We start from the raw sequence: 113,884 nt of genomic DNA, 5'->3' as shown, positions 1-113,884 counted from the left end.
GCCATCACGCCCACCCATGACGATGCGGTACTGACCGCCGACGCGCGCATCGGCACGGGCCTCCACTACACCCATGCCGCGCGGGCAATGCCAGACCGCCAGCGCGGCCTGATCGGTAAAGGCATCGAACACCCGCTCGCGTGGCGCACGGATATGGCGGGTCATCTCCAGTTCGAATGTGGCGGCGCGGTCCATGGTGGTCTCCGGGTGTCGGTTGTCAGTCCTTGGTGGATGGGGTGTCCGCGTTTTGGTCTTGCGGCGCAGACGTGGCATGGGTTTGCTCGACAAAGGCGACCAGGCGATCCAGGTTGCCTTCCCAATGCAGGCGGTAGCGCTCCAGCCAGCCGTGCGCATCGCGCAGGGCGCCAGGGCGCAGGTGGCAGATGCGCCAGCGGGCGTTGATTTCACGTTCGATCAGTCCGGCCTCGGCCAGCACGCGCAGGTGCTTGGAAATGGCGGGAGCGGACATATCGAACGGGCGGGCGAGCTCGCTGACCGGGGCTTCGCCTTCCGCCAGGCGCGCAAGGATCGCGCGGCGCGTTGGGTCGGCCAGGGCGGCGAATACGGTCGAGAGGGTGTCGTCTGATGTCGGCATGTATTCATTTAACCAATGGGTTAAATGACTGTCAAGGTCGGTTACATGAGGCTTTGCCCGTACGCGACTCGCAAACGTTAAGGAGAGGTCACGGCCGCGTGCCCGCGCATCTGTCACAATCGCGCCCGTGGCTGGCGCGGGGGTGCCGGCACATTTCTGTTACCGGGCCTCAACATGCCGTTTCTTGGAATCGGGTTTCACGTCATCGTCGCGCTGTTCTTTGCCGTGCACGTCGTGCGCAGTAACCAGAACATGTACTGGCTGTTCATCCTGTTCGCGTTTCCGCTGCTGGGCAGCGTGCTGTACTTCTTCGCCATCTACCTGCCGGGGATGCGCCACACGCGCGGCGCCCGTGTAGCGAGCCGCGCCGTGACCCAATTGATTGACCCGAACCGTGCTGTGCGCGAGGCACGCAACGATTTCGATCGCGCGCCGACCGTGCAGCACCGCCTGCGCCTGGGCGAAGCACTGCTGGAAGCGGGCGATGCGAAGGAAGCACGCCAGCATTTCGAGCAGGCTGCCACCGGCCCGTTCGCGGGGGATTCGGCCGTGCTGCTGGGCTTGGCCCGCGCACAGTTCGCCACCGGCGATGCGGTGCTCGCCAAGAGCACCCTGGAGACGCTGTTCGAGGCGCACCGGGTGACGCGCCAGCAGCCTGATCCGACGCTGCTCTACGCCCGTGCGCTGGCTGCCATCAGTGCACCCAACACGCGCGAGGCATTCGAGCAGGCGCTGACCTACGCCAACGATGCCGCCGCCCGCTGCCTGTTCGGCGAATGGCTGCTCACCCAGAACAACGATGCCGACAAGCAACGCGCCCAAACGTTGTTTGACGACATCCTGCGCGACGCCAAGCACTGGACGCGCTACGCCAAAGACCACAACCGTGAATGGCTGCAGCGCGCTGCTGCCGCTCAGTCTTCTTCCCGTTGATCCGCTTTATGACGCTGTTGAAACGTAAATCCATCGAGGCCGTGGCCTCACGCCGTCCGGCCCGCGCCAAGCGCGAAGACCGCCTTGATCGTGTTGACCACGACGATGAACCGAAGCGCATGGCCCCGCGTTTTGCGCCGGTCACGTTCTCTGAACTGGCTGGCGTGCGCTACCTGCACTTCGGCACCGAGTGGGTGCAGGGCGCCATGCGCCTGTCAAAGCCCGATGCCATCGAACTGGAATACGCCCAGCAGATGATGGCGTGGATGCTGTTTCTCGATCCAAACGCGCGTCCGGATTTCCATGTCGTGCAACTCGGCCTGGGCGCTGCGGCGCTGACCAAGTTCTGCCATCGCCAGCTCGCACCCGTGCAGGTGACGGCGGTTGAACTGAATCCATCGGTCATCGTCGCCGCGCGCAGCATGTTCGGCATGCCGTTCGACGACGCGCGCCTGAGCGTGCTGGAACAGGACGCCTATGACTGGGTGATGGACGCCAGCCACCACAGCACCGTCGATGCGTTGCAGATCGATCTGTACGACGCCACTGCACGCGGCCCGGTGCTCGACACGCCCGCGTTCTACAAGGCTTGCCGCCAGGTGCTGCGCTCGCCCGGCGTGATGACCATCAACCTGTTTGGCGATCACACGAGCTTCCCACGCAACATCGAACGCATCTGCGATGCGTTTGACAATCGCGTGCTCGTCTTCCCTGAAGTGCACGACGGCAATGTGATTGCGCTGGCCTTCAACGGCCCGCCGCTGCAGGTGAGCTGGGAGGCAGTGCAAGAGCGTGCGGCTGCATTGCAGGCCTCACTCAAGCTGCCGACCAAGGGTTGGGCAGAAGGGCTGCGCAACGCCAATGCGGGTCAGGAAGACATGCTGACGATCTGAGCGACGTAGCGATACGCCAATGCAAAACGCCCCGGACTTCCGGGGCGTTTGCTTTTGCGCGGTGGGTGCTCAGGTCGCGTCGCCCATGCCGGGCATCTGGTCGATGAAGCCGGTCACCACGTGCATGCGGTCGCCAACGATCCGCACGAAGTCCGTGCCCTTGACCAGCGCCTGACCGTCCGGCCCGAGCGTCCAGCGGAAACGAATGGTGTCCTGCACCACGTCCACGCCGCCATCGCGCGCAAAGCGGAAACCCGGAAACTTGGCCTGCACACCGGCGATGAGCGCGTCGATGCCGTCGTGGCCCGCGCCCTGCATCAGAGGATCAACGTAGGTGGCGCCTTCGGTCCAGGTCTGGGCGACGAGGGTGCGGCGTTGCGCGGCGTCGGTTGCGTTCCAGGCGGCGATGTAGCAGTCGACCAGCGTGTCAGCGAGGGTTTCGTTGGCGGCGAGTTGCGTGGCGGTCATGGCGTTTCTCCGTACGAGGTTGAGGAGCTTGGCAGCGCGGGGTTTGTCTTCCGTGCTGCATGGCTTCATCTTCGGCGCCGGCGTGGATGATGTCGATTACGCGGCAGGTAATCACGACATCCACGCCCGGAGAAACGAGAGGGAGAAAGGCGAGGGCGTTACTTGGACAGCAGCCGCATCGCCGATTCCAGCCCGGCGATGGTCACGGGATACATCCGCGTCTTCACGATCTGGTTGATAACGGAGATGGACTGCCGATATTCCCACAAGCCCTCCGGCTCGGGGTTGAGCCAGACAAACTTCGGGAACTGTTCAATCAACCGCTTGAGCCACACCGCACCGGCCTCGGCATTGTTGTATTCCACCGAGCCGCCGGCCTGCAGGATCTCGTAGGGGCTCATGGTTGCGTCGCCCACAAAGATCAGCTTGTAGTCGGGCGGGTACTTGCGGATGACGTCCCACGTGGAGAAGCGCTCCGCATGGCGGCGCCGGTTGTTCTTCCACAGGTGCTCGTACACGCAGTTGTGGAAGTAGTAGTACTCGAGGTGCTTGAACTCGGTCTTGGCGGCGGAGAACAGCTCTTCCACGCGCTTGATGTGGTCGTCCATCGAACCGCCCACGTCCATCAGCATCAGCACCTTGACGTTGTTGTGCCGCTCGGGACGCATCTTGATGTCGAGCATGCCGGCGTTGGCAGCGGTCGAGTGGATGGTGTCGTCCAAGTCCAGCTCGATGTCAGCCCCGTCCCGCGCGAACTTGCGCAGGCGGCGCAGCGCGACCTTGATGTTGCGCGTGCCGAGTTCGACGGTGTCGTCGTAATCCTTGTACGCGCGCGCTTCCCACACCTTGACCGCCGTGCGGTTGCCCTTCGATGGCCCGCCGATGCGGATGCCTTCCGGGTTGTAGCCGCCGTGCCCGAACGGCGACGTGCCACCGGTGCCGATCCACTTGCTGCCGCCTTCGTGGCGCTCGTGCTGTTCGCCCAGCAGTTCCTTCAGGCGCTCCATGAGCTTGTCGAGGCCGCCCATGGCTTCGACCTTGGCCTTCTCTTCCGGCGAGAGCTCGCGCTCCAGCTTCTTGATGAGCCAGTCGAGGGGGATGTCCGCGCGCCAGTCGACCGCGCCTTCCACGCCTTTGAAATAGGCGCCGAAGGCCTGGTCAAACTTGTCGAAGTGCTTCTCGTCCTTTACCAGCGTCATGCGCGCCAGGAAGTAGAACTCGTTGAGCGAGGGCGCAATGACCTGCTGCTTGAGCCCCTCGAGCAGCGTCAGGTATTCCTTGACCGAGACCGGCAACTTGGCGTGCCGCAGGGTGAAGAAGAAATCGATGAGCATGTCAGTCTCCTGCTCGGTGGCTTAGTGGGCCAGTTAGTGAGACGCGCCGCTGACGTTCAGCAGCACCACGCCGCCCACCACCATGCCGATGCCCGAGAGCTTGGCCATCGACACCCCTTCCTTGAACAACAGGATGCCGACGACGGCCGTCAGCACCGTGCCTACGCCCGACCACACCGCATACGTGACGCTCATGTCGATGCGCTTCATGACGATCGCCAGGCCCCAGAAGGCTAAGCCGTAGCAGATGGCCGTGCCGATAATCCACAGCGGCTTGGAAAACCCGTCCGATAGCTTCAGGCACAAGGTGCCGATCACCTCGGTGACGATGGTGCCGGCCAGCAGCAGCCACGGGTTCATCGTGGCTGCTCCAGCTTGTATTGCAGATGGCGTTTCACCGTGAGCCATTCCGATTCGATGATCGAGAACACCACCGTATCGCGGAAGCTGCCGTCCGGCATGCGCTGGTGATTGCGCAGCACGCCGTCCTGCTTAGCGCCCAGGCGGGCGATGGCGGCGCGGCTCTGGTGGTTCATCCAGTGCGTGCGGAACTCCACGGCAATGCAGTGCAGCGTTTCGAACGCGTGTGTCAGCAGCAGCAGCTTGCATTCCGTATTGATGGCGGTGCGCTGGACGGACTTGGCGTACCACGTATGGCCGATTTCCAGCCGACGGTTGGCTTCGTCCACGTTGAAGAGCCGCGTGGCACCAACCACCTTGCCGGGCTGCCCGTCGCGCATTTCGCGCACAACGAACGGCATGGCACCGAGCCGCTCGCGCATGTCCAGCGCAATGGCGAGCCAATCGGCAACCTTTTCGGGCGAGGGCACGGAGGTGTACCAGAGCCGCCACAGCTCACCGTCAGCGGCTGCGGCGCGGACTTCCTCTTCGTGCTCAGGGCCAAGCGGCTCCAGCCAGGCGTGCTGGCCGGACAGCGTGACGGGTTCGATCAGGCGCGGCATGGTGCAGCCCCGGTCAGCGGTTGGCGCGGTTCATGAAGACCAGGCGCTCGAACAGGTGCACGTCCTGCTCGTTCTTGAGCAGTGCGCCGTGCAGAGGCGGAATGGCCGCGTTCTTGTCCTGGCTGCGCAGCGATTCCGGCGGAATGTCTTCGGCCAGCAGCAGCTTGAGCCAGTCGATCAACTCGGAGGTCGACGGCTTCTTCTTCAGCCCCGGCAGGTTGCGCATCTCATAGAACGCATCCAGCGCGGCCTTGACCAGCGCCGGCTTGATGCCGGGGTAGTGCACGTCGACGATGGCCTGCATCGTCTCCGCATCCGGAAATTTGATGTAGTGGAAGAAGCAGCGGCGCAGGAAGGCGTCGGGCAGCTCCTTCTCGTTGTTCGACGTGATGATGACGAGCGGGCGGTGCTTGGCGCGGATGGTCTCGCGCGTTTCGTACACGTAGAACTCCATGCGATCCAGCTCGCGCAGCAGGTCGTTGGGGAATTCGATGTCGGCCTTGTCGATCTCGTCGATCAGCAGCACGACGGGTTCATCTGCCTCGAAGGCCTGCCACAGCACGCCTTTGACAATGTAGTTGCGGATGTCGTGGACTTTGTCGTCGCCTAACTGCGAGTCGCGCAGGCGTGAGACGGCGTCGTATTCGTACAGGCCCTGCTGGGCCTTGGTCGTGGACTTGACGTGCCACTGCAGCAGCGGCATCCCCAGGGCGGCGGCCACTTCCTCGGCCAGCATGGTTTTGCCCGTGCCCGGCTCACCCTTGATCAGCAGCGGGCGCTGCAGTGTCATGGACGCGTTGACGGCAAGCTTGAGGTCGTCGGTGGCGACGTACTGTTCGGAGCCTTCAAAACGCGCACGCTGGTTGGATGCGGCAGGCGAGGTGGTGGTGTTCATCGTGCAAGCCTACTGGGCGGTAAAAGAAATCGGAAACGGCCAGTATAAGAGACTTTGGGTGTTTGCTGCCCGGTGCCGCCAGGGCTGTTCTGTCGTGCCATTCCCCGCTGTCAAGTCACGGGACCCCTAACTGGACTGGAAAAAAATCTGTGCGCTACAATGCGCCGGTTTGACGCACCTCAAGACAACCGTCTTATGGCACCTTGCCAGCAGCCGGTGAAGGCGCCCAAAGAGACAGCCGGCTGACGGTCAAGCCAGGCAGGGCGAGCAGGATTCTGAACTCCACGCTTAAGAACGAGATGAAAAAGATCCTCACCATGGCGGCCGTGTTTGGCACATTAGGCGCGCTGGCCGCGTCAGCCTCCGCAGCGGACATCCAGGGCGATGCCGCCGCCGCCCAGAGCAAGGTCGCAATGTGCATCGGCTGCCATGCCATCCCCGACTACAAGACGTCGTTCCCCGAGGTGTACCGCGTGCCCTACCTGGGCGGCCAGAACGCCAAGTACATCGAAAGCGCGCTACACGCGTACCAGAAGGGTGACCGCAAGCACCCGACCATGCGCGCCATTGCCGGTTCGCTGACGGACCAGGACATCGCCAACCTGGCTGCGTACTACGCGCAGCAGACGGCTGCTACGCCCAACAACCCCCGGAAGTGACGAGGAAGAACATGAAGAAGATCTCGCTTGGTTTGGGCGCGTTGATCCTGGGTGCTGCCGTGTCGGTACAGGCCGCCGATCTGGAAAAGGGCAAGCAACTGGTGGAGAAGGGCACGTGCGCGGCCTGCCACGGTGCTGGCCTGAACGCCCCGATTTCGCCGGACTACCCGAAGCTGGCTGGCCAGCACGGCGACTACATCTATCACGCACTGCTGGCCTATCAAACCAGCAACAACCCGCTGATGGGCCGCAGCAACGCCATCATGGCGGGCCAGGTCAACAGCAACCCGGCCACCATCGGTGCCGATGGCAAGCCGCGTCCGTTCACCGAGGCGGAGCTGAAGGACATTGCCGCCTACATCGAATCGCTGCCCGGCTCGCTGGTGCTCAAGAAGTAAGCCGGCTTCGGCAGGCAAAGAAAAACCGCTCCTCGGAGCGGTTTTTTATTGGGCGATTGACTCGGGCGCCTAGCGGGCGGTGGCGCGCTTGCGCACGCATTCAATATATGCCTCGCCATCGGGCGGCATGCCGGTACGCTGCGCCGTCCAGAGCATCTGGCCGAGGCATTCCATCACCTGATGTTGGGCTTCGTGCGGCGAGTCGAGCCGCTGGGCCAGCGCCTCGTAGGCGGCGCGGATGCCGCGCGGCTGGTCCACCGACACCTGCTCGCTGATCGACAGATGCATCGACAGGTGCAGGAACGGGTTGCTCTGGCCGCTCTCGGGCGTGTAGTCGCGGGCGAGGGCGTCTTCGCCGGCGTCCAGGGTGTCGTGGTACTCGGGATGCAGTTGCATCCAGTCGACCGCCATGGCTTCAAGCGGCGTGAGGATTTCGGCCTGGCGATGCTTGCGCCAGGCGCCGCAAAAGAACTGGCGGACTTCGTCGCGGGAGGGATTGAACATGATTCCGCCATTGTACCGGCCTGCCCTAGCGTGTGTCGGACCCTCCAAGCGACGCCAACGCTACAATGGCGACCCGCCCGCAGACGGCAACCCAACGCCGCGCGCCATGAGACAAAGTACTGATTCCACCCTCGCCGCACGCGCGGCCGACAAGCTGCTTGGCGTGCTGCTGATTGCCGTGTCCGCCGCGTCATTTGGCGCGATGGCCATCTTCACCCACTACGCCTACGCGAGCGGCGCCAACGTGGTGGGCTTGCTGATGGTGCGTTTCGTCATCGCAGCCGTGGCACTGATGGTGGTGATGCGCGTGCGGCGCATCGGCATTCCGCCGTGGTCGCGTGTACTTGGTTTGGCGGCGATGGGGGGGATCGGCTATGCGGGGCAGTCGTTTACGTTTTTCTCGGCATTGAACTACGCGCCGGCCAGCCTAGTGGCGCTGCTGCTGTATCTGTATCCGATGTTCGTGACGGTGCTGGCAGCCGTGTTCCTGCGTGAGCGGCTGACCACGGCGGCGATTGTGGCATTGGTGCTGTGCTCGGTGGGGGCGGGGCTGACGGTGGGTGGCGCGGGGTTGTCGGGCGGCAGCCTGCTTGGCATTGCGCTGGGTGTGGCGTCTGCGGCGATTTACTCGATCTACATCACCGTGGGCGCGCGCGTGACGCATGGGGTGGACCCGCTGGCGTGCACCACGGTCATCTGTACGGCCGCGGGTGTCGTCTACACGGGTATGGCGTTAGCCGGTGCCCCGGCGAACTTGCCAGGCACGGCGGGTGGCTGGGCGGCCGCACTGGCGATTGCCGGGCTGTCGACGGTGGTGGCCATCCTGACGTTCTTTGCCGGCCTGCAGAAGCTGGGTGCGGCGCAGGCGTCGATGCTCTCCACGCTGGAGCCGGTGGTGACAGTGCTGCTGGCGGCAATGCTGCTGGGTGAGTCGATTGCCCCCATGCAGATGGTCGGCGGGGCGCTGATCCTGGCCGGCGTGCTGTGGCTCACGCGTGCTGATGCGAAGCCGACGGGTCACCGCGCGGAAGATATGGCTTGAGGGCTGAGGCTAAATCTGCCGCCCCAAATGAAAGCCGCCCAGCCTGGTGTGACCCAGGCTGGGCGGCTTTTCTTTACACCTGCGGCGATTACTTCTTCACGCCTTCCGGCAAGCGTTGCAGGCCCTGCACCCGCTTCAGGGCTGGACGGTCGGCCATCACGCCGTCGTAGAAGCTGGCCAGATCCCCCTTGAGCGCGGTGCGCGACGCATCGTTCAGATAGATCATGTGGCCCGACGGGTAGTTCTTGATCGTCAGGTTCTTGGCCTTGATGGTCGGATCAAGCGGCATCTGCGCCAGCGTCAGCTCAGTCTGGTGGAACGGCGTGACCGCATCGAAGTAGCCGCTGGCTTGCAGCACCTTCAGATCCGGGTTCAGGCTCATCGTCGAGGCCAGGTCGCCGGCGGTGTACAGCGTGTTGCCGCCGCCCTTGTTGGCGCCTGTCGGGTCGATGTGGCTGAAGTCCCAGTTGTTGAACACGGCGTCGTTCAGGTCCACGAACGACGAGGTCGACGTGTACTTGAGCTGGGTGTTCAGGTAACTGTTCCACAGCACCGTATAGGCGCCGCCGATGTTGGAGATCGACGGATCGTTGCTGCCCGAATTCGGCAGAATGAACGGTGCGATGCCCTGGCCCGTGTAGTTCGCGCGGCCGTCATACTGACCGATCTGGATGCCCGGGTTCAGCGTCAGGAAGAACGTGTACGGCGGGTTGTTGTTCTGCGACGGCACGTTGCCCAGCGCAGCCGGGTTGCCGAACGTCTGGATCAGCGAGATTGGATCGGTGCCGATGTACGAACCCATCGTCTGCGCGGACTGCAGGTTCAGGTTCAGGCGCACGTTGACGAGGCCACCGTCTTGCGGGTTGGGCGCTTGCGCGAGCGGCGTGAGCGTGTTGTCCGCATAGTTGCGTGCCTGGACCATGTAGCTGTCGAGATCGGCGGGCGGCGGGTTTACCGTCGTCTTCTTCCAGTACCACGCGTCCGCAGCCAGCGTCGGGAAGATACCGACAGCCGAGAGCGCGTTCGAGTAGTCGAGAATGGACGATTGCAGCGTGATGCCGTTCAGCTCGATACCGTCTTCATGCAGCACCCACGACACCACCGCACTGCGCGCCGTGCCATACGATTCGCCGAACAGGAACTTGGGTGAGTTCCAGCGTGAGTACTTGGTCAGGTAGCGCTGGATGAAGCGGTCGATCGAGTGGGCGTCCTGATCCACACCCCAGAAGTTCTTGTTCACGGCAGGGGAGATGGCGGCCGAATAGCCGGTGCCCACTGGGTTGATGAACACGAGGTCGGAGCGGTCGAGCAGGCTGTCCGGGTTGTCGGGCAGCTTGTACGGCGCCGGTGGCGTGAAGTTCGGGAACGATGACTGCAGGCGCTTCGGTCCGAACGAGCCCAGCAGCAGGAAGACCGACGACGAGCCGGGGCCGCCGTTATAGAAGAACGTCACCGGGCGCGGCTTGGACGGGTCCGGATTGTCCTGTGTGTACGCCACGTAGAACATCGACGCATTGGCCTTCGACGTCACGGGGTCGATGGTCGTCAGGTGGCCGGCCGTGGCCGTGTAGGCGATGCTCTTGCCACCGATGCTCACCGTGTGGTGCGTGATGGCGGCGCTTTCGCCTGGGTCGGCGGCGAGGGCGTCATTGGGGCCGGTGCCGTAGACGTTGGGGTCAACGTAGGGCTGATCAGGTGGCGTGGCTGCTGTCACCGGTTGCGTGACCGTCTTGCCCGCATCCACAGCGGTGCCGCTCGGGTTGGCGGTGGCAGAGGAGTCTCCGCCGCCGCAACCCGCCAGCAGTGAGGCAGCGAGCGCTGCCGCGGCAAGCGATGCGCCTACGGCTTTGGGTAGACCTGCAAAATCACTGGTCGATAACCTGGATTTTTTCATGGCGATAAAGGCCTTTTTCAGGATGACGAACGCCATCACTTAAAACGGATGGTTTTAAGTTGGCTCCATATCTGATTTGCGTTTTGTAATCTCTATCCTGCGCAAACCGGATATTCTGATTTCCCGCCTCTTACGGGGAATTGAATTCAATCTATTCTTATTCGGCAAAGCGATCCCCTTGAAACCAGGTGGGTTTCAAAAATAGGAACAACGCCGGAGTCAGAGAACCAAGGTGGTAGGCTGTTTGCGCAAAGCTAGCGACGGCAATGCGAAAACGTTAGCGCGAATGCATCCACGCACTTTGGTTAAATCAAAGTGCGAATCCGGTTCGCTCAGCCTGCTGGTGATTCAATGACGAACGAAAAAGTAGTTCGTAAGGAAACCGTTGTAAAGGCCTGTTTTGTGGAGCGTGCAATCTACTGGTAAAAATGACATGCGCTTTGAATGGCGCGTCGCAAGAAAAGCGATTAAATACAATGCAGGCATGTCGTTTCTGCATGCTGGTCCGTGTTGACCGTCAAGGGGGTGATGCATTCCTGCGCTGAGACCCGGCCGGCGCAACGTGGCGGGCCGCATTACAATGCGCTACTTGACTCTTTTCAGGAGCACACCGCAATGCCCATGCTTGAACCGTCCGTGCTGGACCAACTGTTCCACGAAGCCCGCACCCACAACGTGTGGCTGGACAAGCCGGTCGACGATGAACTGCTGAACACGCTGTACGAGACCGTCAAGTACGGCCCGACCGCCGCCAACAGCACGCCGGCGCGCTTCGTGTTCGTGAAGAGCGCGGCTGCCAAGGAGCGCCTGCTTCCGTGCATGTCGGCCGGCAACCAGGAAAAGACCCGCCAGGCACCCGTGGCCGTGATCGTCGCGTACGACACGCAATTCCACGAGCAACTGCCCAAGCTGTTCCCGCATATCGATGCGCGTTCGTGGTACGTGGGTGATCAAGCCAAGATCAACGCAGCCGCGTTGATGAACAGCTCGCTGCAGGGCGGCTACCTGGTGATCGCCGCGCGCGCGCTGGGTCTGGATTGCGGCCCGATGGCTGGCTTTGATGCCAACAAGGTCAACGAGACCTTCTTCCCCGATGGCCAGTGGAAGGTTAACTTCATCATGAACATCGGCTACGGCGACGTGGAGAAGCTGCATCCGCGCAACCCGCGCCTGTCGTTTGAAGAGGCCTGCAAGATCATCTGATCGACAGCCGATCGCGCAAAGAGAAACGGGGACTCGCATTGGAAACTGCGGTCCCCGTTTTTTATTCCTTCGGCGCCGGTGTCTTCGGCCTGAACTCGCACAGTGGCTCGATCGCGCAGTGCCAGCACTCGGGCTTGCGCGCCTTGCACACGTAGCGCCCATGCAGGATCAGCCAGTGGTGGGCATCCTGGCGAAACTCCTCCGGCACCACTTTCAGCAGCTTAAGTTCCACTTCCAGCACGTTCTTGCCCGGCGCCAGCCCGGTGCGGTTGGCTACGCGGAAGATGTGTGTATCCACCGCAATCGTCGGCTCGCCGAAGGCCGTGTTCATCACCACATTGGCGGTCTTGCGGCCCACGCCCGGCAGGCTTTCCAGGGCGGCGCGATCACGCGGCACCTGGCCGCCGTACTGGTCGAGCAGGATGCGGCACGTCTGGAGGATGTGCTTGCCCTTGGTGCGGTACAGCCCGATGGTCTTGATGTATTCGGTCAGTCCTTCCTCGCCCAGCGCCAGCATCTTGGCCGGCGTATCCGCCACCGGAAACAGCTTGCGCGTGGCCTTGTTCACGCCCACGTCAGTGGCCTGCGCAGAGAGCAGGACAGCAATCAGCAGCTCAAACGGCGAGGTGTATTCCAGCTCGGTCGTCGGTGTGGGGTTGTTCTCGCGCAGGGTCTCGAAGATGGCGTAGCGCTTGGCGGGATTCATCGTCGGGGCAGGGCGTTTAAGGTTGGTCTGCGTCGGGGTTGGCGCCGTGCTCGATCTGGTCGGCGATGCGCTTGCGGCGGGCTTCGGCTTCGTCAATCTGGGCTTGTACGTCTGCCGACACATCGGTGACGTTGCGCGGACCTTGCCCGCGCGCAGCCATCTCGGCCTGCTTTTGGCGGGCACGCTCGATGGCGGCCTGGATGATCGCCTTCTTGCGCGCCTGGGCGGCACGCTCGGCATCATCGGCGGGTTGTTCTGCGCTCACGGCGGCTAGCTTGGCGGCGGCCTTGGCGGCCAGGCGTGCTTCGTTCTCGGTTTGCTCGCGCTTGAGGCGCGCGTTGCGGAATTCGTAGCGATCGCGGGCGACGTCGGCCTGTGCCTGGCTCCATGCATCCCAGCCCGTGCGTTCACCGGTGATGGGGATCATGTCGATGCAGTCGACCGGGCAGGGCGGAATGCACAGGTCGCAGCCGGTGCACCAGTCTTCCAGCACCGTATGCATGGCCTTGGGTGCGCCGACGATCGCATCGACCGGGCATGCCTGAATGCACAACGTGCAGCCGATACAGCGTTCCGGGTCGATGACGGCGACTGCGCGTGGCTGCTCGATGCCGTTGGCTGGGTCCAGCGGCAGCAGATCACCCGTGCGGCCCAGCGCGTCGGACAAGCGGCGGATGCCCTCTGCACCGCCCGGCGGGCAACGGTTGGGCAGCGCCTCGCCGTTCGCCATGGCTTCAGCGTACGGGCGGCAACCGTTGTAGCCGCACTTGGTGCATTGCGTTTGCGGCAGGAGGTGTTCGAGCCGGTCGGCCAAGGACATGGCCAATGCGGGGACCAAGGAAACCACGATGGGAGTTATCGTTTGAATAGCCTGCCATTATCGCTGATTTGGCGGCCGCGCAAGGCGTGCATGCCCTGACATTGACCGCAGCGGCCATGTCTTAACCGTATGACATAATCCTTGGGTTCTAAACGGACCGACGTGCCATGCCGTCTTACCCAGCCGCGCCGCTCGCCGACATTGATCCCGTCGATTCCTCGGGCGATCCCGCCACACCCCGTGCACGTCGCGACCCCGCCGGTACGCGTCGTCGCATCCTCGCTGCGGCACTTGAAGAGTTCTCACGCGGTGGTTTTGCCGGCGCCCGTGTGGACGCCATCGCCCGCCGCGCCGAGACCAACGAGCGCATGCTGTACTACTACTACGGCAGCAAGGAAAAACTCTTCCTGACCGTGCTCGAGCACATGTACTTCCGCTTCAAGCAGGCCGAAGAGCAGGTGCAGATCGAGTCGTCCGACCCGCGTGAGGCGGTCATCCAGCTGGCGCGTTTCGTCTGGGATTTCTACTACGAGAACCCCGAGTTCATCCGCCTGCTCAACAGCGAGAACCTGCACGAGGCACGGCACCTGAAGACGTCACCGCATCTGGGGGAGCTGGTCAACCCGGTCATTGATGTGCTGCGTGGCGTGGTCGAACGTGGTCAGCGCAGCGGCATCTTCCACAAGGATGTGGATGTCTCTCGGCTGTATCTCACGATCTCTGCGCTGGGCTACTACGTGCTGTCCAACCGCTACACGATCAGCGCGGTGATCGGCCGAGACATTGCCTCGGCTGACGAGCACGAAGCCTTCGCGCAGTTGCACATCAAGATGCTGCTGGCCTATCTGGAGCGGCCTGAGGGCTGAGCAGTGCGCCGGTTCAAAACGAAAAAGCCTCGCAGTTGCGAGGCTTTTTTCTGGCACGCCAGGCTTAGGCGACGGCTTTGATACGCGGTGCGCCCTGATCGTACTGGCGGATGAAATCGCGCAGTTGCGGATACACCTGCTCGCGCCAGCGGCGGCCCGAGAAGATGCCGTAGTGGCCGCACTTCGGTGCCGTCAAATGCTGCTTGCGTGCCTTCGGAATGCCGGTGCACAGCCCATGGGCCGCCTCGGTCTGGCCGCTGCCGGAGATATCGTCCAACTCGCCTTCGATGGTGAACAGTGCAGTGCCCTTGATGTCCTGCGGGCGCACCGGCTTGCCTTCGATCACCCAGGTGCCGTTGGCCAGGTGGAACTCCTGGAACACGTCACGGATGGTTTCGAGGTAGTAATCGGCGGCCATGTCGAGCACGGCGTTGTACTCGTCGTAGAAGCGCACGTGGGCTTCGGCGTCTTCCGTGTCGCCTTCGATCAGGTTCAGGTAGTAATCGTAGTGCGACGACAGGTGGCGATCCGGATTCATGGCCACGAAGCCGGCATGCTGCAGGAAGCCCGGATAGACCTTGCGGCCATGGCCGGGGTAGTTGGCCGGCACGGTGTAGATCACGTTGGTCTCGAACCAGCTGTGCGATTTGTTGGTCGCCAGCGAGTTGACGGCCGTCGGGCTCTTACGCGCGTCGATCGGGCCGCCCATCATGGTCATGGTGCGCGGCGTCTTTTCGCCGTCCGAGGCCATCAGCGAGATGGCGGCCAGCACCGGCACGGTCGGCTGGCACACCGAAATCACGTGCAGCTTGTCAGCACCAATGTGGTTGATGAACTCGCGGATGTAGTTGATGTAGTCCGACAGGTGGAACGCACCGTGCTCGGCCGGCACCATGCGGGCGTCGATCCAGTCGGTCACGTACACCTTGTGATCCTGCAGCAGCGTGCGCACGGTATCGCGCAGCAGTGTGGAATGGTGGCCCGACAGCGGCGCACACACCAGCACCACCGGCTCATCCTTGAGCAGCTTGATGGTTTCGGCGTCGTCGGCGTAGCGCTTGAAGCGGATCAGGCGGCAGAACGGCTTCTCGATGATCGTCTGTTCGACGATCGGGATGTCGCGCCCGTTGGACTTGACCGAGCGGATGCCGAATTCCGGCTTCTCGTATTCCTTGCCCAGGCGATAAAGCAGCTCGTAGCCAGCGGCGTAGCGCTGGGCGCCGGGCACCATGGACAGCGGGCTGAGCGGGTTGGTGAAAGTCTTGGCGGTAGCTTGAGCCCAGGCCGTCATCGGGCTGAGCAGGGCGCGCTGGAATTCGTGGAGCTGGTAAAGCATGGCTGGACCGATCTGTGGTGGCGAGGGCGACGCAAACGATTATGCACCTAGGCGCATATTACTGCGATGCAGCAGAAACCCTGATAACAGAGTGTTGCGCGGCTTGTATGATGCGCCCATGTCAGTCTAGCGATATGCAGCAAAAAAGCGGCCGAAGCCGCTTTTCTTTTTGCAATTGCACCTAAGGCGTGACGCCTACGGCACCTTACAGAACGTCAGCGATGGCGTTGACCACGGCGTCGATGTTGTGCGTGTTCAGCGCAGCCACGCAGATACGGCCGGTCGACACCGCGTAGATGCCGTGCTCGTTACGCAGGCGGTCCACCTGGGCCGAGGTCAGGCCCGAGTACGAGAACATGCCGCGCTGGGCCTTCACGAACGAGAAGTCGGTCTTCACGCCCTTGGCAGCCAGCTTGTCGACCAGCGCGTTGCGCATCGATTTGATACGGTCGCGCATTTCGCCCAGTTCCTGTTCCCACATCGCGCGCAGCTCGGGGCTGGTCAGCACACTGGCGACTACCGTGCCACCGTGCGTCGGCGGGTTGGAGTAGTTCGTGCGGATCACGCGCTTGACCTGCGACAGCACGCGGGTGGCTTCGTCCTTGCTGGTCGTCACGATCGACAGGGCGCCGACGCGCTCGCCATACAGCGAGAACGACTTCGAGAACGAGCTCGACACGAAGAACGGCAGGCCCGATTCCGCAAACAGTTGCACGGCCAGGCCGTCTTGCTGGATGCCGTCGGCAAAGCCTTGGTAGGCCATGTCGAGGAACGGGATCAGGTTCTTGGCCTTGATGACTTCCACGACCTGCTTCCACTGGTCGGCGGTCATGTCGACGCCGGTCGGGTTGTGGCAGCAGGCGTGCAGCACGATGATGGTGTTCGCTGCGTAGCTGTTGAGCGAATCCAGCAGGCCAGCGAAGTTCAGGCCGTGCGACGGGGCATCGTAGTACGCGTAGTTGACGACTTCAAAGCCAGCCGATTCAAACAGCGCGCGGTGGTTTTCCCAGCTCGGGTCGGAAATGGCGACCTTGGCGTTCGGGTACAGGCGCTTGAGGAAGTCGGCGCCGATCTTCAGTGCGCCGGTGCCGCCCAGGGCTTGCGCCGTGACCACGCGGCCTTCGGCGATCAGGTGGGAATCCGCACCGAAGAGCAGCTTCTGCACGGCCTGGTCGTAGGCGGCAATGCCTTCGATCGGCAGGTAGCCGCGCGGAGCGACGGTCGCCAGGCGGGCCTTTTCGGCTTCCTGCACGGCGCGCAGCACCGGGATTTTCCCTTCGTCGGTGAAGTACACGCCCACGCCCAGATTCACTTTGGTGCTGCGGGTGTCGGCGTTGAAAGCTTCATTCAGGCCCAGGATGGGGTCGCGCGGGGCCAGTTCGACGGCGGAGAAAAGCGACATGAGATGTGTCTCGATCGGTTGGTTCGGAATTCGGTGGAGTGCTGCAGGCGGTGCGCCGCAAGCGGTCGGCAGGGCTGCCGACGCCGAATGCATGAAGCGGGCACAAGACTGAATTGTACCGAATACAGGCTCTAATCGCCCGAAAAATCCTTGCAGAACAGGGGTCTAAAGCGTTTGGGCAGCCGCTACAGATGCGCCGTGCAGGGCGCTTAAACGATTGCTGGGGCACCGCGCTACACTAGGCGATTGGTTGCAATTGCCGCCGCCGCCCTCATTTGCTGGGGACGTGCGAGTCACTTTGTCGACTTCCTGCGCTGCCACCCACCCCCGCCGCCATGACCGATCTGAGCCAAGCCCCCCTTCAGCACGACAACTCGCACGACGAGTCGAAATTCGTGACCTTCGAGGGCTCGCCATTCCAGTTGTACCAGCCGTATCCGCCGGCCGGCGACCAGCCCGAGGCCATCCGCCAGCTCGTCGAGAACATTGGCGATGGCCTGTCGTACCAGACCCTGCTGGGCGTGACGGGCTCGGGCAAGACCTTCACCATGGCCAATGTGATCGCGCAGGTGGGGCGCCCGGCCATCGTGTTTGCGCCCAACAAGACGCTGGCGGCGCAGCTGTATTCGGAGTTCCGCGACTTCTTCCCGCGCAACGCGGTCGAGTACTTCGTCTCGTATTACGACTACTACCAGCCCGAAGCCTACGTGCCGCAGCGCGATCTCTTCATCGAGAAGGATTCGTCGATCAACGAGCACATCGAACAGATGCGGCTGTCGGCCACCAAGAGCCTGCTGGAGCGCCGCGATGTGGTGATCGTGGCCACCGTGTCGGCCATCTACGGTATCGGCAACCCGAGCGAATACCACCAGATGATCCTGACGCTGCGTGCGGGCGACAAGGTCAGCCAGCGTGATGTGATCGCGCGCCTGATCGCCATGCAGTACACGCGCAACGAAACGGATTTTCAGCGCGGTACCTTCCGCGTGCGCGGCGACACGGTCGACATCTTCCCCGCTGAACACGCCGAGATGGCTGTGCGCCTGGAGCTGTTTGACGACGAGGTTGAATCGCTGCAACTGTTCGACCCGCTCACCGGTCGCGTCCGGCAGAAGATTCCGCGCTTCACGGTGTACCCGTCGAGCCACTATGTGACGCCGCGCGAGACCGTGTTGAAGGCCATCGAGACCATCAAGGTGGAACTGCGTGAGCGGCTCGATTTCTTCTACAAGGAAAACAAGTTGGTGGAAGCGCAGCGGCTGGAGCAGCGCACACGCTTTGATCTGGAGATGCTGCAGGAGCTCGGCTTTTGCAAGGGTATTGAGAACTACTCGCGGCATCTATCTGGTGCGGCACCGGGCGAGGCCCCGCCGACGCTGGTCGATTACCTGCCACCCGATGCGCTGATGTTCCTGGACGAATCGCACGTGTTGATCGGCCAGCTCAACGGCATGTACAACGGCGACCGCGCGCGCAAGGAAACGCTGGCCGAATACGGCTTCCGCCTGCCTTCCGCGCTGGACAACCGGCCGCTCAAGTTCGCAGAGTTCGAGACCAAGATGCGGCAGGTGACGTTCGTGTCTGCCACGCCGGGGGATTACGAAAAGAGGACCGCCGGTACGGAAGTCGTCGAGCAGGTCGTGCGCCCCACGGGCCTGGTCGATCCGACCATTGAAGTGCGCCCGGCCACGACGCAGGTTGACGATCTGCTCTCCGAGATCCACCTGCGCGTCGAGGCGGGCGAGCGCGTGCTGGTGACGACGCTCACCAAGCGCATGGCCGAGCAGTTGACCGAGTTCCTGTCGGAGAACGGCGTCAAGGTCCGCTACCTGCATTCGGACATCGATACCGTGGAGCGCGTGGAGATCATCCGCGACCTGCGCCTGGGCACGTTCGATGTGCTGGTCGGCATCAATCTGCTGCGCGAGGGCTTGGACATTCCCGAGGTGTCGCTTGTGGCGATTCTGGATGCCGACAAGGAAGGCTTCCTGCGCGCCGAGCGCTCACTGATCCAGACGATTGGTCGTGCCGCGCGGAACGTGAACGGCACCGCCATCCTCTATGCGGATCGCATCACCGATTCCATGCGCAAGGCGATCGACGAAACCGAGCGCCGCCGCGCCAAGCAGATCGCGCATAACGAGGCGCACGGCATCACGCCGCGCGGCGTGGTCAAGCGCATCAAGGACATCATCGACGGCGTGTACAACGTCGACGATGCGCGTGCCGAGCTCAAGGCTGCGCAAGAGGCCGCCAAGTACGAAGACATGAGCGAGAAGCAAGCGTCCAAGGAAATCAAGCGCCTGGAGAAGCAGATGCTCGATCACGCCAAGAACCTCGAATTCGAAAAGGCGGCGCAGGTGCGCGATCAACTGGCCAAGCTCAAGTCGCAGCTCTTTGGGGCGAGCGGCGAGGACCATATCGTTCCGGCCGCCTGAACCGCACGGGCGGTTGATGCGTCAGAAGTCAGAACTGCACCGCAGCCTCGCCCGAGGGCTGGCGGCGGGGGAGTCGTGACACAATTGCGAACACATTTTCAGGCGCTGCACGTCGCCTGATCGCGGCGTCCAGACTTGCGCAGAAGAATCGGCCCAGGGGCGAGGCCGAGTCAGGCGTGTCCGCCAACTAGGGAGTTCGATGTTCAAGTTTTTGCTCAATCCGTGGCGCAAATGGCGCGCTTCCCGGCACGCCAGCCATCAGCTCGACGCCATCCTGGCGCAGTTCGCGCCGACGCGCAGCGTGGCCGAACGCAATGAATGGCTGATCGAGCTGGCCTATTGGCTGCGCCGCGCAGACCGGCCCGCGGGCGCTACGTCCGAATCTTGGCGCTATGCGCGCCTGCGCTACCTGCTGCAGGTGCTGGAAAACAACCCTGAACTGGCCAAGCGCGTCGGGCAGACGCTGCGCGCGATCGTGCGGGACAACGACCCGGTCTCGCTGCTGTGCGATACGGGGTTGTCTTCGCGCTCCGGGTTCTGGGGCGAACTGGTCGATCGCTGGCAAGCGCGCTTCCTGCCGCCGGCACCCAATCAATCGCAATTGGCCACGTTGTTTGCGCTCCTGTTTGTCGGCCCGACCGATGCGCAGTGGGTGGATGGCTTGGACGATGAACTGGTCACGCGTCTGCATGCGCTGTTCCGCGCCGGGTTGAGCGACGAGGATGAAGCCGCCGGCCAGACGCGGTTGGAACGCAGCCTTGGCATCGGTATCCAGATTCTGATCAGCCAGGTGCGGGCGGCAGGGTTGTCGCGCGGCATCCGCTTGCGCATGGAGTATCCGGACGTCACCGATTCACCGTTCTACCGGCTGGCCGATGCGGCCAACGCCATCTTTCTTGAACGCCCGGACGAAACACTGGCCACACCGGAGCGTCTTCCGCAGCAGCTCAATTACTTCCGTGCGGTGCTGGACCAGTGCCGCACTGCCACGGCCAGTGTCTACCAGCATCTGGACGAGAACGGTGTTTCCGTGGAGGTGGTGTTCCAGGTGGAACGCATGAAGGCGTGGCTGGGGCGCATTGATCTGCTGCTGACGGCCTGGGCCGACGCTAAGGCCTCACGCCGCTTCGTGCATTTGACGGCTGAGCTGGTGTCCGCCAGCCAGCATCGCCGCAGCGTCGGCTATCTGATCCGCTCCACGTTTGCCGATCTGGCGCGCAAGGTGGTCGAGCGTTCTGCCGAGAGCGGCGAGCACTACATCACCCGCGACAGCAAGGAGTACGGCGCGATGGTGAAGGCGGCCGCAGGCGGTGGTGTCATCACCGCGGCCACGGTGTACATCAAGTTCTTCATTGCCGGTGCGCACTTGTCCCGGTTCACTGAGGGTTTCTTTGCGTCGATCAACTACGCGGTCAGCTTTCTCGGTATCCACTTTGCCCATTTCACGCTGGCCACCAAGCAGCCTGCCATGACGGCGCCCGCGTTGGCGCACCGGCTGGACCAGGTGGGCCGTCCGGAAGGGCTGGACCGCTTTGTTGACGACACCGTCGCCATGATCCGCACCAATGCGGCGGCGATTGCCGGGAACCTGGTGGCGGTGGCGCCGGTGGCCTTTCTGGTGCAGTGGCTGGCGGGGCGGTTCTTCCATGCAAACCTGATTTCGCCAGAGAAGGCGGTGGCGACCATCGATTCGTTTTCGATCCTCGGGCCGACGCCGCTGTACGCGATCTTCACGGGCGTGTTGCTGTGGGCGTCGAGCTTGGCGGCCGGCTGGGCCGACAACTGGTTCGCGCTGCACCGTGTGCACGATGTGATTGCCTACCACCGACGCCTGCGTTTCATGGTGGGCACGCGGGGCGCGCAGCGTATTGCCGGGTTCTCGAAGCGCAACCTTTCGGGCATCGTCGCCAACGTGTCGCTGGGTTTCATGCTGGGCTTGGGGCCGGAGATCGTGTCGTTCTTCGGGCCGCACGTGGAGGTGCGCCACGTCACGCTGTCGACCGGTGCAGTGGCAACGGCGGTGGGCGTGCTGGGCCCGGGCGTGATGCATACGGCGCCGTTCTGGCTGGCCGTTGCCGGCATCGCGCTGATGGGTGTACTCAACGTGATGGTGTCGTTTGCGCTGGCGTTCAACATGGCGATGCGCTCGCGCAATTTGCGTGGGCTCGATCGCAAGCGCATCACCGGCGCGGTGTGGCGGCGCATTCTGCGTGATCCGCTGTGCCTGCTGGTGCCGCGTGCGCCGACTACGGCCACGCCGCCGGGAACCGGTACGCCGGCCTGATCCGCCGGCTTAATGCGCGTGCGCGGCGAGCACACCCAGCTCGCTGCGGAAGGGGATGGACGGTTGCGCGCCCAGCCGCGTGACCGACACGGCGGCTGCCGCCTGGCCAAACGCGATGGCCGCATCCGGTGCGGCGCCCTCGGCCAACGCGGCCGCCAGTGCGCCGACAAAGGTGTCGCCGGCCGCTGTGGTGTCGACAGCCTGCGCAATAGGCGCCGGCATCAGCAGGCGCCTGGTGGCATCCACATAGGCAACACCGTGCGCGCCCAGCGTGACCATCACGTGCCGCGCGCCCTGTGCATGCAGGTCGGCTGCTGCATCCAGCGCGGATTCGGGGGAGTCGACGGCGTGTGCAGTCAGCAGCGCCGCTTCGGTTTCATTCGGGATCAGGTAATCGCACGCCGCCAGCCAGGGTGTCGGCAACGGGCCGATGGCCGGCGCGGGGTTCAGGATGACCGTCTTGCCCAGCCGTGCCCCAAGCTTGAGCGCGCATTCCACCGCATCTGGCGGTGACTCCAACTGGCAGACGATCACACGGGCGCGTTCGAACGCCGCGCGTTGCGCCTCGATCATGGCCGGCGTGAGCAACTGGTTGGCCCCCGCCACAATCACGATGGTGTTCTGGCCGCTGTCCGCCACCGTGACGCAGGCGATGCCCGTGGCCTCACTGGCATGCACCGACACCATCGACGTATCCACACCTTCGCGCCGCAGGCCGTCGCGCAAGGCCGTGCCATATGCATCATCGCCCACGCAGCCGAGCATGGCGACCCTGCCCCCCAGGCGGGCCGCAGCCACTGCCTGGTTGGCACCCTTGCCACCAGGAATCGTTTCCAAAGCGGGGGCCGCAACCGTTTGCCCAGGGCGGGGCAAGCGTGGCGTGCGGATCACGAGATCCATATTGAGGCTGCCGACGATCAGCACGTCGGCAGCCGGGTGGGCAGAAGAGGCAGAAGGGCGCTTGGCCACCATGGCGGACGACGTTGAGAGAGTGAGTGGGTGGGCGCTCAGGCGGCGCGGGCAGGGCGAGCCGGCTCTGCGGTCGACTCGCGCAGCGACAGGCGCGGCGGCAGCACAATGCGGCGCGCCTGTCGCTCGTCGACCGGATGGCGCATGGCGGCATCGCTCAGGTGCTCGAGCAGCGTCTGCGCGGTGGTCTCGCCCAACTGGCGGATCGACTGGCCGACCGTGGACAGCGCTGGATAGACATAGCGGCTGAGTTCGATGTCATCAAAGCCGATGATCGAAAGCGCCTTCGGCACTGGGATGCCCAACTCGGCCGCAGCGCGCAAGGCCCCAATGCCCATCAGGTCGTTGCTGGCAAAGATGGCGGTGGGCATTTCGCCCTCGGTCAGCAACTGGCGCGCGGCGCGGTAGCCGCCGGGGCTGGTGAAATCGCCTTCGGCAATGCGGGCGGAGGCTTCCGGCACGCCGGCTTCGCGCAGTGCACGGTGGAAGCCTGCCAGGCGGCCAGCCGTCACGCTCAGCTCCGATGGCCCGCTGATGCAGGCGATGCGCCGGTGGCCAAGCTCCAGCAGATGCTTGGTCGCCATGTAGGCACCTTCTTCGTGGTCGACCTGCACCTGATCGGCCTGGATGCCTTCGGTCGGGCGGTCCACCATGACCACGGGCAGGGCGGATTCTCCCAATGCTTCGATGAGCGCGTTGTCCGGTCCGGCACTGCTGACGATGATGCCGTCCACGCGCTTCTCCATCAGCACGCGCAGGTAGTCGCGCTGCTTGCGCGGGTCGTCGTCGGAGTTGCAGAGGATGACGCTGTAGCCGGCCGCAGCGCAGACGTCCTCAATGCCGCGCGCCAGCTCCGCAAAGTAGGGGTTGGTGGCCGTCGGTACCAGCACGCCGATGGTGCGCGTGGTGCGGTGCTTGAGCGAGCGTGCGACCGCGCTGGGCACGTAGCGCGTGGCGCGGATGGCTTCTTCCACGCGCTTGCGGGTCTCCGAGTTGACCGGCCGCGTGTTGTTGATGACGTGTGAGACGGTGGTGAACGAAACCCCAGCCAATGCTGCGACGTCCTTGATGGTTGCCATGACGATCTCCTCTGTCTCTTTAATGTTGCTTGCTACGGCCGGATTGACTGCCGGATCGGCTGTTACGTCTGCTGCGATAGGTGTCCATGACCACGGCCGCAACGATGACCGCGCCCGTGATGATGCGTTTGGTGGGCTCTGAGGCGCCGATCTGTGCGAGGCCCGATTCGAGCACCGAGATGATCAGCACGCCGAACAGCGTGCGCGCGACCGAGCCGCGCCCGCCCATCAGGCTCGTGCCGCCGATCACCACGGCCGCGATTACCTGCAATTCCATGCCGACACCCGCGTTCGGGTCGGCCGCCTCCAGCCGCGACACCTGGAACAACGCTGCCAGGCCCGCTAGCAGCCCCATCAGCGCGAACACCGCAATCTTGTAGGGGCGCGGGTTCACGCCCGCCAGCCGCACGGCCTCTTCATTGGTGCCGATGGCGACGAGGTAGCGCCCGAACACCGTGCGCACCAGTACGATCTGGCCGATCACCGTCACGGCAATCGCAATGAGGAACGACGGTGCGATGCCCAGTGCAATCGGGTTGGCCAACCAGTCGACCGCGCTGCCGATATAGGCGGTGCGCGAATCGGTCAGGCTGTAGGCGAGGCCGCGGGCCATTTCCAGCACACCCAGCGACACGATGAACGACGGGATGCCCCAGTGCACCGTAACTGTGCCAGTCACCGCACCGGCTGCCGTCGCCACCAGAACGCCCGCCAACGCCGCTGGCAGCACGCCCCAGCCGAGCCTGGTCATGGCAATCGACAGCACCGAGGCTGCCAGCGCCAGCACCGACCCCACCGACAGATCAATGCCGCCGATCATCAGGATGAAGGTCATGCCCACCGCCATCACCAGCAGGTCGGGAATCTCGTTGGCGATGGTGGTGAAGGTGGGTAGTGTGAAGAAGGTGGGCGACAGGGTGCCGAACAACACCAGCATGGCAATCAGCGCGCCCAGCAGCCCGCCGATGGTGCCGAGCGACATGCTCACCGCAGCGCGACGGTTGGCCTGCGTGCTCTCTGTACTGGCCGGCGGCAAGGTGGAATCAGAGCGCATCGGCGGTCTCCGGAGATGACTTGGGGGCCGGCGGAGCGGACTCGCCGAAGGCTGCTGCGAGCAGGGCATCCTGGCTCCAGCCGCCGCGTTGGAACACGTGTGTCAGCCGGCCGGCGCGCATGACGCCAATGCGATCACACAGCTGCATGAGTTCGCGCAGATCGCTGGACACTACGACAAGGGCTTTGCCGCGTGCGGCCAGCGCATCGAGCAGGGCATAGATGTCGAACTTGGCGCCGACATCCACGCCGCGTGTGGGCTCATCGAATAGCAGCACTGGGGTGTCGCGCTCCAGCCAGCGCGCAATCGCCACCTTCTGCTGGTTGCCGCCGGAGAGTTCGCCCACCGGTTGCTCGGGCCCCGCGCTGCGGATGCGCAGTGCGTCGATGTGCCGCTGTGCCAGCGCGCGCTCACGCGCAGGCTGCAGCCAGCCGCGTGTGGTCACGCCCGGCATGTTGCCCAGCGCGATGTTGGTGGCGATGGGCAAGCCCAGCATCAGGCCTTCATCCTTGCGGTCTTCGGTGAGCAGGCTGATGCCGTGGTGCACGGCGTCGCCGGGCGAGTGGATGTGCACCGGCTTGAGCGGCGACCCCACTTCGATGGAGCCGGCGTCCGCGCGGTCTGCACCGAAGATCAGGCGCAGCAACTCGGTGCGCCCCGCGCCTACCAAGCCGGCAATGCCAAAGATTTCGCCCGGCGCCACCTCGAACGACACGTCACGCACGGCCGGCGCGCGCGTGAGTCCCGTCACGCGCAGGGCAGGGGAGCCATCGCCGGGCCACGGTTCGCGTGCAGCGCGTTTGCCTTCGGGCGAGGTGGCAACGTCGCGCCCGACCATTGCCTGGATCAGCGCGTCCTGTGTGACGGTGACGGCCGGCGCATCGGTAATGAGCTTGCCGTCGCGCAATACGACGATGCGGTCGGCGATGCGGGCCAACTCATCGAGCCGGTGAGAGATGTAGATGATCGCTACGCCCTCGCGGCGCAGCGCGTCGATACGTGCAAACAGCGTCGCGCTTTCATGTGCGCTCAGCATGGCGGTCGGCTCGTCGAGGATCAGCACGCGGCAGGCGCTGGCCAGCGCGCGGGCAATCTCGATCATCTGCCGGTGGCCGATGCCGAGTGTGTGCACGGGTGTCCACGGGTCGAGGTCCAGGCCGACACGGGCGAGCGCTTGCTCAGCCTGGTGGCGCAGGGTGGGGCGGTCGACAAAACCCAGCCGCCGCGGCAATTTGCCCAGGAACAGGTTTTCCGCCACCGTAAGCGTGGGCACCATGCTCAGTTCCTGCAGCACCATCCGCACGCCCAACGCTTCCGCCGCGCTGCGCGAGGCCGGTGTGTACGCCGTGCCCGCGAGCGTCATCGAACCGGACGTTGCCGTCTCCAGCCCGCAGAGGATCTTGGAGAGCGTGCTTTTGCCGGCACCGTTCTCGCCCGTGAGCGCAAGCACCTCGCCCCCGCGCACGTCGAGATCGATCTCGCGCAGCACGGGTGCAGCGTAGTGCTTGCTGATGGCGGACGCGCGCAGCAGCGGCGGGCGTGGTTCGTAGGCGGCGGACATGGCTGGCGGCGGCTTGCCTTGTCGATCGAGTTACGTGCGCGTGACGAGGTTGACTGGCGTTTCGACCACGCCCGACAGCTTCGCCTGCGGTGTCTTGGCAGCCAGGGCCTTCAGGGCGGTCTCGATGCCATAGACGGCTTGCTGGTCGGCATGCTGGTCTGCGGTGGCAATCACGCGCCCATCGGCCAGCATGGCCTTGATGGCGTCGATGTTGTCGTAGCCGCCAATCAGCACCTTGCCCAGCTTGCCCGCCGCACGCACGGCCGATACAGCGCCAATCGCCATGTTGTCATTGCCGCACAGCAGGGCCTTGAGATCCGGCTGCGCGCGCAGCATGGCGGCGGCTACCTTGTTGCCCTTGTCGATTTCCCACTCGCCCGACTGCACGCTGGCGATCTTCAGCTTGGCGGCCTCGGCGGCCTCCTTGAAGCCGGCGGTGCGTTGCTGGGCGTTGGTGGTGGTGGGAATGCCTTCGATGATGCCCACCTCGTCGCCCGGCTTGAGCGCCTTGGCGACAAAGTCACCCACCAGGCGCGCACCCTTGCGGTTATCCGGGCCAACGAAGGGCACGTTCAGGCCCTTTTCCTTGAGTGCGGCCGGGTCCAACCGGTTGTCGATATTGATGACGAGGATGCCCGCGTCCACCGCCTTCTTGACCACCGGCACCATCGCCTTGGAATCGGCCGGCGCCAGCACCAGTGCATCCACGCGCGCGACGATCATCTGCTCGACCAGGCGGATCTGGCCGCCGGTATCGGTTTCGTCGCGGATGCCGTTGGTCAGCAGCGAGTACTCCGAGGCGTGCGCCTTCTGGTGGGCCCGCGCGCCGTTCTCCATGGTCAGGAAGAACTCGTTGGCCAGCGACTTCATCACCAGTGCCACCTTGGGCGGCTGGTTGGCGGCACGCGCCAGCGAGGATTGAAAGATGAGAGGCAGGGGCAGAGCAAGGGCTACAGCAGAGCCCGCGCCAAGTTGCAGGGCGCGGCGACGGCGGATATCCATGGTGTCTCCTCCAGGAAAGGGGCCTGTCTGAGGCTTGGGTGGAGGCGGTCGTCGTTGCCCTGAAGTTCGTAAGCCAATCCTAAGGGCAATCGCGCCGCGTCGTTCGCAAACGTTTGCGTATTTAACAGTCTCGGTGGGTGCGTAACAAAAGTCAATGAATTTAGGCTGTACGCAGCATAAGGAAAACCCGCAGTGGTGCCGCTTCGCGCATGACGCTGGCAAGGTGCGGTGCGGGAGTGGAGCGATAGCCCTACCCGACGTGGTTGATTGTTTTAGTCCACAATACGGCCTGCCGCGCGGTTGCCCACCCAGGTGGGATCAGCAAATCCCCTTGCTGCGACGCGGAATCCCCCGACACCTTAGTTGACCGATTTTGTCGGGTTCCTTTATACTTGAGCAAAACGATCAGGTATTTCCCCGACGCCATGAGATTGACCACCAAAGGCCGCTTTGCGGTCACCGCCATGATTGACTTGGCGCTGCGCCAAGAGCAGGGCCCGGTCACGCTGGCTGGCATCAGCCAGCGCCAGAAGATTTCGCTGTCGTACCTTGAGCAGCTGTTTGGCAAACTGCGCCGCCACGAAATCGTGGAAAGCGTGCGTGGCCCGGGCGGCGGCTACAGCCTCGCGCGCCGTGCGGACGACGTCACCGTTGCCGACATCATCATCGCTGTGGACGAGCCCCTTGATGCCACCCAGTGCGGCGGCAAGGGCAACTGCGGCGGCGAGGAGCACAACGGGCATGCCGCCCGCTGCATGACGCACGACCTGTGGGCGACGCTCAATCAGAAGATGGTGGAGTACCTCGATTCGGTGTCGCTGCAGAACTTGGTCGACCAGCAGCGCGAACGCCAACCCGAGGTGATTCAGGACATGCGTGAAGCGCGTCCGGCACGTCGCGAACGGTCGCCGGCCCGTGCCCGCGCCGTTGATGCGCCGGCAACGTCGGTGGCCGCCGAGCCGGTCAAGCGTGCACCGCTGGTCAACTCCGTTTTCAGTCTGGCGCAGTCGTGATTGCATGACTGCGCTAGCGTGAGGCCTGGCCACGACGCCAGCCCCACATATAGAACATCGCCCCCCACACAAGGCAGACAAGATATGAGCACCCTGCATCTTCCCATCTACATGGACTATTCCGCGACGACGCCGGTGGACCCGCGCGTGGTCGACAAGATGATTCCGTACCTGCGTGAGAGCTTCGGCAACCCGGCCTCGCGCAGCCATCCGTTCGGCTGGGAAGCTGAAAAAGCCGTCGAGACCGCGCGCGAGCAAGTCGCTGCGCTGGTGAACGCTGACCCGCGCGAAATCGTGTGGACGTCCGGCGCCACCGAGTCCGACAACCTGGCGATCAAGGGTGCGGCCAACTTCTACAGCAGCAAGGGCAAGCACATCATCACCGTCAAGACCGAGCACAAGGCTGTGCTGGACACGACGCGTGAGTTAGAGCGCCAGGGCTTTGAAGTCACGTATCTGGACGTGAAGGACAACGGCCTGATCGATATCGATGTCTTCAAGCAAGCCATCCGCCCGGACACCATCCTCGCTTCGGTGATGATGGTGAACAACGAAATCGGCGTGATCCAAGACATTGAAACGCTGGGCGAAATCTGCCGCGAGAAGGGCGTGATCTTCCACGTTGACGCTGCCCAGGCCACCGGCAAGGTCGAGATCGACCTGCAGAAGCTGAAGGTCGACTTGATGTCGTTCTCGGCGCACAAGACGTATGGCCCGAAGGGCATCGGCGCGCTGTACGTGCGTCGCAAGCCGCGTATCCGCATCGAAGCACAGATGCACGGTGGCGGCCACGAGCGCGGCATGCGTTCGGGCACGCTGGCCACGCACCAGATCGTCGGCATGGGCGAAGCCTTCCGTATCGCCAAGGAAGAAATGGCGACCGAGAACGAGCGCATCCGCATGCTGCGCGATCGCCTGTACCGCGGCCTGAATACGATGGAAGAGGTGTATGTGAACGGCGACATGGAAGCCCGTGTGCCGCACAACCTGAACATCAGCTTCAACTTTGTGGAAGGCGAGTCGCTGATCATGGCGATCAAGGACGTTGCCGTGTCGTCGGGCTCGGCTTGCACGTCGGCTTCGCTGGAGCCTTCGTATGTGCTGCGCGCCCTCGGCCGCAACGACGAACTGGCGCACAGCTCAATCCGCTTCACGGTGGGCCGCTTCACCACGGAAGAAGAAGTCGACTACGTGGTCGAACTGCTCAAGGGCAAGATCGGCAAGCTGCGCGACCTGTCTCCGCTGTGGGAGATGTACAAGGACGGCGTGGATCTGAACAGCATTCAATGGGCGGCGCACTAAGCGCGGCGTTTGAGAACAACGGCGCCCCCGCGCCAGCCAACGATTGAAAGAGGTGTGAAATGTCTTACAGCAACCAAGTTCTGGACCATTACGAAAACCCCCGCAACGTCGGCTCCTTCGAGAAGGGCGACGACACGGTCGGCACCGGCATGGTTGGCGCGCCGGCTTGCGGCGACGTGATGAAGCTGCAGATTAAGGTGAACGAGCAGGGCGTGATCGAAGACGCAAAGTTCAAGACCTATGGCTGCGGCTCGGCCATCGCTTCGTCGTCGCTGGTGACGGAGTGGGTGAAGGGCAAGACGCTCGACCAAGCGCTGGAGATCCGCAACACGCAGATCGCCGAAGAACTGGCGCTGCCGCCGGTGAAGATCCACTGCTCGATCCTGGCGGAAGACGCCATCAAGGCGGCCGTGGCCGACTACAAGGAAAAGCACGGCGCCGCCGAGCAGAAGGCTGCTTAAGCCGCGCATCCAGCATCAACAGAAAGGACGCAGCATGATCACCCTGACCGACAAGGCCGCGCAGCACGTTACCCGCTATCTGACCCGCCGTGGCAAGGGCGTGGGCCTGCGCGTGGGCGTGAAGACCACCGGTTGCTCGGGCCTGGCTTACAAGCTCGAATATGCGGATGAGATTGCCGCCGAAGACCAGGTGTTCGAATCCAACGGCGTCAAGGTGATCGTTGATCCGAAAAGCCTGCCGTACATCGACGGCACCGAGTTGGACTTTGCACGCGAAGGGTTGAACGAAGGCTTCAAGTTCAACAACCCGAACGTGAAGGACGAGTGCGGTTGCGGCGAGTCGTTCCGCGTTTGAGCGGGGCGCATTGAAGCAAGCGATTGTCGGTTTCGAGCGGGACGAGGAAGGCCACTGGGTCGCCCGTCTCGCTTGCGGGCACGGGCAGCACATGCGTCACGATCCGCCTTGGCAGCAACGCCCCTGGACTGAAACCGAAGCCGGGCGCGCCAGCAAGATCGGCGTGGTGGTGGAATGCCTGAAGTGCGATCGGGACGAGCCGCGAGGTGAGCCGATCAAGTAAGGAACACGAGGCGGCGCAGCCGCTTTTTTTATTCATGAACGTCAGCCCAGCGAATACCTCGCATTTCTCCCTGTTCGGCCTGCCTGAACACTTCGAGGTCGACGAAGACGCGTTGAACGCTGCGTACCGCACCGTGCAATCGCAGGCGCATCCCGATCGTTATGCACACGCAGGCGACGCCGAGCGCCGTGTCGCCATGCAATGGGCCACGCGTGCCAACGAGGCGTATCAGACGCTGCGTGATCCGCTCAAGCGGGCCACGTATCTGCTGCATTTGAAGGGCATCGACGTGCAGGCCGAGAACAACACGGCCATGCCGCCCGCGTTTCTGATGCAGCAGATGGAGTGGCGCGAATCGCTGGGCGACGCCAAGGTTGAGCGGGATGTGGACGCGCTGGACGCATTGCTCGGCATGCTGCGCAAGGAAAAGCGCGCACGCTACGCCGCACTGGCGGGGCTGCTGAACGGTGATGGGGGCGACGGCAACAGCGCAGTTGCCGCAGATGCCGTCCGCCAGTTGATGTTCATTGAAAAGATCGAGCGCGACACTGCCGAGGCAATCGACCGGCTGGACGACTGAGACACAGAATTTGCGACAATGGCGGGTTTGCTGAGGCCGGCATCCTGCGACTTCCGCGCAATCGAGACATCCCATGGCTTTACTGCAGATTTCCGAACCCGGCGAATCGCCCGCACCGCACCAGCGCCGTCTGGCGGTGGGCATCGACCTGGGCACGACCAACTCGCTGGTGGCTGCTGTGCGCAGCAGTGTGCCGGAAGTGTTGCCCGATGATCAGGGCCGCCCGCTGTTGCCCTCCGTGGTGCGCTATTTGCCCGCCGGCGGCGCGCATATCGGCTACAAGGCCCAGGCCGAAGCCGTGCGCGATCCGAAGAACACCATCATCTCGGTCAAGCGCTTCATGGGCCGCGGCCTGAAGGACGTCGCCCACATCGAGAACACGCCGTACGACTTCGTCGATGCGCCGGGCATGGTGCAACTCAAGACCGTGGCCGGTGTGAAAAGCCCGGTGGAAGTGTCGGCGGAGATTCTCGCCACGCTGCGCCAGCGCGCGGAAGATACGCTTGGCGATGAGTTGGTCGGCGCTGTGATTACCGTGCCGGCGTACTTTGACGACGCGCAACGCCAGGCAACGAAAGACGCCGCCAAGCTGGCCGGCTTGAACGTGTTGCGCCTGCTGAATGAGCCGACTGCTGCTGCCATTGCCTACGGCCTGGACAACGCGGCGGAGGGCATCTACGCCGTCTACGACTTGGGCGGCGGCACGTTCGACATCTCCGTGCTCAAGCTCACCAAGGGCGTGTTCGAGGTGATGTCGACGGGCGGCGATTCCGCGCTGGGCGGCGACGATTTCGACCAGCGCATCGTGTGCTGGATCGTCGAGCAGGCCAGCCTGCAACCGCTGTCGGCCGAAGACACCCGCCTGCTGCTGAACAAGGCGCGTGCAGCCAAGGAATGGCTCTCCACCGCCGACAGCACCGAGATTGACGCGATGCTCTCCACCGGTGAGACCGTGCACCTCGTGCTGACCGCCGAGACGTTTGCTGAGCTGACCGCCAATCTCGTGCAGAAGACGCTGTCGCCCGTGCGCCGCGCACTGCGCGATGCAGGCGTGACGGTGGAAGAGGTGAAGGGCGTGGTGCTGGTGGGTGGCGCGACGCGCATGCCGATCATCCGCCGCGCCGTGGGCCAACTGTTTGGTCGCACGCCGCTGACGAACCTCGACCCCGACCAGGTGGTCGCCATCGGGGCCGCCATGCAGGCCAACCTGCTGGCCGGCAACCGTGCGCCGGGCGAAGACTGGCTGCTGCTCGATGTGATCCCGCTGTCGCTGGGCGTCGAGACCATGGGCGGCCTGGTCGAGAAGATCATCCCGCGCAACAGCACGATTCCCGTGGCGCGCGCGCAGGAGTTCACCACTTTCAAGGATGGCCAGACTGCGATGGCGATCCACGTGCTGCAGGGCGAGCGCGAACTGGTGAGCGACTGCCGCTCGCTGGCCCGCTTCGAGCTGCGCGGCATTCCGCCGATGGTGGCCGGCGCGGCACGCATTCGCGTGACGTATCAGGTGGATGCGGATGGCTTGCTGTCGGTGTTCGCTCGCGAGACGGTATCCGGCGTGGAAGCGTCCATCACCGTGAAGCCGTCGTACGGCCTGGGCGATGACGACATCGCCCGCATGCTGCAGGAAGGCTTCCAATCCGCCGAAGATGACATGCGCCGCCGTGCGCTGGCCGAAGAGCGCGTCGAAGGCGAACGCCTGCTCGAAGCGCTGTCGCACGCGCTGGAAGCCGATGGTGATCTGCTCTCGCCCGAAGAGCGCGCCGCCATCGACACCGAAGTCGCCGCGCTGCGCGCCACCATGCAGGGTGAAGATCACCGCGCCATCAAGGACGCCGTCGATACGCTCTCGCACGGCACCGACGAATTCGCCGCACGCCGTATGGACCGCGGCATCCGCAAGGCGCTGGCCGGCAAACGTATCGAGGAGCTTGGCTGACCGATTCGCCATCGGCCGCCGTGTTCCCAACCTTCTATTGAACGAGTCTCTTCATGCCACAAATCGTCATCCTTCCTCACGTCGAGTACTGCCCGGAAGGGGCCGTGATCGAAGCCAAGACCGGCACGACCATCTGCGATGCGCTGCTGGGCGCCGATATCGAGATCGAGCACGCCTGCGAAAAATCGTGCGCCTGCACGACCTGCCACGTGATCGTGCGCGAGGGCTTCAATTCGCTGGATGAGGCTTCGGAGAAGGAAGAGGATCTGCTCGACAAGGCCTGGGGCCTGGAGCCGAACTCGCGCCTGTCGTGCCAGGCCAAGGTGGCGGACGAAGACCTGACGGTCGAGATCCCGAAGTACACCATCAACCACGCCAAGGAAAACCACTGAGCCGAGTGGCCGGTGGTGTAAGGGAGCCCATCATGAAATGGAACGACATTCAGCAGATTGCCGAAGCGCTGTACGACAAGTACCCCGACGTTGATCCGACGCGTCTGAACTTCGTCGATCTGCACAACAAGGTTGTCAGCCTCGACGGCTTTGACGACGACCACAAACGCGGCGGTGAGAAATTCCTCGAAGCGATCCAGCAAGCGTGGATCGACGAAGCGGAATAAGCGCACCGCCTCAACCGCACGCGCATGAAAAAACCGGCCCGAAGGCCGGTTTTTCTTTGGGCGGGAATCTGCTGCCCGATTAGCCTGCCACCAGCGAGCCGTCTTCGATGTGCACACGGTCGCCCGGTTGAAAGCCCGGCGCAGCCTTGTAGGTGAAGCTGCGGTTGGTGCCGTTGTCCATACGCACGTTCACGCGGTATTGGGTATCGCGGCTGTAGTAGTTCTCCGCCACATGGCCGCCGTAACCGCCCGCCAGCGCGCCGCCCACCGTCGCGAGCGTGCGGCCATTGCCGCGACCGACCTGGTTACCCAGTAGGCCACCCACCACTGCACCTCCGATCATGCCGAGACCGGTTTCCTTGGCCTGCGTCGAGATCGGGGTGACCGACGTGACATGGCCGGTGTACGGGCTGACCGATTGGCGTGGCTGCGTTTGTGCGTAGCGCGGGCTGGTCGACGGGGCGCGTTCAGCGTACGACGGCTCACGCGCACGTGCCGGGGCCGGAGCGGGTGCCACATTTTGCGCCGGATACGGGGCGGCCTGATTCGGTTGCGTCGTCTGACCCGGAGCCGCCAACGCCATCGGAGCGGAGGCGCCCGGCATTGCTGCTGCCGATTGGGCTGCCACGTTCGGATCGGTGCTGCCCTGCGTGGCCTTCGACGTCGGCAGCACGCCGGTGATGGCGGCCACTGCCGTCAGGCTGGCGATGATCACGGCCACGGCGGCCGTCGTCATCAGCGGATGCATGCGGCGCGACGACGGCGGCACTTGGCCCGGCGACGTGGCGGCATATTGTTGACCTTGGTTCGATTGGACGTTGTTGTTCATCATCACTCTCCTACGCCGTGATCGGTTCGGCGTTTTGATGATCACAGTGTGGTGCATCGCCGGAACGGATACCGTTTTAATTTGTAAGCATCTGTAGTCCTGTTTTTCTATTAAAAATCAAAGAGTTGCTGCGTTTTGATACATGTTGTGGCATCGTGGGGATGTTACAAATAGCAGGGTAGGCGCGCCACTTGCGCGACTGCGCGCCCAACAAAAACGCCCCCGAAGGGGCGTTCTCGTGAGGCAGGCTTTCCGACCGATCAATCTTCGCGGCGCAGGTGCGGGAAGAGGATCACGTCGCGGATGTTCGGGCTGTCGGTCAGCAGCATGACCAGACGGTCGATGCCGATGCCGCAGCCGCCGGTCGGGGGCATGCCGTACTCCAGCGCGCGGATGTAATCGGCGTCGTAGAACATGGCTTCTTCGTCACCCGCATCCTTCTGCTCGACCTGCTTGCGGAAGCGCTCGGCCTGGTCTTCCGCGTCATTCAGCTCCGAGAAGCCGTTGGCGATTTCGCGGCCGGTGATGAACAGCTCGAAGCGCTCGGTGATGCCCGGCTGCGTGTCCGAGGCACGCGCCAGCGGCGAGACTTCGACCGGGTAGTCGATGATGAAGGTCGGTTCCCACAGTTGCGACTCGGCCGTCTCTTCAAACAACACCAGTTGCAGCGAGCCCACGCCGGCGTTCAGGAACTGCGGCGCGTTGGTGTCGATCTTGAACTTCTTGAGTTCGGCGCGCAGGAAGTCGACGTCGGCCAGTTGCGCGTCGGTGTAGTGCGGCGCGTACTTCTGAATGGCCTGGCAGATCGTCAGGCGGTGGAACGGCTTGGACAGGTCCAGCTCGCGGCCTTGGTACGTCAGTGTGGCGGTGCCCGAGGCGTCGATCGCGGCTTGGCGGATCAGGTTCTCGGTGAAGTCCATCAGCCAGCGGTAGTCCGTGTAGGCCGCGTAGAACTCCATCATCGTGAACTCGGGGTTGTGTCGCGGGCTCACCCCTTCGTTACGGAAGTTGCGGTTGATTTCGAACACGCGATCAAAGCCGCCGACGATCAGGCGCTTGAGGTACAGCTCCGGCGCGATACGCAGGAACATCTGCATGTCCAGCGCGTTGTGGTGCGTGATGAACGGCTTGGCCGCCGCGCCACCCGGAATCGGGTGCAGCATCGGCGTTTCCACTTCCATGAAGCCGTTGCCGGCCATGAAATTGCGCAACGAGGCCATGGCTTTAGTGCGGGCGCGGAAGGTGTCGCGCGTTTCCTTCGAGACGATCAGGTCGACGTAGCGCTGGCGGTATTTCACTTCTTGATCGGCCAGACCATAGAAGTCGCCCGGCAGCGGGCGCAGGCTCTTGGAGAGCAGGCGCAGTTCCGTCACGGCCACCGACAGTTCGCCGGTCTTGGTCTTCATCAGCGTGCCGCGCGCGGCCACGATGTCGCCCAGATCCCACTTCTTGAAGCTGGCGTAGACGTCCTCGCCTACCGCATCGCGGCTGATGTAGAACTGGATGCGATCGGTGCTGTCCTGCACGGTGGCAAAGCTGGCCTTGCCCATCACGCGCTTGAGCATCATGCGGCCGGCGATGGCCACCTGCACGGGTTCGGCTTCCAGCGTGGCCTGCTCAAATTCGCGGTACTTGGCTTGCAGATCGCCGGCGTGATGCGTCGGGCGGAAATCGTTGGGGAAGGCGACGCCGTGCTGGCGGATCTCGGCCAGCTTCTCGCGGCGCTCGGCGATGATCTTGTTGTCATCCTGCGCGTGTCCGGCAACGAGGGGGGCGTTCGATTCGGCCGGGTTGTTCTGTTCGGTCATGGTGGTGATGAGAGGAGAGTCTTGTCAGGCGCGGATTAGGCGTAATTGCGCAGGTCGTCCAGCTCGGTCGCGCCAAAGTCGGGGCGGACGAGGTAGGCGGCGATGCGCGCGGCGGCGTCTTGCGGCGAGACCAGCTCGCCGTGCGCGTGCAGATCGCGGAAGCGCTGCACGCCGGCAAAGTCGGCGCCACGGATGGTGCGTTGCATGTCGGTGTCGATCACGCCCGGGGCCAATGCCACGGCGCGCACGCTGGCATCGCCATCGGCATTGAGGGCGCGCACGAACATGTCGAGTCCGGCCTTGCCCGTGCAGTACGCAGCCCAACCGGCGATCGGTCGGCGCGCAGCGCCAGACGAGATCGCCAGCACGCGGCGCTGTGCGCCCCAGCCGGCGGTACCGCGTAGCAGGGCAGCCGTCAGCGCCATCGGGCCGGCCAGGTTCAGTTGCAGGTGCGGCAGCAGCGTGTCGGCGCGCAGCGTGTCGATGGTGCCGATTGGCTCGACGGCGCCGGCGTTGAGCACCAGCGTGACGTTCTTGTGAGCGGGCAGGGCAGCCAGCGTCTTGGTCATCCAGGCCTCGGCGGCATGCGCGTCGGTCAGATCGATCTGGTGCCAGTCGAGCGCCACGCCGGCGGCGGCCGCCTGCGCACGCAGCTCGGCGTTGTCGCCGCGCGCCACGCAGATGAGGCGATGGCCCGGCTGCATCAGCGCCTGGGCCAGCGCGGCGCCCAGCCCGCGCGATGCGCCGGTCAGGATGAATAAGGACTGAGGTTTCCCAATGCTGGACATGGCAGTCGCTCGGGCTCGGTTAGACGCCTTGCTTCAGGCTGGCCTGGATGAAGGCGTCGAGATCGCCGTCCAGCACCTTCTGCGTGTTGGAGATTTCCACGTTGGTGCGCAGATCCTTGATGCGGCTCTGGTCCAGCACGTAGGAGCGGATCTGGTGGCCCCAGCCCACGTCCGTCTTGGCAGCTTCTTGCGCATCGGCTTCGGCCTGGCGCTTGCGCAGTTCGTGCTCGTACAGACGCGACTTCAGCATCGTCATCGCTTCAGCGCGGTTACGGTGCTGCGAACGGTCGTTTTGGCACTGCACGACGATACCGGTCGGGATGTGCGTGATCCGCACGGCCGAATCGGTCTTGTTGATGTGCTGACCGCCCGCGCCGGACGCGCGGTAGGTATCGACGCGCAGGTCCGCCGGATTGACCTCGATCTCGATCGAGTCATCCACTTCCGGGTACACGAAGATCGACGTGAACGACGTGTGGCGGCCACCCGCCGAGTCGAACGGCGACTTGCGCACCAGGCGGTGCACGCCAGTTTCGGTGCGCAGGAAGCCGAATGCGTATTCGCCCTCGACCTTGATCGATGCGCTCTTGATGCCGGCGACGTCGCCTTCGGACTCTTCCAGCACTTCGGTCTTGAAGCCCTTGCGCTCGCAGTACTTCAGGTACTGGCGCAGCAGCATCGACGCCCAGTCGCACGCCTCGGTGCCACCGGCGCCGGCCTGGATGTCGAGGAAGCAGTTGGCGGCGTCCATCTTGCCGGAGAACATGCGGCGGAATTCCATGTCTTCGACAATGGCGCGCATGCCGGCGGTATCGGCTTCGATGGCCTCGATGGTGGCGTCGTCACCCTCTTCGCGGGCGAGCTCGAACAACTCGGCGCCGCCGGTGAGGTCTTCGTCGAGCTTGGTCAGCGTGTGGACCACGCCCTCGAGCGATTTCTTCTCGCGGCCCAGGTCCTGGGCGCGTTTGGGGTCGTTCCAGACCTCGGGGTTTTCGAGTTCTTTATCGACTTCAACTAGACGTTCAGATTTGACGTCGTAGTCAAAGATACCTCCGAAGTTCGTCGGCGCGCGACTTCAGGTCGGCCAACGTGTTCTGGATGGAATTGAGGCGTTCTGCTTCCATGGTGCAAAAATCCGGTCGGAAACCAGAAATTATAGCGGAATCAAGGGGTTCCCAGCCCGCGCGGGTGGGGGAAACCGGCCTTTTCCGGCATCCTTTGCGGGATTTCTGTGGCGGAGGCGGGCGCTGCGGCGGGCTTCGGTTAGCATGACGCCCAATCCACGTGGTTTTGGCGCGCTGCCGCAATGAAGCAATGATCATCCACTCGCTGCTCGATACCGATCTGTACAAGTTCACCATGATGCAGGTGGTGCTGCATCACTTTCCCGGTGCGCACGTCGAATACCGCTTCAAGTGCCGCAATGCGGGTGTTGATCTGGTGCCGTTCATCGAGGAGATTCGCGCCGAGATCCGCCATCTCTGCACGCTGCGCTTTACCGAGGCGGAACTCGATTACCTGCGCGGCCTGCGCTTCATCAAGAGTGATTTCGTCGATTTTCTCGGTCTGTTCCACCTGAACGAGAAGTACATCGAGGTGCGCCCCGCATCGACCAATGACGCCGGCAACGACGGGCAGATCGAGATCGTCATCGCCGGGCCGTGGCTGCACACGATCATGTTCGAGGTGCCGGTGCTGGCCATCGTCAACGAGGTGTTCTTCAGCCGCACGCAGAGTCACCCGCAATGGGACGAGGGCAAGCGCCGCCTGACCAGCAAGCTGGGCTCGCTGATGCGCCCCGGGCTGGAGGATTGCCGCATCGCCGACTACGGCACACGCCGCCGCTTCTCGCACACGTGGCACGAGCATGTGCTGCTGGAGACACGCACGCAGCTCGGCGCCCAGTACGCCGGCACCAGCAACGTCTACTTCGCCATGAAGCACAACATGACGCCGCTGGGCACCATGGCACACGAATACCTGCAGGCCTGCCAGGCGCTGGGTCCGCGCCTGCGGGATTCCCAGACCTTCGCGCTGGAGACCTGGGCCAAGGAATATCGCGGCGATCTTGGCGTCGCGCTGTCGGACACCTACGGTTTCGACGCTTTCCTGCGCGATTTCGACATGTTCTTCTGCAAGCTCTTCGACGGCGTGCGCCACGATTCCGGCGACCCGTTCGAGTGGGGCGAGCGCATGCTCAAGCACTACGAAGAGATGCGCGTCGAGCCGAAATCCAAGGCGCTGATTTTCTCCGACAGCCTGGATATGCCCAAGGTGATCGGCCTGTACGAGCGCTTCCATGATCGCTGCAAGCTGGCCTTTGGCGTGGGTACCAACCTCACCAACGACCTGGGCTACACGCCGCTGCAGATCGTCATCAAGATGGTTCGCTGCAACGGGCAGCCGGTCGCCAAGTTATCGGACGCACCCGAAAAGACCATGTGCGACGACCCGGCCTATCTGACGTATCTGAAGCAAGTCTTTGGCGTGCAATAAGGCTCACGCCGACGCCGAATAAGTTTCAACGGCGTTGGCGGGCCGAGCTGAACGCGGCTCGTATAATCGACCGATCTTTCGGAGCCGCCATGGAATCACGACCGGATACCCCCGTCGACCCGCTCGACACGACCCGCGCACGCGACGCCATTTTTGCGCGCATCCGCAACGCGCAACATCGTCCGGAGCAGCCTACGCAAGGCGAGCGCAACGCCGTGGCCGACTACATTGCGCGCCATCCGGCTGGCCCGCGTCCGCCGATGCCCGCAGACCTCGCTGCGCACTTTGCCGAGCAGGCGCTGAAGATGGCCTCCACGCTGGAGTCCGTTGCCACGCTGGCCGACGTGCCGGCGGCTGCGGCGCGCTATCTGTCCAGCTTGAACCTTGCGCCGCGCGCCGTTGCATGGACCACGCTGCAATCGCTCGATTGGGCGGCCGCCGGACTCAACGTTGAATTCCGTCCGCCGGTGCGCGAGCCGCAAGCCGATCACGACCACGGCGACCTCGTCGGCATTACCGGCTGCTTCTGCGCGATTGCCGAAACCGGCTCGCTGATGCTGCTGTCGGGGCCGGAGAATGTGGCCTCCGCAGCGTTGCTGCCCGAGACGCATATCGCCGTGGTGCCGCAGTCGCGCATCGTCGCCCACCTGGAGGATGCCTACGCGTTGATGCGCACGGAGCGGGGCGAATTGCCGCGCGCGACCAACGTCATCAGCGGGCCCTCCCGCACGGGCGACATCGAGCAGACCATCGTGCTCGGCGCGCACGGCCCGTACCGCGTACACGTCATCGTCGTGACAGGCGCCTGATCCCTGGGTTTGCCCAGGCGGCACTGTCAAACATGTGTGTACGTTTCATGGGGTAACGGACCCTAGGCGTTTACACTGGCGTCTTTGTTCATGTGGCGTGTGGCTTCGCGGCGCGCCAATGCTTAGGAGAACGTCTACGTGAAACGCCTCTGGCCCCTTGTCTTCCTGTTTTCCTGTGGCCTGGCGCGTGCCGCCGACGTGAATGGCGCGGAGTTATCGCTCTGGTGGGGCGCACCGTTTGCCGGCATCTTGCTGTCGATTGCCATTGCACCGCTGGTAGCGCCCAAGCTTTGGCACGACCACTACGGCAAGATCGCGGCGGCATGGGCGCTGGCGTTTCTGGTGCCGTTCGGCATCGGCTTTGGCGGTGAGTCTGCTGTTGCCTCCGTCATCCATGCCGCGCTTGCGGAGTACATCCCGTTCATCGCGCTGATCGCCGCACTGTACGTAGTGGCCGGCGGTATCTGCATTCGCGGCAATATCCACGGCACTCCAAAACTGAATACGGGCCTCATCGGGCTGGGCACGGTTCTCGCCAGCATCATGGGCACGACCGGGGCGGCCATGCTGCTGATCCGGCCACTGCTGCGCGCCAACGAGGCGCGCCGGCACCGTGCGCACGTCGTCGTGTTCTTCATCTTTCTGGTGGCCAACGCGGGCGGGGCACTGACGCCGCTGGGCGATCCGCCGCTGTTCCTCGGCTTCCTGCAGGGCGTCGATTTCTTCTGGACCGCCAAGTACCTCTGGCGCGAGACGCTGATGATGTGGGTGCTGCTGCTCGCGATCTTCTTCGCGGTTGACAGCTACTTCTATCACACGGGCAAGGAAGAGCTGCCCAACATCACCGATGCCACGCCCGACGACGCCGGTCCGTTGCGCTTCGAGGGCAACGTCAACTTCATCCTGCTGGCTGGCATCCTGGGCCTCGTGCTGATGAGCGGGCTCTGGAAGCCCGGTATCGTCTTCAACGTGATGGGCACCGAGGTGCTGCTGCAGAACGTGGTGCGTGACATTGGCCTGGTCTGCATCGCTTTGCTCTCGCTGTGGCTGACGCCCGGCAGCGCGCGCGCCGGCAACGAATTCAACTGGGAACCCATCCTGGAAGTCGCCAAGTTGTTTGCCGGCATCTTCATCACCATCGGGCCGGTCATCGCCATGCTCAAGGCGGGTGTGGATGGTCCGTTCGCAATGATCGTTCGTCTCGTCAACGACAGTGCAGGGCAGCCGAACAACGCGATGTACTTCTGGGCGACGGGGTTGCTGTCATCCTTCCTCGACAACGCACCGACGTATCTCGTGTTCTTCAACACTGCCGGCGGCGACGCCAAGATGCTGATGACCGAGGGCGCCTCCACGCTGGCGGCCATTTCGGCTGCGGCCGTGTTCATGGGTGCGAATACCTACATTGGCAATGCCCCCAACCTGATGGTCAAGGCCATTGCAGAGAGCCGTGGCCTGCAGATGCCGAGCTTCTTCGGCTACATGTTGTGGTCCGTGGGCATTCTGGTGCCGATCTTTGTGCTCATGACCTTCGTCTTCTTCCGCTAGAGATGCACTGCAAACCTACTGCGCGGTCCGATCCTGGCCCTGTGATGCTCACCGTACGCGTGTACGGTTGCGCGTCTCGGACCAGCCTCGGACCGCTCGCAACGGTTTCCAGAGCATCTCAATTTCAGTGAGTGTGGAGCGTATGAAACCCGGAATCCTTGTCACTCGCGCGATGTTTCCCGAAGTACTGGAGCGCCTGCGCGAAACCTTCGACGTGATCGACAACCAGGCGGATGTCGTCTATCCGCCCGAAGCCCTGGCCGAGCGCTTGCAGGGTCGCGTGGGGCTGCTGTCCAACGCCGCCGACACCATCAACGCCGAGTTGATCAGCCGCGTACCGACGCTGCGGGCGGTGTGCAACATGGCGGTCGGCTACAACAACTTCGATCTGCCGGCGATGACGCGCGCGGGCATTCTCGCCACCAACACACCGGACATCCTGACCGAGACGACAGCGGACTTTGGCTGGGCGCTGCTGATGGCCGCCGCCCGCCGCGTGCCGGAGTCCGAGCACTGGTTGCGTGCGGGGCATTGGAAGCGCTGGACGTACGACATGTTCCTCGGTGCCGAGGTGTACGGCAGCACGCTGGGCATTCTTGGCATGGGCCGCATCGGGCAGGCGTTGGCGCGGCGCGCGAGCGGCTTCTCGATGCGCGTGATCTATCACAACCGCAGCCGGCTCGCGCCCGAGATCGAGCAGGACACGCGTGCCACTTACGTCAGCAAGGAAGATTTGCTGAAGCAGGCCGATCATCTCGTGTTGGTGCTGCCGTATTCCAAGGAAAGTCATCACGCCATCGGCGCGGCCGAGCTGGCGCAGATGAAGCCGACTGCCACGCTGGTCAACCTCGCGCGCGGCGGTATCGTCGACGATGCCGCGCTGGCGCAGGCACTGGCTGACAAGCGCATCTTTGCGGCCGGTCTCGATGTGTACGAAGGCGAGCCGAAGGTGCATCCAGCGCTGCTGGAGGCCGAGCATGTCGCGCTCACGCCGCACATTGCCAGTGCCACGTTGGGCACACGCCTGGGCATGGCCAACATGGCCGCTGACAACCTGATTGCCGCACTCGGTTTCGGCCCGCACGCGGGCCAACCGCCCAACTTGTTGAACCCTGATGCGCTGGCTGTGCCGCGCGCCGCTTCCTGATCAAACTGAACGCCCCTATGGATTGGCTGGCTTTATTGACGTTGTTTGGCGTGGCCATCGTGGCCGTGCTGTGTGTGCTGATCTGGCGAGGCGTGTCGCGCCCGGCGGCAAACGATGTGTCGCCATTGCTTGCGGCGATGCAGGACGGGCTCTTGCGGGAGCTTGCACGCGGCAATGAACGCATCGAGCGTGAACTGCGCGGCGAAATTGCCGAGACGGCACGCATTGGCCGCAGCGATGCCACGCAACAGCTGGGGCAGTTCCAGCAGGTGCTGGCGACGCAGCTCACCAGCGTCGCCACGCTGCAGAACAACCAGATCGACACATTCGCCCAGCAGCTCACCAAGCTGACGGAGACGAACACCCAGCAGTTGGAAGCTGTGCGCCAGAGCCTGCAGCAGCAGGCCCAGCAGGCACGCGAAGAGCAGGGCAACGCGCTGCGCCGCTTTGGCGAGGCGATGCAGCAGCAGCTCGCCCAACTCGGCGAGGGCAACGAACGCCGTCTGGCCGAGGTGCGCGCTACGCTGGAGCAGAAGCTCAAGGACATCGAGGCCAACAACGCCACCAAGCTCGACGAGATGCGACGCACCGTCGACGAAAAGCTGCACGCCACGCTGGAGCAGCGCCTGGGCGAATCGTTCAAGCTGGTGTCGGACCGTTTGGAGCAGGTGCATCGCGGCCTAGGCGAAATGCAGGCGCTGGCGCAAGGCGTGGGCGATTTGAAGAAGGTGCTGACCAACGTGAAGACGCGCGGCACCTGGGGCGAAGTCCAGTTGGAAATGCTGCTGGAGCAGATGCTTACGCCCGAGCAATACGACAAGAACGTCGAAACTGTGCGTGGCACCGGCGCACGCGTGGAGTTCGCCATCCGCCTGCCCGGCAAGAACGATGCGGATCGTGACGCCGCAGTCTGGCTGCCGATCGACGCCAAGTTCCCGAAGGAGCAGTACGAGCGTCTGCTTGACGCACAGGAACGCGCCGATGCAGAAGCCGCCGCCGTCGCCAGCCGCGAGCTGGAGGTGGCGGTACGCAAGGAAGCGCAGACCATCCACGAGAAGTACATTGCACCGCCGGCGACGACGGATTTCGCGATTCTCTTCCTGCCGACCGAAGGTCTCTATGCTGAGGTGCTGCGCCGTCCGGGCCTGACAGATGAACTGCAGCGCAAGTTCCGCGTGACGGTGGCGGGGCCGACCACACTGACGGCCATCCTCAACAGTCTGCAGATGGGTTTCCGCACGCTGGCGCTAGAGAAGCGTTCCAGTGAGGTCTGGCAAGTGCTGGGCGCGGTCAAGACTGAGTTCGGCAAGTTTGGCGATGTGCTGGCTAAAACCAAGACCACGCTGGAACGTGCCATCAACAACATCGGGGACGCCGAGCGACGCACCCGCGTGATGAGTAGCAAGCTCAAGTCGGTGGAGGCTTTGCCCAGCGATTCCGCGCAGAACGTACTGGGTTTGGAGTCAGCTGTGCCATCGGATGACGAGGCCGAGGCTGAATAAGCCAACAGCATCAGCAAAAGAAAAGGGGCGGAATTTTCCGCCCCTTCTTTTATCGGCCTACGACCGGATCAAGCTTCTTCCGGTACATCGCGCAGCGCGATCTCGATGCCGCCAAAGCGTGCGGCCACCCAGTTGTAGGCGTGGCAGCCGAGCCAAAGTGCACCAAAGCCGATCAGCGCGTTGAGTAGCAAGCCGCTCAGAATGGCGATTGCCGGGAGCTCACCCGTGCGGACAAAGCCGGTAAAGAACACCAGCCCGACGATCGGGAGCGAGAAACACAGGTACACCAGCACCAGCGCACGCGCGGTGTGGGCGGGGTGGAGGTAGACAATCTCCCTTTTCATCATGGCGTCACGCAGGCTCTAAACATTCAAACTGGCGCAAAGTGTAGCGAATCGACCGACGCGCCGATACCCGCGCCCTGAGGGTGACGCAAAAAACCGACAATATGCCGCACGGCTTCCAGCGGGAGGCGCCGTGAGCGCCACGCTCGCACTGTGATGGGGCTTGCCTGTAGCGACAGCAGGCCAGACGACACGGGTCCCAAGTCTCAGATCAGCCCGTCGAACAGCAGTATCTGTATGGCATCCCCCGCGTTCACCTGACCCTGCTCGTGCGCGAGCACCACGAAGCAGTTCGCCTCACTCATGGAACGCAGCACGCCCGAGCCTTGCTGGCCGGTCAGGCGGACTTCGAGCTGGCCGCGATCGTTCAATGCAGCGATCGCGCGCTGATACTCCGTGCGACCGGGGCGCTTGCGGATCGACGCCACGCTCACGGCCGGTACCAGCGGCGTGCCCGATTCCGTCGCACCCATCATGCGCAGCAAGGCGCCGCGCACGAAGTGATAGAACGTCACCATCACCGCCACCGGGTTGCCCGGCAGGCCAAACAGGAAGGCGCTGCAGCCGTTGGAATGGATGCGTCCGAAGGCCATTGGGCGGCCTGGGCGCATGGCGATCTTCCAGAAGGTCACGTCGCCGAGCTTGGCCATCATCTGTTTGGTGAAATCGGCCTCGCCGACGGACACGCCGCCTGAGGTGATGATTGCATCGGCGTTCTCGGCGGCGGTGCGAAAGGCGGCTTCGAGCGCGGCCGGGTCGTCACGCACGACGCCCATGTCGATCAGTTCCACGCCCAGGCGCGAAAGCATGCCGTGCAGCGTGTAGCGGTTCGAGTCGTACACGCAGCCGGCGTCGAGTGGTTCACCGATGGAACGCAGCTCGTCGCCGGTGGAGAAGAACGCCACGCGCAGCTTGCGGCGCACCGGCACTTCAGCGACGCCCAGTGAGGCGAGCATGCCGATGTCGGCTGGGCGGAGGATGCGGCCCGCCGCCAGCGCTGCGCTGCCCTGGGCGAGGTCTTCGCCGCGCAGGCGGCGATTGTCGCCGGCACGCACGGCGTCGCGGGCAAAGCGGACGGTGCTTGCGTCGCCCTGCGTGAATTCCTGCGGGATCACCGTATCGCAGCCGGCGGGCATGACGGCGCCGGTCATGACGCGCACGGCCTCGCCCGCGCCTGGTGTGCCATCGAAGGCGACACCAGCGTACGCCGTGCCGATCACATGCAACGATACCTCGCCTTCTCCGCGCGAGAGTTCGGTGCTGGCAAAGGCAAAGCCGTCCATCGCCGAGTTGTCATGCGAGGGCACGTCGATGGACGACAGTACATCTTCGGCCAGTACACGGTCGAGCGCGCTGCGGATCGGCACGCGCGCAAAGCCGCTGATCGGCTGTACGAAGTCGCGCATGATGGCTTGCGCCTGCGCGACCGGCAGCGCATTCGGATCGTAGTCAGACAGGCAGGAAACGACGGAGGAGAGGGTGGTCATGACGTCGGTGAGGGGGAGGGCGGCGCTCTAGCGGCGCTCAGCCAGGTGGTGCAGTTCTTCCAGCGTGTTGATGTTGGCGAAGGCAGTGGCGTCGTCGAACAACACTTCCACCGTCGGGTGGCGCGCTGTCCAGGTTTCGATCTTACGGCCGCCGCCTTGCAGGTAGGCGGTCAGGTCGTCGGCCAGCAGCGCATCGAGCAAACAGAATACCGGTTGTACCTGCTTGCGCGGTTGACCGTGCGCATCTGGCTCCATCGTCACCGGCATGGCGATGCGCGCGTTGGCTTTTTCAAGCGCGGCCGACAGCTTGGCTGCAAGGTCGGTCGGCACGAATGGCGAATCACATGGCGCGGTCAGCAGATAGCGCGTCTGGCATTGCTCCAACCCCGCGAGCACACCGGCCAGCGGCCCGGCAAAGTCCGGTACGGAATCCACCACGACCGGCACGCCAAACGATTCGTACGCGGCCAGGTTGCGATTGGCGTTGATCAACATGTGATCCACCTGCGGCGACAGGCGCATCAGCGTATGCATCGCCATCGGCGCGCCGCGGAAGGTCTGCAGGCCCTTGTCGACGCCGCCCATGCGGCTGCCCCGGCCGCCGGCCAGGATCAGGCCGGTGATGTCGGATGTCGGAATCATGTGATGGGTGGCTGGCGGGTTCAGCCGCCGATGTAGGACATTTCGATGCGCCGGCCGGCCGGATGGCCCTGGCCATTGGCGCGCAGTTCGGAGTAGCGATCTGCGCGGCCCTGCCAGATGGCGCGGATCGCGTTGGAGAGTTCGAGGTCAGTCGTGCCGCCGCGTAGCAGGGCGCGCAGGTCGAAGCCTTCGGTCGCGAACAGGCACAGGTACAGCTTGCCCTCAGTCGAGAGCCGCGCGCGCGTGCAGTCGTGGCAGAACGCTTGCGTGACGCTGGAGATCACGCCGATCTCGCCCGCGCCATCCACGTAGCGCCAGCGCTCGGCCGTCTCGCCGCTGTAGTTGGCCGAAACCGGCTCCAGCGGAAACGCTTCAGACAGGCGCTTGACCACCTCAGCAGACGGTACGACGGAGCCCATCTCCCAGTGGTTGGTCGTGCCCACGTCCATGTATTCGATGAAACGCACGATGATGCCGCTACCCCGGAAATGGCGGGCCATCGGCACGATCTGGCTGTCGTTGTCGTCTTTCTTGACGACCATGTTGACCTTGAGCGGCGCGAGGCCCACCTTCTGTGCGACCTCGATACCGTGCAGTACCTCGCTCACGGCAAAATCAACGTCGTTCATGCGGCGGAAGGCCGCATCGTCAATGGCATCCAGACTGACGGTCACGCGGTTGAGCCCGGCATCCTTGAGTGACTGCGCCTTGCGCGCCAGCAGGGCACCGTTGGTGGTCAGCGTGAGGTCCAGTGGTTTGCCCTCGGCGGTGGTCAGGCGCGCGAGCATTTCGACCAAGCGCTCGATGTCCTTGCGCAGCAGCGGCTCGCCACCGGTCAGGCGGATCTTCTCGACGCCGTGCTCGATGAACAGGCGCGCCATGCGCTCGATCTCTTCGAACGACAGCAGTTCGGAGTGACGCAGGAAACGGTAGTCCTTGTCGAACACATCCTTCGGCATGCAGTAGACGCAGCGAAAGTTGCAGCGGTCTGTGACCGAGATACGCAGATCGTGCAGCCGACGGCCGCGTGTATCCGTCAGCCAGCCCTGTGCCGGGACGAGCGTGTCCGGCACGGCAGGCACCGTAGCGCGATGGTGCTGGCCATCACGTACATCACGCAGATCGTAGAGGGGGATGACGGTTTCGGTCATGGTGTGTTGCGGCGCGTCAATCCACGAAGCAGGACAGGACGATCACGCTGGATACAGCTTCGAGTGTAGCGCAGCCCCCGTTTGACGCGGGGAGCACAATTCAGGCCCTGCAAGTCGTGCACAGGAAAAAGGGCGGCCGAAGCCGCCCTCAGGCAATGCCGCCGGCGGTTGCCCGCCGGGTAGATTGCTTACTGCTGGTCTGCACCGCTTGGCGTGCGGCCGGTCTCAACCAGGATCATTGGGCCTTGCTGGATCGGCGGCAGCGGCTTGCGCTCACGTGGCACGCGCGGCGGCGTGACGGTGCGGGCAGCTTCCTCCTGCGAGGCTTGCAGCTTTTGCGCATCCGTATGGACCCACGTCATGCCGACATTGGTCACCACGCTTTGCAGCGTTTCGACGGACAGCGGCGCAGCCTTGGCGACCGTGCTGACCGGTGCCGGTGCAGCGGCCATCGCAGTTTCGACAGCAGCCTCGGCAGCTTCAATTGCCGGAGCGGCAGCCACCACGGCCGGTTCAGCCGGCTGCACAACAGGCGCGGCGGCGACTGGTGCCACGACTTCAGCCGAAAGCACGGGCTCCTGGACCACCGGGGCCGGCGCTTCGACCGGTGCGAACGACACAGTCTGCACCGGCTCAGTCACGGTTGAGTGCGGTGCCGGCTCGGCGGGCTGGTTAGCTTCAGGCCCAGCATGCACTTCGGTTTCTGCGATGGCGTTTTCGCTGCCTTCCGCGTCGTCTTCACCTTCAGCGCGCACGCCTTCTGCGCCTTCGCGATCACGGCGATAGCGGTTGCGACCACGACGACCACGACGGCGGCGCTCTTCGCCCTCACCGTTGCCTTCTGCGCCCGGAGCCACGCCTTCTGCGCCGGTGACTTCTGCCGGAACCGTGGTGTCGAGCAGGGCTTGCTGTACTTGCGGTGCAGCAGCTTGGTCGATCAGGTCCTCTGCTGCCAGCGGAGTTGCGGCGGCAGCTTCCTTGGCTTGTTGATCGCGTTCGCGGTTTTCACGCGGTTCGCGCGGTTCGCGGGCCTCACGACCTTCACGGCCCTCGCGGGCACCTTCGCGCGGCTGGCGCTCACGGCGTTCCTGGTTGCGCTCGCGGCGGCCTTGGCCCTGATTCTGACCGTCGGCGCGGGCTTCCTGGCCGTGTTGCGGCTGGCGGGCTTCAGCGGTTTCGCGCGCGCCGCCTTCGACCTGAGCTGGCTGACGGTTGCGATCACGATTGCCGCGTTGGCCGTCACGTTGACCTTCGCGCTGGCCCTGTTGTTGCTGACCTTCGCGGGCTTCGTTGCGGTCACGGCCTTGGCGGTTGCCATCGCGGCCGTTCTGGCCTTGGCCTTGACCCTGGCGCTCGCCACGTTCTGCGCGTTCGCCACGCTGGCCGCGGCCACCGCGATCCTGGCGGCCGCCACGGTCGCGGCGGTTGGCATCTTCAGCGCGTTGTTTCGGAGCCTCAACTGGGGCTGCTACCACCGGCTCAGCCGGCTTGCCGCCAAACAGCGACTTCAGCCACGAAATGAAACCACCTTGTGCGGGCACCGGCGCAGCCACTTGCGGGGCAGCGGGGGGCTCGGTGCGAGCCGGACGCTCCGGACGCGGCACCGACACCGGCGCCGGCTGCTCCGGCGTGATGCCCTTGACGGCGGCTTCCTGACGCGGCTTGGCAGCTTCCTTGCGGGTGCTGTAGGCGGTGTCGGCTTCCAGTTCCTTGGCGGCTTCCTCGGCCATCTTGTAGCTGGCCTTGGTGTCGTCCAGGCGCGGATCGTCGTGGCGCAGGCGCTCGAGCTTGTAGTGCGGCGTCTCGAGGTGCTTGTTCGGGATCAGCAGGACGTTGACCTTGAAGCGTGTCTCGATCAGGTTGATGTCCTGGCGCTTCTCGTTGAGCAGGAATGCAGCCACTTCCACCGGCACCTGGCAGTGCAGCGCGGCGGTGTTTTCCTTCATCGCCTCTTCCTGGATGATGCGCAGCACCTGCAGGGCAGACGATTCGGTATCGCGGATGTGGCCCGTGCCGTTACAGCGCGGGCAGGTGACGTGCGAGCCTTCCGACAGCGACGGACGCAGGCGCTGGCGCGACAGTTCCATCAGGCCGAAGCGGCTGATCTTGCCCATCTGCACGCGGGCGCGGTCGTGGCGCAGCGCGTCTTTCAGACGGGTTTCGACGTCCTTCTGGGCCTTGCTCGACTCCATGTCGATGAAGTCGATCACGATCAGGCCGCCAAGGTCGCGCAGGCGGAGCTGGCGGGCGATCTCGTCGGCGGCTTCGAGGTTGGTGCGCGCGGCAGTTTCCTCGATGTCGGCGCCCTTGGTGGCGCGTGCCGAGTTCACGTCGATGGCGACCAGCGCCTCGGTGTGGTCGATCACGATGGCGCCGCCCGAGGGCAGCATCACCATGCGCGAGTACGCCGATTCAATCTGGTGTTCGATCTGGAAGCGCGAGAACAGGGGCACGTCGTCGCGGTACTTCTTCACCCGATTCATGTTGTCGGGCATCACCACGCTCATGAAGGCGCGGGCCTGATCGTAGATATCGTCCGTATCGATCAGGATTTCACCGATATCCGGCTGGAAGTAATCGCGAATCGCGCGGATCACCAGGCTGGATTCGAGATAGATCAGCAGCGGCGCCTTGTTATCGACGGCAGCGCCATCGACGGCCTTCCACAGCTGCATGAGGTAGTTCAAGTCCCACTGCAGCTCTTCAGCCGAACGGCCGATGCCGGCGGTGCGGGCGATGATGCTCATGCCGTCCGGCACTTCCAGCTGCGCCATGGTTTCGCGCAGTTCCTGGCGGTCTTCGCCCTCGATGCGGCGCGACACGCCACCGCCACGCGGGTTGTTCGGCATCAGCACCAGGTAGCGGCCGGCCAGCGAGATGAACGTGGTCAGGGCTGCGCCCTTGTTGCCACGCTCTTCTTTCTCAACCTGGACGATCAGCTCCTGGCCTTCGCGCAGCGCATCCTGGATGCGCGCGTTGCGCACGTCCACGCCGTCCTTGAAATAGGCGCGGGCGACTTCCTTGAAGGGGAGGAAACCGTGCCGCTCTTCGCCGTAGTTGACGAAGCAGGCTTCCAGCGACGGTTCGATGCGGGTGATGACACCCTTGTAGATATTGCCTTTGCGCTGTTCGCGCCCGGCGGTTTCGATGTCGATATCGATCAGTTTCTGACCATCGACAATGGCGACGCGCAATTCTTCTTGCTGCGTCGCATTGAACAACATGCGTTTCATTGCAACCTCACTCCGATGCCGTGCATGCACGGCGCTTCATGGAGCACGCGAAGGCGGAGCGGGTGGTCAACGAATTGCCGGGGTGTCGGCCGATGAAAAGACGGCGCGACGGGGCACGGGCGAAAGAAATGAGGGCGTCACGGATGGCAGGGCGGAGTTCGCAGACGCGGTTGGCGTCTTGTCGCGCGTCCTGTCACTCGTGCCACGGGCCCAACGCGTTGTGCGGGCGGGCCGGCGGCGGCGAGTCGCGTGAAGCGACCACAAAGAGCGAATAGACGGCGCGGCGTGTCCGGGCGAAACCCGCGGCGGGGCGAATCGGGCGGCGTGCTGCTTGTTGGAGTTTTGCCGCCGGACCGCCATGGCAACGCGGTAACCGGATACTGAGCCGGCCGGCACCAACTGTGGTGCGGCAAGGGCTTCTTTCACCAAGCGGGCGCCGTATGGAGACCATGTGGCGCCCGCTTTTGAATTCTGTTCTACCAGCTGCTCGTTCTACGCTGGCCGATCTTGCCGACGTGATCTTTGGTTCACGTCCTGCGCGATGGGACAGCGGTGCGTGCTGCTTTCGTGCCGATTGGACCGGCCACGTGATTAGCTTTGTAACACAAGTGGGTGGGGAATCGGCACGTTCCGGACGGAAACGGTGGCTGTGTACAATAGCTGTTGTTTCGTCCCGACCGGCTTTGCTGGCGCCTAAACGACTGTCCAGCGAGAAAATTATATTGAAAATGAATGAGTTACGCCATCCATTTGATGGCCGCATTCAACAGGCCGCACGTGACGCACTCGATGGCAAATCCGTCGCCTATGTGGAAATCGGTGAAGACGCCGAAGGGCAGCGCATCGACAATTTCCTGATGCGCTTGGCCAAGGGCGTGCCCAAGAGCCATATCTACCGCATCCTGCGCTCCGGCGAGGTGCGCGTGAATAAAGGTCGGATTGATGCCGAATACCGTCTGAAACTCGGCGATCTGGTGCGCATTCCGCCGCTTCGGATCGCTCAGCAGACTGAAGCGCCGCGTGTGGTGCCGGCGGCCGAATTCACGATCCTCCACGAAGATGCGCACCTGTTGGTGATTGATAAGCCGGCCGGCGTGGCCGTGCACGGCGGCTCGGGTGTCGCTTTCGGGGTGATCGAGCAGTTGCGTCAATCGCGTCCGGACGCCAAATTCCTTGAGTTGGTGCATCGCCTGGATCGCGAGACTTCTGGCGTCTTGCTGCTCGCCAAGAAGCGCTCGGCACTGGTGGCGCTGCACGAGCAGATCCGCGAAGGCCAGCTCGACAAGCGCTATTTCGCTGCCGTGAAGGGCGTCTGGCCGCACAAGCGCCAGCACATCAAATCGCCGCTGCACAAATTCACCACGCCCGAAGGCGAGCGCCGCGTGCGCGTGCAGGCAGATGGGCAGCCATCGCACACGATTTTCAACAAGGTCGGCGTGTTTGGGCCGTACACCCTGCTTGAGGCGGAGTTGAAAACCGGCCGCACGCACCAGATTCGCGTGCATCTGGCACATGCGGGCTTCCCGATCCTTGGTGATGACAAGTACGGTGATTTCGCGCTCAACAAGGCGCTATCGCGCGCGAACGCCTCACCGCGGCTGGGGCGGATGTTCCTGCACGCGCATCGCCTGCAATTGACGCACCCGCATAGCGGTGAAATCGTCACATTCAACGCGCCGCTGCCGGCCGAGTGCGCCGATTTCCTCAACGCCTTCCAATCTGAGAGTCCCGATCCCGATGCCCCAGCAGCGCTTTGACCTGATCGTCTTCGACTGGGACGGTACGTTGATGGATTCGACGTCGGCGATTACCCGGTCGATCCAGCTTGCGTGCCGGGATCTGGATCTGCCCGTGCCGGATGATGCGCACGCCAGCCACGTGATCGGTCTGGGGCTGCGCGATGCGCTCGAATACGCGGTGCCGACGCTCGACCCGGCCGACTACGGCAAGTTGGCAGAACGTTATCGTTTTCATTACCTCAGCCGCGATTCGCAACTGGTGCTGTTTCCGGGCGTGCGCGAGATGCTCGATGCACTGCGCGGCGAAAATTACCTGCTGGCCGTGGCGACCGGCAAGTCGCGCATCGGCCTGCAGCGTGCGCTGGAGGTCACAGGCCTGACCGGCGTGTTCGACAACACGCGTTGCGCTGACGAGACGTTCTCCAAGCCGCATCCGGCGATGCTGCTCGAACTCACGCGCGACCTCGGGATGGATGTCGAGCGCACGCTCATGATTGGTGACACCACGCACGACTTGCAGATGGCCGCCAATGCGGGGGCTGCCGGTGTGGCCGTCACATACGGCGCGCACCCTGCCGATGTACTGCATGCGCTCACGCCGCTGTACTGCGCGCAATCGGTCGCTGATCTGCATCGCTGGCTGGCTGACCATGCCTGAAATGACCGAACCGGTTCGTATTTGCGAAAGCGCCGCGCTGGAAGATGGCGGTCTAGGCGTGCGTTTCCCCGTGGAAGTGCGTGGGCGTACGGTGAGCGCTTTCGTCGTCCGCTACGCAGGCGACGTGCATGGCTACCTGAACCAGTGCGCGCACGTGCCGATGGAAATGGACTGGCAGGAAGGCCAGTTTTTTGAAAGCTCCGGGCTGTATCTGATGTGCGCCACACATGGCGCCATCTATGAGCCGGATACCGGTCGCTGTGTCGGTGGGCCGTGCCGAGGCTCGCATCTGTCCAAGCTCGACATTGCCGAGCGCGACGGCGAGGTCTGGTGGCAGCCCGACGCGTTGTTTCGCATGCCGGCACCCGCACCGGCGCCGATTCCACCGGCATGATGGTGTCGTCCATCTTCTCGATCTCCTCGAACGTTTTCCACTTCGTCTATGACCGACTCGAATCCGCCGAAAGGGCCTGAAAACGCACCCGAAGAGGGCGCCGGCAAACCGGAAGCACTGGAAGTCACGCGGCACGCCGATCACCCGCTCGAAGCTGAGCTGCGTGATCCGGCCGCCGGCAAGCCTGCATCTGCGGCTCCCGCGTCGGCCCAGGCGCAGCCGAGTGGCTGGGAGCGCGAGGTACTCGAAAAGGTACTCATGGCGACGGTGCGTGAGCAACGCGCTGCGCGCCGCTGGCGCATCTTTTTCCGCTTCGTGTTGCTGGGTATCGTTGGTCTGATTCTTTGGGCGTTCGCCAGCTTCGAGGGCGAGACCGTCAGCACCGGTCGCCACACCGCAGTGGTCAACCTCGATGGCGAGATTGCCGCCAGCACGAACGCCAGCGCCGAGAACATCAATGCATCGCTCGAAGCCGCGTTTGCCGATGACAACACGGTCGGCGTGATCCTCAAGATCAATTCGCCGGGTGGCTCGCCGGTGCAGGCGGGCATGATCAATGACGACATCCGCCGCTTGCGTGCCAAGTACAAGAACATTCCGCTGTACGTGGTGGTGGAGGAGATGTGCGCCTCGGGTGGTTACTACGTGGCCGCGGCGGCTGACAAGATCTATGTCGACAAGGCCAGCATCGTTGGCTCGATCGGCGTGCTGATGGACGGCTTCGGCTTTACTGGCCTGATGGACAAGGTCGGTGTGGAGCGCCGCTTGCTCACGGCTGGCTCGAACAAGGGAATGCTGGACCCGTTCTCGCCGGTGTCGCCGCAGCAGAAGCAGTACGCGCAGGACATGCTCAACGACATCCACCAGCAGTTCATCGACGTGGTCAAGCAAGGTCGCGGCAACCGTCTGAAGGACGATCCGACGCTGTTCACGGGCTTGTTCTGGACTGGCTCGAAGGCGATTGAGCTGGGTCTGGCCGATGGGCTTGGTAGTGCGGATTTCGTGGCGCGCAACGTGATCAAGGCGCCGGACGTGGTCGACTACACGGTCAAGGAAAACTTCGCCTCGCGCGTTGCCCGCAAGCTTGGCACGGCGATGGGCGCGGGGGCCGTCAAGGCGCTGGCCGCGACGGGCCAGCTCAAGCTGCTGATGAAGGAATAATCAGCGCGCCAGGAGTGAGAAGATCGCCGGCCGCTTGTGCAAATCCATGCGGTCGGCGCGCCAGTCGCTCACGGGCAGCGTCACCACCTGCTCGCTGGGCAACGTCAGATCTACCGCGATGGAAAGCAGCGTGCCCGGTGCGCAACCGGCCTGGATGGCTTCCAGCAGCGCGCCGTTGCGGTACGGCGTCTCAATAAAGACCTGGGTTTGCCCCGCTGAGCGTGAGAGCTGTTCCAGCGCACGCAGCTTGGTCTTGCGCTCAGCCGCATCCACCGGCAGGTAGCCGTTAAACGCAAAGCTCTGGCCATTCAGGCCGGATGCCATCACCGCCAGCAGAAGCGAACTTGGCCCCACCAGCGGCTTCACGCGCACGCCGTGCTGGTGGGCGAGGCGCACGAGGTTGGCGCCCGGATCGGCCACGGCCGGCACGCCCGCTTCCGACATCAGCCCTGCGTCTTGCCCGGCAACGATCGGCGCCAGCAGTGCTTTCAGTTCTGAATCCGGCGTCTTGACGTTGAGTTCGCGGATGGTGATTTCCTGCAGCGGGCGCGCCAGTGGCGTGGTTTCAGCCAGCTTCTTCAGTAGCGCGCGCGCCGTCTTGGCGTGCTCGGCAACGAAGTAGTCGAGCTGGGCAGTGATCTGCTGTACGCCCGCGGGAATCACGTCGGGCAACGGGTCGGCCGCATCGCGCGAGCCGAGTGTGTTCGGGATGAGATAAAGCGTGCCAGCCATGATTTAGGCGAAGAGGGGGTAGTGCACGTTGCGCAGCATGCTGGTCAGCGCGATGAGCGGCAGGCCGACCAGGGCCGTCGGGTCGGACGATTCCACGCGCTCCAGCAGGGCGATGCCCAGCCCCTCGGATTTGGCGCTGCCGGCCACGTCGTAGGGGTGCTCCAAGTGCAGGTAGGCGTCCAGCTCGGCATCGGAGAGGTCGCGGAACGTCGCCAGCGTGCGGACATCCTCACTTTGATGCTGCCCGGTGCGGCCGTCGTACAGGCACAACGCCGAGTGGAATGTGACGGTACGTCCACGCATCCAATGCAGTTGAGCGAGTGCGCGGGCGTGATCGCCAGGCTTGCCGACCTGCTTGCCGTCCAGCGTGGCCACCTGGTCGGAGCCGATCACCAGCGCGCCCGGATAGTCCAACGCCACCTTTTCCGCCTTCTGTCGGGCCAGACGTAGCGCGGTCTGGTCGGGCGATTCGCCGGGCGCAGGGGTCTCGTCGATGTTCGGCACCACGATTTCAAACGGCAGGCGCAGGCGTTCAAGCAATTCCCGCCGATAAGGTGAGCTGGAGCCGAGAATCAGCGGCGGACGCGAGGCAGAAGTCATAAGTGCTTGAAGATGCAGTGGTTTTTGAGCGAAAACCTTTTGACGTAAGAGGTTTTTGTTCGCTATAATCCCGCGTTTCGCGGTTTGGCCGCGCAGTGTCGCAAACCGGGCGCCCAGGCGCAAGATGCCGAAAGGTGTCGGGGTTCGCGCGCAAGGCGGCACAAATCAGGTTTCGCGCACATATCGGCAACAAGCGGCAACGCGTTCAGCGGGTTCGATCATGAATTTTCGATCATTCGATCTTTTCGCGTTCATCCGCAGTGGCGAGCAGGTAAGTGGCACGGTCGCCCTGGCCGATATGCCCCGTCTGCTGGCCGAGCAGGCCGCCGATGCGCCGGCTGATGCCAACAAGCCGTTCCGTTGGCAGATGCAGGGCACGGTGCGCGAGGAAGCCACTGCGGGTCAATCGGCCCGCCAGCGTCTCTTCGTTGATCTGGAAGTGGATGGTGTTGTCTGGCTGCAATGCCAGCGTTGCCTGCACGCTTATGAGCAATCGCTGCCGGTGCGTACGCGCCTGGAGGTGATGCGCTCGGAGGATGAGGCCGACGCGGCGCCGCTGGATGATGACGAGGCAGATGTCATCGTTGGCTCCCGCAACTTCGACCTGATCACGCAGATCGAAGACGAGTTGCTGCTGGCGCTGCCGGTGTCACCGCGTCATGCAGTCTGTCCGGATGAGGTCTTGCCGGAAGAGGCGGAAGCCGAAAAGAAGCCGTCGCCGTTCGCGGTGCTGGCCAATCTGAAGACCAAACATTAGGCGCACGCAGGTTTTGCGTGCGTTGATGGCAGTACGTTTCACACGCCTACCGGAATGGCTACGCTCCGGCTCCGTGTGATGTGATAAAATCGATCAAATTGCTTAGGAGTCAGTCATGGCTGTTCAACAAAACAAGAAGTCGCCGTCCAAGCGCGGCATGCATCGTTCGCACGACTTCCTCACCACGGCCCCGATCGCTGTCGAGCCGACCACGGGTGAAGTTCATCTGCGTCACCACGTGAGCCCGAACGGCTACTATCGTGGCCGCAAGGTTGTGAAGACCAAGAACGACTGATGCGATTTGCCAGTTCTCTGGCAAGCGCGTTGGGTTGGTCTGAACGCACAGGTTCATGATGCAAACGAAAAAGCGGCAAGCCAATTTGCCGCTTTTTTGTTGCGCAGAATTCGGCAAGACGTGGTCGGGTTTGTGTACCATACGGCGCCTATGCTGAAGCCGCACGTGAAACCGCAACTCAGACTCGCATGACCATCAAGCTTGCCATCGACTGCATGGGTGGCGATCACGGCGTTGGCGTGACGATCCCTGCAGCGATCCAATTTCTCGCCGCACACGAAGACGTCGAAATGCTGCTCGTCGGGCAGCCTGACGTCATTGCGGCGCAGCTCAAGCGTCTTCACGCTACCGCGAACCCCCGCATCCACGTCGTCCCTGCCTCCGAGGTGGTGTCGATGGACGATCCGGTGGAGGTCGCGCTGCGCAAGAAGAAAGACTCTTCGATGCGCGTGGCCATCAATCAGCTCAAGGAAGGCGCCGCACAGGCGTGCGTCTCTGCTGGCAATACCGGCGCCCTGATGGCTGTGTCGCGTTACGTTCTCAAAACGCTGGACGGCATCGATCGCCCAGCCATCGCCACCGCCATCCCGAACGAGAAGGGCTCCGGTACCACGGTGCTGGATCTCGGCGCCAACGCAGATTGCGAGCCCGAACACCTCTTGCAGTTCGCGCAGATGGCCTCGGCGATGGTGTCGGTGGTCGAGCAAAAGCCACGCCCGACGGTGGGCCTGCTCAACATTGGCGAAGAAGTCATCAAGGGCAACGAGGTCGTCAAGCAGGCGGGTGAGCTGCTGCGCGCTTCCGATCTCAACTTCTTTGGCAACGTTGAAGGCAACGACATCTTCAAGGGCACCACGGACATCGTCGTCTGCGACGGCTTTGTCGGCAACGTGGCGCTCAAGAGCACGGAGGGCCTCGCCAAGATGATCGGCGAGATGCTGCGCGAAGAATTCAGCCGCTCGTGGTTCACCAAGCTGCTCGCCGTGGTGGCACTGCCCGTGCTTTCGCGTTTCAAACGCCGTGTTGACCATCGGCGCTACAATGGCGCCGCGCTGCTCGGCCTGCGGGGCCTTGTCATCAAGAGCCACGGCTCGGCCGATGCCTATGCGTTTGAATGGGCGATCAAGCGCGCCTACGACGCAGCGGCCAACGGCGTGATCGCCCGCATTGCGCAGGCGTTCGAATCGCATCACGACGCAGCGGGCGCTGCGCCGGTCTCCACTTCCACTCCGGCCGCCGACGCCGCTTGAGCGCGTTGCCCCCGAGTCAGCATTCACCCCACTGCACATGACACGTTACGCAAGGATCATCGGCACGGGCAGCTACCTGCCGCCCAAGCGGGTCACCAATCAAGAACTGGCTGCACAACTGGCCGAAAAGGGCATCGAGACGAACGATGAATGGATCGTCACGCGCAGCGGCATTCGCGCGCGCCACTTTGCCGAACCCGATGTCACGTGTAGCGATCTCGCCGTCAAGGCAGCCGAGCGCGCCATTGAGGCCGCCGGCATCGATCGCTCTGAGATCGACCTGATTCTGGTGGCGACGTCCACGCCGGATTTCGTCTTCCCGAGCACGGCTTGCCTTGTGCAGCAGAAACTGGGTATTACCAACGGCTGTGCTGCGTTCGACGTGCAGGCTGTGTGCTCCGGTTTTGTCTACGCGCTGTCGACGGCCGACAACTTCATTCGTTCCGGCGCGTACCGCAACGTGCTGGTGATCGGTTCGGAAGTCTTCTCGCGCATCATCGATTTCAATGACCGCACGACTTGCGTGCTGTTCGGTGATGGTGCGGGTGCCGGGGTGCTGCAGGCTTCCGACGAGCCAGGCATTCTGTCGACGGCCCTGCATGCTGACGGCAGCCACGCCAACATTCTGTGCGTGCCAGGCAATGTGGCCGCGGGCGCGATCCAGGGCAGTGCCTTTCTGTACATGGATGGCCAGGCCGTCTTCAAGTTGGCCGTGACAGTGCTCGACAAGGTGGCGCGTGAGGCGCTGGCCAAGGCTGAAATGGAGGCCTCGCAGGTCGACTGGCTGATCCCGCATCAAGCCAACATCCGCATCATGCAAGGCACGACCAAGAAATTGGGGCTGTCGAACGAACGCCTGATCGTCACCGTTGATGAGCATGGCAATACGTCGGCCGCTTCGATTCCGCTGGCGCTCGATGTTGCCGTGCGTGACGGGCGCATCCAGCGTGGCCAGCACGTGATGCTCGAAGGCGTGGGCGGCGGCTTTACGTGGGGCGCGGCACTGCTGCGCTTCTGATCGACGAATTTCCAGAACGAACAATACGAGCCATGACATTCGCTTTCGTCTTTCCCGGCCAGGGTTCGCAATCGGTCGGCATGCTCAATGCGTTTGCCGATCATCCGGCCGTGGCGGCCACGCTGGCCGAAGCCTCGGATGCACTGGGTCAGGACATCGGCAAGCTGATCGCCGAAGGTCCGGCTGAAGAGTTGAATCTGACCACCAACACGCAACCGGTCATGCTGACGGCTGCGGTGGCGGTCTATCGCGCATGGCAGGCGGCAGGTGGCCCGGTGCCGACCGTCGTGGCCGGCCACAGCCTGGGCGAGTACTCGGCGCTGGTCGCTGCTGGCGCGATCGCCTTCAAGGATGCCGTACCGCTGGTGCGTTTCCGCGCCAAGGCGATGCAGGAAGCTGTGCCGGTGGGCGAGGGCGGCATGGCTGCCATCCTCGGCTTGTCGGACGACGACGTGCGCGCTGCATGCGCCGAGGCATCGGTTGCAGGGGTGGTCGAAGCCGTGAACTTCAATGCGCCGGCCCAAGTGGTGATCGCGGGTGCTAAGGCCGCTGTCGAGAAGGCCTGCGAGATCGCCAAGGCCAAGGGCGCAAAGCGCGCGCTGCCGCTGCCGGTGTCAGCGCCGTTCCACTCGTCGCTGCTCAAGCCGGCATCGGATCGTCTGCGTGAATATCTCGCCAACGTAACGATCAACGCGCCAGTCATCCCCGTCATCAACAACGTGGACGTGGCGATCGTGAGCGATCCGGCAGCCATCAAGGATGCGCTGGTGCGCCAGGCTGCCTCGCCGGTGCGCTGGGTCGAGACTGTGCAGAAGATGAAAGCCGACGGCATCACCCGCGTGGTCGAGTGCGGCCCGGGCAAGGTACTGGCGGGCCTGGTGAAGCGTATCGACGGCGAGATCATCGGCGATGCGATCTTTGATCCGGCTTCGCTTGAGGCTGTGCTGGGCCAACTCAAATAATCAACGGGATTCGTATGACCCAAGCATTGAACAACCAAGTCGCGCTCGTCACCGGCGCGTCTCGCGGTATCGGCCGTGCCATCGCGCTGGAACTGGCACGCCAGGGCGCGACGGTGGTCGGTACGGCAACGTCGGACGCTGGTGCGCAAGCCATCACGGCCTACTTTGCCGAGGCCGGCGTGAAGGGTGTGGGCGTGGTGCTCAACGTGAATGATGCTGCGCGCTGCGAAGCCGTCATCGACGAGACCATCAAAACGCATGGCGGCCTGAACATTCTGGTCAACAATGCCGGCATCACACAAGACAACCTGGCGATGCGCATGAAGGACGAGGAGTGGGTGTCGGTCATCGACACGAATCTCTCCGCAGTGTTCCGTCTGTCGCGCGCCGTGCTGCGCCCGATGATGAAAGCGCGCGGTGGTCGCATCATCAACATCACCTCGGTGGTGGGCTCTGCGGGCAACCCCGGTCAGGCCAACTACGCCGCTGCCAAGGCTGGCGTGGAAGGCATGGCGCGTGCGCTGGCTCGCGAAATCGGCAGCCGTAATATCACGGTGAACTGCATCGCACCGGGCTTCATCGATACCGATATGACCAAGGTTCTGTCGGAAGAGCAACATACCGCGCTGAAGGCGCAGATTCCGCTGGGCCGTCTGGGCGCGCCGGAAGACATCGCCAGCGCGGTTGCCTTTCTGGCGTCACCGGCAGCCGGCTACATTACCGGCTCGACGTTGCACGTCAATGGCGGCATGTACATGGGATAAGGAAGCCGTCCCGGCGGCGATTGTGCAGGGTCTTGCGCATGCGCAGAATCCTGTGAAATCGCTGAATTAACTGGCTTTTAGCATCATGTTGGGCGCAGTTTTTGCAAGGATTCAGGCGCGGTTTTTCGCCGCGCAAACCTGCTAGAATGCGCGCACTTTTTGTCGAATACTTCCCTGGAGGGTTAAATGGACAACATCGAAGCACGCGTCAAGAAGATCGTCGCTGAACAACTCGGCGTCGCTGAAGGCGACATCAAGAACGAATCGTCGTTCGTGAACGATCTGGGCGCGGATTCGCTCGATACGGTTGAGCTGGTGATGGCTCTGGAAGACGAGTTCGGTATGGAAATCCCGGACGAGGAAGCCGAGAAGATCACCACGGTGCAACAGGCCATCGACTACGCGACCGCCCACGTCAAGGCGTAAGCGTCAATCGATCTCTTGACATCGCGGGCCACAGAAAGGGCGGTTGTCCGGTTTGACCGGGTGGCGCGCTTTCTGTGGCCTTTGTCGCTGATACAGAGTTGCAGGAAAGCATAGTGAGCCGTCGTCGCGTAGTCGTAACCGGCCTGGGGCTGGTCTCTCCGGTAGGAAACTCGGTCGCCGAAGCATGGGCCAATCTGGTCGCCGGCAAGACTGGGATCGCCACCATCACCAAATTCGATCATTCCGCGCTGGCCGTGCACTTCGCTGGTGAAGTGAAGGGCTTCAATGTCGAGGAATACGGTATCCCCGCCAATGAGGCGCGCCGCATGGATACCTTTATCCACTACGGCATTGCCGCGGGCGTGCAAGCGCTCAAGGACAGCGGGCTGGAGATCACCGAGGCCAACGCCGAGCGCATCGGCGTGTTGGTCGGCTCCGGCATTGGCGGTCTGCCGATGATCGAGGATACCCACGCTGAATACACGAATCGCGGCCCGCGCCGCATTTCTCCGTTCTTCGTGCCGGGTTCGATCATCAACATGATCTCGGGTCATCTGAGCATCATGTTCGGCCTGAAGGGGCCGAACCTGGCGGCCGTGACCGCCTGCACAACGGGTCTGCACAGCATTGGTCTGGCGGCTCGCCTGATTCAGGCTGGCGATGCCGATGTGATGGTTGCCGGTGGTGCCGAGTCGACCGTCTCGCCGTTGGGCATCGGCGGTTTTGCCGCGGCGCGCGCATTGTCGACCCGCAACGATGACCCCGCCACCGCGTCCCGTCCGTGGGACAAGGACCGCGACGGTTTCGTGCTGGGTGAAGGCGCCGGTGTGGTGGTGCTCGAGGAGTACGAAGCCGCCAAGGCACGTGGCGCCACGATCTATGCGGAAGTCTCGGGCTTCGGCATGAGCGGCGACGCATTCCACATGACTGCGCCGAACATGGATGGCCCGCGCCGCTGCATGCTCAACGCGCTACGTGATGCCGGCATCAATGCGGATCAGGTCCAGTACCTGAACGCGCATGGTACGTCGACGCCGCTGGGCGATAAGAACGAATCGGACGCCATCAAGGCGGCCTTTGGCGATCACGCCAGCAAGGTTGTCGTGAACTCCACGAAATCCATGACCGGCCACTTGCTGGGCGGGGCGGGGGGGCTGGAGTCGGTGTTTACGATTCTGGCGTTGCACAATCAGGTGTCGCCGCCGACCATCAACATCTTCAATCAGGATCCTGAGTGCGATCTCGATTACTGCGCCAATACCGCGCGTGATATGAAGATCGACGTGGCCGTGAAGAACAACTTCGGCTTTGGCGGGACCAACGGCACGCTGGTGTTTACGCGCCCATGACGCTATGCGGCGCGCAGCCTTCGGGTTGTGCGCCGTTTTCGCTCCCCATATCTTGGTTGTTCAGCGCATCGTTTTTCCGGCGCCGTACCGACGGTTGTGTGCCGTCGGTCGCCTTTGTATGGCAAGCCTTGTTTGCTTTGTCTTGCTCTGGCTAGTCGGTGCGTGGGGTGCGGCGCTGCCGATGCTGACGTGGGTCGTGATCGGTGGGCTGGCAGTGGCAGCGTGCATTCCGCTGGCAGTGAATCGTTCACCGCTTGCGATGGAACTGATGTGGCGCGCTCGTCTCAAAGCAGATGGTGAGCCAGGCCAGCCTGTTTGGCAGGTCCGGCTGGAGACGTCTCAAGCGGTCCGAAATGCGCTTCTGTTATGGTCTTGGTCTCTTGGCGAGCGCGTCTTGATCCTGGGTGTCGCGCAGCGCGGGTGGTGTCCGCAGATTTTCGTGCTGATGTCTCCCTGGTTTGCCGCCGGGCTGTTGCGCCGTATGCGAAGTCTGTTGCGTCTGGGGCCACCGCCGATGGCCTCTCAGGCGACCGGTGTGTCGTAGGTAAAATACAACGTTTCGAAGTCATAAAAATTCAAGGCGATACACTGCAGGTGAAGAATCCGTGAGTGAACGCGAAGCCGACCAGATCCTCGTCGAGCGCGTCCAGCAAGGCGACAAGCGAGCGTTTGAGCTGCTGGTGGTCAAGTACCACCGCAAGATCATACGGCTCGTCTCGCGCTTGATCCGTGACCCGGCCGAAGTCGAGGATGTGGCACAGGATGCCTTTATCAAGGCTTACCGTGCGTTACCCCAGTTCCGGGGTGAATCCGCGTTCTATACGTGGCTGTATCGCATTGCCGTCAACACGGCCAAGAATTACCTGGCGACCCAGGGCCGGCGCCCGGAATCGTCCAGCGACATTGACACCGAAGAGGCTGAAACTTTTGCCGACGGTGAGCAACTAAGGGATATCAATACGCCGGACTCCATGCTGCACACCAAGCAGGTGGCCGAAACGGTCAACCGTGCAATGGAAGCGCTGCCCGAGGAATTGCGTACCGCAATTACGCTCCGGGAGATCGAGGGTCTGAGCTATGAGGAAATCGCCGAAGCGATGGAGTGCCCAATTGGGACGGTCCGGTCACGGATCTTCCGGGCTCGCGAGGCGATTGCCGAGAAATTGCGCCCGCTGCTGGGAACAGTGGAGGGCAAACGGTGGTAGCCAGCCGATATGACAAGCCGGCGACCGTGGGTGCAAACCTCGGTTGCAAACGGTGAAACCTCGGGAAGTCTTCTCTCGGATCGTTGATTGGACGTTGGAGTTTTTGGGGTCGGGAAATGGGTCAGGCTCAAATGCAAGCAGCAGAAGCGGAGTTCGCGCAGCGTATCTCCGCGTTGATGGACGGTGAACTGGCGGCGCACGAGGTGTCGTCGGCTGTCGAACTCGCCAAGGACGGCGAGGGCGCGGCGCACTGGCGCGAGTATCAACTGATCGGTGATGTGCTCCGGTCGGAAGATCTGCTGAACACGCGTTCCTCCGAAGATTTCCTCAGCCGGTTCTCGGCCACGCTCGAAGCCGAGCCGCACCTGCTAGTGCCGGCCGTGGCGCAGCGCGCGCAAGCCGAAGAGAGGCATCGCTTTCTGGTTCGCCCATCTTGGGTCCGCCGGATCATGCCGACGACAGCCGTGGCTGCGGCGGTGGCGGCCGTTAGCTGGGTGGTTGTGCCGCAATTGCGGGGTCCCGCCGACGGCGGTAACACCTCGCCGGCGTTGGTCGCCAAGGCGGTACAGGGTGCCGACGCACCAGGCGTAACGCTGGCCTCGGCCGACAACACGCCCATGATCCGCGACGCCCGCCTGGACGAATACCTGAGCGCGCATCGTCAGTCCGCGACCAACGGCATGGTGGTTCCGTATCTGCGTGCGGTGGCCAACGGGGTGTCGAACACCCAGGACTCCAATCAGGAATAATGCGGGCATCCATGTCGAAGGTGTGGCACCCCGTTGCCGGGGCAGGCGCCCGCAAGCTGCAGGCCGTTCGTCGGTCCGTTTTCCTTTTTCTCTGTGCCTCGACGCTGGCTGCCGCTGCGCAGCCACAAGTCGAGCCCATGCCGCGCAAGGAGGCCGCCTCATGGCTGGCCAAGATTCATCGCGCGGCGCTCAAGCAGAACTATGTCGGCACGCTGACGTATCAGCGTGGCACCGGCATGCATTCCACGCGCATTCAGCACTACGCCGATCTCTTCAATAACGAGTACGAGCGCGTTGAAGCGCTGGACGGCAAGCAGCGCGAGATGCTGCGTCAGAACGACGTCGTCCGGAACCTGATCTACGACGTCAAGCTGGTTGTGACCGAGAAGCAGGAGCACAAGGACAGCTTTCCGGCGCTGCTCGCCACGACCAATGGTGATGTGCTCGACCAGTACGACATGCGTCACCTGCCGTCTGAGCGCGTGGCTGGCATGGATTGCGAAGTCTTCCAGCTCGACCCGAAAGATGGCTTCCGCTATGCCTATCGCATCTGGGCCGACCGCAACAGCGGTTTGCTGATGCGCGCGCAGACCGTCGGCGATGACGGTAAGGTGCTGGAGCAGGTCGCCTTCTCGCAAGTCGAGGTGGGGGTGCCGTCGGAGAAGCAGAAGATCATCGCCGCACTCAAGAATCTGAGCGGCTGGAACCAGTACGAGATCGTCACGCAGCCGACCAACCTGGCCGATCAGGGCTGGACGATTGGCACGCCCATCAAGGGCTTTCAGAAGATTCGTGAAGTGCGCCGTCCGTTGGGTGACATTGCGCCGGCGGGCAAAGGCAGTTCGAGCTTTGAGGTGCAGCAGGTCGTGTTCAGCGATGGGCTCGCCGGGCTGTCGCTTTTCATTGAGCCGGTTTCCGAGAAGCGTACGCGTCGCGAAGGCTTTATTTCGCAGGGTGCTACGCATGTGATGGTGCGCCGCATTGCCGATTTCTGGCTAACGGTGGTGGGCGAGGTGCCGTTCGCCACCATCAAGCAGTTTGGAGCGGCGGTCGACTACAAGCCGGTTTCCGCCAACGCAGCCAACTCGGCAGTCAGCAAGCCGGCCAACGCACCGCAGTAGGTCGGCGCCTGCCTGAAGCTGCGTGAACAGATCACGCAGCGTATTTCTCACTCTGTCTTTGTTCCGGGGAGCCTTCATGCGTACCGCTCGAGCCGTTCATGCATTGCGTCTGTTGTGCGTCGCTGCCCTCATGGCGGCTGGAGGCGCTCTCGCGCCCGCCTACGCGCAGAATGCGACCGGCAGCGTGGCCACCGGCACGTATGGTTTGCCCGATTTTGCCGATCTGGTCGAGAAGGTCAGCCCCGCCGTCGTCAACATCCGCACGACCGAGAAGGTCCGCTCGCAAGGTGGCCCGAACGACGATGACATGGCTGAATTCTTCCGCCGTTTCTTCGGTGTGCCGATGCCAGGCATGCCTGGCCAGGGGCAAGGGCAGAAGCGCCGCAATACACCGCAGCCGCAGGAAGAAGAGCAGAGCCGCGGTGTGGGTTCCGGCTTCATCATCTCCGGCGATGGTTACATCCTGACCAACGCTCACGTGGTTGACGGCGCCGAGACCATCTACGTGACGCTGCTGGACAAGCGAGAGTTCAAGGCCAAGCTGATCGGCCTGGACAAGCGTACCGATGTGGCCCTCGTCAAGGTGGAGGCCAGTGGCCTGCCAAGCCTGAAGCAGGGCGATTCCGACAAGGTGCGCGTAGGCGAGTGGGTGCTGGCGATCGGCTCGCCGTTCGGGCTGGACAACACGGTCACGGCGGGCATCGTGTCGGCCAAGGGGCGCGATACGGGGGACTACCTGCCGTTCATCCAGTCGGATGTGGCCGTCAACCCGGGCAACTCGGGCGGGCCGCTGATCAACCTGCGCGGCGAGGTGATTGGCATCAACAACCAGATCTATAGCCAGAGCGGCGGCTATATGGGCATCTCGTTCTCGATCCCGATCGATGAGGCGATGCGCGTGGCCGAACAGCTCAAGGCGACAGGACGTGTAACGCGCGGCCGCATCGGCGTGGCCATCGATAACGTGCCGAAGGATGCGGCGGAATCCCTGGGGCTGGGGCGTGCACGCGGTGCCTATGTGGGCAACGTTGAAGCGGGTGGTCCGGCGGACAAGGCGGGCATCGAGGCGGGCGACATCGTTCTGAAGTTCAACGGCCGCGACGTCGAGAAGGCGGGTGACCTGCAGCGCCAGGTTGGTGAAACCAAGCCGGGCACGCGCGCGACCGTGCAGGTCTGGCGCAAGGGTGCGACGCGCGATCTGACCGTGACCGTGGCTGAACTGCAGGCGGACACCAAGGTTGCGCAGCGCGGCAAGGGTTCTCAACCTGACAACAGCCAGCAGGGTCCGGGCAAACCGAACGCGCTGGGGCTGGTGGTGGCCGATCTGTCGGAGGGGGCGCAGCGCGAGTTCAAGACCAAGGTGGGTGTCGAGGTGCAAGTGGCGGAAGGTCCGGCGGCACGCGTTGGCATCCGCCCGGGCGACCTGATTCTGCGCGTGGGCGATACCGACGTCACCAGCGCCAAGCAGTTCAACGAGGTGGTTGGCAAACTCGACAAGAACCGCATGGTGGCAGTGTTTGTGCGCCGCGGCGATGCCACGCAAGTGGTGACGATGCGCCCGAGTGCGGCGCGTTCGGGCAGCGGCCAGTGATCGAGCTGACGCTCTACGGCCGCACGTACTGCCATCTGTGCGACGACATGAAGGTCGCGCTGGAACCGCTCCGGCGCGATTTTTCTTTTCAGTTGCACGAGGTGGACGTCGACAGCGATCCGGCGCTGGAAGCGCGTTTTGGCGAGCTGGTGCCCGTGCTCATGGCCGGCGCGCCCGACACGCCGCCCGAGGTAGCCCAGGAGTTGTGCCACTACTTTGTGGATGTGCCTGCCGTACAGGGCTGGCTGGCTGCGCAGGCGACGCGGGCTTGATCTCGGCGGTGCCGCAAAAAGAGGCGCGGGAGGCCCCCTGAAATCCGGTAAAATTGCCTGTTAGCGCCGATTTTTGCATCGCACGATTTTGCGTCGCAACCTTGGCTTGAAATCCAATTCTCCTGCCGGTGCAGTTCTGAGCGCGCCGGCTATGCTGGACTCGCCACACGCAGTCCGGCAACGCGCCCCTGGGATGGGCGCGCTTTTCGACGCATTCGATGGACAATATCCGTAATTTCTCGATCATCGCCCACATCGACCATGGCAAATCGACGCTGGCCGATCGCATCATCCAGTTGTGTGGCGGCCTCTCCGACCGCGAGATGGAAGCCCAAGTGCTGGACTCGATGGATATCGAGAAGGAGCGCGGCATCACCATCAAGGCCCAGACCGCTGCGCTGTCGTACAAGGCGCAGGACGGCAAGGTCTACAACCTGAACCTGATCGACACCCCGGGCCACGTTGACTTCAGCTACGAAGTCAGTCGTTCGCTGTCCGCCTGCGAGGGCGCGCTGCTGGTGGTTGACGCCTCCCAAGGCGTGGAAGCCCAGACGGTTGCCAACTGCTACACCGCCATCGAGCTGGGCGTGGAAGTGGTGCCGGTGCTCAACAAGATCGATCTGCCTGCGGCCGACCCAGACAACGCGATCCAGGAAATCGAAGACGTGATTGGCATCGACGCGACGGATGCGACGCGCTGCTCGGCCAAGACCGGTGTGGGTGTGCCGGACGTGTTGGAAGCACTGATTGCCAAGGTGCCGGCGCCCAAGGGCGATCCGGACGCACCATTGCAGGCGCTGATCATCGACTCGTGGTTCGACAACTACGTCGGCGTGGTGATGCTCGTGCGCGTGGTGAACGGCACGTTGCGCGCCAAGGACAAGGTGCTGCTGATGGCCACGGGTGCGCAGCACTTGGTGGAGCAGGTCGGCGTGTTTTCGCCCAAGTCGGTTCCGCGTGAATCGCTGTCGGCGGGGCAGGTGGGTTTTGTCATCGCGGGCATCAAGGAACTGAAGGCCGCCAAGGTGGGCGACACGATTACACACGTGGCGCCGCGCAAAGCTGAGGCACCGCTACCGGGCTTCAAGGAAGTCAAGCCGCAGGTGTTCGCCGGTCTGTATCCGGTGGAGGCCAACCAGTACGAAGCACTGCGCGAATCGCTGGAGAAGCTCAAGCTCAATGACGCTTCGTTGCAGTACGAGCCGGAAGTCTCGCAGGCGCTGGGCTTCGGCTTCCGCTGCGGCTTCCTGGGCCTGCTGCACATGGAGATCGTGCAGGAGCGCCTGGAGCGCGAATTTGACATGGACCTGATCACCACCGCGCCGACGGTGGTCTATCAGGTGCAGCAGCGCGACGGCACCATGGTGCAGGTGGAAAACCCGGCCAAAATGCCAGCAGACCCGAGCAAGATCGAGGCGATCCTGGAGCCGATCGTCACGGTCAACCTGTACATGCCGCAGGAATACGTGGGCGCTGTGATCACGCTGTGCGAGCAGAAGCGTGGCTCGCAGATCAACATGAGCTACCACGGTCGCCAGGTCCAACTGACGTACGAGATCCCGATGGGCGAAATCGTGCTGGACTTCTTCGATCGTCTGAAGTCGGTCTCGCGCGGCTATGCGTCGATGGACTATGAGTTCAAGGAGTATCGCGTTTCAGACGTGGTCAAGGTCGACATCCTGATCAATGGCGACAAGGTAGACGCGCTCTCCATCATCGTGCACCGCTCCAACAGTGCCTACCGTGGCCGCGAAGTGGCTGCCAAGATGCGCGAGATCATTCCGCGCCAGATGTACGACGTGGCCATCCAGGCCGCTATTGGCGCCAACGTGATCGCACGCGAGAACGTCAAGGCGCTGCGCAAGAACGTGCTGGCCAAGTGTTACGGCGGCGATATCTCGCGCAAGAAGAAGCTCCTCGAGAAGCAGAAAGAGGGCAAGAAGCGCATGAAGCAGGTCGGCACCGTTGAAATCCCGCAAGAGGCGTTCCTCGCCATCCTGCGCGTCGAAGAAAAATAACCCCGGACGAATCTCTTACACATGAACTTCGCCCTGATTCTGTTTGTTCTCGTCGTCATCACCGGTATTGCGTGGGTGGCTGACAAGCTCGTGTTCCAGCGCCAGCGCCAAGCGGCTGCAGCCACTGCGCTGGCAGAATTCGATGCGCGCGCGCAAGTGCAAGCGCAGTATGGCGGTGGTGGTGACATCGGCGCCGCGCGTCTGCAGTTGGCCGAAGACAAGCTGCGCCAGCCGTGGTGGCTGGAGTACACCGCAAGCTTCTTCCCGGTGATCGCGGCCGTGTTCTTGCTGCGCTCGTTCGTGATTGAGCCGTTCAAGATTCCGTCGGGCTCGATGATCCCGACGCTGCAGATCGGCGACTTCATCCTCGTCAACAAGTACACGTACGGCATTCGCCTGCCGATCGTGAACAAGAAGATCGTCGAGCTGAACCAGCCGCAGCGTGGCGACGTGATGGTCTTCCGCTACCCGAAAGACGAGTCGATGGACTACATCAAGCGCGTGATCGGCGTGCCGGGCGACGTGGTCAAGTACGACAACAAGCGTCTGACGGTGAATGGCCAGCCTGCCACGTATGCACCGCAGTCCGACTACCTCGATGGCGAGCGCCTGACGTACTCCAAGCAGTACCAGGAAACGCTCGGCACGGTCTCACACAACATCCTGAACGACGCCGATCGCCCGGCCTATGTGTCCGGCCCGGACGATTTTCCGTTCCGCGAGAACTGCACTTACAATCAGACCGGCTTTACCTGCAAGGTACCTGAAGGTCACTATTTCATGATGGGCGATAATCGCGACAATAGCGCGGACTCCCGTTACTGGGGCTTCGTACCAGACAAGAACATCGTCGGGAAAGCGTTCTTCATCTGGATGAACCTGGGTGACCTGAAGCGGATCGGCAGCTTCCATTGAGCTGATAAGTGAATCAAAAAGCTCTTATTGAAACTCGGCAATTGCACAACGGGGGAAATGCAATGCGGATTCGTCAGGCCGGTCTGAAACGCCAGTCGCGCGGGATTACGATGTTTGGGATGCTGATCGGCATCATCGTGCTGATCACGGCAGTGTTGCCGGCAATCCGGTCTATTCCGAGCCTGATGGAGTACCAAGCGATCACCCGTGCTGTGAAGCAGGCACGTGAACGCGCGAGCACGCGTGAAGAGGTGTCCAATGCATTCGACAAGCAGGCCGCCATCGACGACATCAAGTCGATCAAGGGCGAGGACCTGGAAGTCCTGGATGCGGGCGGCACCATCCAGGCGGTGCGCTTCTCGTACAAGCGCGAAATTCCGATGTACGGTCCGATCGGCTTGGTGATTACCTATTCGGGAACCCTGCGTTGACATGAGTTTGGATGCATTGCAGCAACGCCTTGGCTATCGCTTCAGCAAACCGGAGTTGCTGCAGCAGGCGCTCACCCATCGCAGTCACAGCGCGATGCACAACGAGCGCCTGGAGTTTTTGGGTGATTCGATCCTGAATTGCGCGGTCGCAGACATGCTCTACGGCATGTTCGGCAAGCTGGATGAAGGTGATCTGTCGCGCGTGCGGGCCAACCTGGTCAAGCAGCAGGCGCTGTACGAGATCGCTCAGATGCTGCTGTTGCCTGACGCATTGCGCTTGGGCGAGGGCGAGTTGAAGAGTGGTGGCTTCCGCCGGCCGTCCATCCTGGCGGATGCGCTGGAAGCGATCTTCGGTGCGGTGTTTCTCGATGGCGGCTTCGATGCCGCTCGCACGCTGATCCGCAAGCTGTACATCCCGATTCTGGAGCAGGTCGACCCGCGCACGCTGGGCAAGGACGCCAAGACGCTGCTGCAGGAGTACCTCCAAGGTCACAAAATTGCGCTACCGCTGTATACGGTGGTTGCCACGCATGGCGCGGCGCATAATCAGCAATTCGAGGTCGAGTGCACGATCCCGAAGCTGGAGATTCGCGTCTCCGGCAACGGCGCTTCGCGGCGCGCGGCCGAACAATCGGCGGCCAAACTGGCTCTGGAAGAAGCGCATCGTCTGGTGCCGCAGCTCGTCAAGCGCAGCCGCGCCGAGCGCACTGGCAAGACGCGCAAGCAGGCCACACCGCCCGATCCGCAGTTGTCTCTCAGGTTGAAGGAATAATCAGGTAAATGAGCGACACCCCATTGCAGCCTCCGCAGCCAGAATCTGGCACGCCGGAGGGGTTCCGCTGCGGCATGGTCGCCATTGTTGGGCGGCCGAACGTCGGCAAATCCACGCTAATGAACGCCCTGGTGGGCCAGAAGGTCAGCATCACGTCGCGCAAGGCGCAGACCACGCGCCACCGCATCACCGGCATCCAGACGACGGACGACGCGCAGTTCGTCTTCGTTGATACGCCGGGCTTCCAGACGCGCCATGCTACCGCGCTCAACCGCTCGCTGAACCGCGCGGTTACGTCCACGCTCACGTCGGTGGATGCCGTGCTGTTCGTGGTCGAAGCTGGTCGCTATGGCCCGGACGACGAGAAGGTGCTCTCGCTGTTGCCGCGCGAGACGCCCGTGATCCTGGTCGTCAACAAAGTCGACCGGCTGGATGGTTACACGCGTGCCGAGATGGTCGCCACGTTCCTGCAGGACATGGCGCAGGTGTTTCCGTTTGCCGAAATCGTGCCGATGTCCGCCAAGAACCGCGACGATATCGACCGCCTGCTCGGCATCGTGCGTCCGTACCTGCCGGAAGGCGAACCGATGTACGACCCGGAAGCGCTGACGGACCGCAGCGAGCGCTTCCTAGCCGCAGAAATCGTTCGCGAGAAAGTCTTTCGCTGGACGGGCGATGAGCTGCCGTACTCCAGCACCGTCGTCGTCGACAAGTTCGAGACGGAAGGGCGCCTGCGCCGCGTATTCGTGACCATCCTGGTCGACCGCGATGCACACAAGGCCATGATCATTGGTGCGAAGGGCGCCAAGCTCAAGCAGATCTCTACCGAAGCCCGCATGGACATGGAAAAATTGTTCGACGGCAAGGTGTATCTGGAGGTCTGGATCAAGGTCAAGAGCGGCTGGGCTGACAATGAAGCCGGCCTGCGCGCCTACGGCTACGAATAACCGTTAGCCGCTCAACGTTCGCTGGTCAATCCACACACGCTCGATGGCGGGACGATCCGATCCGATTCCGGACGAGGCGGCGGAATGGCTGGCCGAAGAAGGCGTTGCCGGCGCCGCGCCGCGCAGGGGCTTTCCTGCCGGGCGCTCCGAGACGCGCGTTGCAGCGCAGCCGGCCTTCGTGCTGCATAGCTATCCGTACCGCGAGACCAGCCTCATCATCGACGTTTTCACGCCGGACTACGGCCGCATGGCGCTGGTCGCCAAGGGCGCCAAGCGACCGCATTCGGCATTGCGTGCGGTACTGCAGACGTTCCAGCCGCTGTCGGTGTCATGGAGCGGTCGCGGCGATGTGCGCACGCTGACCCGCGCAGAATGGGTCGGTGGCATGGTGCCGCTGGGTGGCGAAGGGCTGTTGTCGGGCTTCTATCTGAACGAACTGCTGGTCAAGTTCGTCGCCCGTGAAGACGGCCATCCGGTGCTGTTCGCACACTACGTCGAAACGCTCAATAAACTCGCTCACGGAGAACCCGCGGCCCTCACGCTGCGTGCGTTCGAGCGGGTGCTCTTGCGCGAGACCGGCTTCGCAGCCCAGCTGGATCGGTGCATCGACGGCGAGCCGGTGCAGGCCGAGGGCGACTACGTCTATCACCCTGAGCGCGGCATCCGTCGCGCGTTGCCGAGTGATCCCTCCTCCTGGCCCGTGCTGCGTGGCCAGACCCTGATCGACATGGAGCGCGACGATTACGCCTCACGCCCCACGACTGCCCAGCAGAGCCGCAGCCTGATGCGTTTCCTGCTGCATTATCATTTGCACGGCACGCCGCTTTCGACGCGCCAGATCCTCATCGACTTGCAGAAACTATGATCTTTCATGCCTCGCCGGGGGTCATCGACCTGGGCGTCAACATCGACCACGTCGCCACGCTGCGCAACGCACGCGGCACCGTCTATCCGGATCCGATCGCTGCGGCGCTGCTGGCTGAGGATGCCGGCGCCGATCTCATCACGCTGCATCTGCGTGAAGACCGTCGCCACATCAAGGACGCCGACGTGCGCGCACTGCGCCCGCAACTGCGTACGCGCATGAACCTCGAATGCGCGGTCACACAAGAGATGCTGGACATCGCGTGCGACATCGGTCCGCAGGATGTCTGCCTCGTGCCGGAGCGCCGCCAGGAAGTGACCACCGAAGGCGGGCTGGACGTGGTGGGCGGTTTCGCCAAGGTGCAGGCCGCGTGCAAGCAACTGGCCGATGCGGGCATCCGCGTGTCGCTGTTCATCGATCCGGACGCCGCGCAGATTGAGGCTGCCGCTGCCGCAGGTGCACCCGTCATCGAACTGCATACTGGCCGTTATGCCGAAGCCACCGACGATGCCGAAGTGAAGGCCGAACTGGTCCGCATCGAAACGGCGGTGGAAGAGGGCATCCGCTGGGGTGTGCGCGTGAATGCCGGACATGGCTTGCATTACACGAACGTGCAGCCGGTTGCGGCCATTGCCGGCATCCATGAACTCAATATCGGCCACGCCATTGTGGCGCACGCCGTGTTTGCCGGCTGGCAGAACGCGGTGCGCGAGATGAAGGCGATCATGGTGGCAGCGCGGTTGTCGTCGACAACGCCTACCGCCGCACACCCAGGCGTGCCCGTATGAATGCGCAGAATGGGCATACGGCAGCTGCCACGGTGTCCGGCGCCATCTACGGCATTGGGACCGACATCATCCAGATCGAGCGTGTCGAAGGCGTGATGCAGCGGACCAACGGCCGCTTCGCCGAAAAGGTGCTTGGGGCCGATGAGCTGCGCGTCTACCACGCACGCAAGGCACGCTCCGAGCGCCGCGGGCTGGCCTTTCTGGCGACGCGCTTTGCCGCCAAGGAAGCCGTGTCCAAGGCCATCGGCCTGGGCATGCGTTGGCCGATGACGTGGCGCGCCGTGCAGACACTCAACTTGCCCTCCGGGCAACCCGTGTTGCGCTACAGCGGCGAACTGGCCGACTGGATTGCGCAGCACGGCCTCCATATCCAGATCAGCGTGACGGACGAGCGCGATTACGCAGTCGCCTTTGCCGTCGCCGAGTTGCAAACGAAACCCACCGCATGAATTCCACAGCAAAGACGCAGAAACGCCCCGGTCCGATCGTCCTCGACGTGGCAGGCCTTCAGCTTGGGCCCGACGATGTCCGCCGCATCGCGCACCCGCTGACGGGCGGTGTGATCCTGTTCGCCCGCAACTTCGAATCGCGCGCGCAACTGACGGCGCTCACCCAGGCCATCCGCTCCATTCGCGACGACGTACTGATCTGTATCGACCACGAAGGCGGTCGCGTGCAGCGCGCCAAGGCCGACGGCTTCACGCATTTGCCTGCCATGGGCGCCCTCGGCAAGCTGTGGGACAAAGACGTGCTGGCCGCCACGCGCGCCGCCACCGCGTGCGGCTACGTGCTGGCCGCCGAACTGCGTGCGTGCGATATCGACCTCAGCTTCACGCCGGTACTCGATCTCGACTACGGCACCAGCAGCGTGATCGGCGACCGCGCCTTTCACCGCGACCCGCGCGTGGTGACCATGCTCGCCAACCATCTGACGCTCGGCCTGCGCCTGGCCGGCATGGCCAACTGCGGCAAGCACTTCCCTGGCCACGGCTATGTCCAGGCTGATTCGCACGTTGCCGTGCCGGTGGATGATCGCCCGCTGGAGGCCATCCTGAATGACGACGCCCAGCCCTATGGCTGGATGGGTCTTGGCCTGCAATCGGTGATGCCGGCGCACGTCATCTATTCGGCGGTGGATCCGAATCCGGCGGGTTTCTCGCGCTTCTGGCTGCAGGACATGCTGCGCGCCCATTTCAATTTCGACGGCGTGATCTTCAGCGACGATCTGAGCATGGAAGGCGCGAGCGTCGCCGGTTCGGTGGTGGACGGTGCCCGTGCGGCGCTGGCTGCGGGCTGCGACATGGTGTTGATCTGCAATGCGCCGGACAAGGCCGATCGCCTGCTGGGTGAGCTGGATGTGGCGGTGGGTAAAGCTTCGCAGCGACGCGTGCGTCGGCTGTTTGGCGGCAGGGCAATCAAGGATTGGTCGAAGCTGCAGCAGCAATCGGCCTACAAGCAGGCGCTGCGTACGCTGCGTGAGGCCAGGCTGATTGCATAAAGTATCGAGAGACGATGGCGGGCGGCATGCTCGCTTCGTTTTTCGCGGGCAACAAAAAAGGCAGCGCGAAGCTGCCTTTTTTGTGGGTGCGGCGCCAGCTTACTTGGCGCGGCTCTTGTACTCGTCCGTACGCGTGTCGATTTCGATCTTCTCGCCGATGTTGCAGAACAGCGGGACCATGATCGTGAATTCTTCGTTGTCGTTGATGCGAGCAGCCTTCAGCACCTTGCCCGACGACGTGTCGCCCTTGACAGCCGGTTCCGTGTAGACGATTTCGCGGACAACCGTGGTCGGCAGTTCCACCGAGAGGGGGGCATCGTTGTACAGCGTCACTTCCACTTGCATGCCGTCTTGCAGATAGTTCAGCGCGCTGCCCATGTTTTCGGCGCTGAGCTCGTACTGCTCTCCGGTCGCCATGTTCATGAACACGTAGTTCGTGCCATCGAAGTAGGAGTACTCGGCTTCCTTCTTGTCCAGGATGACTTGATCCAGCTTGTCGTCAGCGCTGAATACCCACTCACCACCAGCGCCGTTCAGCAGGTTCTTGTACTTCATTTTGACGACAGCGCCTTGACGGCCAGAGCGGCTGTACTCGGTCTTGAGCACAACCAGCGCCTCTTGGCTCTTGCCGGGAGGGCCCCACATAAACACGTTGCCGGTGCGGAGTTCTTGCGCGATTTTCAAAGCCATTTCACAGTTCCTGAGAGTAAGAGGGTTCGATGCGCGCCAAGCAACGAAGCACCGCGCGATACCCTCAGGTCGCGCGAACCAGGTCAGAGCCGGGGCCGCATACAAATCAGCCCGCTATTTTACCTGTTTTTCGCAAAATGCCACCAAATTCGCGGCGAGATCACCCAGTTGCATCAAGCTTTGCTCCCAGGTGATGGCCCGTACGCGCAGGCGGGGGGCAATGGCGGCAAACTCGGCCCAATTGAGTGACGCGGGCGCACCATTCCATGCGTGCCAGAAGGCGATGAGGGTGTTGGCGTCGGTTTCCGCCAGCGCTGGTGTGTAGCGAGCCAGAAAGGCGTCCAGCTTGGTGAGGTGCACGTCGTCGCTTTGCGGGTAGATGTGCCAGACAAAGGGCTGCAGCGCCCATTGGGCGCGTACGAAGGAATCCTCGCCGCGCACAAAGTTGATGTCGCACGCCCACAGCAGGGGGTCGTAGTGTTCTTGCGGCACAAATGGCACCACGGCGACGGTCAGTTGGCCGCGTGTCCAGCGCGCGCCTGTTTTGGCGGCACCGGTGTTACCGAGCAACTCGGCGATTTGCGTAGCGGCCAAGCCCTCGGGCACCAGGCAGATCAACGGCTCCGGGGATGCCTCCCATTGGGCAACCAGCGTCGGCAGGGCCGGGTTGGCGTACGCAAATAGGCTCACGCGCAGCGCGTTGGGGTTGTCGCGCATCAGGTCGTCCACCCCAAGGCGATGCCACAACGCCTGATGTGCTGCCGGGCTGGCGTTGAATGTCGTGCGCTGCGCGCCGAGGTGCGATTCGCGCAGCACGCCGCCTGTGTTGCGTGCAAAGCCCGGAAAGAAGAAGTGTCTGGTCTGCCCGCTTGGATGTGGCGATGGCAGCGCGTGGAATTCGGCCACCCAGTTTTCTGCACTGAGATATTCCAGGTTGATCCAGACAGGCGCCGTGCCCTGGGCTGCCTGCTCGGCCATGCCCTGCAGAATGGGTTCTGGGACGGCACACGCAAAGGCCCCAATAACCACGTCATGCGGCGCAGGGTGCGCATCCGCGGCGAGTAGCGCGGCGACCTGGGCATCGTCGCCCCAGTGGCGGATATCGACACCCGAGACGCGCTGCGCCTCGGCAGCCACATCAACAGCGGGGCAGAGTTTCTCGAACGAGCGCAGATCGTCGACCCACAGCCTGACGGTGTGGCCGTGCTCCTGTGCGAGCTGCCGGGCCAGGCGCCAGCACACGCCGATGTCGCCGTAGTTGTCGACGACGCAGCAGAAGAGATCCCAGGAGGTGATGGTGCGCATGGGGTGAAGCGGAGAAGGCCGGAGAAGGCCGACATTGTAGTCGGCGGCTTGTTCTACACTGACGCCCTCTGAGCCTGCGAACGCCATGCCGTCCGACCCCACGCCCCCCGATCTTCCTGAGACGCCCGAGAGCGTTGAACCCAGCGCAGCCGCGAATGTGCCTGATTTCGACGCGAAAGCGACCATCGCGCGCCTGCCGAACCTGCCCGGCGTCTATCGCTACTTTGATGCGCAGGGCAACGTGCTTTACGTCGGCAAGGCGCGTGACCTGAAGAAGCGTGTCTCCAGCTACTTCAACAAGACGCTGCTCTCGCCGCGTATTGCGATGATGGTGGCGAAGATCGCGCGCATCGACACCACCGTCGTGCGCAGTGAGGCCGAGGCGCTGCTGCTCGAGAACAACCTCATCAAAGCGCTGGCGCCGCGCTACAACATCCTGTTTCGCGACGACAAGTCGTATCCGTACCTCAAGCTCACGCAGCATGCGTATCCGCGCATGGCGTACTACCGCGGCGCGACGGATCGCAAGCACCAGTACTTTGGCCCGTTCCCGAGTGCGCATGCGGTGCGTGAAAGCATGCAGATCCTGCAGAAGGTGTTTCAGCTGCGCACGTGCGAGGACACCGTCTTCAACAACCGCACGCGCCCGTGCCTGCTGCACCAGATCCATCGTTGCAGCGGCCCATGCGTGCAGGCGATCAGCCCCGAGGACTACGCCCGCGACGTCGCCAACGCGGCCGGATTCCTGCAAGGCCGTCAGGACGAAGTCATGCAGACGCTGCAGGACAAGATGCAGCGCTATTCAGAAGCGCTTCAGTTCGAGCAGGCCGCCGTCGTGCGCGACCAGATCGGCGCGCTGTCGACCGTGCTCACGCAGCAATCGGTGGAAGAGGTGGGGCAGGCCAGCGACATCGACATCCTGGCCGTAGCCATCAAGGGTGGTCACGCCTGCGTGAACCTGGCGATGGTGCGCGGCGGCCGGCATCTGGGCGATAAGGCCTACTTTCCGACTCACGTGGAGGATGGCGCCGCCATCGTCGGTGAAGACGTGGAAGCTGAGGTTGCTGCTGCAACCGATGCGGCGCGCGATCCGGAGCGCGTGGCCAGCGACATCCTCGAGGCGTTCGTCGCGCAGCACTACCTGGACCAGTTCGTGCCGCCGGTGCTGGTGGTCAGCCACCCGATCCACGCAACGGAGCTGATCGACGCACTGGCTGAGCAGGCTGGGCGCCGTGTGTCGGTCGTGCGCCAGCCGCAGGGCGGGCGTCGCGCGTGGCTGGAGATGGCCGAGAAGGGCGCCGAGCTTTCACTGATGCGTCGTCTCTCCGAGCAGGGCAGTCAGCAAGCCCGCACGCGCGCACTGGCCGAGACCATCGGCATCGATCTCGAAGACCTTGCTGCGCTGCGCGTCGAGTGCTTCGATATCAGCCACACTGCCGGCGAGGCCACACAGGCCTCGTGCGTGGTGTTCCACAGCCACGCCATGCAGAACGGCGAGTACCGCCGCTACAACATCCAGGACATCACCCCCGGCGACGACTACGCTGCCATGCGCCAGGTGCTCACCCGCCGCTACCAGAAGATCGTCGAGCAGGCGGGCGAAGACACACCCAACATGCCGACCATCGTGCTGATCGACGGCGGCAAGGGGCAGGTGGAAGTTGCGCGGCAGGTGTTTGAAGAGCTGGGGCTCGACATCGGCTTGCTGGTCGGCGTGGCCAAGGGCGAGGGCCGCAAGGTTGGCCTGGAAACGCTGGTCTTTGCTGACGGCCGGTCTTCATTGGAGCTGGGGCAGGGCAGCGCCGCGCTGATGCTGGTCGCGCAGATTCGTGACGAAGCGCACCGTTTTGCCATCACCGGCATGCGTGCCAAACGGGCCAAGACACGCAATACCTCGCGGCTGGAAGAGATCGAAGGCATCGGCGCCAAGCGCCGGCAGCGGCTGCTGGCGCGCTTCGGCGGCCTGCGCGGCGTGATGTCTGCCAGCGTGGATGAGCTGGCCACGGTGGAGGGCATCTCCCAGACCCTGGCCGAAGAAATCTACCGCCAGCTGCATTGATCGGCGACAATGCCCCATCTTGCCGCGCCGGCGCATGACCCGGCGCAGTAGTTGTTTTCTCGACTTGCCATGCCTTTCAATTTCCCGATCCTCCTGACCTGGCTGCGTGTGGCCATGATCCCGCTGGTGGTGGGCGTGTTCTACCTGCCGGACACTTGGATGGCGCTGCCCGCCAAGAACCTGACGGCCGCGGTGTTCTTTATCGTCGCGGCATTGACCGATTGGTTCGATGGCTTTCTCGCGCGCCGCTGGAACCAGACTTCATCGTTCGGCGCCTTTCTCGATCCGGTGGCCGACAAGCTGATGGTGGCCGCTGCGCTGCTGGTACTGCTGGCGTTGGGCCGTGTCTCGGACATCGTCGCGTTGATCATCATCGGCCGCGAGATCACCATCTCGGCGCTGCGCGAGTGGATGGCGCAGATCGGCGCGTCAAAGAGCGTCGCCGTCAATATGCTCGGCAAGCTGAAGACGACCTTCCAGATGATCGCGATTCCGCTGCTGTTGTTCGAGGGCAAGCTGCTCGACGTGATCGACGCGCACGTGTGGGGAACCTGGCTGATCTACGTGGCGGCAGTGCTCACGCTGTGGTCGATGGCGTACTACATGAAGCTCGCCTGGCCGCAGATCCGCGAGCGCGCAAAATGAGCCTGCAAAAACTCTTGCGCAAAAGTGTTGACGAGCGCGATTCTTTTTTGCCATAATCTCTTTCTCGTTGCAGCGATGTGACGAGCTGATGTAAATCAGGGTCTGGCAGCACAAAAGTTGTACGGCAGTGCTGGTAGCCAAAATGCGGGAATAGCTCAGTTGGTAGAGCGCAACCTTGCCAAGGTTGAGGTCGCGAGTTCGAGCCTCGTTTCCCGCTCCAGTTTGAAATATGTGGCCGTGTTGATGTGATGGCACGGCGGCATAACCGGTTACGCGGGAATAGCTCAGTTGGTAGAGCGCAACCTTGCCAAGGTTGAGGTCGCGAGTTCGAGCCTCGTTTCCCGCTCCAAGTTATGATCTACGGACTTCCACTGACGTCTGTAAGTCGTTGAAAAGAGGAGCTTCGGCTCCTTTTTTCATTCCAGCGAAAGCCACGGAAATCCACTGACAGCCAGCGTTTTTGAGGCCAAAAACAAGGCCAAAGAATGCGGGTGGTGCCGGTTCCGGGTTGTTGCTGGGGTTGGATCGGGATGACAAGCAGCATCGGGCCTAAGTCCAAGACTTAGGAGCTTGATGATGACACTCTCTGATCTGACCGTGCGGCAAGCCAAGGCCGCCGAGAAAACGTACAGCATCCCCGACACCGATGGCCTCGGCCTGGTGGTCGCCCCCACCGGCGGCAAGTCGTGGCATTTGCGCTATTACTGGCTCGGCAAGCAAAAGCGCATCTCCCTGGGGAACTACCCCGAGATCGGTTTGCGCGAAGCGCGCACCTTGCGCGACGAAGCCCGGGCGCTTCTGGCAAAGGGCATCAACCCCCATACCGATCGCAAACAGAAGCGACACGCGGTCAAGCTTGCGGCCGACTACACCTTCAAGGCCGTCTTCGATGCGTGGGTCGAGCATCGCCGCAAGGAAATCAAGGAGGGCAGGAACAGCACGCTGTCGCAGATCCTGCGGATCTTCAACAAGGACGTGCTGCCCAGCCTCAAGCAGATGTCGATCTACGACATTCGCCGGCCCCAACTCCTGGGCGTCCTGGCGAGGATCGAGGAGCGCAAGGCGTTCACCACTGCCGAGAAGGTCCGCACCTGGCTGGGGCAGTTGTTCCGCTATGCCCTCGTCATCGTGGAGGGGCTGGAAGCCAATCCGGCCTCCGACCTGGACGTGGTGGCCGAGCCCAAGCCCCCGGTGAACCACAACCCCTACCTGCATCTTCGGGAGCTTCCCGAGTTCCTGCACAAGCTCAGGCTCTACAACCCTCGTGGTTGGCAGACCCAACTCGGCATCCGGCTGCTGTTCCTGACCGGCGTGCGTACCGGCGAGCTGCGGCTGGCGACCCCGGACCAGTTCGATCTCGACCGTGGCCTGTGGATCATCCCGCCGCAGATTGTCAAACAACTCCAGGACGAGATGCGCAAGGCCGGCAAGCGCCCGCAGGACGTTCCGCCCTACATCGTGCCGTTGTCCGTGCAGGCCATCGAGATCGTGCGCTACCTGTTGGGTGTGATGAAGCCGGCCCAGGTCCATCTGCTCACGCACCGCAGCGAACTCAAGAAGCGCATCAGCGAGAACACCCTCAACGCGGCCTTGAAACGAATGGGCTACGAGGATCAACTGACCGGGCACGGCATCCGCGGAACCATCTCGACGGCGCTCAACGAGATCGGCTATCCCAAGATTTGGGTGGACGCGCAGCTTTCGCACTCGGACCCGAACAAGGTGAGTTCGGCCTACAACCACGCCAAGTATGTTGAGCCGCGCCGTCGGATGATGCAGGACTGGGCGGATCGCCTCGACTTACTCGAACAGGGCCAGGTCGAAGCGGCCAGCGCCCACCTCACCATCCATATCGAGGGCGTGCCAGCCATCGCAGGGGAGGACAACCCCGACGCCATCGTTGCAGGCACTTCTGCGGCTTCGGCTCCGCCCGTGGTGGTCACCCCCATTGTCGTGACGCCAAACGACGCGGGAATCACCTTCCAGCGGCTGTCGCAGGTGCCACCGCCCCCGACGCGTGCGCCGGCGCCGGCGCCGGAAGTATCCGCCATCCAGCGCGAGCGCGAGGAAATGCTCGCCATCTACGAATCGCCGAGCAGTTTGCCGGTTCCGCTGTTCGGTAAGCTGGCCGGAAAGTCCAAGGACCAGATAAACCGCGAGCTGAAGGCGGGCAAACTGCTGTCCATCAGCTTGGGCAATCGCGGGCAACGTGTGCCCGACTGGCAACTGGTGCCGCTCAAGCACAAACTGGCCCAGGTGCTCATGAACCAGTGTCCGCACGCGGATTCGTGGGACTTGTACCGGATGCTGACCCGCGTACACCCGGATCTGGGTGATCGCGCGGCCATCGACATCGTGACACCCGGAAATTTGGGCATGGTCGTGCGGGTCATCGCGGGCACCCAGCAGCAGCCAAACAGGCCCGGACCTGATTCGTCTGCGCAAGGTATTCCAGAGGAGATTCGCCAGCGCATTCAACGGTTGCTAAATGATGCGGCAATGCTCGAAAGTGCCTGACGCTGGCCGACGGCCAAAGATGGATGCTTTGGCCGTCGGAAGTGAGCTACAGGATGCGGGCCTTTGCAGTCCGCAGCGCATACGGCGCGGCGCGATGAGGCGTGCGGCCATCCTGAAGGCCATAGCCTTCTGAGCGCCTACAACCGGACTGAGTCAGCCCCTACGTCGTCCCAGAATGTAGTGGTCGTATTAGTGAGCGCGCCGCAGTAATTACCGAGAAGTAATGGGGTAAGGCATCGGGACTGCATCACTGGTCCTCGGGGACGGCAGAGACCCACTTGGTTGCTCCGCGTATCGGACCAGCGCGTACGTCGGCAGGAAATCTATCCGCGCCATGAATTCAGTGATGGTGAAGCAATGTTGGCGGCGGGTCTGGCCGGCTGCGGCATCATGCAGATGCCGACATGGCTGGTGGCCGAAGATATACGGCAGGGGCGCTTGATCCCCTTGCTGCCGGACTGGGCAGGTGGTGAGATGCCTATCCATGCAGTGTGGCCGCAATCGCGTTACCTGCAGCCCAAGGTTCGGGCTGTCATAGAAATGCTGACGATTCTGTCTGAACGGCCGGGGTCAGGTTTTGTTCCCTGATATGGCTCGTCACTGCCAAGCGGTTAGTCGTGCCTCCGCGCCTTCGGCCAGTTCTTACGCCGGCTAAAGCGCATGTGTCGAATGGTTATTCGCTCGGGTGCCGATAGGCCGCACCGGAAACGGCAGGGCCTTGGTTATGAGACCCTGCCGCGTTGCAACGTTAGCGCGGCTTACGCATCAGCATGTAGGCAGCCGGAATCACGAAGAGCGACAGCAACGGAGCGGTCACCATCCCTCCAAGCATCGGGGCTGCGATGCGGCTCATGACCTCCGAGCCCGTACCGCTGCTCCAGACAATGGGTACCAGGCCCGCCAGGATGACGGCGACGGTCATCGCCTTGGGCCGCACGCGCAGCACGGCACCCTCCCGGATCGCATCGAGCAGTTCTTCTCGCGTCGGGTCGCGTCCATCGGGGCAACGTTCCGCCAAGGCCTGCTTCAGATAGATGAGCATCACCACGCCGAACTCCGCCGCCACACCTGCCAGCGCGATGAATCCCACGCCGGTGGCGATGGACAGGTTGTAGTTCAGCAGGTACAGGAACCAGATGCCCCCCGTGAGCGCGAAGGGCAAGGTCGCCATGATCAAGCCCGCTTCGTCCACACGCGCGAAGGTCAGGTACAACAGAACGAAGATGATCAACAGGGTGGCAGGCACCACAACCTTCAGGCGTGCATTGGCCCGCTCCATGTATTCGAACTGCCCGGAGTAGGTGATGCTCACACCCGGCTCCAGCTTGACCTGCTGCCCGATGGCATCGCGCAGTTCGTTGGCCACCGAGGCTAGATCACGGCCGCGCACATCGACATAGACCCAACCGGAGGGCCGTGCGTTCTCGCTCTTGAGCATGGGCGGCCCATCGGTGATCGCGATGCGTGCCACGGTCCCCAACGTGATCTGCTGACCCATCGGCGTGAAGATGGGTAGTTCTGCCAGCCGTTGTGGTGAATCACGCCATTCTCGCGCGTAGCGCAGATTGATCGGAAAGCGGGCAAGCCCCTCGACCGTTTCCGAGACGTTTTCGCCACCCACCGCGCCGGCGATGACGGCCTGGACATCGGCGATGTTCAGGCCGTAGCGACCGGCGGCTACGCGGTCGATCTGAACATCCACGTAGCGCCCGCCCGTCAAGCGCTCCGCGAGGGATGACGTCACGCCGGGAATGCCCTTGGCGACCTGCTCGACCTCTGCAGCGATGCGATCGATCACGCCCAGGTCGTTGCCGGTCACCTTCACCCCGATCGGGCTCTTGATGCCGGTAGCCAGCATGTCGATGCGATTGCGGATAGGGGGAATCCAGATATTGGACAGGCCCGGGATCTTCACGGCACGATCCAGCTCTTCCACGAGCTTCTCGGGCGTCATGCCTGGACGCCATTGTTCCCTGGGCTTGAGCTTCACCGTGGTCTCGAACATCTCAAGGGGCGCCGGATCGGTCGCAGTTTCGGCCCGTCCTGCCTTGCCGAACACCTTGTCCACTTCAGGTACGGTCTTGATCATGCGGTTGCTCAGCTGCAGCAACTCCGTGGCGCGCTGCGCCGAGAGTCCCGGCAGGGCCGAGGGCATGTAGAGCAGGTCCCCTTCGTCCAACCTCGGCAGAAACTCACCGCCGAGCCGCGCCAAGGGCCAGGCCGTGGTCGCCAAGGCCAGCACGGCGATCAGCAGCGTCGCCTTAGGCCGGCGCAGTACCCACTCCAGTGCTGGCCGGTAGGCTGCAATCAGGATGCGGGTGATGGGGTTCTTCTGCTCATCCGGGATACGCCCGCGAATCCAGTAGCCCATGAGTACGGGAATCAGCGTCACTGACAGCCCTGCGGCCGCGGCCATCGCGTAGGTCTTGGTGAACGCCAGCGGGCCGAACAGCCGGCCTTCCTGCGCTTCTAGGGTGAAGACCGGGATGAACGAGAGCGTGATGATGAGCAGCGAGAAGAAGAGCGCAGGACCGACTTCCTCTGCGGCCTGTGTGATCACGTCCCACCGTTCCTTGCCCTGCAGTCGTTGATCCGGGTGCGCGTGCTGCCAAGCCTCCAGCTTCTTGTGGGCGTTCTCGATCATCACCACCGCTGCATCCACCATCGCCCCCACGGCGATGGCAATCCCCCCCAGCGACATGATGTTGGCGTTGATGCCCTGGTAGCGCATGACCAGGAACGCCGTCATCACGCCCAGAGGTAGCGAGATGATGGCCACCAGCGCAGAACGAAGATGCCAAAGGAACAGTGCGCAGACCAGCGCCACCACCAGAAACTCTTCGCCCAGCTTGGTCGTGAGATTGCGAATGGCCCGCTCGATCAGCGCGCTGCGGTCGTAGCTGGTGACGATCTCGACGCCCGGCGGCAGGCTGCCCTGCAGCTCCGCGAGCTTGGCCTTGACGGCAGCGATCGTCTCCTGGGCATTCTTGCCGGAGCGCAGCACCACCACGCCGCCGGCGACCTCGCCTTCTCCGTCGAGTTCGGCAATGCCACGCCGCATCTCCGGGCCTATCTGGAGCGTCGCCACATCCCCCAGCCGCACCGGCACACCGCCGCGTGCCGTCAAGGGGATCTCCCGGAACTCGTCCAGGGTCTTGAGGTATCCGCTCGCGCGGACCATGTACTCCGCGCCTGACAATTCCAGGACGGAGCCGCCGGTCTCCTGGTTGGCCCCCATCAGGGCATCGCGGACTTGAGCCTGACTGAGGCCATAGGACGCCAACTTGATCGGGTCGAGCACGACCTGGTACTGCTTGACCATGCCCCCCACCGATGCCACTTCGGCCACGTTGGGCAGGCTCTTGAGTTCGAACTTCAGGAACCAGTCCTGCAACGCACGCAGTTGCGCCAGATCGTTCTTGCCCGTGCGATCCACGAGCGCGTACTGGAAGATCCAGCCGACGCCTGTGGCGTCCGGACCCAGGGCCGGCTTCGCCGTGGCGGGCAATCGGCCCTGGACCTGGTTCAGGTATTCCAGTACCCGTGAGCGGGCCCAGTACAGGTCGGTTCCGTCCTCGAACAAGACATAGACGAACGAGTCGCCAAAGAACGAGAAGCCGCGCACGGTCTTGGCCCCTGGCACCGACAGCATGGTGGTGGCCAACGGGTAGGTGACCTGGTTCTCGACGATCTGCGGCGCCTGTCCTGGGTAGTTGGTGCGAATGATGACCTGCACGTCTGACAAGTCCGGCAGCGCATCCACGGGCGTGCTGCGAACGCCCCACACGCCCCATGCCGTGAGCATGGCGGTGGCCAGCAGCACCAGGAAGCGATTGGCCACCGACCATCGAATCAGTTTGGCGATCATGGCTGCACCTTTTCGATGGCGGTGATCACGTAGTCCTCACCTTGCTTGGAGAAGGTGAATCGCACCTGCTGCCGAACCGAAAGACCCGCGGCGAGCTGCGGGCTGCTCAGCTTGAAGCCCATGGTCATGGCCGGCCATTGGAGGGCTGGCACGGCCTCGTGCGCCAGCGTCAGCTCGGTGGGCGACATCTCCTCGATCACGCCGCGCACCACGAAAGCGTTGGTGGCCGCGGCCGGTGGCGACGAGGTGCCGTGCCCGTTGTGCGGCGATGCAGGCGCGGACGCCGCGGCACCTGCAGGCAGCACGCCCCGCAGGCTGGCTTCCGAATCGATCAGGAACTGCGCCGAGGCCACCACCTGCTGTCCCGCCGCGAGCCCGCCGTTGACCACCAGTTGATCGCCTACCTCCGCGCCCACCTGGACCTCCACGGGATGGAACTTGCCGGGTCCATCGACCACATAGGCCAGTGCGCGCTTGCCGGTGCGGATGACCGCCTCGCTGGGAACAAGCAGCGCGGGCTGTTCGTTGCCTTTGAGCGCGATCTGGCCGGACATGCCGGCCTTCAGGCGCTGGCCGGGATTGGCCATTTCAAGCCGCACTCGCACCGTACGGGTGTCGCGGTTGGCTTCGGGCAGGATGCTCACGATGCGCGCCTGGAGCACTTCACCGGGAAACGCCGCCAGCCGGACCTGCGCCGTTTGGCCGACCTGCAATGGCCCGCTTTGTGCTTCGGGGACAGCCGCTTCGATCCACACCGTGGCCAAGCCATTCACCCGGGCCAGGCTTTCCCCGGCGGAAACCGTCATGCCCTGACGCACCATCAGTTCGGCCACCAAGCCGCCTTGAGGTGTTGTGACCGTGTACAGCCCCTTGGGCTCGCCTGTGCGCTCCACCTGGGCGATCAGGGCTTGCGGCATGCCGAGCAGCAGCAGCCGTTGGCGGGCAGCTGCGGTCAACGGTGCGTCGCCCATCGCGCGAACCGAGAGAAACTCGCGCTGTGCGGCGATCCACTCCGGCAGCAATAGGTCAGGCAGCGGTGCCCCTGCTGCGATCACGTCGCCCGCAGCCCGTGCGTAGACACGCTCGACGAAGCCAGCGGTCCGCGCCTGCACGATGCTGACGTCGCGGTCGTTGAGCAGCACGGTGCCCACGACGTTCACATCTGCGCCGATCTTGCCTTGCACGACTTCGGTTGTACGCAGGCCCAGGGCTTGCACCGCTTGCGCCGACACGCTCAGGCCCGTGCTGTCCTGAGTGTCTTCATCTGCGTACTTCGGCATCAACGCCATGTCCATGTAGGGCGATTTGCCGGGCTTGTCGAACTTCTGGGCCGGCACCATCGGGTCGTACCAATACAGCACCTTGCGCTCGGTCGGAGCACTTGCAATGGTGGCAGCGGGGGAGCCGCTGAGGTGGCCGGCGCGCCATTGGGCGACGCTCCATCCAACGGCAATACCGGCAGCAATCAGCGTCAAGCCGGCAAGGATGTTTCTCGAAGAGGTGTTCATGGCGAGGGTCTCCACTCAGTCCGCGATCAGGCTGTTCAGTCGGGCGACGAGGCTGTCGCGCTGCGCTCCGAGGTCGATCAGACGCATGCGCGTCTCCAGTACCTGGGCGCGTGCACTGAGCACAGCGCTCAGGTCCCCCTTGGCGGATCGGTAGTTGCTCAACGCAAGCGCCGCTCGGTTCCGTACCAGCTGCAAGCCTGCGGTCTGCAGGCGGTCGATCTGGCTGTTCAACGCTTGGAGTTCGGCGGCGCTGTCGTCCAGCTCCTGCAAATGACGCCGCGCCACGTCTTCGCGTTCGGCCTTGATGCACCACTCGGATCAAGGCAGCCAGTACACCAGCGGGCACTTCCAGGACTTGCTCAAGGAACAGGGCATTACCTGCAGCATGAGCCGCGCCGGAGAAGTCTGGGACAACTCGGCGATGGAGAGCTTCTTCAGTTCGATGAAGACCGAGCGCGTGGCCCGCAAGGTCTACCGTACGCGCGAAGAGGCCAGGTCAGACGTGTTCGACTACATCGAGCGCTTCTACAACCCGACGCGGCGACACTCGACGCTGGGCTACCTCAGCCCGGCACAGTTTGAAGCGACTGGAAAAGCTTTGGTCGGTGTCCACGGAACCGGCAGCAGCCCAGATCGACTCGATCGCCGCCCACATCGACGGGTGCTCCCCGCGGTGCTCCTGAACCATCCGCACCACCCGCTCGCGGACCTCAGGTGAGAACTTGCTCGACTTCTTCATGGTTCCATCTTCTCAAGGGTTGGAGCCTCCGCAAAACCCGGGGCGGTTCACAGGAGCATCGGGCCTGGGCTCCCCTACGCCTTCAGGGTTTGGCCAGTGGCTGCATTCGGCGATACCGCTGGCCGATTCCACCACGACCCAGGGCGCCGTGGCAGACACCCAGTTGTCGAGCCAAATTAATGAGCGGCCCTGCTACTTGCGCACGTACGACAGCACGCCGTCGGCTTGGATAATGGATCTCGCGATGTCCTCGGTTGCCACCCGTTTGCTCATCGCTTGCTCGCGGATGATGCGATAGGCCTCTTCGTCTGAGACGTTTCGCGTCCGTACGAGGATCGCCTTGGCTTGGCTGACGTCATTCGCGGACTGGAGCTTCTGCTGCAGACGGTCGATGCGGCGCCGCATCTCTCGACGTTCTTCGTACAAATGCTTGGCTACGGCGAGCGACGAGAGGATGCCCGACGATCTGACAGGCGCCGCCAACACTGTCAGCGCCCCCATCTGCAACGCCGCGTCGAGCACGGTGGGGTTCTCGTAGTTGACCAACGCGATGATCGGTACATCCGGATCGGGCCCCATCCATCCGCACTGGTTCGCCGCGTGATCAGGGCGCACCGCACAGAAGACGACGTCCACCGTGTCAGGGATCTCGGGCAACGGGGGCCACATCAGGATGACCTGGCAGCCGATGCGCTTGAGTTGCTCTGTCAGTACCTCACCGTCAGTGTCTTTCGGGTGGAAGACCATCGTACGGAGCGTGCGCAGATTGCGTAGCAGGGACGAGGTCGATCTCTGGACCCGTCCGGCGACGCGTTCTTGTGCGTCGTTAGCCAATGATCTCTCCCAACAGGGACCCGTAGTCGCTTGAATCGTCCACTTCGTGGTGGACCAGGTACGGATCGGCGTCGACTCCCCTGGTGGACTCCGCGATGATCTCGAACTGCCCCCGCGAATCGACGCGCCCGATCCTAGGGTACAGCCGGGTGTGATGGTTGCTTTCGTCAACGCGGACCTTGCCCTGGGGGGCCTCGAACTCGCTCCCGAGCAGATGGGGGAGCAACTGGTCGATTTCGTCCGATCCGGACTGGGCCATCGCGCGGGCGAACAGGAAGACCTGGAAGTACGCGGCCTCCCAGCACATGTTCGGCGGCGTTTCGTAGCCGAAGCGGTCGCGAAAGCGCATCAGCACATCGCGATTGACGGGGCTGTCGAGGCTCTGGAAGTAGGGTGCCGCGGTGATGTGGCCCGCCGCCAATTCGGCGCCCATTTCTGCAACCTCGGCTTCCGAAGTGGTGAGGCTCGCGATCGGACACGAGGAAGGGTCGATGCCTGCCTCAGCATACGCGCGATAGAGCAGTTGAGTGCCGGAACCGACGACGGTCGAGAACACGAAGTCCGGCTGCTTGTCGCGAATGTCCTCTGCGATCTTCCGGAACTCCTGCGCCGATGCATTGAGCCCCACGTACCGTTCCGCCAGCTTGCTCCCACCGGGCCGCTCAAGGATGAAGTCGCTCATGATGCGGTTGGACTCGTAAGGATAGATGTAGTCGCTTCCTACCAGGTACACGCGCGCCCCGAAGTGACGGGTCATGTACGCCGCCAGCAGCGAGCTGTTCTGATTCGGCGCCGCGCCCGTGTAGATGACGTTGCGCGAGAACTCGAAACCCTCATACAGGGTGGGGTACATCAGTAGCCGCTGCCACTTCTCGACGACCGGTATCACCGCCTTGCGCGTGCTCGACATGTAGCACCCGAAGATCACGTTGACCTTCTCCTGCTGAACCAGCTCTTCCGCGAGGATCCTGAACTCGCGGGGATTGCAGTGCGGGTCGCGGTGGACAGGCTGGATCTCCCGCCCATCGATGCCTCCGGCCGCGTTGATCTCCTCGATCGCGAACAACGTGCCCGCGAGCTGAGATCGCTCAACGGCTGACGTGGTGCCGGTGTTCGAGAAAAGCACACCGACCTTGATGGGGTCTTGATTGGCCAAGGCTGTCGAATGATGTGTTGAGAGCTGCGCAACAACGCAGGGGCCGATTCATTATGGTGGACGGGCTCGTTTAGTGCACGCCTCTTGACAGCACCATGCGCTTGCTCATAAGCTGATGCCAATTCAAATTGGTTGCAGTTGACAACAGCGTCAGCTTGCAGCGCGGCAACAACGCCCGACCGGAATAGTTCCGATCGGGCGTTTTCATTTTCGGCGTGCAGTTTGTATCGCCACGGTGAAACTCGCCCATACCTCGAACGACTCGAGGGCGCGGATCAGTTCATTTGTTTTTCACGGGAGCCCATGAGTTATCTCGTAGTGGCGGAGCGGCGTCCGCCAAATAGAGCTGCGTCCGCCCGGAGCGGTCATGAACGTGCGCTGTGCGGCATGGATCACTGCGCTCTGCTTCGAAATTGGGCGAGCGTGCTGCTCTTGGTCTCGCGCACCGTGGTGTTCGACTTGCGGACCGCATCGCGACCGCCACGGCGCAACTTGGTTTGCAGTCGGGTACCAGAGGGGCTGGGCCGAGGGTTTCCGACTGCATCTCCTGCGACCGCCGCCAAGGGCGGCGGTCGCTTCCTCAAATCCTGACTAGGAGAAGCGAATGCTCCACGGAGATATCTCAAGCAGCAATGACACAGTCGGCGTGGCCGTTGTCAACTACAAGATGCCCCGCTTGCACACCAAGGCCGAGGTCCTCCAGAACGCGCGGAACATCGCGAAGATGGTCGAAGGCATGAAGGTCGGTCTGCCGGGCATGGACCTGGTCATCTTCCCGGAGTACAGCACCCACGGGATCATGTACGACTCGAAGGAGATGTACGAGACCGCCGCAACGGTGCCGGGCGAAGAAACGGAGATCTTTGCGCAGGCCTGCCGGAAGGCTAAGGTCTGGGGCGTGTTCTCGCTGACCGGGGAGCGGCACGAGGAACACCCCAACAAGGCACCCTACAACACGCTCATCTTGATGAACGATCAGGGGGAGATCGTCCAGAAGTACCGCAAGATCATGCCGTGGGTGCCCATCGAGGGTTGGTACCCGGGCAACTGCACGTATGTGAGCGAAGGTCCGAAGGGCCTCAAGATCAGCCTGATCATTTGCGACGACGGCAACTATCCCGAAATCTGGCGGGACTGCGCCATGCGCGGCGCCGAATTGATCGTGCGCTGCCAAGGCTATATGTACCCGGCGAAGGACCAGCAGGTGTTGATGGCCAAGGCCATGGCTTGGGCGAACAACTGCTACGTGGCGGTCGCCAATGCGAGCGGCTTCGATGGCGTCTATTCGTACTTCGGGCACAGCGCGATCATCGGCTTCGATGGCCGGACGCTAGGCGAGTGCGGCGAGGAAGACATGGGCGTTCAGTACGCTGCCCTGTCGAAGCATCTCATCCGCGACTTCCGAAAGAACGGACAAAGCGAGAACCACCTGTTCAAACTGGTCCACCGGGGATACACCGGCCTGATCAACTCGCGCGAGGGCGACAAGGGCGTCGCGGCCTGCCCCTACGACTTCTACTCGAAGTGGATCAACGATCCTGACGGCACCCGTCAGCAGGTCGAGGCCTTTACCCGCTCCACCGTGGGCACGGCCGAAGCGCCGATCGAAGGCATTCCCAACGAGAAGGATGCCGTCCACCGGTAGGTCGAGCTGGAGATGATTGAGAGCGCTGTCCATGCGCGTTCGGCAGGTGGATCTCCTGATCCACTTGTCGACTATCGCATCGTCGAGGAACCCTACTACCGGAGCATCGGGAAGGAGCGCCAGCTCTTCGAAATGGCGAACGAATTGCGATTGCCTCTGATGCTGAAGGGGCCGACCGGATGCGGAAAGAGTCGCTTCGTCGAACACATGGCGTGGCGTCTTGGCAAGCCATTGATCACCCTTGCTTGCAACGAAGACATCACGGCAAGTGACCTGGTGGGTCGGTGGTTGCTCGACGCGGAAGGTACGCGCTGGCAGGACGGTCCGTTGACGCTTGCGGCGCGCCACGGAGCCATCTGCTACCTCGACGAGATCGTCGAGGCGAGGGCGGACACAACCGTGGTGATTCACCCGCTGACCGACGCTCGGCGCATGCTGCCCATCGAGAAGCTGAACGAGGTGGTGCGTGCGCACGGCGACTTCCACCTGGTGATCTCCTATAACCCGGGTTACCAGCACGCCATGAAGGATCTGAAGACCTCGACGAGGCAGCGCTTCGCCGCGATCGAGTTCGGCTTTCCTGCGCCGGACGTGGAGGCCGAGATCGTGGCGCACGAGTCCGGCCTTGCACCGCAGGAGGCCAGCCGGCTCGTTGCACTGGGTGAGCGCACGCGTCGTCTGAAGGGTCACGGCCTGGAGGAAGGTGCATCGACCCGGATGCTGGTGCACGCGGGATCGCTCATGGCCAGGGGGGTGGATGCGGTGACCGCGTGTCGCATGGCCGTCGTGCATCCAGTGAGCGACGATCCGGATCTGGTGCGTGCGCTAGAGGCGGCGGTTGAAGCATCCTTCTGAGTTCACTATCAACCAGTCGGTGCGGTGTGACAAGCGATCCACGGAGCCTTCTCTCGCCGCGTGTGACGTCTCATGATGTCCCACTGCCACCCAGCGTCCGCATCGATCTGGCCGGTGTCAGTGCGGCGATTGAGTCGGCGCTGGGTCCGCGGGGCATCGACACCCTGTCGCACCGGCTGTCGCAACTTCAGGCTCGTGGAGCCGATGCTGCGCTGATGACGGAGGTCGTTCGCAAACTCTCGACGATCGCCCCCCGCTTGGTGGGCCCCGGCGGCCTGGACGCATGGCTGACGGCGGTGTGTGAAGTGGATCAGAGCGCACCGCATTGCACCGGCGCGCTGCTTCAGAGCTCAGAGGAAGTGCTTCGGCATGGCTCCCCGTTGGAGTTCCTGATGTGGGCGAGGCTGGGCTTGCGCCGAGGCCAGCAGGCTTCACTCTCGGTCGACGATGACGAACTGGCTCATTTCGAGCTTCGTTCCCGGCAATCCGCAGCGCTCGTCTCGGGCGACGAAGCGGCCGTCAATTTCGTGAACAGCCGGCCACGCCTGCGGCATCTCCTGCGGGCGCTGTACGACGTGGCACCCGCGATTCACCCCGTCGAGCAGGGCATCGCGACAAGGCGTCCCTTCTTGTCGAACCTTGGCTTGCATCTTCCGGAGTCGAGCCGGGCTTTGCGAGGACCGGCTGCCCGCGACTGGTACGACGCGGCGGCGTCTCATGCCGCAGCCCACCTTCGTCACTCCCGACACCGATTCGAGCGGGGCTCTCTCAAGCCCGTGCAAATGGCACTCGTCGGGCTTCTCGAAGATGCGCGCGTCGAAGCGCTCGCGGTCGCGGAAATGCCTGGCCTACGTCGCCTGTGGCTTCGGCATCACGCCGCCAATGTCGAGCATGGGCAAACGTTCCAGGTGTTGATGTTGCGCCTGGCGCGAGGCCTACTCGATCCTGCCTATGAGGACCCGCATCCGTGGGTGACGAAAGGTCGTCGCCTGTGGCGTGAGTTCAGCGCTGCCGGCACATCTCAAGAGCTCCTCGCGCCGGCGACACTGCGGGACATGGCGTCCAGACTGGGAAACGACATCGGTCAGATGCGCCTGCAGTTCAACTATCGTGAGTACGTCGTCGAGCCATCCTATCGTGACGACAACGCACACCTGTGGCTCGACGAGCAGGAGGCTTCCGCGAAGATCGTCTCCACCACGGATCCGCTGCAGTTGCCAACGGACGCCACGCCGAAATCGCCGGTGCCTTCGGCGGAGATGTCGCCTGCGCTGGTGCTTGCACGATTCCAGTATGCCGAGTGGGATCGGCTGGTAGGCGACTACCGAAGTGCGTGGTGCACGGTCAGGGAGATACAGTCACAGCCAAGTGACCCCTCGGAATTGCGAGCCTTGGTGGAGAGCCACGGCCCCTTGCTGCACCAGCTCAAACGAGCCTTGCGAGCGGGCCGGATGCGCGACCGCCTCACCCTGCGCGCGCAGCTTCGAGGCGACGATCTGGACGTGGATGCCGCTGTGCGATCCCAGATCGATCGACGCCTGCGCCACACACCTTCCGAGAAGGTCGAACAACGCCAGGCCAGGAGTGAGCGAAGCGCCGCCGCTTTGCTGTTGATCGACAGTTCCACATCGACCGCAGACCTTTCACCGAGCGGTGAGCGGGTTCTGAACTTGGCCAGGAACGCGGCGCTCCTGACGGTCCTGACGCTTACGGACGCAGGCGACCGATGTGCCATTGACACGTTCTGCTCCAACGGTCGCCACGAGGTGGAATACCTGCGTGCGGTCGAGTTCGGCGAACTGCTCGGGCAAGACGCACTTGGCCGGCTTGCAGGAGTCAGTAGTCGTTGGTCGACACGCATGGGCGCAGCCATTCGGCACGCCGGTCATCGCCTAGAACAACAGCCTCAGGCACGGCGCTTGCTGTTGTTCATCACGGATGGCGAGCCGCACGACATCGACATCCATGACAAGCGTTACCTCGTGGAGGACGCGCGGCGAGCCGTCCTCGAGGTCAGGCGCAGGGGCATCAACGTGTTCTGCGTGACCCTGGACCCTGCCGCAGACGACTACTTGAGAAAGATCTTCGGCAGCGGCCACTATCGCGTGCTGGACCGGATCGAGAGTCTGCCCCGCGTGCTTCCGCGTGTCGTGGTGCGACTCGTGCAATGAACCCTCGGCGTCAAATGAAATCCGATCAAGATGCAGACCCGCCTTTGTTGTACGAGGCGCATGTTTTCTGCTGTGTGAACGAACGTCCCGGCACACACCGCCGGGGCTGTTGTGCCAGCAAGGGTTCACTGGAGCTGGCGAACTACATGTGCCGGCGCGCGATGGTGACTGCGAATGACCGGCGGATCCGGGTCAACCTCTCCGGGTGCCTGAACGCCTGCGAGTACGGGCCCACGATGGTCATCTACCCTGAAGGGGTGTGGTACCGATACGAAACCCAGGAGGACATTGCCGAGATCCTAGAGCAGCATGTCGTCAAGGGGCATCGGGTCGAGCGACTGCTGTTGCGGCTGGAACCGACCAAGATCCATCGCTGAGCCACCGTCAGGTTCGATTCGCAGACGGGACGGGCGGTGCTCGAAGCGCGACGTTCAGGGGTCCGGCATGACGACGCCACTGAAGAAGGACACGCTGATCGACCTCTTCTGGATCCTGGACGCGATCCAGAAAGGGCAGCAGGCCGATCGCGCGAAGGTGACGGCCTGCTTCACCGAGGTGCGCGATGCACTGCTGAGACCGGATACGGAGGAGATCGTGCAACACATTCGCGACGTGCTGGCCCAGCAAAAACAAGCAGTCGGTGCGTTGGCCATGGAGGCGGCGGCGACCGCAAGGCGCCTGCCGCTGCCGGAATCTGAGCTGATCGCGATGATGCTGGAGCTCTGCGCTCCGTACGGCATCGCAGAACAAGCCGCGGCCGAACTCGCGGTGGCGATTGGTCGACGGGTGGAGGCCGCGCTCGGTTGGAACTCCAACCGTTGACCGGCTGGCCGGCCCGCCGGGCCGGCCACTTCAAGGCGCTACGAGATCAAGCGGTTTCCAGCGCCCTGGCCGTCGCACTCAGCTTGGTGGCACCCGCCTTGGCTTCGCGATAGGCGACCAGGTCATCCTTGGTTGCCCCGGGGAGGATCACGTTGCCATACGCAGTCAATGCGTCGAAGAACTCGCTGCGGTAGGTCGAGACTGCGTTCCGGTTGCCCTTGACGTAGGCGGCGGACACGACTCTCCTCAGCTCCTCTTCGATCATGTCGATGCGTGTGTCGCGGGGAGCGTAAACGTGGATTTCCGCGTAGTCTGTCTTGAAGCCATCGCTCAAGCCCGAGAACTGTGGCGTGAAGCCGATCCACTGCTGGAGGACCGAGTCCCAGCGCGATCCGGCCTCTCCCGGAAGCACCTGCACTCCGGGGTGAGTCAGCTTCGCCACATCGAACAGGATCCATCGGCCGTGGGCGCGCGACAGGGCCCTCGCCAGGTGCGCTCCGCTGTCCGCGATCGCCCACCTCATGAAGGAATCGGCCACGAAGCGGTTCGTGACCATCTGCTTGAACCGCTGCCGCACCTCCCGGATCCCGGTCGACGTGTAGGCGGTGAGTCTTTGCCAGCTATGTTCGGTCGTCACGACGAAGAAGCCGCCCGGGAAGGGCTGGGGCGATGCATCCTTGGCTGCGGACGCGTCGATCTCCTCGAGTGCAGTGGTCTGCGCCAGGCTGTTGAAGTAATCTCCATCCCCGCTGTGGCTCAACTGCCCGAGGCCGGCCACCTGAGCATTGGCCGGCAGCAGCAGCCTCAGGGCACGAGCCAGGTCGGCCGCCATGCCGCTCCCGGTGCCGCCAGCCAAGCCGAACACGACCAGCACGGTCGAAGGAAACTCCGACTTCCTGACCTGGTCGGCGAAGCGTTGAAGTGCAGACGCGATGGGCTTGTCGCCGAGGTGAGTGCCGATGGCGCCGAGTGCCTTCGATAGCGCGCGCGGCGTGTGCTGTCCGACCTTGGGCAACTCATCGCCCTTCGGCAACTTGGGAATGAGGTCCTGCCCGGTGGCTGCCTTGAATGGGGCACGCACGGCCTCCAGCTGCTTGGCGAAGGCCTCGCCGCCTGGCGTCTGCAGAAGCACCGACTCGTAGTGGTAGCGGTCGAGCGGGATCTCCCGGCTCGCCAGCCTCTTCGTCAGCGAGCGGCCGTAGTCGTTCGGCACGAACATGTCGTCCTCGCCGATGTCCAGCAGCAGCGCCGCAAAGCTGGAGCCCGAATGCGCAAGCACATCCTCGATCTCTCCGGTGCGAAGCAGGGCTTCGACGTAAGCGGCGCCGGTGCGACCGATGCCGATCACATGCAGGCCATGGGGTTGGGGCCGAGAAGCGGCCGCGGTGGATTCAGTCATGGATTGGATTCCTGTTGAAGAGAAGTACGGATGAGAGCGATGCGGCTCTCGGCGCGCTGGGCCGGTGTCCGACAGGGTGCATTGCCGCAATCGGAAACTGAATCTGATCAAAAAAATGGTACGGGCTTGAATACTCGAAGACAAGCGGCGTTACCGCGGATCCGAATCAACGAGCATCGAACTCGATCTGCTTCTCGAAGCGCACGCCCGGCCCTACCACGTCTACAGGGACTTCCCCCTCGGTCAAGCAGACCCTGGCTGTTTTCTCCTTCCCAAGCGGTATTTGAGATTCCCGGTGAATCGTCGACCTGACAGGTGCTGCTGAAGACACCACAAGAGACAGACTGCACATCTACAGACGGGCTTGTGTCGGCGGTGTGGCCGAGGCCCCAGATACGAACCGCTCAGCAGGGCTCCATTCGTTCAGCGTGGACGGGTGCCACAGACGAGTTATCGAGCTGGCCTGCTGCCGGTCTGACCTGTGATGTATCTCTGGCAACGGTGCTGTCAGGGTGACGGGGGAATCTGGACGAGGTGAATGGGTTGGATTTCAGGCGGCCAATTCGGGTGCCAGCCTGACCGGAGGCGGTGCCACATGGTTGGGATCGAAGCTCAGACCCCGGGTGAGCACGGCCCAGAGGATGCGGGCGTTCTTGTTGGCCAGGGCCACGACCGTCTTCTGCCAGCCAGCGCGGCGCTTGAGCTGCACCAGCCACTGGCTGACGCGGTCTTGCCGTTTCTCGGCGGTCATGACGGCGGACTTGGCGCCCTGGATGAGCAGGGTGCGCAGGTAGGCATCACCGCGCTGGGTGATGCCGCCCAGGCTGGCTTTGCCGCCGCTGGAATGCTGGCTGGGGACTAGGCCAAGCCAGGCGGCGAACTGGCGGGCATTGGCAAACTGCTTCAAATCTCCCACGCTGGCGGCCACGGCAGAGGCGGTGATGAAGCCCACGCCCATCAGTTGCATGGCCGCACTGGCTTGCGCGTTGCTGCGGGCGTGCTGGGCAATGCGCTGCTCGCACCAGTGGATCTGCAGGTCCAGGTGGATCCAGTGCAGGTGCAGCTGCTGCAGACCCAGGCGCAGGTCACCGGGTAACTCGTTGCTGGCGTCTTCCAGCGTCTCGCCCAGCTTGGCGCGCAGCTTCTCGGGGCTTTGGGGGAAGACCAGACCGAACTCGCCCAGCAGGCCGCGCAGGCGGTTGATGCAGCCGGTGCGATCGGCCTTGTAGCCCTCGCGCAGGCGGTGCAGGCTCAGCACGCCCTGTTGGGCGGCGGACTTGATGGGCACGAAGCGGGTGCGGGGCCGGCCGGCGGCCTCGCAGATGGCGGCCGCGTCGTTGGCATCGTTCTTCCCGCTGCGGCCCTGCACCCGGTAAGGCGTGACGAAGTGGCCAGCCATGAGGCGCGGATCCAGGCCCAGCAGGCGAAGCGCTCGGCCCAGGTGGTGAGCGCCGCCGCAGGCCTCCATCGCCACCATGCAGCCCGCAGGCAGCGTGGCCGCCCAGGCCAGGAACTTCTGCGGTGACATCGCCCGGGCCAACACCACGCGCTCACTGCGATCCACCGCATGCACCTGGTAGACCTGCTTGGCCAGATCCACCCCCACACGCACGATGACACCGCATGCCGCACCTCGTGTAATCTCGCTCATGGACTTCCCCTTTCCGATCAGATTGAACTTCCGCGAGTCAATCTTGGTACCTCGATACCGTCACAGGACTGGGGAAGTCCCTTCGCATTCGATCTGCAGGCACGAGTCACATGTGGACAGTGTGTGCGCCACGCCGGTGCGCGCGCCCTCGATGTGGCCCGCCGTCGGCGAACCATTCGATTCAATCCCAAGCTAGGGAAGGTCTGCACAACTCGCAACCCGGCGTGGTGGTGCGCTGAGACGATGGGAATGTGATGCAGCTGAAGGCAGATTCGCTTCGGTTTCTCTGCTCGCAGGCCCGAACAGGCCTGCGAACCGGGCAATTTGCCGTGCGGCGGACGCACTCATGCCATCGCTCCGACGAGCTTGCGCCGCGCCATCCACAGATTGGCCAGCGCAAACAGCGTGTGCAATTGCGCCGTGTTCTTGGCCAGCCCGCGGTAGCGCACCTTGATGTGCCCGAACTGGCGCTTGATCACTCGGAACGGGTGTTCGACACGTGCCCGGATGCCTGCTTTGACCTTCTCGAACTGCTCGGTGAGGGCCTCGATCGGTTTGGTCTGATCCAGCATGCGACGCTTGCCCGGACGCATGGCGATGTTCCAACTCACACCAGCCCTGGCGTCCGGTCTCTTGTCGGCGCCCCGATAGCCGGCGTCGGCGTAGACCTCGCGGTCGCTCGGGCGCACCAGGCTGTTGGCCTCGGTCACGTCATTGACCGCGCCGCTGGTGCCTCGCACGGTGTGGACCAGGCCCGATTCGAGGTCCACCCCGATGTGGCACTTCATGCCGAAGTACCACTGCTGGCCCTTCCTGCTTTGCTTCATCTGCGGGTCGCGCTCGCCGCTGCTGTTCTTGGTCGAACTCGGCGCAGCGATCAGCGTGGCATCCACCACCGAGCCACCCTTGAGCATCACGCCCTTGGCGCTCAGCAGGTCGTTGACGGTCTGCAGGATCTGCGCGGCCAGCTTGTGCTTCTCCAGCACATGCCTGAACCGCAGGATCGTGCTCTCGTCGGGCAGCCGCTGGTCCCAGCCTTCGAGCCCTGCAAACTCGCGGAACACCGGCATGTCGTGCAGCGCCTCTTCCATCGCTGGATCGCTCAGAGTGAACCACTGCTGCATGAAGTGGATGCGCAGCATGGTCTCCGGCGAGAACGGCGGACGGCCTCGCTTGCCCTCCGGCAGAAACGGCGACACCAAGGCCACCAGATCCGCCCACGGCACCACCTTCTCCATCTCGTCCAGGAACTCCCGGCGCCGCGTTCGCTTGGTCGTCTGTCCCAAACCCAGGCTGTGCTACTTCATGGCCCGTATCGTCTCAGCGCTTCACGTTGGCGCCAAGCACCACGGGTTGCGAGTTGTGCAGACCTTCCCTAGGGAATTCCTCTAGGATCGATGTGACAGAGAACCTCTTGACATGGCTTATGGAAGAACACATAGTTCACTCATCAAATCTCTAGTCCGCGACGGCAGCACGGCCGTGCAGGACAAGGGCACAAGAGCCCACCCTCGACGCAAGTCGGAGGTGGGCTTTTTTTTTGTCGCAACAAATGCCTGCAATGCAGGCATGACGGCAAGAACCACGGAGCCATCGAAAGCAATGAGTTCGACAGCAGGTCTGGACATTCAGCGCGGCAGGCCATTGCCGGCCATCGGAACGACCGAGGCCAAGCTGCAGCAGCGCAAACTCGACGCACTCAAGCGCGGCGTGCATCGGATCAAGGACGCTTCCACCCTGGTCTACGGCATTCATTTGGTCGGCGTAGGCGGTGCCGGGGCGAAGATCATCGAGCGCTTCCTGCGAGATGCGCCCCCGGACTTGTTGAATGTTCCGGGCTCACGACTGAGCGCGCTGGTCGTCGATATTGGCGACGATGATCTTCATGGAGTGCGAGAGCAGGCGAAGCGATTCGACACCGGGCAGGCGCATATTGAAACGGTCTCGCTGCCAATGGTGTCGAGGGGAACGCTGGACGACACATTGGCGAGGTATGTTGACTTTCTGAAGCTGGAATATCCGCTGTACCACCCGAATCCGAGCTCCGGGCAGTGGCTTCCCGACATTCCAGTGCAGCTTGCAGAGGACGGCACAGTTCCGCGCGCCATCGCTAAGGCTATCTATGGTCGTTCGTACTACGACGGCGACCGACCCATGCTCCACGCCCTCAAGCGATTTGCACGCAGCGTGGAAGCGACGCAAGGAGACTCACTGGTCTGCATGGTGTTCGGGCTGGGTGGAGGTACGGGCAGCGGCATCGCAGTGGATCTCGCTCGCCATCTCTCGCAGGGCCTCTTCGGTCGTCGTGTGCTCGTCGCCGGCATCGGCATCCTGCCCCACGAGCAGGAACTCGACGCGAAGGCGGCGGCCCTGCACACGGCCATGTGTGAACTCGACGTGCTCTGTGATGAGACCAAAAACAGCGGTGTCACCCAGTCGTGCGGTGAGCAATACAGGAACCCCTTCACTGCCGGATTCGTGGTCGTGCCCCAACCTCCCGGCGCAAGCGTTGCAGGCACAAGGGACATCATCGATGGTCAGGTGACATCGCTGTTCCTGCAGCGCAGGGGTGCAAACCTGTGGGAGGCCCTGCGGCTGCTGAATTGGGTTGCGGCGCCATCGACACAGCACTCAGCAGCGCGCACGCCATGGGGTGCCAGGTGGATCCACGCCTTCGGGTTCGGCCACGATCGCAGGTCCCCCGCAGGCGTCGACGTGCGCTCTGCGCTCGGACTGCAGCAGGGGTATTCCCCGGAGTTCATCGAACTGCGAACCTCGGGAACCTCGGCGGACGAGTCGGTGGCTCTGGGCTGGGCGACAACGCTGAACGAAGCGCTGACCCCCGAGTTGGCCACCCAGCCCGTTACCGGGGGGCCCGATGGGTGCGTGCAGTTTCTGCTGCCTCGCATGGCGCGCAGCGACCTGCTCATGACGCAGAAGGCGCTCGCGGCGTATCGAGAACTCCCGATGCCGCAGCGGCATGCGCATCACTCCCTGCTTCTTGAACAAGGTGTACTGCTTTGCGAGCCTTCCACCCGGTTGCAGGGCATGGCCGGCGCGAGCCTGGGCTCGGGGCACCAGTGGGTTGCAGTGCCCCTCGATCAGCTAAACGGTCTGTACGAATAGAAGGAGTCAGCGATGCCACTCGTATGGAGCGAGGTCGTGGCCAAGTACGGGAATGGGTATCGGGTCCCAACCGTGGCCGGCAAGAAGTTCCTCATCATTTCTCACGTCGACGAAGAGGCGATTCACATCGAGTCGCCGATCTGGACGGCGCGGCTGCAACGCAAGAACCTCGAGAAGGGCGTCGAGCTGATCGAGGCCGGGACCATCTCCCGGGACCCTGGCCTGTTCGTGGAGGACTACATGCTGTATGTCGCCCACGAGCGCGCCTCGTCGGTCTGCCACATCCTTCGAGACCTCGGCATTCTCGACCAGACCGAGACGTTCACGATTCGCTGTTAGCCCGCACGACGGGCGCCGCAGAGCATGCACAGCGTCCAGCGGACGGCACCGCTGTGGCGATTGACCCACCCCGGCCCTTCGGCTCTTTCCTTGTCTGCCGACACTTTTCACTATCAACCAATCGGAGCTATTCGATGACTTCTTCTATCTACAACAGCGCCACTGGCACCCAGTCACCGCACTGCATCCATGCGATCGGCATCGGCAGGACCGGCGCCGCTTACATCGAGGCGCTGCTTCGCACCGGCGAGGTCGAGGACCTGCTGGCGGACCCCCGGGCCACCTTTGCCGCGATGGTGGTCGACATCGGCGACCAGGACATGGGCGCCGCCATCGACTACGCCAACTCGTTCAAGCAGCGGCTGCAGTCGCGCGGCATTCCCGCCGATCGCTTCAACTTCCAGGCTGTGGCGCTGCCGGTGCCCGATCGACAGGAGTTCTTCGAAGGCCTGAACCGCACGCGGGAGTTCCTGAAGCTGGAATACCCGCGCTACTACTGGAACCCGAACTTCGAGTCCTACGTTTCGCACAAGTACGTGCTCCCGCCCGCGGGCAGCCACTTCCCACGGCTCGTCGCCAAGGGCATCTATGCGAACGCGTACTACGCTGGCGACAAGCCGATGGACCGTGCGCTGCGCAGCTTCGTGGACACCGTGGAAAAGGCGCAGCTGCCGTCGATGGTGATGGTTGCATTCAGCATCGCCGGTGGCACGGGCAGCGGCATGGTGGTCGACTTGGCTCGTCACCTGTCGAACGTCAGATTCGGGCGCCGCATTCCGGTGATTGGGGTCGGCCAGCTGTCGCACGTCGGTGATCCCGAGTCGGTGAACAACAATGCCGGCCAGTACTGCGCGCTGAACGAGCTGGACTGCATGCTCGACGACGACAAGAACAACGGCGTCACCGCCGTATGGGGCGAGCTGTACCGCAGCCCGTTCACCGGCGGCTTCTTCGTGGTCAACCCCGAGCACAGCTGGCACCGCCTGACCGCCTACACGAGCACCGGCGAGAAGGAGGTCCGCCAGGGCTTCAAGCAGATGGTGACCAACCGCTTCGTCGCCGACTCGTTCATGCGGTTCGCCGTGATGGACTACGGCCGTGTGTTGTTCCGCGCCCTGCGCCCTGCCGGCTTCACCGGGGCACCGCACGAGACGCTGTCTTCCAAGTCGCGCAACTGGACGCTGTTCGACGTCGCCAAGCTGACCCACCCGGGTGTGCAGGTGCTGCCTGGCGAGTCGGGCTCGAAGTGGCAGTCGGTCATCGCGCAGTGGGTGGACTTCATCCCCGAGTACAGCGGCCTGCGCGACGGCTTCAAGACCGACTACGCGGAAGTCCACGTGCATGCCTCGCGCGACATGGGCTTCGAGAACATCGAGAAGGGCGTCAAGGAACTGATCGCGAAGAACTACCTGCTCGAGGGTGACTCGACCTACCAGTCGTACACGCACGAGTTCTTCGACGCGCTCACCTCGTACGCCAACATCATCCTGCCTGGCGTGGCGAAGACCGACCTGAAGGCCTTCTGGGCAAGCCGGGACAACTACGACAAGCTGGACTGGGAGACCAAGCTCCACGAGCATGCCTGGCTGGTCGACATCGGCCCGATGCTGTCGGAGCCGGCGATCCGGTTCGAAGGGATGGCCGGCGAATGCATCTGGGGCTGCGCATGCTGGGTCGTGGTGCCGTACGACGTCGTCCGCGGCGACAAGCTGCCACCGCCGAACCGCAAGGTCATCCTCGAAGAAGGAATCGCGATGATGACGAAGACCGTCGCCAAGACGCCGGGCGGCGACCCGAAGAAGGCCGCGAAGGCGCACGCGTGATCGGCGGCGAAGCCTGATCTCATGGTCCCGGGGGCTGCCACGACAGGCGGTTCCCGGGCTAGTCTCCCACGTTCACAGTTCCATGCGACCGCCATGGGCCTGTGCAAGCGTGTTGTCGGATGTTTGCCCGACGCAGTAACCGGACCCCGTCATGGACGACAAGATTCGCCCCTTCCTGATCGAGCATGAGCCCTACTACCGAACGGCGGGCAACGAAGTGCAGTTGTTCAGCGCGGCAATGGCACGCGGTCTGCCGATGATCCTGAAAGGTCCCACGGGCTGCGGCAAGACGCGGTTCGTCGAGCACATGGCCTGGCGCCTGAAGCTGCCGCTCGTGACGATGGCCTGCAACGAGGACATGACGGCCTCGGACCTGGTCGGGCGCTGGTTGCTGGATGCCGAAGGCACGGTGTGGCACGACGGTCCGCTGACGATGGCCGTTCGCCATGGCGCGATCTGTTACCTCGACGAAGTGGTCGAAGCACGCCAGGACACCACCGTGGTGATCCATCCGCTGACCGACGATCGGCGGATCCTGCCACTGGACAAGCGCGGAGAAGTCGTCAAGGCGCACCCCGACTTTCGGCTGGTAGTCTCCTACAACCCTGGCTACCAGAGCGTCGCCAAGGACATGAAGCCGTCGACGCGCCAGCGGTTCGGGGCCATCGACTTCGACTTTCCGGAAGCGGGTGTCGAGACCGAAGTCGTCGCGCACGAAAGCCAGATCTCCCCCGAGATCGCTGCCAAGCTGGTCGCCATCGCCAAGCAGTCCCGAGCCCTGCGAGGCCGCGGCCTGGACGAGGGCATGAGCACCCGGATGCTGGTGCATGCCGGGGCGTTGATCAACGAGGGCATCGCCGCGCACGACGCCTGCGTGCTGGCGATGATCTCGTCGCTGACGGACGATCACGACATCCAGCAGGCGCTGGCCGGCTTCGTGGAAGGCCAGTTCGGGCCGCGCGGGTGAGCGAATCGTGACGTTTCGATTCTTCCATCTGTCAGGGCCAGCAGCCGAGCGGCGGCTGCAGATGCTCCGAGCCGTCGATCAAGAGACGCACGAAGCGCTGCTGGAGGCGCTCCCTAGGCTGGCGGATCACCTGCCGGATGAGGCGGCCTGCGCGGCGCTGGCCGAATTGCTGGCCCAGGTAGCGACGGAGGACGCGGCGGCGGCGTTGGCCCTGACGCAGCGTTTCGCCAATGAACCGGAGATCGCAGCAGACGCCGTCGGCCTTCGCAAGTGGGTGCTCCATGGTCTCCAGACCGAGCGAACCGATCTGAAGCGACGCCGCGCGCACTTCCAGTGGGGCGATCCGCGTTTGTTCAGCGACCAGCGCACCGAGAGCGACACGGCGCATCTGCTGGCCAGGCGCGAAGCATTGCTCCACTACCTGGGTGGCTTTGTCGGTCACCGCCAAGGGCTGGACCTGCACGAACCCCAGGATCCCAAGCTTCCGCAGCCCGCGGCCAGCGTGAACGAGGATCTGATCAGGATGCCGCGCCGCTTCGACGGCATCGCCGCTGCCGACCGCGACCTCTTGTACCGCGCCACGATGGCGCACATTGCCGCCCATCTGCGGTTCTCGCCCTTGCGCCGCGCTGCCGGGAACCGCCGCCCCATGCTCCTGGCCACGATGTCGTTGTTGGAAGACGCGCGGGTCGAGCGCCTGATGATGAAGGAGTACCCGGGCCTGCGTGCCGTTTGGGGCCGCTTCCATGATGCTACGCGTGAGTCTGTAGGCTTCCAATTTGAGGGCCTTACGTCGCGGCTCGCGCGCGCCCTTCACGATCCGAGCTACGAGGATCGCAACGACTGGGTCACCAAGGCCAGGACCGCGTTCGAGGAGATTGCGGCACGTGATCTCGGGGACGTCGCCGCGTTCGACCGGCTTGCCCGCGAGCTGTCCATCGCCATGGGCAGGATGAGGCAAGTGGTGGCCCCGCACTACAGGCCGTATCCGTCCTATCGGGACGATAACGCGCTGCTGTGGGACTTTCTCAGCAACGCGCCGGTCGATGAAGCGGCAGAGGAAGTCGTGACCGACTTCGAGATCCGCGCCGAGGCGCCCCCGCCGCAAGATGACATGCTCGCCAAGGTGGACCTGAGGCGGCGCTACCGCTATCCCGAGTGGGACCATCAACTCGAGGCGCTGCGCGACGAGTGGGTCACCGTGATCGAGCCCATGGCATCCGCACGCGCGAAGTCTGTGGCCGCGAGGAAGGCGGCCGTCGCGCATCGATTGAAGCTGAAGGGGCTGGATCGGACCCCCGACCGGTCCATTCGTCTGAACCGGCTGCCCGAAGGCGATGAACTCGACCTGAACGCCGCAGTCGACAGCGCCATCGAACGCCGCTCCGGGATTGCGCCCGACGGTCGTGTGTTTCGGCGGCACGGCCGGAGGAGGCGCAAGACGGCCATCGTGCTCCTGATGGACCTGTCCGTGTCCACGGGGAGATTCGTTCCCGGCAGCTTCACCACGGTGATGGAGGTAGAGAAGCGGGCGGCCACGGTGGTGGCGCAGGCCCTGGACCAGCGTCGTGATCGGGTGGCCATCCATGGCTTCGCCTCGAACGGGCGTCATGAGGTGCACTACCGGAGGATCAAGGATTTCGACGAGCCCTTCGGGGATGCGCAGCAGGCGGCCCTGGAGTCACTGGAGGGGGATCTTTCGACCCGAATGGGTGCCGCCATTCGACACGCCGCGGTCGCACTGGACGGTGAACAGGCCGACCAAAAGGTGATTCTGGTGTTGACCGATGGAGAGCCTTCGGACATCGACGTCGTCGAGGACGACTACCTGGTCGAAGATGCACGCCATGCCGTCGCCACGGCTGCAGGGCGTGGCATTCGGACCTTCTGCCTGACGCTGGATCGCCGGGCCGATGCATACGTGCGCAGGATCTTCGGTGCACGCAACTACATGATCGCTGAGCGTGCAGACACATTCGCTGGTTGGGCCGGCCAGACGCTAGTCCGCCTGGCGGCTCACTGAACCTGATTGTTTTTCGGCTTGCCCTGTAAGGGAACGCCAACTTGGAGCATCAAGATGACCATCGCCGCACTGGAACAAGCACCTCACCGAAAGATCCCGGTGACGGTGATCACGGGCTACCTCGGCTCGGGGAAGACAACGCTGCTCAACCACATCCTGACCCGCCAGCAAGGCAAGAAGGTTGCTGTCATCGTGAACGAGTTCGGTGAAGTCGGGATCGACGGCCAGTTGATCGAGAACGACGAGGACGAGCAGCTCATCGAGTTCAACAACGGCTGCCTGTGCTGCACCGTGCGGGGCGACCTGATCGAGACCATCGGCAGGTTGCGCGAGAAGAGCGATCAACTGGACGCCATCATGATCGAGACCACCGGCCTCGCCGACCCGGCACCGGTGGCCTCGACGTTCTTCGTCTCGGACGAGGTGCGCAACGACACTCGCCTCGATGCGTTCGTGACCGTCGTCGATGCGGTCAACGTGGAGAAGAACCTCGAGCAAAGCGTGGAGGCGCAGGAGCAGGTTGCCTTTGCCGACATCATCCTCGTCAACAAGACCGACCTGGTGGATGAGGCGGCGCTGCAGCGTGTCGAACGCAGGATCCGGACGCTCAATCCGATGGCGCGCTTCCTGAGGAGCGCGCACAGCCAGGTGGACCTGGCACAGGTGCTGAATGTCAACGCCTTCCAACTGGAGGCCAAGCTCGCAGTGGACCCTGAGTTGCTCAACGACCACGAGCACGAGCACGATCCTGCCATCACCTCGGTGGTTCTAAACGAGGATCGGCCGATCGACATGAACCGCTTCATGTCGTGGATGGGACCGTTGCTGCAGCAAGAGGGGGATCGATACCTCCGAACCAAGGGAGTCTTTCATGCGCACGGGTTCGACGAGCGCGTCGTCTTCCAGAGCGTGCGCATGCTGACGTCAATGGCCCGCTTCAACCCCTGGAGCGTCGGCGAAGCACGCCGGACGGAATACGTCGTGATCGGTCGCGATCTCGACAAGGATCGCCTGGCCGACGGTTTGGCCGCTTGCGTTGCTCGCTGAAGGAGGTCGGTCATGGAAGCTGAACTGCAAGCGCTCAACTCGTTCACGGGCCTCCTGCTGATGTTCGTGCTCGGCTTGCGCCACGGTTTGGATCCCGATCACATCGCGTGCATCGACGGGCTCACGTGGCGGGCCCTCCACCACCATCGCAAGGAGGCCGTGTGGATTGGCACGCTATTCGCGATTGGGCATGGTCTGCTGGTGACTGCGATTGCCGCCGGCGTCAGCCAAGTGACGCACAAGGTGGACGTGCCCGAGACGGTGATCGCAGTTCTCAACTGGGTGCCGACGGCACTACTTCTGCTCGTCGGCACCTTGAATCTTCGCCTACTTCTGGTGTCGAAGCAGGCTTATCAACCGACCGGTTGGAAGCTCAGGCTGATCCCCGCGCGGCTGCGGAATCACAACAGTCCGTTCGCGGTGATTGCCATCGGAGTGCTGTTTGCGACGGTGTTCGACACCGCTACGCAGGCGTCGGCCTGGGGCTATGTGGCGAGCAACAAGGGCGGTGGCTTGCTCGCCGCCGTGGCAGCCGGCCTGACGTTCACCGTCGGCATGATCATCACGGACACGTTGGACGGTCGGCTCATCTGTCACGTGAACCGGAGTTCGAATGCCGCTCAGGTCGGACCCAAGTACCGGCGGGTTCTCGGTTGGCTGATCGTCTCAATCTCCTACGGGGTTGCCAGCTACAACATCCTGTCGGCCTTGCTGCCTGAGATTGAACTCGACGACAAGGCCTTCTCGCTGACGGGTGCCTCGCTGATCGCGGTCATGGCATTGCTGTGGGGCTGGTTGCATCACTTGCACCTGCGCCGGGCCGGCGTTCTGCCAGCTCGCTCCTCGACCTAGGAAGTCCGCTCAGCCATGATCAGCTACTCCAATGGCGCAGCACAGCTGCGCGTGCTTCACGGACAAAGACTACCGACCTGGTGGCTGCTTCCGGCATGGCCAATTTCTTGGACGTTCGCCGTGCTGCTCGGCACTAGCCCGGGTCCATCGCTGGCGGCAGAAGGGGCGGACCTGGTAGTTCAACCGGCGGTGTCACCAGAGTCGGGCGCTGTCGGGCTTCAGCGGATCAAAGTCGTCGGCCGAGGAGCAAGCCGGATCGATCGTGCGAGCACGGCCAGCGAGGGTAGTGTGAGCGGCACGGACCTCGCGGTGCGGCCGCTTTTGCGGACAGCAGAGCTCCTCGAGGCAATGCCCGGTATGATCGCCGCCCAGCACTCCGGGGGTGGCAAGGCCAACCAGTACTTCCTTCGCGGCTTCAACCTGGACCATGGAACCGACTTCAGCCTGCTGGTCGACGAGGTCCCGTTGAACTTCCGCACCCACGGTCATGGGCAGGGCTATCTCGATGTCGGTGGCCTGATCCCGGAGATCGTCACCCGCATCGACTAACGCAAGGGCCCCTACCGCGCCGATGCCGGCGACTTCAGCATGGTGGGGATGGCCTCGGCCGTGACCGCTGATTCGTTCGACCACCCATTCGCTGCGGTGGAGGACGGCCGCTTTGGTTATCGCCGAGTGGTGGCGGGCCAGTCCTGGAAGCTCGGCGACGACACGGACGTGCTGGTGGCAGCCGAGCAAAAGCGGTACGACGGACCCTGACAACTCCCCGAACAACTGGACCACTCGTCCTTCTACCTCAAGGGAAGTCATGGGGCGGGGGGGGACTTTGCGTGCGAGCCTAGCGCTCTATCACGCGACGTGGAGCCCCACGGAGCAGATCCCCGAGAGAGCGATCGGCACGCTGATTCGCGACGAGTTCGGCGCCCTCGATCCCGATCTGCGCGGCCGTACGGACCGGTCCATTGCGTCGTTGCGTTTCGATAGCGATGACTGGCGAGCATCGGCCTACGTTCAACACTACAACTGGAACCTTCTCTCAAACTTCACCTTCTACCTCGACGATCCCGTCAACGGCGATCAGCTGCAGCAGGTCGACAAGCGATTGAACCGCCCCGGGTGTTGCGGAGGCCGGTTGGTTTAAGTGCTCATGCCGCCGCGGCCGACTGCTCGGCGAGTTGGCGGTAGTAGTTTGCCTCGGCCTCAGCCGGTGGGATGTAGCCCAGTGGCCCCATCAACCGATGGTTGTTGAACCAGGAGACCCAGGTCAGGGTTGCCAGTTCGACCGCCTCGCGGCTTCGCCAAGCGCGGCGGTGGATCACCTCAGCCTTGTACAGGCCGTTGATGGTCTCGGCCAGCGCGTTATCGTAGGAGTCGCCCTTGCTGCCCACCGAGGGCTCGACGCCGGCTTCGGCCAAACGCTCGGAGTACCGAATCGACACGTATTGCGAGCCGCGGTCGCTGTGATGGATCAGGCTGCTGTCGCGCTCGGGCTGCCGGTCGTACAGCGCCTGCTCAAGCGCATCGAGGACGAAGTCGGTGGTCATCGATGTGCTCACTCGCCAGCCGACGATGCGCCGGGCAAACACGTCCACGACGAAGGCCACGTACAGCCAGCCCTGCCAGGTCGAGACATAGGTGAAGTCCGAGACCCACAACTCGTTCGGCCGATCAGCACGGAACTACCGATTCACCTTGTCCAGCGGGCATGGGGTCTTCGGATCGGCCACGGTCGTGCGCACGCTCTTGCCGCGGCGCACACCCTGCAAACCCAGACGGCGCATCAGGCGCTCGACCGTGCACCGCGCCACGGTCAAGCCTTCGCGGTTCATCTGCATCCGGACCTTGTCAGCGCCGTAGACCTGCTGGTTGTCGTTCCACACACGCTCAATGGTCGGCAACAGCCGCACGTCTCGTTGCGACCTGGCACTGCGCAGATCCGGCTCACGCACCCGGGCTGCGTGCCTGCGGTAGGCCGACGGGGCGATCTGCAGCACCTCGCGGATCGGCTCGACCCTGTGGACGCCGCGGTGTTCGTCCACGAGCCGATACATCACTTCAGTCGGCGGTCGAGCTCCGCCTGGGCGAAAAACGCGCTCGCCAGCTTCAGGATCTCGTTGGCTCGGCGAAGCTCCTTGACCTCACGTTCCAGGTCCTTGATCCGCTGCGCCTCTGCCGTGCTGACGCACGTTCGGCGTCCAGACGCTCCAACTCGTGCCGTTTTGCCTCGATCATGGGCACTTGGCGTCGATCCTTCTGCCATGGCAGATCGAATGTCACCTGGAATGACACCATGTCGCCCCATCGGCGATCCCGCCGGCTATAGGCAATCTCCCAGGCCCAATCGCCGCGGGTCTCTGATTGGGCTTCGCGGGACTCGGCCCGGGCCATGCTTTGCATCGCCGGATAGAGTTCAAGCTCCGCGTGATTCGCCAGTTCTGTGCGCAGTTGCGCGACGGGGTGAGTGAGCGGGCCTGGATCGCCTTGCAGTGCTTCGTCGGCCCTGGAGCCCACCCAGCGCCGCAATGCGGCCCTGGCCTTGGCCCGGTCCCGCTGTAGATCGTCACGGCGGTCCGTGAGTGTCAGCGCCTCCTGTTGCGCGACCAACAGGTCGCCAGTCTGGGCCGTGCCGCCGGCGACGCGAGCGGGGAGACTGTCTTGCAGGCGCTGGTTCTCCGCGAGCAGTTCCGTCAGCAGTATCTCCCGTTGCTCCACCGCCTGCGCGGCGATCCACGCCAGGCTGAGTTCCTGGCGGATCTGCAATCGCTGCAAAACCAGCGCCGCGCGCTCTCGATCCACACGCGCCTGCGCACTGGCGACCTGGGCGTCGCGCTTGGCCCTGTTGGGCACTTCCTGCATGAGCGCCAGGCGCTGCATCGTCATGGATTCGCGCGTCATGCTCCAGCGATCCATGCCGCTGATGGGATAGTTTTCGATGCCGAGCGAGAGCTTGGGGTCGGGCAGCGAGCCTGCTGCCTTCTGCACGGATTCGGCGA

The 113,884-nt window shown here is 63.4% G+C and carries 107 protein-coding genes, 2 tRNA genes, 4 pseudogenes and 1 other annotated feature (2 of these 114 cut by a window edge); of the genes and pseudogenes, 72 read left to right on the top strand and 41 right to left on the bottom strand.

Translation table 11 applies throughout. The annotated features are described in order from the left end of the window. Positions 1-195: the beginning of an SRPBCC domain-containing protein gene (locus C404_RS45510; RefSeq protein ID WP_021195433.1), read on the bottom strand. Its footprint begins 888 nt before the window's first position; the window shows 195 of its 1,083 coding nt (coding positions 1-195); its start codon is at positions 193-195; the stop codon falls past the left edge of the window. Between the two features lie 22 nt (positions 196-217). Beyond that, entirely contained in the window at positions 218-595 is a 378-nt protein-coding gene (locus C404_RS45505; protein ID WP_021195432.1) for an ArsR/SmtB family transcription factor, read from the bottom strand. Positions 596-769: 174 nt separating this feature from the next. Here C404_RS45505 and C404_RS45500 point away from each other — a divergent pair, with 174 nt between their 5' ends. Next, complete coding sequence (locus tag C404_RS45500; RefSeq protein ID WP_021195431.1) at positions 770-1,528, top strand: tetratricopeptide repeat protein; 759 nt, start codon at positions 770-772, stop codon at positions 1,526-1,528. An 8-nt stretch (positions 1,529-1,536) separates the two neighbouring features. Continuing rightward, positions 1,537-2,421 carry a spermidine synthase gene (locus C404_RS45495; RefSeq protein ID WP_021195430.1) on the top strand — a complete coding sequence of 295 codons (885 nt, stop codon included), beginning with the start codon at positions 1,537-1,539 and terminating at the stop codon, positions 2,419-2,421. A gap of 69 nt (positions 2,422-2,490) precedes the next feature. On the opposite strand, the gene C404_RS45490 is transcribed toward C404_RS45495, so the two are convergent. From C404_RS45490 to C404_RS45470, 5 genes are all read right to left on the bottom strand, one after another. Beyond that, positions 2,491-2,889, bottom strand: a complete 399-nt coding sequence (locus tag C404_RS45490) for a nuclear transport factor 2 family protein (RefSeq protein ID WP_021195429.1) — start codon at positions 2,887-2,889, stop codon at positions 2,491-2,493. A gap of 158 nt (positions 2,890-3,047) precedes the next feature. Next, complete coding sequence (locus C404_RS45485; protein WP_021195428.1) at positions 3,048-4,223, bottom strand: vWA domain-containing protein; 1,176 nt, start codon at positions 4,221-4,223, stop codon at positions 3,048-3,050. A 33-nt stretch (positions 4,224-4,256) separates the two neighbouring features. Then, positions 4,257-4,583: a DMT family transporter gene (locus C404_RS45480; RefSeq protein ID WP_021195427.1), complete on the bottom strand. Its 327-nt coding sequence runs from the start codon at positions 4,581-4,583 to the stop codon at positions 4,257-4,259. Then, complete coding sequence (locus C404_RS45475) at positions 4,580-5,185, bottom strand: GNAT family N-acetyltransferase (protein ID WP_021195426.1); 606 nt, start codon at positions 5,183-5,185, stop codon at positions 4,580-4,582. Before C404_RS45475 ends, C404_RS45480 begins: the two co-directional genes overlap by 4 nt. A 13-nt stretch (positions 5,186-5,198) precedes the next feature. Then, positions 5,199-6,080 (bottom strand): AAA family ATPase, encoded by an 882-nt coding sequence (locus C404_RS45470; RefSeq protein WP_021195425.1) that lies wholly within the window; start codon positions 6,078-6,080, stop codon positions 5,199-5,201. Between the two features lie 299 nt (positions 6,081-6,379). On the opposite strand from C404_RS45470, the gene C404_RS45465 reads away from it, so the two are divergent. Both C404_RS45465 and C404_RS45460 read left to right on the top strand, forming a co-directional pair. Next, positions 6,380-6,739: a c-type cytochrome gene (locus tag C404_RS45465; protein WP_021195424.1), complete on the top strand. Its 360-nt coding sequence runs from the start codon at positions 6,380-6,382 to the stop codon at positions 6,737-6,739. Between the two features lie 11 nt (positions 6,740-6,750). Continuing rightward, entirely contained in the window at positions 6,751-7,137 is a 387-nt protein-coding gene (locus C404_RS45460) for a c-type cytochrome (RefSeq protein ID WP_021195423.1), read from the top strand. A gap of 69 nt (positions 7,138-7,206) precedes the next feature. Here C404_RS45460 and C404_RS45455 read toward each other — a convergent pair whose 3' ends face one another. Beyond that, a complete protein-coding gene (locus tag C404_RS45455) occupies positions 7,207-7,641 on the bottom strand; it encodes a DUF1841 family protein (RefSeq protein WP_021195422.1) in 435 nt (144 codons plus the stop codon). 106 nt (positions 7,642-7,747) lie between these two features. On the opposite strand from C404_RS45455, the gene C404_RS45450 reads away from it, so the two are divergent. Then, a complete protein-coding gene (locus C404_RS45450; RefSeq protein ID WP_021195421.1) occupies positions 7,748-8,683 on the top strand; it encodes a DMT family transporter in 936 nt (311 codons plus the stop codon). Positions 8,684-8,771: 88 nt separating this feature from the next. Here C404_RS45450 and C404_RS45445 read toward each other — a convergent pair whose 3' ends face one another. Beyond that, the gene (locus tag C404_RS45445) at positions 8,772-10,577 is read right to left on the bottom strand and encodes a S10 family peptidase (RefSeq protein WP_425338175.1); all 1,806 of its coding nucleotides are present in this window, start codon (positions 10,575-10,577) and stop codon (positions 8,772-8,774) included. A 615-nt stretch (positions 10,578-11,192) separates the two neighbouring features. Here C404_RS45445 and C404_RS45440 point away from each other — a divergent pair. Beyond that, positions 11,193-11,780, top strand: coding sequence for a malonic semialdehyde reductase (locus C404_RS45440; protein ID WP_021195419.1), 588 nt, complete (start codon positions 11,193-11,195; stop codon positions 11,778-11,780). Positions 11,781-11,841: 61 nt separating this feature from the next. Here C404_RS45440 and nth read toward each other — a convergent pair whose 3' ends face one another. Together nth and rsxB are read right to left on the bottom strand one after the other, a co-directional pair. Beyond that, the gene (gene nth, locus C404_RS45435) at positions 11,842-12,486 is read right to left on the bottom strand and encodes an endonuclease III (RefSeq protein ID WP_021195418.1); all 645 of its coding nucleotides are present in this window, start codon (positions 12,484-12,486) and stop codon (positions 11,842-11,844) included. A gap of 16 nt (positions 12,487-12,502) precedes the next feature. Then, positions 12,503-13,306 carry an electron transport complex subunit RsxB gene (gene rsxB / locus C404_RS45430; protein WP_021195417.1) on the bottom strand — a complete coding sequence of 268 codons (804 nt, stop codon included), beginning with the start codon at positions 13,304-13,306 and terminating at the stop codon, positions 12,503-12,505. 167 nt (positions 13,307-13,473) lie between these two features. On the opposite strand from rsxB, the gene C404_RS45425 reads away from it, so the two are divergent. Further along, a complete protein-coding gene (locus tag C404_RS45425) occupies positions 13,474-14,172 on the top strand; it encodes a TetR/AcrR family transcriptional regulator (protein WP_021195416.1) in 699 nt (232 codons plus the stop codon). Positions 14,173-14,236: 64 nt separating this feature from the next. On the opposite strand, the gene C404_RS45420 is transcribed toward C404_RS45425, so the two are convergent. Beyond that, the gene (locus tag C404_RS45420) at positions 14,237-15,508 is read right to left on the bottom strand and encodes a polyhydroxyalkanoate depolymerase (protein WP_021195415.1); all 1,272 of its coding nucleotides are present in this window, start codon (positions 15,506-15,508) and stop codon (positions 14,237-14,239) included. A 205-nt stretch (positions 15,509-15,713) separates the two neighbouring features. Beyond that, the gene (locus C404_RS45415; protein ID WP_021195414.1) at positions 15,714-16,910 is read right to left on the bottom strand and encodes an amino acid aminotransferase; all 1,197 of its coding nucleotides are present in this window, start codon (positions 16,908-16,910) and stop codon (positions 15,714-15,716) included. Between the two features lie 335 nt (positions 16,911-17,245). Here C404_RS45415 and uvrB point away from each other — a divergent pair, with 335 nt between their 5' ends. Together uvrB and C404_RS45405 are read left to right on the top strand one after the other, a co-directional pair. After that, a complete protein-coding gene (gene uvrB / locus C404_RS45410) occupies positions 17,246-19,348 on the top strand; it encodes an excinuclease ABC subunit UvrB (protein WP_021195413.1) in 2,103 nt (700 codons plus the stop codon). Positions 19,349-19,547: 199 nt separating this feature from the next. Beyond that, entirely contained in the window at positions 19,548-21,632 is a 2,085-nt protein-coding gene (locus C404_RS45405) for a site-specific recombinase (protein ID WP_021195412.1), read from the top strand. 9 nt (positions 21,633-21,641) lie between these two features. On the opposite strand, the gene rbsK is transcribed toward C404_RS45405, so the two are convergent. The 5 genes from rbsK to C404_RS45380 are packed head-to-tail and all read right to left on the bottom strand — an operon-like array spanning position 21,642 to position 27,297. Continuing rightward, positions 21,642-22,604 (bottom strand): ribokinase, encoded by a 963-nt coding sequence (gene rbsK / locus C404_RS45400; protein WP_021195411.1) that lies wholly within the window; start codon positions 22,602-22,604, stop codon positions 21,642-21,644. A 35-nt stretch (positions 22,605-22,639) separates the two neighbouring features. Further along, the gene (locus tag C404_RS45395) at positions 22,640-23,680 is read right to left on the bottom strand and encodes a LacI family DNA-binding transcriptional regulator (RefSeq protein ID WP_021195410.1); all 1,041 of its coding nucleotides are present in this window, start codon (positions 23,678-23,680) and stop codon (positions 22,640-22,642) included. A 19-nt stretch (positions 23,681-23,699) separates the two neighbouring features. Continuing rightward, a complete protein-coding gene (locus tag C404_RS45390; protein WP_021195409.1) occupies positions 23,700-24,734 on the bottom strand; it encodes an ABC transporter permease in 1,035 nt (344 codons plus the stop codon). Continuing rightward, complete coding sequence (locus C404_RS45385; RefSeq protein WP_021195408.1) at positions 24,724-26,295, bottom strand: sugar ABC transporter ATP-binding protein; 1,572 nt, start codon at positions 26,293-26,295, stop codon at positions 24,724-24,726. The genes C404_RS45390 and C404_RS45385 overlap by 11 nt, the downstream gene beginning before the upstream one ends. Positions 26,296-26,325: 30 nt before the next feature. Further along, positions 26,326-27,297 carry a sugar ABC transporter substrate-binding protein gene (locus C404_RS45380; protein ID WP_021195407.1) on the bottom strand — a complete coding sequence of 324 codons (972 nt, stop codon included), beginning with the start codon at positions 27,295-27,297 and terminating at the stop codon, positions 26,326-26,328. Between the two features lie 425 nt (positions 27,298-27,722). Between C404_RS45380 and iscR the strand changes: the two genes are divergently transcribed. The 9 genes from iscR (at position 27,723) to iscX (ending at position 33,789) form a co-directional block, all read left to right on the top strand. Next, positions 27,723-28,310: a Fe-S cluster assembly transcriptional regulator IscR gene (gene iscR / locus C404_RS45375; RefSeq protein ID WP_031329519.1), complete on the top strand. Its 588-nt coding sequence runs from the start codon at positions 27,723-27,725 to the stop codon at positions 28,308-28,310. 84 nt (positions 28,311-28,394) lie between these two features. Beyond that, on the top strand, positions 28,395-29,612 hold the full coding sequence (locus C404_RS45370) for an IscS subfamily cysteine desulfurase (RefSeq protein ID WP_021195405.1): 1,218 nt from the start codon (positions 28,395-28,397) through the stop codon (positions 29,610-29,612). 59 nt (positions 29,613-29,671) lie between these two features. After that, positions 29,672-30,073 carry a Fe-S cluster assembly scaffold IscU gene (iscU, locus tag C404_RS45365; RefSeq protein ID WP_021195404.1) on the top strand — a complete coding sequence of 134 codons (402 nt, stop codon included), beginning with the start codon at positions 29,672-29,674 and terminating at the stop codon, positions 30,071-30,073. A 34-nt stretch (positions 30,074-30,107) separates the two neighbouring features. After that, positions 30,108-30,428 carry an iron-sulfur cluster assembly protein IscA gene (gene iscA, locus C404_RS45360; RefSeq protein ID WP_021195403.1) on the top strand — a complete coding sequence of 107 codons (321 nt, stop codon included), beginning with the start codon at positions 30,108-30,110 and terminating at the stop codon, positions 30,426-30,428. A 10-nt stretch (positions 30,429-30,438) separates the two neighbouring features. Then, positions 30,439-30,651, top strand: a complete 213-nt coding sequence (locus C404_RS45355) for a DUF3565 domain-containing protein (protein WP_021195402.1) — start codon at positions 30,439-30,441, stop codon at positions 30,649-30,651. 34 nt (positions 30,652-30,685) lie between these two features. After that, a complete protein-coding gene (gene hscB, locus C404_RS45350; protein WP_021195401.1) occupies positions 30,686-31,231 on the top strand; it encodes a Fe-S protein assembly co-chaperone HscB in 546 nt (181 codons plus the stop codon). 73 nt (positions 31,232-31,304) lie between these two features. After that, the gene (gene hscA, locus C404_RS45345) at positions 31,305-33,170 is read left to right on the top strand and encodes a Fe-S protein assembly chaperone HscA (protein ID WP_021195400.1); all 1,866 of its coding nucleotides are present in this window, start codon (positions 31,305-31,307) and stop codon (positions 33,168-33,170) included. Between the two features lie 53 nt (positions 33,171-33,223). Next, positions 33,224-33,562 carry an ISC system 2Fe-2S type ferredoxin gene (gene fdx / locus C404_RS45340; RefSeq protein ID WP_021195399.1) on the top strand — a complete coding sequence of 113 codons (339 nt, stop codon included), beginning with the start codon at positions 33,224-33,226 and terminating at the stop codon, positions 33,560-33,562. A gap of 32 nt (positions 33,563-33,594) precedes the next feature. Beyond that, the gene (gene iscX, locus C404_RS45335) at positions 33,595-33,789 is read left to right on the top strand and encodes a Fe-S cluster assembly protein IscX (RefSeq protein ID WP_021195398.1); all 195 of its coding nucleotides are present in this window, start codon (positions 33,595-33,597) and stop codon (positions 33,787-33,789) included. A 79-nt stretch (positions 33,790-33,868) separates the two neighbouring features. Here the strand turns inward: iscX and C404_RS45330 are convergent, their stop codons facing one another. The 4 genes from C404_RS45330 to prfB form a co-directional block, all read right to left on the bottom strand. Next, on the bottom strand, positions 33,869-34,618 hold the full coding sequence (locus C404_RS45330) for a glycine zipper 2TM domain-containing protein (protein WP_021195397.1): 750 nt from the start codon (positions 34,616-34,618) through the stop codon (positions 33,869-33,871). 260 nt (positions 34,619-34,878) lie between these two features. Next, on the bottom strand, positions 34,879-36,426 hold the full coding sequence (gene lysS / locus C404_RS45325) for a lysine--tRNA ligase (protein WP_021195396.1): 1,548 nt from the start codon (positions 36,424-36,426) through the stop codon (positions 34,879-34,881). 35 nt (positions 36,427-36,461) lie between these two features. Beyond that, positions 36,462-37,214 carry an SDR family oxidoreductase gene (locus tag C404_RS45320; protein ID WP_021195395.1) on the bottom strand — a complete coding sequence of 251 codons (753 nt, stop codon included), beginning with the start codon at positions 37,212-37,214 and terminating at the stop codon, positions 36,462-36,464. A gap of 19 nt (positions 37,215-37,233) precedes the next feature. Beyond that, positions 37,234-38,338, bottom strand: a protein-coding gene (gene prfB / locus C404_RS45315; RefSeq protein ID WP_152524452.1) for a peptide chain release factor 2 whose coding sequence is annotated in 2 segments (ribosomal slippage) — positions 37,234-38,256 and positions 38,258-38,338 — 1,104 coding nt in all. Because the reading frame shifts where the segments join, the coding sequence is not laid out codon by codon here. 190 nt (positions 38,339-38,528) lie between these two features. On the opposite strand from prfB, the gene pncB reads away from it, so the two are divergent. The 5 genes from pncB to C404_RS45290 all read left to right on the top strand — a co-directional run bounded on the left by pncB (position 38,529) and on the right by C404_RS45290 (position 44,716). Then, positions 38,529-39,710 carry a nicotinate phosphoribosyltransferase gene (gene pncB, locus C404_RS45310; RefSeq protein ID WP_021195393.1) on the top strand — a complete coding sequence of 394 codons (1,182 nt, stop codon included), beginning with the start codon at positions 38,529-38,531 and terminating at the stop codon, positions 39,708-39,710. Between the two features lie 89 nt (positions 39,711-39,799). Further along, a complete protein-coding gene (locus tag C404_RS45305; protein ID WP_021195392.1) occupies positions 39,800-40,519 on the top strand; it encodes a LutC/YkgG family protein in 720 nt (239 codons plus the stop codon). Positions 40,520-40,657: 138 nt separating this feature from the next. After that, positions 40,658-42,067 carry a sodium:proton antiporter gene (locus tag C404_RS45300; protein WP_021195391.1) on the top strand — a complete coding sequence of 470 codons (1,410 nt, stop codon included), beginning with the start codon at positions 40,658-40,660 and terminating at the stop codon, positions 42,065-42,067. 142 nt (positions 42,068-42,209) lie between these two features. Then, complete coding sequence (locus C404_RS45295) at positions 42,210-43,214, top strand: 2-hydroxyacid dehydrogenase (protein WP_031329516.1); 1,005 nt, start codon at positions 42,210-42,212, stop codon at positions 43,212-43,214. Positions 43,215-43,231: 17 nt separating this feature from the next. Further along, a complete protein-coding gene (locus tag C404_RS45290; RefSeq protein WP_021195389.1) occupies positions 43,232-44,716 on the top strand; it encodes a DNA recombination protein RmuC in 1,485 nt (494 codons plus the stop codon). Positions 44,717-44,784: 68 nt separating this feature from the next. Here C404_RS45290 and C404_RS45285 read toward each other — a convergent pair whose 3' ends face one another. From C404_RS45285 to C404_RS45265, 5 genes are all read right to left on the bottom strand, one after another. Continuing rightward, positions 44,785-45,063 carry a membrane protein gene (locus tag C404_RS45285; RefSeq protein ID WP_021195388.1) on the bottom strand — a complete coding sequence of 93 codons (279 nt, stop codon included), beginning with the start codon at positions 45,061-45,063 and terminating at the stop codon, positions 44,785-44,787. Between the two features lie 203 nt (positions 45,064-45,266). Further along, a complete protein-coding gene (moeA, locus tag C404_RS45280) occupies positions 45,267-46,547 on the bottom strand; it encodes a molybdopterin molybdotransferase MoeA (protein WP_021195387.1) in 1,281 nt (426 codons plus the stop codon). Positions 46,548-46,574: 27 nt separating this feature from the next. Continuing rightward, positions 46,575-47,189: a molybdenum cofactor guanylyltransferase MobA gene (gene mobA, locus C404_RS45275; RefSeq protein ID WP_021195386.1), complete on the bottom strand. Its 615-nt coding sequence runs from the start codon at positions 47,187-47,189 to the stop codon at positions 46,575-46,577. A 20-nt stretch (positions 47,190-47,209) separates the two neighbouring features. Continuing rightward, positions 47,210-48,340, bottom strand: coding sequence for a GTP 3',8-cyclase MoaA (gene moaA / locus C404_RS45270; protein ID WP_021195385.1), 1,131 nt, complete (start codon positions 48,338-48,340; stop codon positions 47,210-47,212). A 188-nt stretch (positions 48,341-48,528) separates the two neighbouring features. Beyond that, a complete protein-coding gene (locus tag C404_RS45265) occupies positions 48,529-51,573 on the bottom strand; it encodes an Rne/Rng family ribonuclease (RefSeq protein ID WP_031329514.1) in 3,045 nt (1,014 codons plus the stop codon). A 728-nt stretch (positions 51,574-52,301) separates the two neighbouring features. Here C404_RS45265 and C404_RS45260 point away from each other — a divergent pair. Genes C404_RS45260 through C404_RS45245 form a run of 4 tightly spaced genes read left to right on the top strand, consistent with a single transcriptional unit; the run spans position 52,302 to position 55,525 of the window. Further along, positions 52,302-53,330 (top strand): RluA family pseudouridine synthase, encoded by a 1,029-nt coding sequence (locus tag C404_RS45260; RefSeq protein WP_021195383.1) that lies wholly within the window; start codon positions 52,302-52,304, stop codon positions 53,328-53,330. Next, positions 53,311-53,970, top strand: a complete 660-nt coding sequence (locus tag C404_RS45255) for an HAD-IA family hydrolase (RefSeq protein WP_021195382.1) — start codon at positions 53,311-53,313, stop codon at positions 53,968-53,970. The genes C404_RS45260 and C404_RS45255 overlap by 20 nt, the downstream gene beginning before the upstream one ends. Further along, complete coding sequence (locus C404_RS45250) at positions 53,963-54,364, top strand: Rieske (2Fe-2S) protein (RefSeq protein ID WP_021195381.1); 402 nt, start codon at positions 53,963-53,965, stop codon at positions 54,362-54,364. Before C404_RS45255 ends, C404_RS45250 begins: the two co-directional genes overlap by 8 nt. A 48-nt stretch (positions 54,365-54,412) precedes the next feature. Next, on the top strand, positions 54,413-55,525 hold the full coding sequence (locus C404_RS45245) for a S49 family peptidase (RefSeq protein ID WP_021195380.1): 1,113 nt from the start codon (positions 54,413-54,415) through the stop codon (positions 55,523-55,525). Here C404_RS45245 and C404_RS45240 read toward each other — a convergent pair whose 3' ends face one another. Then, on the bottom strand, positions 55,526-56,257 hold the full coding sequence (locus tag C404_RS45240; protein WP_021195379.1) for an SAM-dependent methyltransferase: 732 nt from the start codon (positions 56,255-56,257) through the stop codon (positions 55,526-55,528). Between the two features lie 3 nt (positions 56,258-56,260). Further along, a complete protein-coding gene (locus tag C404_RS45235; protein ID WP_021195378.1) occupies positions 56,261-56,857 on the bottom strand; it encodes a Maf-like protein in 597 nt (198 codons plus the stop codon). 220 nt (positions 56,858-57,077) lie between these two features. On the opposite strand from C404_RS45235, the gene C404_RS45230 reads away from it, so the two are divergent. The 23 genes from C404_RS45230 (at position 57,078) to nagZ (ending at position 76,850) form a co-directional block, all read left to right on the top strand. Next, positions 57,078-57,614, top strand: coding sequence for a YceD family protein (locus tag C404_RS45230; protein ID WP_021195377.1), 537 nt, complete (start codon positions 57,078-57,080; stop codon positions 57,612-57,614). A 115-nt stretch (positions 57,615-57,729) separates the two neighbouring features. Next, a complete protein-coding gene (gene rpmF / locus C404_RS45225; protein WP_003268823.1) occupies positions 57,730-57,909 on the top strand; it encodes a 50S ribosomal protein L32 in 180 nt (59 codons plus the stop codon). A 188-nt stretch (positions 57,910-58,097) separates the two neighbouring features. After that, complete coding sequence (gene plsX, locus C404_RS45220; RefSeq protein WP_021195376.1) at positions 58,098-59,159, top strand: phosphate acyltransferase PlsX; 1,062 nt, start codon at positions 58,098-58,100, stop codon at positions 59,157-59,159. A gap of 37 nt (positions 59,160-59,196) precedes the next feature. Continuing rightward, positions 59,197-60,177 carry a beta-ketoacyl-ACP synthase III gene (locus C404_RS45215; protein ID WP_021195375.1) on the top strand — a complete coding sequence of 327 codons (981 nt, stop codon included), beginning with the start codon at positions 59,197-59,199 and terminating at the stop codon, positions 60,175-60,177. 32 nt (positions 60,178-60,209) lie between these two features. Beyond that, positions 60,210-61,139 carry an ACP S-malonyltransferase gene (gene fabD, locus C404_RS45210; RefSeq protein ID WP_021195374.1) on the top strand — a complete coding sequence of 310 codons (930 nt, stop codon included), beginning with the start codon at positions 60,210-60,212 and terminating at the stop codon, positions 61,137-61,139. A 14-nt stretch (positions 61,140-61,153) separates the two neighbouring features. Then, a complete protein-coding gene (gene fabG / locus C404_RS45205) occupies positions 61,154-61,903 on the top strand; it encodes a 3-oxoacyl-ACP reductase FabG (RefSeq protein WP_021195373.1) in 750 nt (249 codons plus the stop codon). Between the two features lie 186 nt (positions 61,904-62,089). Then, positions 62,090-62,329 carry an acyl carrier protein gene (acpP, locus tag C404_RS45200; protein WP_021195372.1) on the top strand — a complete coding sequence of 80 codons (240 nt, stop codon included), beginning with the start codon at positions 62,090-62,092 and terminating at the stop codon, positions 62,327-62,329. 113 nt (positions 62,330-62,442) lie between these two features. Beyond that, complete coding sequence (gene fabF / locus C404_RS45195) at positions 62,443-63,678, top strand: beta-ketoacyl-ACP synthase II (protein ID WP_021195371.1); 1,236 nt, start codon at positions 62,443-62,445, stop codon at positions 63,676-63,678. A gap of 181 nt (positions 63,679-63,859) precedes the next feature. Beyond that, complete coding sequence (locus tag C404_RS0130080; RefSeq protein WP_232317467.1) at positions 63,860-64,222, top strand: hypothetical protein; 363 nt, start codon at positions 63,860-63,862, stop codon at positions 64,220-64,222. Between the two features lie 61 nt (positions 64,223-64,283). Further along, entirely contained in the window at positions 64,284-64,883 is a 600-nt protein-coding gene (gene rpoE, locus C404_RS45190; RefSeq protein ID WP_021195369.1) for an RNA polymerase sigma factor RpoE, read from the top strand. Positions 64,884-64,999: 116 nt separating this feature from the next. Further along, on the top strand, positions 65,000-65,632 hold the full coding sequence (locus tag C404_RS45185) for a sigma-E factor negative regulatory protein (protein WP_031329511.1): 633 nt from the start codon (positions 65,000-65,002) through the stop codon (positions 65,630-65,632). Between the two features lie 11 nt (positions 65,633-65,643). Then, complete coding sequence (locus tag C404_RS45180) at positions 65,644-66,753, top strand: MucB/RseB C-terminal domain-containing protein (protein WP_021195367.1); 1,110 nt, start codon at positions 65,644-65,646, stop codon at positions 66,751-66,753. Positions 66,754-66,829: 76 nt separating this feature from the next. Further along, a complete protein-coding gene (locus C404_RS45175) occupies positions 66,830-68,344 on the top strand; it encodes a DegQ family serine endoprotease (protein WP_031329510.1) in 1,515 nt (504 codons plus the stop codon). Then, positions 68,341-68,616, top strand: coding sequence for a glutaredoxin family protein (locus tag C404_RS45170; RefSeq protein ID WP_021195365.1), 276 nt, complete (start codon positions 68,341-68,343; stop codon positions 68,614-68,616). Before C404_RS45175 ends, C404_RS45170 begins: the two co-directional genes overlap by 4 nt. Positions 68,617-68,834: 218 nt before the next feature. Then, positions 68,835-70,634, top strand: coding sequence for a translation elongation factor 4 (lepA, locus tag C404_RS45165; protein WP_021195364.1), 1,800 nt, complete (start codon positions 68,835-68,837; stop codon positions 70,632-70,634). Positions 70,635-70,655: 21 nt separating this feature from the next. After that, positions 70,656-71,549, top strand: a complete 894-nt coding sequence (gene lepB, locus C404_RS45160; protein ID WP_021195363.1) for a signal peptidase I — start codon at positions 70,656-70,658, stop codon at positions 71,547-71,549. 62 nt (positions 71,550-71,611) lie between these two features. Beyond that, positions 71,612-71,980, top strand: a complete 369-nt coding sequence (locus C404_RS45155; RefSeq protein ID WP_021195362.1) for a DUF4845 domain-containing protein — start codon at positions 71,612-71,614, stop codon at positions 71,978-71,980. A 1-nt stretch (position 71,981) separates the two neighbouring features. Continuing rightward, complete coding sequence (gene rnc / locus C404_RS45150; protein WP_021195361.1) at positions 71,982-72,752, top strand: ribonuclease III; 771 nt, start codon at positions 71,982-71,984, stop codon at positions 72,750-72,752. A gap of 8 nt (positions 72,753-72,760) precedes the next feature. Beyond that, positions 72,761-73,699 (top strand): GTPase Era, encoded by a 939-nt coding sequence (gene era, locus C404_RS45145; RefSeq protein WP_031329508.1) that lies wholly within the window; start codon positions 72,761-72,763, stop codon positions 73,697-73,699. 43 nt (positions 73,700-73,742) lie between these two features. Beyond that, the gene (gene recO / locus C404_RS45140; RefSeq protein ID WP_021195359.1) at positions 73,743-74,564 is read left to right on the top strand and encodes a DNA repair protein RecO; all 822 of its coding nucleotides are present in this window, start codon (positions 73,743-73,745) and stop codon (positions 74,562-74,564) included. Then, positions 74,561-75,352, top strand: a complete 792-nt coding sequence (pdxJ, locus tag C404_RS45135; protein WP_021195358.1) for a pyridoxine 5'-phosphate synthase — start codon at positions 74,561-74,563, stop codon at positions 75,350-75,352. The genes recO and pdxJ overlap by 4 nt, the downstream gene beginning before the upstream one ends. Further along, on the top strand, positions 75,349-75,801 hold the full coding sequence (gene acpS, locus C404_RS45130) for a holo-ACP synthase (protein ID WP_021195357.1): 453 nt from the start codon (positions 75,349-75,351) through the stop codon (positions 75,799-75,801). The genes pdxJ and acpS overlap by 4 nt, the downstream gene beginning before the upstream one ends. After that, positions 75,798-76,850, top strand: a complete 1,053-nt coding sequence (gene nagZ, locus C404_RS45125) for a beta-N-acetylhexosaminidase (protein WP_021195356.1) — start codon at positions 75,798-75,800, stop codon at positions 76,848-76,850. The genes acpS and nagZ overlap by 4 nt, the downstream gene beginning before the upstream one ends. A gap of 99 nt (positions 76,851-76,949) precedes the next feature. Here nagZ and efp read toward each other — a convergent pair whose 3' ends face one another. Continuing rightward, positions 76,950-77,534 carry an elongation factor P gene (gene efp / locus C404_RS45120; RefSeq protein WP_031329506.1) on the bottom strand — a complete coding sequence of 195 codons (585 nt, stop codon included), beginning with the start codon at positions 77,532-77,534 and terminating at the stop codon, positions 76,950-76,952. Positions 77,535-77,654: 120 nt separating this feature from the next. Further along, complete coding sequence (earP, locus tag C404_RS45115) at positions 77,655-78,845, bottom strand: elongation factor P maturation arginine rhamnosyltransferase EarP (protein WP_021195354.1); 1,191 nt, start codon at positions 78,843-78,845, stop codon at positions 77,655-77,657. A gap of 85 nt (positions 78,846-78,930) precedes the next feature. Between earP and uvrC the strand changes: the two genes are divergently transcribed. The 6 genes and pseudogenes from uvrC to C404_RS45085 all read left to right on the top strand — a co-directional run. Then, a complete protein-coding gene (gene uvrC, locus C404_RS45110) occupies positions 78,931-80,904 on the top strand; it encodes an excinuclease ABC subunit UvrC (protein ID WP_021195353.1) in 1,974 nt (657 codons plus the stop codon). Between the two features lie 69 nt (positions 80,905-80,973). Beyond that, a complete protein-coding gene (gene pgsA, locus C404_RS45105; RefSeq protein ID WP_021195352.1) occupies positions 80,974-81,549 on the top strand; it encodes a CDP-diacylglycerol--glycerol-3-phosphate 3-phosphatidyltransferase in 576 nt (191 codons plus the stop codon). A 144-nt stretch (positions 81,550-81,693) separates the two neighbouring features. Next, positions 81,694-81,769 (top strand) — tRNA-Gly (locus tag C404_RS45100). Positions 81,770-81,822: 53 nt separating this feature from the next. Next, positions 81,823-81,898, top strand: a tRNA-Gly gene (locus C404_RS45095). A 227-nt stretch (positions 81,899-82,125) separates the two neighbouring features. Further along, complete coding sequence (locus C404_RS45090) at positions 82,126-84,066, top strand: tyrosine-type recombinase/integrase (protein ID WP_016445090.1); 1,941 nt, start codon at positions 82,126-82,128, stop codon at positions 84,064-84,066. A gap of 243 nt (positions 84,067-84,309) precedes the next feature. Next, a pseudogene (locus tag C404_RS45085) lies at positions 84,310-84,654 on the top strand (LysR substrate-binding domain-containing protein); the annotation flags it as partial. Positions 84,655-84,814: 160 nt separating this feature from the next. Here the strand turns inward: C404_RS45085 and C404_RS45080 are convergent. Genes C404_RS45080 through C404_RS45070 form a run of 3 tightly spaced genes read right to left on the bottom strand, consistent with a single transcriptional unit; the run spans position 84,815 to position 89,727 of the window. Beyond that, complete coding sequence (locus C404_RS45080; RefSeq protein WP_016445091.1) at positions 84,815-87,934, bottom strand: efflux RND transporter permease subunit; 3,120 nt, start codon at positions 87,932-87,934, stop codon at positions 84,815-84,817. Next, positions 87,931-89,442 (bottom strand): efflux RND transporter periplasmic adaptor subunit, encoded by a 1,512-nt coding sequence (locus tag C404_RS45075; protein WP_013391832.1) that lies wholly within the window; start codon positions 89,440-89,442, stop codon positions 87,931-87,933. The genes C404_RS45080 and C404_RS45075 overlap by 4 nt, the downstream gene beginning before the upstream one ends. Positions 89,443-89,457: 15 nt before the next feature. After that, positions 89,458-89,727: a hypothetical protein gene (locus tag C404_RS45070; protein ID WP_284732940.1), complete on the bottom strand. Its 270-nt coding sequence runs from the start codon at positions 89,725-89,727 to the stop codon at positions 89,458-89,460. A gap of 13 nt (positions 89,728-89,740) precedes the next feature. On the opposite strand from C404_RS45070, the pseudogene C404_RS0130070 reads away from it, so the two are divergent. Continuing rightward, positions 89,741-90,025 (top strand): annotated as a pseudogene (locus C404_RS0130070) (IS3 family transposase); the annotation flags it as partial. A gap of 348 nt (positions 90,026-90,373) precedes the next feature. Here C404_RS0130070 and C404_RS45065 read toward each other — a convergent pair. Together C404_RS45065 and C404_RS45060 are read right to left on the bottom strand one after the other, a co-directional pair. Beyond that, positions 90,374-91,015, bottom strand: coding sequence for an ANTAR domain-containing response regulator (locus tag C404_RS45065; protein ID WP_021195349.1), 642 nt, complete (start codon positions 91,013-91,015; stop codon positions 90,374-90,376). Further along, the gene (locus C404_RS45060; protein WP_021195348.1) at positions 91,008-92,171 is read right to left on the bottom strand and encodes a transporter substrate-binding domain-containing protein; all 1,164 of its coding nucleotides are present in this window, start codon (positions 92,169-92,171) and stop codon (positions 91,008-91,010) included. The genes C404_RS45065 and C404_RS45060 overlap by 8 nt, the downstream gene beginning before the upstream one ends. 604 nt (positions 92,172-92,775) lie before the next feature. Between C404_RS45060 and C404_RS45055 the strand changes: the two genes are divergently transcribed. From C404_RS45055 to C404_RS45040, 5 genes are all read left to right on the top strand, one after another. Further along, positions 92,776-93,816, top strand: a complete 1,041-nt coding sequence (locus tag C404_RS45055) for an aliphatic amidase (RefSeq protein WP_021195347.1) — start codon at positions 92,776-92,778, stop codon at positions 93,814-93,816. A 12-nt stretch (positions 93,817-93,828) separates the two neighbouring features. Continuing rightward, positions 93,829-94,671 carry a CbbQ/NirQ/NorQ/GpvN family protein gene (locus C404_RS45050; protein ID WP_021195346.1) on the top strand — a complete coding sequence of 281 codons (843 nt, stop codon included), beginning with the start codon at positions 93,829-93,831 and terminating at the stop codon, positions 94,669-94,671. Positions 94,672-94,733: 62 nt separating this feature from the next. Beyond that, positions 94,734-96,842: a nitric oxide reductase activation protein NorD gene (locus C404_RS45045; protein WP_152524450.1), complete on the top strand. Its 2,109-nt coding sequence runs from the start codon at positions 94,734-94,736 to the stop codon at positions 96,840-96,842. Positions 96,843-96,856: 14 nt separating this feature from the next. Further along, a complete protein-coding gene (locus tag C404_RS0130065; protein ID WP_052027476.1) occupies positions 96,857-97,219 on the top strand; it encodes a (2Fe-2S) ferredoxin domain-containing protein in 363 nt (120 codons plus the stop codon). A 67-nt stretch (positions 97,220-97,286) separates the two neighbouring features. Next, positions 97,287-97,664, top strand: coding sequence for a hypothetical protein (locus tag C404_RS45040; protein ID WP_021195343.1), 378 nt, complete (start codon positions 97,287-97,289; stop codon positions 97,662-97,664). Positions 97,665-97,710: 46 nt separating this feature from the next. Here C404_RS45040 and C404_RS45035 read toward each other — a convergent pair whose 3' ends face one another. The 3 genes from C404_RS45035 to C404_RS45025 all read right to left on the bottom strand — a co-directional run bounded on the left by C404_RS45035 (position 97,711) and on the right by C404_RS45025 (position 102,006). After that, on the bottom strand, positions 97,711-99,063 hold the full coding sequence (locus C404_RS45035; RefSeq protein WP_021195342.1) for a tubulin-like doman-containing protein: 1,353 nt from the start codon (positions 99,061-99,063) through the stop codon (positions 97,711-97,713). A 550-nt stretch (positions 99,064-99,613) separates the two neighbouring features. Then, on the bottom strand, positions 99,614-100,714 hold the full coding sequence (locus tag C404_RS45030) for an IS110 family transposase (protein WP_021195341.1): 1,101 nt from the start codon (positions 100,712-100,714) through the stop codon (positions 99,614-99,616). Positions 100,715-101,058: 344 nt separating this feature from the next. Beyond that, entirely contained in the window at positions 101,059-102,006 is a 948-nt protein-coding gene (locus tag C404_RS45025) for an IS5 family transposase (RefSeq protein WP_197495043.1), read from the bottom strand. A 310-nt stretch (positions 102,007-102,316) separates the two neighbouring features. Between C404_RS45025 and C404_RS45020 the strand changes: the two genes are divergently transcribed. The 10 genes from C404_RS45020 (at position 102,317) to C404_RS58860 (ending at position 112,032) form a co-directional block, all read left to right on the top strand. Further along, complete coding sequence (locus C404_RS45020; protein WP_021195339.1) at positions 102,317-103,840, top strand: tubulin-like doman-containing protein; 1,524 nt, start codon at positions 102,317-102,319, stop codon at positions 103,838-103,840. Between the two features lie 12 nt (positions 103,841-103,852). Beyond that, positions 103,853-104,179, top strand: coding sequence for a hypothetical protein (locus tag C404_RS45015; RefSeq protein ID WP_021195338.1), 327 nt, complete (start codon positions 103,853-103,855; stop codon positions 104,177-104,179). A gap of 134 nt (positions 104,180-104,313) precedes the next feature. After that, a complete protein-coding gene (locus C404_RS45010; RefSeq protein ID WP_021195337.1) occupies positions 104,314-106,002 on the top strand; it encodes a tubulin-like doman-containing protein in 1,689 nt (562 codons plus the stop codon). A 151-nt stretch (positions 106,003-106,153) separates the two neighbouring features. After that, on the top strand, positions 106,154-106,969 hold the full coding sequence (locus C404_RS45005) for a CbbQ/NirQ/NorQ/GpvN family protein (protein ID WP_021195336.1): 816 nt from the start codon (positions 106,154-106,156) through the stop codon (positions 106,967-106,969). A gap of 7 nt (positions 106,970-106,976) precedes the next feature. Beyond that, the gene (locus C404_RS0130060; RefSeq protein ID WP_152524449.1) at positions 106,977-108,992 is read left to right on the top strand and encodes a nitric oxide reductase activation protein NorD; all 2,016 of its coding nucleotides are present in this window, start codon (positions 106,977-106,979) and stop codon (positions 108,990-108,992) included. Positions 108,993-109,046: 54 nt separating this feature from the next. Beyond that, the gene (locus C404_RS45000) at positions 109,047-110,039 is read left to right on the top strand and encodes a CobW family GTP-binding protein (RefSeq protein ID WP_021195334.1); all 993 of its coding nucleotides are present in this window, start codon (positions 109,047-109,049) and stop codon (positions 110,037-110,039) included. Between the two features lie 12 nt (positions 110,040-110,051). Beyond that, complete coding sequence (locus tag C404_RS44995) at positions 110,052-110,891, top strand: HoxN/HupN/NixA family nickel/cobalt transporter (RefSeq protein ID WP_021195333.1); 840 nt, start codon at positions 110,052-110,054, stop codon at positions 110,889-110,891. 15 nt (positions 110,892-110,906) lie between these two features. After that, positions 110,907-111,440, top strand: a complete 534-nt coding sequence (locus C404_RS58865; RefSeq protein WP_021195332.1) for a TonB-dependent receptor plug domain-containing protein — start codon at positions 110,907-110,909, stop codon at positions 111,438-111,440. 39 nt (positions 111,441-111,479) lie between these two features. Continuing rightward, on the top strand, positions 111,480-111,650 hold the full coding sequence (locus tag C404_RS60295) for a hypothetical protein (protein WP_021195331.1): 171 nt from the start codon (positions 111,480-111,482) through the stop codon (positions 111,648-111,650). Between the two features lie 67 nt (positions 111,651-111,717). Further along, positions 111,718-112,032, top strand: coding sequence for a hypothetical protein (locus C404_RS58860; protein WP_064803998.1), 315 nt, complete (start codon positions 111,718-111,720; stop codon positions 112,030-112,032). A gap of 4 nt (positions 112,033-112,036) precedes the next feature. On the opposite strand, the pseudogene C404_RS44985 reads toward C404_RS58860, so the two are convergent. Next, positions 112,037-113,091: pseudogene (locus C404_RS44985) on the bottom strand (IS3 family transposase); the annotation flags it as partial. Next, positions 112,868-112,984 (bottom strand) — a sequence feature (AL1L pseudoknot). (Overlaps the previous pseudogene by 117 nt.) A 365-nt stretch (positions 113,092-113,456) precedes the next feature. Then, positions 113,457-113,884: pseudogene (locus C404_RS61025) on the bottom strand (TolC family protein) (its annotated part continues 151 nt past the right edge of the window); the annotation flags it as partial.

The organism is Ralstonia sp. AU12-08, assembly GCF_000442475.1.
GTDB classification, from domain to species: Bacteria; Pseudomonadota; Gammaproteobacteria; order Burkholderiales; family Burkholderiaceae; genus Ralstonia; species Ralstonia insidiosa.
This window is presented reverse-complemented; position numbering and strand designations above follow the sequence as displayed.

Bases quoted from the DNA above. Each gene is read 5' to 3' on its own strand.
- C404_RS45505 (WP_021195432.1), bottom strand. From the start codon at position 595: ATGCCGACATCAGACGACACCCTCTCGACCGTATTCGCCGCCCTGGCC.
- C404_RS45500 (WP_021195431.1), top strand. From the start codon at position 770: ATGCCGTTTCTTGGAATCGGGTTTCACGTCATCGTCGCGCTGTTCTTT.
- C404_RS45495 (WP_021195430.1), top strand. From the start codon at position 1,537: ATGACGCTGTTGAAACGTAAATCCATCGAGGCCGTGGCCTCACGCCGT.
- C404_RS45490 (WP_021195429.1), bottom strand. From the start codon at position 2,889: ATGACCGCCACGCAACTCGCCGCCAACGAAACCCTCGCTGACACGCTG.
- C404_RS45485 (WP_021195428.1), bottom strand. From the start codon at position 4,223: ATGCTCATCGATTTCTTCTTCACCCTGCGGCACGCCAAGTTGCCGGTC.
- C404_RS45480 (WP_021195427.1), bottom strand. From the start codon at position 4,583: ATGAACCCGTGGCTGCTGCTGGCCGGCACCATCGTCACCGAGGTGATC.
- C404_RS45475 (WP_021195426.1), bottom strand. From the start codon at position 5,185: ATGCCGCGCCTGATCGAACCCGTCACGCTGTCCGGCCAGCACGCCTGG.
- C404_RS45470 (WP_021195425.1), bottom strand. From the start codon at position 6,080: ATGAACACCACCACCTCGCCTGCCGCATCCAACCAGCGTGCGCGTTTT.
- C404_RS45465 (WP_021195424.1), top strand. From the start codon at position 6,380: ATGAAAAAGATCCTCACCATGGCGGCCGTGTTTGGCACATTAGGCGCG.
- C404_RS45460 (WP_021195423.1), top strand. From the start codon at position 6,751: ATGAAGAAGATCTCGCTTGGTTTGGGCGCGTTGATCCTGGGTGCTGCC.
- C404_RS45455 (WP_021195422.1), bottom strand. From the start codon at position 7,641: ATGTTCAATCCCTCCCGCGACGAAGTCCGCCAGTTCTTTTGCGGCGCC.
- C404_RS45450 (WP_021195421.1), top strand. From the start codon at position 7,748: ATGAGACAAAGTACTGATTCCACCCTCGCCGCACGCGCGGCCGACAAG.
- C404_RS45445 (WP_425338175.1), bottom strand. From the start codon at position 10,577: ATGAAAAAATCCAGGTTATCGACCAGTGATTTTGCAGGTCTACCCAAA.
- C404_RS45440 (WP_021195419.1), top strand. From the start codon at position 11,193: ATGCCCATGCTTGAACCGTCCGTGCTGGACCAACTGTTCCACGAAGCC.
- nth (WP_021195418.1), bottom strand. From the start codon at position 12,486: ATGAATCCCGCCAAGCGCTACGCCATCTTCGAGACCCTGCGCGAGAAC.
- rsxB (WP_021195417.1), bottom strand. From the start codon at position 13,306: ATGTCCTTGGCCGACCGGCTCGAACACCTCCTGCCGCAAACGCAATGC.
- C404_RS45425 (WP_021195416.1), top strand. From the start codon at position 13,474: ATGCCGTCTTACCCAGCCGCGCCGCTCGCCGACATTGATCCCGTCGAT.
- C404_RS45420 (WP_021195415.1), bottom strand. From the start codon at position 15,508: ATGCTTTACCAGCTCCACGAATTCCAGCGCGCCCTGCTCAGCCCGATG.
- C404_RS45415 (WP_021195414.1), bottom strand. From the start codon at position 16,910: ATGTCGCTTTTCTCCGCCGTCGAACTGGCCCCGCGCGACCCCATCCTG.
- uvrB (WP_021195413.1), top strand. From the start codon at position 17,246: ATGACCGATCTGAGCCAAGCCCCCCTTCAGCACGACAACTCGCACGAC.
- C404_RS45405 (WP_021195412.1), top strand. From the start codon at position 19,548: ATGTTCAAGTTTTTGCTCAATCCGTGGCGCAAATGGCGCGCTTCCCGG.
- rbsK (WP_021195411.1), bottom strand. From the start codon at position 22,604: ATGGTGGCCAAGCGCCCTTCTGCCTCTTCTGCCCACCCGGCTGCCGAC.
- C404_RS45395 (WP_021195410.1), bottom strand. From the start codon at position 23,680: ATGGCAACCATCAAGGACGTCGCAGCATTGGCTGGGGTTTCGTTCACC.
- C404_RS45390 (WP_021195409.1), bottom strand. From the start codon at position 24,734: ATGCGCTCTGATTCCACCTTGCCGCCGGCCAGTACAGAGAGCACGCAG.
- C404_RS45385 (WP_021195408.1), bottom strand. From the start codon at position 26,295: ATGTCCGCCGCCTACGAACCACGCCCGCCGCTGCTGCGCGCGTCCGCC.
- C404_RS45380 (WP_021195407.1), bottom strand. From the start codon at position 27,297: ATGGATATCCGCCGTCGCCGCGCCCTGCAACTTGGCGCGGGCTCTGCT.
- iscR (WP_031329519.1), top strand. From the start codon at position 27,723: ATGAGATTGACCACCAAAGGCCGCTTTGCGGTCACCGCCATGATTGAC.
- C404_RS45370 (WP_021195405.1), top strand. From the start codon at position 28,395: ATGAGCACCCTGCATCTTCCCATCTACATGGACTATTCCGCGACGACG.
- iscU (WP_021195404.1), top strand. From the start codon at position 29,672: ATGTCTTACAGCAACCAAGTTCTGGACCATTACGAAAACCCCCGCAAC.
- iscA (WP_021195403.1), top strand. From the start codon at position 30,108: ATGATCACCCTGACCGACAAGGCCGCGCAGCACGTTACCCGCTATCTG.
- hscB (WP_021195401.1), top strand. From the start codon at position 30,686: ATGAACGTCAGCCCAGCGAATACCTCGCATTTCTCCCTGTTCGGCCTG.
- hscA (WP_021195400.1), top strand. From the start codon at position 31,305: ATGGCTTTACTGCAGATTTCCGAACCCGGCGAATCGCCCGCACCGCAC.
- fdx (WP_021195399.1), top strand. From the start codon at position 33,224: ATGCCACAAATCGTCATCCTTCCTCACGTCGAGTACTGCCCGGAAGGG.
- iscX (WP_021195398.1), top strand. From the start codon at position 33,595: ATGAAATGGAACGACATTCAGCAGATTGCCGAAGCGCTGTACGACAAG.
- C404_RS45330 (WP_021195397.1), bottom strand. From the start codon at position 34,618: ATGAACAACAACGTCCAATCGAACCAAGGTCAACAATATGCCGCCACG.
- lysS (WP_021195396.1), bottom strand. From the start codon at position 36,426: ATGACCGAACAGAACAACCCGGCCGAATCGAACGCCCCCCTCGTTGCC.
- C404_RS45320 (WP_021195395.1), bottom strand. From the start codon at position 37,214: ATGTCCAGCATTGGGAAACCTCAGTCCTTATTCATCCTGACCGGCGCA.
- pncB (WP_021195393.1), top strand. From the start codon at position 38,529: ATGATCATCCACTCGCTGCTCGATACCGATCTGTACAAGTTCACCATG.
- C404_RS45305 (WP_021195392.1), top strand. From the start codon at position 39,800: ATGGAATCACGACCGGATACCCCCGTCGACCCGCTCGACACGACCCGC.
- C404_RS45295 (WP_031329516.1), top strand. From the start codon at position 42,210: ATGAAACCCGGAATCCTTGTCACTCGCGCGATGTTTCCCGAAGTACTG.
- C404_RS45290 (WP_021195389.1), top strand. From the start codon at position 43,232: ATGGATTGGCTGGCTTTATTGACGTTGTTTGGCGTGGCCATCGTGGCC.
- C404_RS45285 (WP_021195388.1), bottom strand. From the start codon at position 45,063: ATGATGAAAAGGGAGATTGTCTACCTCCACCCCGCCCACACCGCGCGT.
- moeA (WP_021195387.1), bottom strand. From the start codon at position 46,547: ATGACCACCCTCTCCTCCGTCGTTTCCTGCCTGTCTGACTACGATCCG.
- mobA (WP_021195386.1), bottom strand. From the start codon at position 47,189: ATGATTCCGACATCCGACATCACCGGCCTGATCCTGGCCGGCGGCCGG.
- moaA (WP_021195385.1), bottom strand. From the start codon at position 48,340: ATGACCGAAACCGTCATCCCCCTCTACGATCTGCGTGATGTACGTGAT.
- C404_RS45265 (WP_031329514.1), bottom strand. From the start codon at position 51,573: ATGAAACGCATGTTGTTCAATGCGACGCAGCAAGAAGAATTGCGCGTC.
- C404_RS45260 (WP_021195383.1), top strand. From the start codon at position 52,302: ATGAATGAGTTACGCCATCCATTTGATGGCCGCATTCAACAGGCCGCA.
- C404_RS45255 (WP_021195382.1), top strand. From the start codon at position 53,311: ATGCCCCAGCAGCGCTTTGACCTGATCGTCTTCGACTGGGACGGTACG.
- C404_RS45250 (WP_021195381.1), top strand. From the start codon at position 53,963: ATGCCTGAAATGACCGAACCGGTTCGTATTTGCGAAAGCGCCGCGCTG.
- C404_RS45245 (WP_021195380.1), top strand. From the start codon at position 54,413: ATGACCGACTCGAATCCGCCGAAAGGGCCTGAAAACGCACCCGAAGAG.
- C404_RS45240 (WP_021195379.1), bottom strand. From the start codon at position 56,257: ATGGCTGGCACGCTTTATCTCATCCCGAACACACTCGGCTCGCGCGAT.
- C404_RS45235 (WP_021195378.1), bottom strand. From the start codon at position 56,857: ATGACTTCTGCCTCGCGTCCGCCGCTGATTCTCGGCTCCAGCTCACCT.
- C404_RS45230 (WP_021195377.1), top strand. From the start codon at position 57,078: ATGAATTTTCGATCATTCGATCTTTTCGCGTTCATCCGCAGTGGCGAG.
- rpmF (WP_003268823.1), top strand. From the start codon at position 57,730: ATGGCTGTTCAACAAAACAAGAAGTCGCCGTCCAAGCGCGGCATGCAT.
- plsX (WP_021195376.1), top strand. From the start codon at position 58,098: ATGACCATCAAGCTTGCCATCGACTGCATGGGTGGCGATCACGGCGTT.
- C404_RS45215 (WP_021195375.1), top strand. From the start codon at position 59,197: ATGACACGTTACGCAAGGATCATCGGCACGGGCAGCTACCTGCCGCCC.
- fabD (WP_021195374.1), top strand. From the start codon at position 60,210: ATGACATTCGCTTTCGTCTTTCCCGGCCAGGGTTCGCAATCGGTCGGC.
- fabG (WP_021195373.1), top strand. From the start codon at position 61,154: ATGACCCAAGCATTGAACAACCAAGTCGCGCTCGTCACCGGCGCGTCT.
- acpP (WP_021195372.1), top strand. From the start codon at position 62,090: ATGGACAACATCGAAGCACGCGTCAAGAAGATCGTCGCTGAACAACTC.
- C404_RS0130080 (WP_232317467.1), top strand. From the start codon at position 63,860: ATGCTGACGTGGGTCGTGATCGGTGGGCTGGCAGTGGCAGCGTGCATT.
- C404_RS45185 (WP_031329511.1), top strand. From the start codon at position 65,000: ATGGGTCAGGCTCAAATGCAAGCAGCAGAAGCGGAGTTCGCGCAGCGT.
- C404_RS45180 (WP_021195367.1), top strand. From the start codon at position 65,644: ATGTCGAAGGTGTGGCACCCCGTTGCCGGGGCAGGCGCCCGCAAGCTG.
- C404_RS45175 (WP_031329510.1), top strand. From the start codon at position 66,830: ATGCGTACCGCTCGAGCCGTTCATGCATTGCGTCTGTTGTGCGTCGCT.
- lepA (WP_021195364.1), top strand. From the start codon at position 68,835: ATGGACAATATCCGTAATTTCTCGATCATCGCCCACATCGACCATGGC.
- lepB (WP_021195363.1), top strand. From the start codon at position 70,656: ATGAACTTCGCCCTGATTCTGTTTGTTCTCGTCGTCATCACCGGTATT.
- C404_RS45155 (WP_021195362.1), top strand. From the start codon at position 71,612: ATGCGGATTCGTCAGGCCGGTCTGAAACGCCAGTCGCGCGGGATTACG.
- rnc (WP_021195361.1), top strand. From the start codon at position 71,982: ATGAGTTTGGATGCATTGCAGCAACGCCTTGGCTATCGCTTCAGCAAA.
- era (WP_031329508.1), top strand. From the start codon at position 72,761: ATGAGCGACACCCCATTGCAGCCTCCGCAGCCAGAATCTGGCACGCCG.
- recO (WP_021195359.1), top strand. From the start codon at position 73,743: ATGGCGGGACGATCCGATCCGATTCCGGACGAGGCGGCGGAATGGCTG.
- pdxJ (WP_021195358.1), top strand. From the start codon at position 74,561: ATGATCTTTCATGCCTCGCCGGGGGTCATCGACCTGGGCGTCAACATC.
- acpS (WP_021195357.1), top strand. From the start codon at position 75,349: ATGAATGCGCAGAATGGGCATACGGCAGCTGCCACGGTGTCCGGCGCC.
- nagZ (WP_021195356.1), top strand. From the start codon at position 75,798: ATGAATTCCACAGCAAAGACGCAGAAACGCCCCGGTCCGATCGTCCTC.
- earP (WP_021195354.1), bottom strand. From the start codon at position 78,845: ATGCGCACCATCACCTCCTGGGATCTCTTCTGCTGCGTCGTCGACAAC.
- uvrC (WP_021195353.1), top strand. From the start codon at position 78,931: ATGCCGTCCGACCCCACGCCCCCCGATCTTCCTGAGACGCCCGAGAGC.
- pgsA (WP_021195352.1), top strand. From the start codon at position 80,974: ATGCCTTTCAATTTCCCGATCCTCCTGACCTGGCTGCGTGTGGCCATG.
- C404_RS45090 (WP_016445090.1), top strand. From the start codon at position 82,126: ATGACACTCTCTGATCTGACCGTGCGGCAAGCCAAGGCCGCCGAGAAA.
- C404_RS45080 (WP_016445091.1), bottom strand. From the start codon at position 87,934: ATGATCGCCAAACTGATTCGATGGTCGGTGGCCAATCGCTTCCTGGTG.
- C404_RS45075 (WP_013391832.1), bottom strand. From the start codon at position 89,442: ATGAACACCTCTTCGAGAAACATCCTTGCCGGCTTGACGCTGATTGCT.
- C404_RS45055 (WP_021195347.1), top strand. From the start codon at position 92,776: ATGCTCCACGGAGATATCTCAAGCAGCAATGACACAGTCGGCGTGGCC.
- C404_RS45050 (WP_021195346.1), top strand. From the start codon at position 93,829: ATGATTGAGAGCGCTGTCCATGCGCGTTCGGCAGGTGGATCTCCTGAT.
- C404_RS0130065 (WP_052027476.1), top strand. From the start codon at position 96,857: ATGAAATCCGATCAAGATGCAGACCCGCCTTTGTTGTACGAGGCGCAT.
- C404_RS45040 (WP_021195343.1), top strand. From the start codon at position 97,287: ATGACGACGCCACTGAAGAAGGACACGCTGATCGACCTCTTCTGGATC.
- C404_RS45035 (WP_021195342.1), bottom strand. From the start codon at position 99,063: ATGACTGAATCCACCGCGGCCGCTTCTCGGCCCCAACCCCATGGCCTG.
- C404_RS45030 (WP_021195341.1), bottom strand. From the start codon at position 100,714: ATGAGCGAGATTACACGAGGTGCGGCATGCGGTGTCATCGTGCGTGTG.
- C404_RS45020 (WP_021195339.1), top strand. From the start codon at position 102,317: ATGAGTTCGACAGCAGGTCTGGACATTCAGCGCGGCAGGCCATTGCCG.
- C404_RS45015 (WP_021195338.1), top strand. From the start codon at position 103,853: ATGCCACTCGTATGGAGCGAGGTCGTGGCCAAGTACGGGAATGGGTAT.
- C404_RS45010 (WP_021195337.1), top strand. From the start codon at position 104,314: ATGACTTCTTCTATCTACAACAGCGCCACTGGCACCCAGTCACCGCAC.
- C404_RS45005 (WP_021195336.1), top strand. From the start codon at position 106,154: ATGGACGACAAGATTCGCCCCTTCCTGATCGAGCATGAGCCCTACTAC.
- C404_RS45000 (WP_021195334.1), top strand. From the start codon at position 109,047: ATGACCATCGCCGCACTGGAACAAGCACCTCACCGAAAGATCCCGGTG.
- C404_RS44995 (WP_021195333.1), top strand. From the start codon at position 110,052: ATGGAAGCTGAACTGCAAGCGCTCAACTCGTTCACGGGCCTCCTGCTG.
- C404_RS58865 (WP_021195332.1), top strand. From the start codon at position 110,907: ATGATCAGCTACTCCAATGGCGCAGCACAGCTGCGCGTGCTTCACGGA.
- C404_RS60295 (WP_021195331.1), top strand. From the start codon at position 111,480: ATGGTGGGGATGGCCTCGGCCGTGACCGCTGATTCGTTCGACCACCCA.